Genomic DNA, 115343 nt, shown 5'->3' with positions numbered 1-115343 from the left:
CGCTACGAGTGCGTCGCTCCCGATGGGACCAGCCACTTCTTCCTGCGGGCGCTCACTGAGGAAGCGCCTACGCCAGCGGTGACGCTCCTGGTGCGCTGCCCCGAACCCGGGCACGCCGACAGTCGTCTCCAGTCTCGCGGGAACCGGACGAACAAGGCTGGGGTGTGGCGGCGGTACCGGTGCGTGCGCCCGGACGGGACCAGTCACCAGTTCCAGGTGCTGGAGGCGGGCGCCAGCACGAAGCTGACCTCCATCCAGGAGCCGCCTGCCTGCCCGGAGCACGCGCACTCCAGCGTGACCCGCAACGGTTCCTTCGGCGCAGGGTCGCGCCGCCGGCAGCGCTACCGGTGCGTGCCCCACGGCAGCGCGCAGGAGACACACACGTTCACCCCGCCGCTGTCGCGGGAGGTCGTCGAGGTCGGGTCCGACAGCTGCGCCACGTGCAACGAGCTGCTGTCCCCGCACAGCGGCCCGGAGACGGCCGCGCGGCACACACCGTGGACGCTCACCCTCTACGCACGGGCCCTGAGCGAACTCTCGACCGGAGCCAGCTACGCTTCGACGGCGCTGATGATGCGCCAGCACCGAGACCGTGCCCGGCGCCACCTTCACGAAGCCCACGGCGCTGGCTTCGCCGAGTTCACGGTCAGCCCTGCCGCGAGCGGCACGGGCTCCTCGTACACCGCCAGCGAGGGCAAGACCGCCTGGCACCTGGCTGCGGATCTGGTCGAGCAGTACTCGCCGCTTCTGTGGGGACAGGTCGATCGCCGGATGCGGGCCCGAGACGCCGAACATCGTGCCCACAACGACGCGGCGCTGGCCAAGGACTCGAGCAGCCCCCTCGCGGCGCCGCTGACCTGGCTGCTGGACGAGCAACCGGTGAGCGTCCGGATCCGGCGCCCCGACGGGAGGCGTCGCTGGGTGAAGTGGTTCGTCTTGGTCGTGGTCGAGGTCCACTGGCATCCTGCAGCGGACCCCGCCAGCTACCCGCGTCGGGAGTACCGGCTCAGGCTGCTGCGCGCCTACCCGCGCGCCAACGAGCAGGCGTGGCGGCTGGCGTTCGAGGAGATCGGCGTGCGGCCCGACTTCGTGATCGCCGACCACGCCAGCGCCATCCACAACGCTCTGGCCACCCACTACGGGTCGCAGGTGGTCGGCTTCGTGCCCAGCCTGTTCCACATGCGCCGCAACCTGCGAGACCGCCTGCTCAAGCTGCCGGGCACGACCACGAAGGTCGAGGGCCGACGCGTCCTGCTTGACCCGTTGGCCAAGCAGCTGGACGTGCTGAACCGCGAGGACCTGGTCAACCTCACCCCGGGAGACTGGGCCCACTGGTGGGACAACCTTGAGGGCGCGGCCCGGAACGTCGGCGCACCGACGGTCGGCATCGCCGAGCAGCGTCGCCTCTACGAACCGCGGGTCGTCAAGGCGCTGCCTCTGCTGGCTGCCCAGCCGCACCTGCCGGCGTCGAACGCAGCGGTGGAGAACCGGATCCGACACCTGCTCGAGCCGTTCCTTGAGAACCGCAAGCAGATGTACCGCAACCTTGCCCGGCTGAACTTCCTGCTCGATCTGGCCGTCGCACGCTCCCAAGGCGCGTTCACCGACCTCGAACAGGTGGCCCGCGACATCCGCGCCGACAACCAGGCGGCCGGCGGGTGGGCGCCCAGGCCGCGGGCGCTCGGCGACATCCAGCCGCCCGCCCCAGCGGCAGGCAAGCCAGTGCCCCGGTACGCGTCGCTGTTCAACACCCATCTGGTCGAGGCCCTGGCCGAGGACCGCCTGAACAACCGCAGCGGAGGTCGGTCATGACGGTCCTGACCGACACCCAGTTCGAGCTGTTCGAGCAGCTCACCACCCGCCCGTACCTCGTCCTGGACACCGAGTACTGCACCGACCCCGACGGCGACGCAGCCCACCTGATCTCGGTGGCCGTCACCCGCGTGGTCCGCGGCAAGCGCGTCCGAGACGGCGAGCTGTACGCAGTGATGAACCCGGGCGTGCCGATCGACGCCGAGACCCAGATCATCCACGGATTCAGCGACGCCGACGTTGCCCGCAAGCGCCGCTTCAGCCACTACGCGCCGGCCGTCATCGCCGCGCTATCCGAGCAAGACGCAGTCCTGGTCTGCCACACCGGCGCCGACATCCGAGTGCTGCGCCGCGAACTGGAGCGCCTCGACGAGGCAGCCGCAGCCCAGGGCCTACGCCGGGCCCCGACCGGACTGGCGGACCTGCCCGAGCTGCAGATCGTGGACACCTCGACTCTGCCGCGACTCCTGGGCCACCCCGGCACCGGGAACCGGACTGTGGTCAGCCTTGAGACGCTGTGCTCCGCGGTCGGGGTCACGAACCCCTCCGCCCACCACGCCCGCTCGGATGCCCGGGCGACTGCCGACGCCATGGTCGCACTCCTGCTGCACGCCGCCTCCACGCTGGCGTACGACAACATCGAGACGCTGCTCGCAGCCCACAACCGCGGCACCACCCACCAGCCGCGACTGCCGCTGTTCATCCGCACCCACCAGAGCGCGCCGACCTTGCCCGCCGCCCACCTGGGCCGGCACACCTCACCCCTAACCCACGCAGGCTCAGACGCCCAGCGCCAGGGGTGGCTCGACCTGGCCGCCGAGTGCGTGCGCCTGCGCTGCCCCCACCTGCGCGGTGAAGCAGCCTTGGCCGCGGCCGAGAACGGGGCGGAGCTGCTCGAACCCCTCTCCTCCCTGCTCGCCTCGAGCACCGAACCTGGGCTGGCTGGCACGCTCCTCGGTGCCGTCGCTGCCCTGATCGACGCCGGCGCCGCCGGCGCAGAACCGCCGCCAACCCAGCCGACTCTCGACTCGAGCAGCGCGATGAGGTGGTGGGCCAGCCTGAGGCCGCTGATCGCGACAACTGCGCCGTGCTCCTCGCAAGGCCGATGCCCCAGCTGCTGGGACGCCGTCGGCTGCCCACGCGACACCATCTACCAGGCGATCGCCCGGGTCGCGACCCTCGCCGAGAGTGGCCAGCTCAGCCGCGACGCAGTCAAGAACAGGCTGTTCGGCAACCAGCCCAACCGACGCATCAACACCTGGTCACAGTCGCATCCCAGGGAGGCCGCCTACATGACCTGGATGGTGGCGTGCTGGTCCGCCGACCACGACCGCGACGACGCCCGCTACCTCGACGCCGCGGTCGCTCACAACATCCACACCACCGAACCCAGACTCGCCCTCCTGGTGTGCCAGCGAGTCTCGGAGACTCAGGGGTACGCGGCCGCCGCGTCCCTCGCCGAGGCTGCGCTCAGCGGCGCCACCACCGATCCGGCCTACGAGGAACTCCGAGTGTGGACCGTCTGGAACGCGCACAGCGCCGAGCAGAGGGTGCGGCAGCAGGCTGTCCGGGTCATCACCCACCCGCGGCTCGCGCGGCCCGAGGGCCGGGTCAACGACAACCCCTACCTGCCGCGGCGTTAGCCCACGGTCCGGGTCCAGACGACCAGGCCCTCAATGCGTCCCTCGGATGTCACGGTGACGAACGCTAGTCGCCTCCGGCGCCGCGCCGTCGGTTCTGGTCCAGAGGGCGCCCGAAGCGCGCCACGAGATGCCACAGCTGCTTGACCGTCTGCGGGTGGAACGCCCCCGTTCTCGCGGCGTCGCCGATGAGGCGCGCGTCCAGATGGCCTTGGTCGGCGACCATGTGGCCAAGCTCGATGGGTGCCAGGCCCCGGTAGACATGGTGCTGGTCAAGCTCGTGGACGGTCAGGACGCGGCCCTCGTGCCACTCGACCGGTACGCCGAGCTGTTCGGCCGCGGCCTCGATCACGGTGCTCCGGTAGCAGGGGTCAAGAACGAGTGCCTCGACGTCGTGCGCGAGGTCGATCGTGCCGTGGACGTGCGCCTCGATGTAGTCGTCGAGCAGGTCACCGTCGCGGGGCTCAGCTTCCGGGTCGCGCTGCGCGGCATCGAACGCGTGCGCGAGGCGGAGCAGGTCGAACCGGCGCGCTGTACCGAAGTCCATGGGCTCCATGTAGGAGTCGGGGAAGCAGAAGGTGGTCCGGTCGAGCGTGTGTTCCGCCAGGCGCAGATGTGCGGACCCGAACCGTGGTGCGCCGCCGAGACTGCGTCGTCGGTGGTTCAAGGCGCCGTACTTCGGCCGTTCTGACACCGGCGCGTCGTTGTAGGCGCCACCGAAGAGACGCTCCTCCCAGATCCAACGGGCACCGCCGGGATGGGCGGTCAGGCCACCGTTGCTGGTCCCGGTCTCGAACTGGGAGCGGTAGACCCCGTCCCGCGCCATAGCCTCGAGGGTCAGCCGCCCGTTGGCGTCGCGGTCGGGGTGGAAGTTCAACGTCACTCGAAAGGCGCGGTCCACGGGGTGGCCGACGCTCACGGCATTCACGTGCGCGACGGCAGCGGCCACACATGCAGTCGCGCCACGCATGCCTGACACCTGGGCGCGTTCTGACTTGCTGGTCATGGGAGGCATAGTGCCCGATCTGACCGCACCCGCAGCAGGCCGTAGCCACGCTGAGCGACATAAGGACCCAACTCCGACACGCCGACGCCGACTGATCCAACGCTTCACGCGGCTGCCGCGCGACGCTTGAGGTTCCGGAACACGACACGAGGGTCCCCGGCCTAAGCCGGGGACCCTCGCTGATGATGTACCTACTTGCCCCGTGTACCCCCAGTAAAAGCCGAACAGGCGCAGGTGCAGGGGGCCTTCGTCATGGGTGAGGCGACCGGAGGGCTTCCGAAGCTCCGGCGCCCACCCGACAACCAGGCGCGAGACTGGCTCAGCGCAGGGTTCCGAGACAGGATGTCAACACATCGCTCGGAGGGAGCACCAACCAGATGGCTCGACAAATCTCGTGGCGCGGAGTGCTCAGCCCGGACGGCCCCGGTGACGGGCGGCCCGAGGCCCAGCGGTTGTGGCGGCCGGGCAGCCCGGTGGTCCCACCGCGCTCGATCGTCGACAGCGTCCGGCTCATGCAGTTCGGCGCCGCGCTCGAGGTCGCCGAGATCGTTCGTGGCTTCCTCACTCGGGGCCAGCTGCACGACGCCATCGCCCGCGAGGCCGCCGCCAGCCACCTCGTCGCGACCGAAGCGGACATCGACGGCGTGCTGCGAGTAAGCCTCACCGTCACCACGGTGACCGCGGCGCTGGCCTGCGCCCTCTGGCTCTACCTCGCCCGCGTGACGGCACGCGGGTCCCGATGGGGACGCATCGTCGCCAGCGTGTTGTTCGCGCTCGCGGTCGGGAGCTTCTTCGGCGGACTGCTGCCCACCGCCGGCCTCTTTGCCCAGGCCTTCGCCCTGGCCCTCCTTGCGGTCGGCGCCTGGACCCTGGTCCGCTTGTGGCACCGGGACTCGAGCGCCTACATCAAGTACCAGACCCGCCCTCAGGAATGACCGCCGCCGCCTGAAGTGGCGGCTTCACAGCCGCACCGCTCTGGCGGGTCCCCCCGTGGTGCCGCACGATGGCGGGATGGACGATCGCGGGATGGACGATGGCGGCAACGGCGGTGCCGGCCTCAAGGGTGGCGCACTGGGCAACGGCGCGTACCGCGCGGCATACGAGCGGAGCCTCAGGGACCCGGACGGCTTCTGGGGCGACGCGGCGAAGGCGATCGACTGGATCACTCCCCCGCAGCGGGTGTTGGACGACGACCGGCCGCCGTTCTACCGGTGGTTCACCGGCGGCACCCTCAACACCTGCTTCAACGCCCTCGACCGGCACGTCGCCGCCGGGCGCGGCGACCAGGCTGCGCTGCACTACGACAGCCCCGTCACCGACACCCACGAGACGATCACGTATGCCGCGTTGCTCGACCGCGTCGCGACGTTCGCCGGCGCCCTGGCCTCGCTCGGGGTAGAGAAGGGTGACCGCGTCGTCATCTACATGCCGATGGTGCCGGAGGCCGTCGTCGCGATGCTGGCGTGCGCGCGCCTCGGCGCCGTCCACTCGGTCGTCTTCGGGGGCTTCGCCGCCGCGGAGCTCGCGGCACGCATCGAGGACGCCAAGCCCACTGTCGTCGTCGCGGCGAGCTGTGGCGTGGAGCCGACGCGCGTGGTCGAGTACAAGCCGTTGCTCGACGCGGCCCTCGACCGCAGCTCGCACAAGCCGGAGTCGGTGATCGTCCTGCAGCGCGAGCAGGCCCGCGCGGCAGTCGGCGAGCGCGACACCGACTGGGAGGAGCTCGACTGGGACGAGCTGGTCGCCGATGCCGAGCCCGCCGACTGCGTCGAGGTCGCCGCGACCGACCCGCTCTACATCCTCTACACCTCTGGCACGACCGGGCGGCCGAAGGGGATCGTCCGCGACAATGGCGGCCACGCCGTCGCGCTGCGGTGGTCCATGGGCAACGTCTACGGCATCGACCCGGGCGACACCTGGTTCACGGCCAGCGACGTCGGCTGGGTCGTCGGCCACTCCTACATCGTCTACGCCCCACTCCTGACGGGCGCGACTTCCGTTCTCTACGAAGGGAAACCGGTCGGCACACCGGACGCGAGCGCGTTCTGGAGGGTGATCGCCGAGCACGGGGTGAAGGCCATGTTCACGGCCCCCACGGCCTACCGGGCCATCAAGCGCGACGACCCTGACGGCGCCTTGATGAAGGGGCACGACCTCTCCTGCCTCCAGACGGTCTTCCTCGCCGGGGAGCGCCTTGATCCCGACACCTACGAGTGGGCGAGCGAGCGGCTCGGGGTGCCCGTGGTCGACAACTGGTGGCAGACCGAGACTGGCTGGCCGATCGCGGCCAACCTGCGCGGCCTGGAGCCGATGCCGATCAAGCCGGGCTCCCCCACGGTGCCCGCGCCGGGTTACGACGTGCGGATCCTCGGCGAGAACGGGCAGGAGCTGCCCGCCGGCGAGGAGGGCGCCATCTGCATCAGGCTCCCGCTCCCCCCAGGCACCTTGCCCACCCTGTGGGGCGACGACGACCGGTACGTCGCCGGCTACCTTTCCGCCTTCGACGGTTACTACCTCACCGGTGACGGCGGCCTGGTCGACGAGGACGGTTACCTCTACGTCATGGGCCGCACGGACGACGTGCTCAACGTCGCTGGGCACCGGTTGTCGACGGGCTCGATCGAGGCTGCTCTCGCCGGCCACCCCGCCGTGGCGGAGTGCGCGGTGATCGGGGTCAACGACCAGCTCAAGGGACAGGTCCCCCGCGCGCTGGTCGTGCTCAAGGCCGGGGTCGACGGTGCGGCCGACGGTGAGCGGATCCGCGCCGAGCTCCACCAGCGGGTGCGCGACGAGGTGGGTGCGATCGCGTCCCTGAAGCAGGTCGACATCGTCACCGCGCTGCCCAAGACCCGCTCCGGCAAGATCCTGCGCAAGACGATGCGCGAGATCGCCGACGGCAAGACCCCCAACGTGCCGGGCACCATCGAGGACGCCTCGGTCCTTGAGACCCTTGCGCCGGTCCTGCGCCCGCCCACCTAGCCTGTCGGTGTGCAGGGCGTACTCAACGGGTTCACGACGATCGCCGTCGTCATCGCCGTCGGCGCCCTGCTCGCCCACCTGAGGATCGTCGACCTCGGTGCACAGCAGGTGCTTTCACGCATCGCCTTCTTCGTCGCCAGCCCTGCCCTGATGGTGATCACGCTGTCTCGGGCCGACGTCCACCAGGTGCTGTCGGCCAACCTCATCGCATCGGTCGCCGGCGTTGCAGCGGCAGCCGGCATCTACATCGCGCTGGCACGGCTGGTCTGGCACCGCTCGCTCGGTGACACCACGATCGGCGCCCTGTCCGCGGCATACGTCAATGCCGGGAACCTCGGCATCCCGGTGGCGAGCTATGTGTTGGGCGACGCGGCATTCGTCGCGCCCACCCTGCTGCTGCAGCTCCTCGTCCTGCAACCACTCGCGCTGGGTTTCCTCGACGCCGATGCGCACGGGCGGTCACGGTGGTGGCAGCTGCTGACCCGTCCGTTCCGCAACCCGCTGACCGTCGGTTCACTGGTCGGGCTCGGCCTGTCGATCACGGGCTGGACGCTGCCCACGATGGTCGCCGCGCCCCTGGGGCTGCTCGGCGACATGGCCGTGCCGTGCATGTTGGTCGCCTACGGGATCGCGCTGCGGCTGGGCCCGGGGCTGGGCCGGGCCGGCTCGGTGGCCGAGCTCGCGTCGACGTCGGCCCTCAAGCTCTTCGTGCAGCCAGCGGTGGCCTGGTTCGTGGCGAGCGTCCTGCTCGGCGTCGACGGGCACGCGCTGCTCGCGATCGTGGTCACCTCGGCGCTGCCGACGGCGCAGAACATCTTCGTGCACGCGACCCGCTACAACCGCGCCACGGTGCTGGCCCGCGACACGATCCTCATCACGACGGTGGGCGCCGTGCCGGTCATCCTGCTGGTCGCCGCCCTCCTCGGCTGAGCCGCTCAGCGGGAGCGGCGGGCGGTGCCGAAGATCGAGCGGGTGATCTCGCGGCCGAGCACCGTGCCGGCCGAACGCAGTGCCGACTTGAAGGCGCTCGACCTCACAACCTGCTCGACGATGCCCGGCTCCTCCTTCGGTGCCCGCGGAGCGCGCTCCGGTGCCGGGGCCTTCGGAGCCGGAGCCTTGGGAGCCGGGGCCTCCTCGGGAGTGGGCGCCTGCTGCAGTCGCGCCTGGAGCTTCTCGTAGGCGGACTCGCGGTCGACCATCTCGGCATACTTCGACGACAGGGGCGACGCCGCGATGATCTGCTTCACGGTGGCCTCGTCGGACGGGGCCATCAGCGACTGCGGCGCGATCATCCGGGTCCACGCGACAGGTGTCGGGGCGCCCCGCTCGGACAGGACGGTGACCACGGCCTCACCCGTGCCGAGCGAGGTCAGCAGCTCGGCGAGGTCGTAGCCGCTGTGCGGGTAGGTCGACACCGCCGCCTTGAGGGCCTTGGCGTCGTCGGGCGTGAAGGCTCGCAGAGCGTGCTGCACCCGGTTCCCGAGCTGGGCCAGGACGTCGCCGGGGACGTCCTTGGGTGACTGCGTCACGAAGAAGACGCCGACGCCCTTGGAGCGGATCAGTCGCACGGTCTGCTCGATCGCGTCCTGGAACGCCTTGCTCGCGTCGCTGAACAGCAGGTGGGCCTCGTCGAAGAAGAACACCAGCTTGGGCTTGTCGACGTCCCCCACCTCGGGCAGGTCGTGGAAGAGGTCGGCCAGCAGCCACATGAGGAACGTGGAGAACAGCGCGGGCCGGTCCTGGACGGCGGGCAGCTCGAGGCACGTGACGAGGCCCTTGCCGTCAGCAGCCGTCCGCAGCAGGTCCTGGGTGTCGAACTCCGGCTCACCGAAGAAGGCATCGGCGCCCTGGTCCGAGAACGAGATCAGCTCACGCAGGATCACCCCGGCCGTCGCCGACGACAGCCCGCCGAGCGACTTCAGGTCAGCCTTGCCCTCGTCGGAGTTGAGGAAGGCGATGACCTCGCGGAGGTCCTTGATGTCCAGGAGCGCGAGGCCGTTCTTGTCCGCGTAGTGGAACACCAGGCCGAGGCTGGACTCCTGGGTCTCGTTGAGCCCCAACACCTTTGACAGCAGCGTGGGTCCGAACGACGTGATCGTGGCGCGAATCGGGATGCCGTTGCCGAGTCCACCGAGGGACAGGAACTCGGTCGGGTATGCCGTGCCGACCCATTGCTGCCCGACGTCCGTCGCGCGGGCGGTGATCCGGTCGTTGGCCGTCCCCGCGGTGGCCATGCCGGACAGGTCACCCTTGATGTCGGCGAGGAAGACCGGCACGCCCTGGCCGGACAGCTGCTCGGCCATGAGCTGAAGGGTCTTGGTCTTGCCGGTGCCTGTCGCGCCGGCCACGAGGCCGTGCCGGTTGAGCGTCGACAGCGGGATGCGCACCGGTGCATCAGGATGGGCCACGCCGTCGACGACAGCGGCCCCGAAGTGGAGCGCGCCACCCGCGAAGGAGTAGCCCGCGCGGATCTCGTCGAGCTGGGGAGTGGACGTGGCCGGCTGCTCCGGCGTCGCGTTCTCGGTCACCTTCGGCACTCTAGTGCGGCCCACACACGCTGGGGCAGGTGGAACGAGACGTGAAGGGCCGACCACGCGGCATACGCCTATGGTGGCTGGGTGATCTTCAAGAAGGTGGGCGAGGGCAGGCCGTACCCCGACCACGGAAAACAGACGCCCCGCGACTGGGCCGACGTGCCACCGCGCCTCGTGCGCCTCGAACAGCTCGTCACCACCAAGCGCACCCTCGACCTCGGCCACCTGCTCGCCGAGGACTCCACGTTCTACGGGGACCTCTTCGCCCACGTGGTCGAGTGGGAGGGCACGCTCTACCTCGAGGACGGCCTGCACCGCGCCCTGCGTGCCGCCCTTCAACAGCGTCCTACCCTCCACGCGCGCGTCCTCGTGCTTGACTGACCCCACGCAGCGGGGGGCCGCACGGGCCCCACGCACGCAGGACCCGCGGGTGGAGGTGGGCGAATGAGCTACGTCGTGGAGGCCGGTGCCTCGCGCACCCGCCGTGCCCGCCGACGCCGCGCACTCATCACGCTCGGGATCGTCACGCTCATGCTGTTCTTCGCCTTCTGGTACGCGTACTCGTACTTCCAGGACAGCAACAAGCCCCGCGCGGCACCGACCTCGACCTGCACGGCGACCTCCACCGTGAGGGTCCCGTCGCAGGTCACGGTGAACGTCTACAACGCTACGGACCGCACGGGACTGGCCGCCAAGACCGCTTCCGACGTGCGCAAGCGTGGCTTCAAGGTTGCGGCCGTGAGCAACGACCCGCTCCAGAAGAAGGTCGCTGTCGCGGCGGAAGTGCGTTACGGCGCCACGGGGACCACGTCGGCCAAGCTCGTGCTGGCCCTGGTCAAGGGATCCAAGGGCATCAAGGACAGTCGCACGGACTCCTCCGTCGACCTCGTGCTGGGCGCAAAGTTCACCGCCCTGACGGCACCTCCCAAGGCGGCGGCGACCACGACGGCACCCAGCTCGTCCGGCTGCTGAGCCGCGCTGCGTCTCGCCGCGTCTCGCCGAGTCTCGCCGAGACTCGTCGGGCCGCGCCGAACACGCTCACGTCGACCGCCTGTCGGGTCGAACCGCCCGCTCGCCTCAACTCTCGGGACGGCCGGTGACAGGCGTGGCGGCGCCCCGCACACTGACGAGGTGGAACCGATGACGGCCGTCCGCGCCCAGGTGGCGGACTCCTGGGTGAGGTCTGCTGCCGCCGGCGTGGAGGCCGACCGGATGGAGGCGCCGATCACGCTGCCCGCGGACGCCCTGCGCGATCACCGCGAGGCCCATCCGCTGGCCCAGGTCTTCCCACTGCTCGACGACGTGCTCGGCCGGGCAGCGCGCGACTGCGACGCGATCATGGCCGTCTCGGACGCCGCCGGGCAGCTGCTCTGGGTGTGCGGCACCCCGAGCGTGCTGCGCCGGGCCGAGAGCATCGGCTTCGTCGAGGGCAGCAACTGGGACGAACGCCTCGCCGGGACCAACGCGCCGGGCATGGCGCTGGCCCTCGACCAGCCCGTCAACATCATCGGGGCGGAGCACTTCCGCCGGTCGGTGCAGCGGTGGAGCTGCGCTGCGACCCCCATCCACGACCCCACCACCGCCACGCTGCTGGGCGTCCTCGACATCACGGGCGGCGAGCAGATCGTCGTGCCGCAGACGATGGCGATGGTGCGGGCCGCCGCGCGGATGGCGGAGGCGGAGCTCGCTCGGGAGCTGATGACCCGCGCCAAGGACTCCTCGCGACCCAGCCACGCGGGAATCGTCTTGTCGCTGCACGGACTCGGCCGCAACGACGCACTGCTCACGGTCGACGACGGTCGCGGTGCGAGCAGGACGCTGCGGCTCAGCCCTCGGCACAGCGAGATCGTGCTCCTGCTGGCTGCCGCACCACGAGGTCTCTCGGGCGACGAGCTCGCCGCACTCCTCTACGAGGACGACGTGACCACCTCGACGCTGCGGGCCGAGCTCAACCGGCTCCGCACACTGCTGGGCGAGGACGTGCTCCCTTCGCGCCCGTACCGCTTGGCCGCCGAGGTCACCGCCGACTGGCTCGCGGTCGAGGCGCACCTGGCCGCAGGGTCGGTCGACGTCGCCCTGCGGTCCTACCGCGGCCCACTGCTGCCCCACTCGAGCGCACCCGGCGTCAGGCGCCTGCGCAGCAACGTCGAGGGGCAGCTGCGACGGGCTGTGCTCGCCAGCCGCGAACCCGACCTCATGTCCACCTGGACCCGGTCGGCCTGGGGCGCGGACGACTACGAGATGTGGACGGCGCAGATGGCGTGCCTGACCGCGTCGTCGCCCCTGCGCCCCCTCGTCGCCGGACAGCTCGCCCGCCTCGACCGCGAGCACGGCCTCTGACGCCTGCGCGCCGCGCGGCATACCTGCCTGTCGCTCTCAGCGTGCAACGTCGTCGCAACGTTGCGCTGCCTAACGTCAGCCCAACCCCACAGCGGGGCACCACCAAAGACGTTGGGAGAACAGCGATGACGGTCTACGCACCCCCCGGAACCGAGGGCTCGAAGGTCACGGTCGAGCCGCGCTACGGGCACTTCATCGGCGGCAACTGGGTCGAGCCCAAGAAGGGCGAGTACTTCGAGAACATCTCACCCGTCACCGGACGGGCCTTCACCGAGGTGGGCCGCGGGACCGCCGAGGACATCGAGGCGGCCCTGGACGCCGCCCACGCCGCGGCGCCCGCGTGGGGGAAGACCTCGTTGGGCGAGCGGTCGCTGGTCCTCAACCGGATCGCCGACCGGCTCGAGGAGAACCTCGAGATGCTCGCCATCGCCGAGACCTGGGACAACGGCAAGCCCGTCCGCGAGACCCTGGCCGCCGACCTGCCGCTCACCATCGACCACTTCCGCTACTTCGCCGGGGTGCTGCGCGGCCAGGAGGGCTCGAGCAGCGAGATCGACGAGAACACCGTCGCCTACCACTTCCACGAGCCCCTGGGCGTGGTCGCACAGATCATCCCGTGGAACTTCCCCATCCTCATGGCCACCTGGAAGCTCGCCCCCGCTCTGGCCGCTGGCAACGCCGTGGTGCTCAAGCCGGCCGAGCAGACGCCCTGGTCGATCCTCAAGGTGCTGGAGCTGATCGGGGACCTCATCCCGGCCGGGGTCCTCAACGTGGTCAACGGGTTCGGCGTCGAGGCCGGCAAGCCTCTCGCGTCATCACCCCGGGTCGCCAAGGTCGCCTTCACCGGCGAGACGACCACGGGCCGGCTGATCATGCAGTACGCCTCGCAGAACATCATCCCGGTGACGCTGGAGCTCGGCGGCAAGAGCCCGAACGTCTTCTTCGACGACGTCGCCGAGAGCAGCGACGCGTTCTACGACAAGGCGCTTGAGGGCTTCTCGATGTTCGCCCTCAACCAGGGCGAGGTCTGCACCTGCCCGTCGAGGGCGCTCGTGCAACAGTCGATCTACAGCGACTTCGTCGGCGATGCCATCGAGCGCGTGGAGAAGATCACCCAGGGCAACCCGCTCGACACGACCACCATGATCGGCGCCCAGGCAAGCAACGACCAGCTCGAGAAGATCCTGTCCTACCTCGACATCGGCCGGCAGGAGGGCGCCAAGGTCCTCACCGGCGGTGAGCGCAACATCCTCGACGGCGACCTGGCCGAGGGCTACTACGTGACCCCGACCGTGTTCGAGGGCAGCAACTCGATGCGCGTCTTCCAGGAGGAGATCTTCGGACCCGTCGTCTCGCTGACCAGCTTCACCGACGAGGCCCAGGCGCTGGAGATCGCCAACGACACCCTCTACGGACTCGGGGCCGGCGTCTGGACCCGCGACGGCTCACGGGCCTACCGGATGGGGCGCGGCATCAAGGCCGGGCGCGTGTGGACCAACTGCTACCACCAGTACCCCGCCCACGCGGCGTTCGGTGGCTACAAGCAGTCCGGCATCGGCCGTGAGAACCACAAGATGATGCTCGACCACTACCAGCAGACGAAGAACCTCCTCGTCTCCTACTCGCCCGACGCGCTCGGGTTCTTCTAGGCCGGCGTGGACACGACCCAGCACAGCCGGGTCGACTTCACGGGTGAGGCGGCGGACCTGCTCCGCCGCCTCACCGCGAAGCACGGCCCCCTGATGTTCCACCAGTCCGGCGGGTGCTGCGACGGCAGCTCCCCGATGTGTTACCCCGCAGGGGAGTTCATGACCGGCGACGCCGACGTGCTGCTCGCCGAGCTCGCCGTGGGCGGAATCCTAGACCCGGTCGAGTTCTGGATGTCCCTGTCGCAGTATGCCTACTGGAAGCACACCCACCTCACGGTCGACGTGGTCAAGGGACGGGGCAGCGGCTTCTCCGTCGAAGCCCCCGAGGGCGTTCGCTTCCTCATCCGCTCGCGGCTGATGTCCGAGGACGAGCTGCGCGCCTTCGACCTCCTGTGAGGTCACCACCGACGGAGGTATGCCGCGTGCGCGCCCGGCCGCGCGGCGTACCTCTGCGTCGTAGGCTCGGCCCATGATCACGGTCGAGCTGTCACGCAGCCTCAGCCAGGGCGGGGTGCTCTGGGAACCCATGCCGGGCGACCGGTTCACGATCGACCAGCCCAACATCGTGGGTGAGGTGTTCTGGATCAGCCACCTGACCATCGACGTGCACACGTTCAAGGGACAGCCGCTGCTCGGCTTCAACGGCACCACCGAGTGGGCACTGGACTCCGTCACCCTCGACACCGCTCTGTGGATGCCACGGGAGGACCAGCTGCGGGTCCTGCTCGGCGACCGGTTCGTGGGGCTGCACCGCGACGGCAACGACTGGATCGTGCAGGTGGACAGCGAAGGGGGCCGGGGCACCTTCAGTGACCCCGACCCCGAGTGCGCCTATGCGCTGGCGTTGTTGAGCGTCGTGTGACGGCCCCCTAGTGCGAGGTCGCCATGGTGCCCCTGTGGTGCGATCTGGTGACCTGCAGGTCGGCGGCGCCGACGACGAGGACGACGGCACCGACGATCCACGCGGTCCACGAGATCGGCCGGGTGCCGCTGAACCCCATCACCCAGGGGGCGGCGATCATGCAGGCGCCCATGAGGGCCGTGAGCCCCTCGACGGACATCATGTCCGGCCTGAACAGCTCGGCGAGGGCGAGGAGGGCGGTGATGGCACCGAGCACGACCATGGTTGTGGTCGCCCGCGTCGTCGTGGTGGTCCACAACGGCGATAGGGCTGCGTAGGCGCCAGCGATCAGAGCAACGAGATCCTGTGGATGGGTCCATCGCTTCATGGTTGTCACAACCAGCTTTCCTTGAAGTTGGTCCGTCGATCCGAGGCGGGCCGAACACTTCGATTGTCTTCCCTCCCAACGGGGTTGGCAATGATTCGTCACCCCGTCAGTCCGTCGCGCCCATTCGCCGTAGCGTGGCGAGCCGGCGCTCGTACTCCTGCTCGTCGATCTCGCCGGCGGCGTAGCGCTCGGCGAGCTTGGCCTCCCCGGCGCGCGTCCCGGCGTGGCCCTGGAGCTGCCTCCAGCGACGCATCCCGAAGAAGCGGAACGCGGCGAAGATGCCGACGATGAACAACAGCCACACGAGGGGGAAGAGGGGCCACCAGGGGCCCGGGCCGTTCCAGTGGTCGTCGTTCGCGGCGAGGGTGGCCGCGGTCGCGGCGCTGGCGATGAGGGTCGTCATGGTGACTCCTTGGTCGGATTGGGCTGACGACCCAATCCTTCGACGGGACAGCCCTTCTCGAATCCCACGCGGGGCGACACCTCGACTGCTCCCGCTGGTGTAGCCGGTGGTTGCCCGGCTACTCCAGCGCGCAGCTACTCCGACCAGCCCGGGCGGACGAGACCGGACTCGTAGGCCAGCACCACGAGCTGGGCGCGGTCACGGACCTGCAGCTTGACCATCGACCGGCTGACGTGGGTCTTGGCGGTCGCCGGGCTGAGGAACAGCCGTCGGGCGATCTCGTCGTTGGTCAGGCCCTCCCCGACGAGCGCGACGACCTCACGCTCCCGGTCGGTCAGCGCGCCGAGGCGGTCGGCAGCCGGCGACGCGTGGGGTCGGCTGCGGGTGGCGAACTCCCCGATGAGCCGCCGCGTGACGCCAGGGCTCAGCAGGGCGTCACCGGCGGCGACGGCACGGATCCCGCGCAGCAGCTCGGCGGGTTCGGTGTCCTTGACGAGGAAGCCGCTGGCCCCGATCCGGACCGCCTCGAAGACGTACTCATCGAGGTCGAACGTCGTCAGCATGACCACCCGCGTGCCCGAGAGTCGCTCGTCGGCAGCGATCTGGCGAGTGGCATCCAGTCCATCGGTGCCGGGCATCCGGATGTCCATGAGCACCACGTCGGGCTCCGTCGCACGGACGACCGCGACCGCCTCGGCGCCGTCGGCCGCCTCGCCCACCACGTCGATGTCGTCCTCGGCGTCGAGCAGCGCGCGGATCCCTGCCCGGAGCAGCGCCTGGTCGTCGGCCAGCACGACCCGGATCACCGCGGGCCACCCGTCGGGAGGTCCGACTCGACGCGCAGGCCACCACCCGGCGCGGCAGCAACGCGGAGCTCGCCAGCCAGGGCACGAGCGCGTTCCTGCATGCCGCTGATCCCGTTGCCCTGCACCAGGTTCGACAACCCTGCGCCTCCGTGGCCGTCGTCCTCGATCGTGACCGAGAGCATGTCCTCACCGTAGTCGAGGGACACCGTGGCCCGCGTCGCCTGCGCGTGCCGGACGATGTTGGTGATCGCCTCCTGCACGATCCGGTATGCCGCGAGCTCCACTGCGGCGGACAGTGGCCTCGGCTGCCCGGTCACCGTCTTGGTGACCCGGAGCCCCGCATGGCCGCTCCGCTCCACGATGTCGTCGAGGCCGGCGAGGTTGGCCACCGGAGAGCGCGGCGCGGGCGCACCGTCGAGGCGCAGGACGTCGATGAGGGCCCTGAGCTCGCCCAGCGCTTCCTTGCTCGCGTCGCGGATGGCGACGAGGGCGGGCTCGACCTGCTCGGGCCGTCGGTCGGCCAGGTGCAGGGCAACCCCGGCCTGGACGTTGATGAGGGACATGTGGTGCGCCACGACGTCGTGCAGGTCCTGCGCGATCCGCAGTCGCTCTTCACCGGCTTGCCGAAGCCTCGTCTCACGCGCCACCTGCCGGAAGGTCGCCGCTCGCTCCCGCCAGCTGTGCACCACCTCGCCGGCCGAGAGCACCACCAGGGTCCAGGCGAGCAGTGCGCCCTGCGCAGGCCACGACCAAGGGGCCGTGTCGAACGCCAGGCGGCCCACGGCGTCACCGGCGAGCACGGCGGCCGCGCCCAGCCAGGCGACGATCCGGTGACCGCGGACGACGGTGGCCACGAGCCCGATCGCGAGGCCGAGGAAGACCGGCCCGTAGGCGTAGCCGCGAGCCAGGTAGAGGGCCGATGCCAGGGCGATGGCGGCCATGCTCTGGACGGGGAACCGGCGGAGCACCGTGATCGCCACGGGGGCGACGAGGAGCAGGACGACAGCCAGTGCGTCGAGCGACCTCCGGTCGGGCTGGGCGTGCGAGGCGCCCGCGCTGCCTCCGAGCTGGACGACACCGACCACGAAGGCCAGGACGTACCGCCCCAACCGCGGCGCGCTCCGATGGGCCCACTGTTCCCGGCCACGAATCCACGGGGGATCCCAGGGCAGGTCGGCGGGCTCACGCATACCGCCAGCGTAGGGAACCCCGCGCACGGGAGGCGTCCCCCACAGGGGGCACCGCGGCATACCTCCTCGGGTGTATCCGGCAGCTGGTCACTGCGGGTCACGAACGAGCCATGGCGCGGACCACGAAACTGCGGGATCCTGCGACTGAGGGCGCCCCTTCGCCCACTAGGAGGTGCGGCAATGACTGCGACCGTCTCCCCCGCTGGCTCACCCGCCGACTCCGGAGGCGAGCAGCGCCGACGGGCTGCAGGCGAGCAGCGGATCGTGCGCTCGCCCTTCCCCCGCATAGGTGACTACGCGTTCATCTCCGACTGCCAGGTCACGGCGCTCATCGCCCCCAGCGGCAACGTCGAGTGGATGTGCCTGCCGCGCATGGACTCTCCGAGCGTGTTCGGCTCGATCCTGGACCGGGACGCCGGCGGCTTCCGGCTCGGGCCGGCCGACATGCTGGTCCCGACCGCACGCCGTTACCTCCCCGGGACGATCATCCTGGAGACCTCGTGGGGGACGCCCAGCGGTTGGATCATCGTGCGCGACGCCCTGCTGATGGGGCCGTGGCACCACGAGACCGAGCGCGCGCACCGCTACCGGAGGGCGCCCACCGACTACGACGCCGAGCACGTGCTGCTGCGGACGATCCGGTGCGTCAACGGCGAGGTCCAGCTGGCGCTCAACTGTTCGCCCGTCTTCGACTACGGCCGGCAGCAGGCGATCTGGTCGTTCTACGGCGACGACTACCACTCGGCCGTCGCCGAGGGCGACGGCGGCGAGCTCAAGGTCCGCCTCACCACGGACATGCGCCTGGGCATCGAGGGACCTCAGGCCACGGTGCGGACACTCATGAAGGAGGGTGACACGCACTACGCCGCCCTCTCGTGGACCCAGCACGACCCCCCGCAGACGTTCGAGGACGCCTACCGCCGGCAGGTGTGGACGGCCCACCACTGGCAGCACTGGCTGGCCCGCGGCAAGTTCCCCGACCACCCGTGGCGGACCCACCTGGAGCGCAGCGCCCTCACCCTCAAGGGCCTGTCCTACGCGCCCACGGGCGCCCTGATCGCCGCGCCCACGACGTCCCTGCCCGAGACGCCGAAGGGGGAACGCAACTGGGACTACCGCTACACGTGGATCCGCGACTCGACCCTGGCTCTCTGGGCCCTGGACACCCTGGGGTTCGACTGGGAGGCCAGCGACTTCTTCTGGTTCATCGCCGACCTCGCCGAAGCGTCCGACGGACTGCAGATCATGTACGGCATCGACGGGGAGAAGGACCTGTCCGAGAGCACCCTCGACCACCTCACGGGCTACGACGGTGCGCGACCGGTCCGGATCGGCAACGGTGCGTTCGACCAGAAGCAGCACGACGTCTGGGGCGCCATCCTCGACTCGGTGTGGATCCACACGAAGTCGCGCGACACCCTGGACGAGCGGCTTTGGCCCATCCTCTCCGGTTTCGTCGAGGCAGCGATCGAGCACTGGCGTGAGCCGGACCGCGGCATCTGGGAGGTGCGCGGCGACCCCAAGCACTTCACCTCCTCGAAGGTCATGTGCTGGGTGGCGGCCGACCGTGGCGCCAAGCTCGCCCACGTGCGCGAGAACTTCGAGCTCGCGCAGCGCTGGCAGGAGGCCGCGGACGAGATGCACGCCGACATCTGCACCAATGGAGTCGACGAGCGGGGCGTCTTCACCCAGCACTACGACACCGACGCCCTCGATGCCTCGAACCTGCTCATGCCCCTCGTCGGCTTCCTCCCGCCTGACGACCCGCGGCTGCACGACACCGTGGTCGCCATCGCGGACGAACTCACCGACGACGGGCTGGTGCTGCGCTACCGGGTGGAGGAGACCGACGACGGGCTGTCGGGTGAGGAGGGCACGTTCACCATCTGCTCGTTCTGGCTGGTGTCGTGCCTGGCGATCGTGGGCGAGAAGCCGCGTGCGCGTCGCCTGTGCGAGCGCCTGCTCAACCTCGCGACGCCGCTGGGCCTGTATGCCGAGGAGATCGACGCAGCGAGCGGGCGTCACCTGGGGAACTTCCCCCAGGCGTTCACCCACCTGGGCCTGATCAACGCGGTGCTCAAGGTGATCGCCGCCGAGGAGTGGGAGGACGAGGAGCCGCTCTCGCCCTAGGTGGGAGCGGCGGGCTCAGGAGAGGGCGGATCAGGAGAGGGCAATGAGGGCGCCGATCGCGAAGCCGGCGGCGGCGAGCCACAGCAGCGTCGGGAGCACGGACCAGAGACGCGACATGGCCTCTCCTCAGGTGGTCGAGTAGACGACGCCGTCGCGCACGACCACGGCGACGGGCGGCAGGGGACGGGTGGCGGGGCCGGTGAGCACCGCGCCCGTGGTGGCGTCGAAGCGACTGCCGTGGCACGGGCACACGATCGCCCCTGCTGCGACCGATGACACCGGACACCCTTGATGGGTGCAGATCGCCGAGAACCCGTGGACGACGTCGTCCGTCCCCCGGGTGAGCACGACCTTGTCGCCCTCCACGACCACCCCTCCGCTCCTCGGCACCTCATCGAGCCGAGCCAGCTCACGCTCCTGGTCGGGGACGCCCGGGCCGTAGGCGTTGGCCGCCGTCCCGGGTCCGGGTGCACCGGCACGACCGGCGCGAGCCACCGCGAAGCCGACCACGGCGGCGACGCCCGCCACCGCTGCGCCTCGCAGCGCGGATCGACGCGAGAGCGGCTGGATCGCCACGGAGGACTCCTCTCAGAACAGCGGCAGGCCGGAACGGGTGAAGAACCAGAGGGCGGCACTCAGCCACGTGACCACGAGTGAGCCGAGCACGGTGCCACCAAGCACGGGCAGTGCCCAGCCGGGCGCTCCCCGGAGGCGCAGACCGAGCATCTTCGCGGCATACGCCCCGTAGAACAGGCACCCGGCGACGCCGTGGAGGACCGCCCGTGGGCTGGCGACCCCGAAGCCCAGGGCCCACAGGCAGTGGAAGGCGACGGGGAGGGTGACCACGAACGCGACGCTCCCGCTCCACCGGTGCACGGGCGCAACCCAGTCCGGTGCCGCACCGGCTCGCGGCAGGCGACCCCACATCCACAGGGCGGTGAGGAGCTGCACGACCAGGAGGACGACGGCGAGGGTGCCGAGCCAGACCTTCATCTGGAGCATGCCCGAGAAACCCAGGGTGACCAGCGGTCGCGAGCTCGGCGGGTGCACCTTGGCGTAGGCACCCAGTGCGACGCTGACGCCTGCGCCCAGGAGCAGCGCGGCGCTCAGCCCACCCCGAGCCAGGACGCCTGGGTCTCGAACGTCGTGCGACGCCATGGCGACCATCGTCCCACTGGCGGACGGAGCATCGCTCCGCCAAACAGCGGGGACACCTCGCCGCTGCACGTATGCCGCGTGCTCACCCCTTCGGGGTCAGCGGCTGCCGCGACCGGCGGAGAAGGCAGCGATGCCGCCGCCCGAGCGCGAGGTGCCCTGCGAGCCGCCGCCCTGCCGCGAGCCCGAGCTGCGCTGCGAGGAGCCGCCCGACGAGCGGGAGCCCTGCGACCTGGGGGTCTCGGTGCGGTAGGACTCGGTGCCCGAGGACTGCGTGCCTCCGCGACGGCCACGAGCGCCGCCGGCGGCGCCACGACCGGCGCTGCCTGCGGACGAGCGGCCGGAGCCACCGGCGGACGAGCGGCCTGCGGACGAGCGGCCGGAGCCGCCCTGGCGGGGGGCGCCGGAGCCGCCACGACCACGCTGCGAGCGGCCACCGTTGCCGTTGCCCGGCTGCTCGACCACGGGAGCAGGGGTGACGAGCTCGGCCAACGGGCCGGTCAGGTCACCGATGGCGGGGTGGCCGGGCGCGACGTCGACGGCGGTCGGCTTGATGCCGGCCTGACGCATGAGGGTGCGGGTGTCGCCGCGCTCCTCGGGGGTGCTGACGGTGACGACGACGCCCTCGGCACCGGCCCGGGCGGTCCGGCCCGAACGGTGCAGGTAGGCCTTGTGCTCGGCCGGCGGGTCGACGTGCACGACGAGGGTGACGTCGTCGACGTGGATGCCTCTGGCCGCGATGTCGGTGGCCACCAGCACCCGGCTCGAGCCCTCACTGAAGGCGGCGAGGTTGCGCTGACGGGCGCTCTGGGACAGGTTGCCGTGCAGGTCGACCGCCGGGATGCCCGACGCGGTGAGCTGCTTGGCCAGCTTCTTGGCAGCGTGCTTGGTGCGGGTGAAGGCGAGGGTTCGGCCTTGTCCTGCAACGAGTTCCCGCACGACGGCCGGCTTGTTGTCGCGCGACACGTTGAACAGGTGGTGGGTCATCGCCGGCACCGGCGAGGCGGCGCTGTCGACACTGTGCGTGACCGGGTTGTGCAGGTAGCGCTTGACCAGCTGGTCGATCGCGTTGTCGAGCGTCGCGGAGAAGAGCAGACGCTGAGCGTCGCGCGGGGTGGCGTCGAGCAGGCGCTTCACTGCGGGGAGGAAGCCCAGGTCGGCCATGTGGTCCGCTTCGTCGAGGACGGTCACCTCGATCTCGCCCAGGCGCACGTGTCCCTGACCGATGAGGTCCTCGAGCCGTCCGGGGGTCGCGATGACGATGTCGATGCCGCGACGCAGCGCGGAGACCTGCGGGTTCTGGCCCACGCCGCCGAAGATCGTCATGGTGCGCAGCTCCATGGCCGCCGCGAGGGGCGTCATGGTCTCGGCGACCTGGATGGCCAGCTCACGAGTGGGGACCAGGACGAGCGCACGCGGGGTGTGCGGTGCGCGGCGGCGACCGGACTTGGCGAGGGTCGCGATGGTCGGCAGCGCGAACGCGACCGTCTTGCCGCTGCCAGTGCGGCCACGGCCGAGGACGTCGCGGCCGGCGAGGGAGTCAGGCAGCGTCGCGGCCTGGATCGGGAACGGGGTGTCGATGCCGCGCTCACGAAGGGCTGCGACGACGCGAGCCGGGATGCCGAGGTCGGCAAAGGGCACAGGTGTGTGGTGCGTAGACAAAGGAAAGCCTCATCAGAAGTAGGGAGTGGCCGAAGATGCTGAACCACTCACGAACCTGTGAGCTGACGGCGCCAACCAGTAGTTGGGGCGCGGAGCAGACGACCTTGGGTGCACGACGGTGCGCACGCAGTGGTTGCAACCCTATCGGGCCGGGCGTTCATTCCCGAATCGCCCGAACGGACAAGCCGCCCGACGTCAGTTCTCCACGAGAGCCTCAGGAGCCTCACGCCTAGCCAGTCGCAACCATGTCTCGACGACGGTGTCGGGGTTGAGGGACATCGACTCGATGCCCTGGTCCATCAGCCAGTCGGCGAGCTCGGGGTGGTCCGAGGGTCCTTGGCCGCAGATCCCGACGTACTTGCCCCGGGCCCGGCAGGCCTCGATCGCCATAGTGAGCATCTTCTTCACGGCGGGGTCGCGCTCGTCGAAGCCGCCAGCCACCAGGGCCGAGTCGCGGTCCAGGCCCAGGGTCAGCTGGGTGAGGTCGTTGGACCCGATGGAGAACCCGTCGAAGTGGTCGAGGAAGGCGTCGGCGTTGACGGCGTTGGAGGGCACCTCGCACATCATCACGACCTGGAGGTCGTTCTCGCCGCGGCGCAGTCCGTTCTGCCCGAGCAGGTCGATGACGCCCTCTGCCTCCTTCAACGTGCGGACGAAGGGGATCATCACCTTGACGTTGGTCAGGCCCATCTCGTCGCGCACCAGTCGCAGCGCCTCACACTCCATGGCGAAGCAGTCGGCGAACTCCGGAGACAGGTAGCGCGCCGCGCCGCGGTAGCCGATCATCGGGTTCTCCTCGTTCGGCTCGTACCGCTCGCCGCCGAGCATGTGGGCGTACTCGTTGGACTTGAAGTCGCTCATCCGCACGATCACCGGCTCGGGCGCGAACGCGGCCGCGAGCATGGAGACGCCCTCGGCGACGCGCTTGACGAAGTAGTCGCGCGGGCCGTCGTAGGCCGCGATGAGCGCCTCGATCTCGGCCCTGATCGCGGGCTCCTGGTCCTCGAGCTCGAGCAACGCCTTGGGGTGGATGCCGATCTGGCGGTTGATGATGAACTCGAGCCGGGCGAGCCCAATTCCCTTGTGCGGCAGGCGAGAGAACTCGAACGCCTGGTCCGGCGTGCCCACGTTCATCATGATCTTGACCGCCACGTCCGGCATGTCGTCCAAGGCCGTCTCGGTCACCGAGAACGCGCGAAGGCCGTCGTAGACGAAGCCGGTGTCGCCCTCGGCTGCGGACACCGTCACCTCCTGCCCGTCGGACAGCGAGGTCGTGGCCGAACCGGTGCCGACCACCGCGGGGATGCCGAGCTCGCGGGCGATGATCGCCGCGTGGCAGGTGCGGCCGCCACGGTTGGTGACAATGGCGCTGGCGCGCTTCATGACCGGCTCCCAGTCGGGGTCGGTCATGTCGGCGACGAGCACCTCGCCCGGCTGGAACTCGTGCATCGACTCGGCACTGGTCAGCACCCGCACCGCACCCGCGCCGACCTTCTGCCCGATCGCCCGACCCTCGGCGATGACCGGACCCCGCTCATCCATGCGGAACCGCTGCAGGGTCGATCCGGACTGCCGCGACTTCACCGTCTCGGGTCGGGCCTGCAGGATGTACAGCTGCCCGTCGACGCCGTCCTTGCCCCACTCGATGTCCATCGGGCGGCCGTAGTGCTCCTCGATCTTGAGGGCGTGAACGGCGAGCTCGGTGACCTCGTCGTCGGTCAGGCTCAGCCGGCCCCGGCTGGCCTCGTCGACCGGCACGAAGTCGATCGAGCGACCCACCGCGGAGTCCTGCGTGTAGACCATCTTGGTGGCCTTGCTGCCCACACCACGCTTGAGGATCGCCGGTCGCCCGGCCCTCAGCGCCGGCTTGTAGACATAGAACTCGTCCGGGTTCACCGCGCCCTGCACGACCGCCTCACCCAGGCCGTAGCTGCTGGTGATGAACACCGCATCCGGGAAGCCGGACTCGGTGTCGATGGTGAACATCACACCGGAGGACCCGATGTCGGACCGCACCATCCGCTGCACACCCGCCGACAGCGCGACGACGTCGTGGTCATAGCTGCTGTGCACGCGGTAGGCGATCGCGCGGTCGTTGTAGAGCGAGGCGAAGACCTTCTTGATCGCCAGCAGGATGTTGTCGATCCCCAACACGTTGAGGAACGTCTCCTGCTGTCCCGCGAAGGACGCGTCCGGCATGTCCTCGGCCGTGGCGCTGGAGCGCACGGCCCAGCTCACCTCGCCGGGGGCGCCGGCCACGAGCTGCTCGTAGGCCGCGCGGATGTCGGCCTCGAGGTCCTCCGGGAACGGCTGCTCCTCGACGAGGTCACGGATCTGCGCGCCGGCCTCGGCCAGCGACCGCGTGTCCTCGACGTCGAGGTCGGCCAGCGTCGCGCTGATCCGGTCGGCGAGCCCCTCGTGGGCCAGGAAGCGGCGGTAGGCGTCGGCCGTGGTGGCGAAGCCGTCAGGGACCCGCACTCCTGCCTTCGACAGGTGCTGGACCATCTCGCCGAGCGAGGCGTTCTTGCCACCCACGGACTCGACGTCCCCCAACCCGAGGTCTTTGAACCAGGAGATGTTGCCGGTCACGGCGATCCTTTCGACGGGCGGCGGGGGCCGCGAGGGTTCCTAGGCAAGATTGTCGAGGCGACTGTTCTGCATGATGACGGCTGCCATCTCCTCGACCGACATCGAGGCCGAGTTGATGGCGGGGATCCGGTGCGCACGATAGAGCGCCTCGGCCCGGCGCAGCTCGAAGCTGCACTGGGCGAGACTGGCATACGTCGAGCCCGGCCGCCGCTCGCCCCTCACCTGGCTGAGCCGCGCCGGGGTGGAGAGCAGCCCGAAGCACCGGTCCACGAGCCCGCGGATCGGACGGGGTATGCCGCCCGCATCGAAGTCCTCGTCGACCAACGGGTAGTTCGCGACCTTGAGGCCGTGCTGGAGGGCGAGGTACATCGAGGTGGGCGTCTTGCCGCACCGCGAGGGCGCCACGAGGATCAGGTCCGCCTGCTCGAGGTTGCGCAGGCTCGCCCCGTCGTCGTGTTCCATGGCGAACTCGATGGCCTTCATCCGGGCGTCGTAGCGACCCTTGTCCCCGACGCCGTGCAGGGCACCGACACCGTGCGTTGCGTTGACGTGCAGCACCCGCTCGACGGTGTCGAGATGGGAGCCGAAGAGGTCGATGAAGGCGCACTGCGTCGTCTGCAGCTCGGCCCGGATGTCCTCGTCCGAGACCGTCGAGAACACCAGGGGCACCACCGAGTCCGTGACCGCGGCGTCCAGCTCGAGGACGACCTGCTGCGCCTGCTCCACCGTGGTGATGAACGGGATCTTGCGCCGGGTGAAGGTGACCGAGGGAAACTGCTGCAACATCATGTTTCCCAGCGTCTCGGCCGAGATCCCGGTGCCGCCGGCGAGGAAGAACACCGGAGTGGGGGCTGCTGGCTCGACTGACTCCGGGATCACGCCCCCACCGTTCCACGTGGCGCACCATTTGCACCAGTCACAGTGCCGGGCCACCCGTTCCTGCACTAGTCCGGTTGCGGTATGCAACCAGACCGGCCCTGCGGGTAGCGTTCGCGCAACGCCACACGCACGGCGCCAGCTGCCCACGTCGGAACCCCTGTCCGACGTGGGCAGCGACCCCTAAGGGATCAACCCCAGACAGCAAGAAACCCCGAACCCTGAGGGTTCGGGGCCTTGCCGATGTCTTGAGACATCACCATGGCGGTGGCGGTGGGATTTGAACCCACGGTGGAGTTTCCCCCACACACGCTTTCGAGGCGTGCTCCTTAGGCCGCTCGGACACGCCACCGCGGAGCAGGTTACTAGAGCGGCCGACGGCGACGAAATCGCCCCGAGACCGCCTGCCAGGCGTCCTCGGAAGGCGCGCAGCCGGCATACCGGAGGATTGTCGGGGGAATGCGCGGCGCCCCCGGGCACTTGTCACCGGAGATGACCTCCACGACCACGAGCACCGCTGGCGTGGGCCTGCGCTCGGACCGCGGGCCCATCCTGCTGGCCCTGATGGTCTCGACAGGGCTCATCGCCATGGATGCGACCATCCTCGCCACGGCCGTGCCATCAGTCGTGCGCGACCTCGGCGGCTTCTCGCAGTTCCCCTGGCTGTTCTCGGTCTACCTGCTGGCGCAGGCCGTGTCGGTCCCCATCTATGCCAAGCTCGCCGACATCGTCGGGCGCAAGCCGCTGATGTTGTTCGGGATCGGCCTGTTCCTCGCCGGGTCGGTGCTGTGCGGCTTCGCCTGGAGCATGACCTCGCTCATCGTCTTCCGCGCGGTCCAGGGACTCGGCGCCGGCGCCGTGCAGCCGATGGCGATCACGATCGCGGGAGACATCTACACGGTCGCGGAGCGCGCCAAGGCCCAGGGCTACATCGCCAGCGTCTGGGCGGTGTCGTCGGTCGTCGGCCCCACCCTCGGCGGGATCTTCTCCCAGCTCGGCATCTGGCGCTGGATCTTCTTCGTCAACGTGCCGCTGTGCCTGCTGGCCGGCACCCTCATCGTCCGCGACTTCCACGAGCGCGTCGAGCGCAAGGCGCACCGCATCGACTACGCGGGCGCCGCACTGCTCACTGTCGCCATGTCGCTGCTCATCCTCGGCATCCTGGAGGGTGGCCAGGCCTGGTCGTGGTCGTCGCCCACCAGCTTCGGCGTCCTGGGCGGCGGATCGTTGCTCCTGGTCCCGTTCCTCCTCGCCGAACGCCGAGCGGCGGAGCCCGTCCTGCCCCTGTGGGTGCTGAGCCGCCGCCTGCTCGCCACGACGACGATGCTGGCGCTGGGCGTCGGCGTGATCCTGATCGGCCTCACGTCGTTCGTCCCGACCTACCTCGAGAACTCCCTGGGCATCGACCCCCTCGTCGGCGGTCTCGCCCTCGCGGCCTTGACCATCGGCTGGCCGATCGCCGCCACGTTCTCAGGACGCCTGCTCTACCTGCGGTTCGGGTTCCGGCCGGCGATCCTGGTCGGCATGGCGCTCGTCGTCGTGGGCACCGGCACGCTCGCCCTGTTGTCGCAGCACCCTTCGGTGGCCGTGGTCGCGGCGACCTGTTTCGTCACCGGTCTCGGCCTGGGACTGGTTGCGAGCCCGTCGCTCATCGCGGCGCAGGCCAGCGTGGAGTGGCACGAACGCGGGGTCGCGACGGGCACCAACCTGTTCGCTCGCTCCATCGGCAGCGCGCTGGGCGCGGCGGTCCTGGGCGCCGTCGCGAACGGCGTCATCGCCCGCTCCGGACGTCCTGAGACCGACCCCGGCACCGCTGCCGACGCCGGCACCGCGGTGTTCGTCGGCGTGCTGGTCGCCGCGCTCGTGACGATCGTCGCCGCACTGCTCATGCCGAAGGCCACTGCCACCGATTCGAGGTGAACACGCCGGTGATCTCCGGCGCGTTCACCTCGAACGCAACACGGGGTCAGCCGGCGTAGGGGATGCGGGTCCAGCTCAGCGTGGCCGCGGCACCGGGCCGGTTGACGGTCACCTTGAGCCAATCCTTGTTGTTGTCGGACCCGTCCACCGTGATCCGCTCCAGGCCCGCGGCCGAACCCGTCACGCCATACCGGTCCAACCACACCGACCCCGGCGCCAGCGGGCGGTCGGAGTTGTAGATGTGTGAGTCGCCGTTGACGAGGAAGACGTCGCCGGGGAACGCGTTCGTCTCGTCGACGAGGGCCTGCACCAGCGGCTGGAACGCCGAGATGTCCTTGACCGTCGGCGTGTAGGTCGGGTCGAACATGTCGGCCTGCTGGAGGACGACGACAGCCCGGTCGTGGCGCTTGCGGGCATCGGCGAAGGTGTGGTGCAGCAACGAGATCGAGGCCGCCATCCGCGCCTGCTCCTCGGCGACCTGCGCCGGCGTGGCCGTCGTGTTGCCGATGCCCGTCCACGGCTGGAGGTCGTTGTTCGACCCGACGACGTGGAGCACGGCGAAGTCGACGCCCGCGCGCCGCAGGGACACGTTCTCCGGGTATGCCGCGTCCGGCACCGAGACCGTGGCGGGCGCCCCGAGCGTCGTCCCCGGCTTGTCGAAGAACACCGCGCGGTCGAACGCGAGGCGCTCGAGCGGTTGGTAGGCCCCGTTGTTGGTGCGGTGGCAGTCGGTCCACTCGTTGTCGCCCGGCGTGTAGACGAGCGGGTCGGCGAACCGGTCGAACTGGGTCCGGATCATCCGGTAGTAGGCGTCGTCGCACCGGGTGGAGCCGTTCTTGACGTCGCCCACGTGGAAGGTGAGCTCGACGTCGGGGTCGGCGTTGATCTGGTCGATCCACGAGGGGAACTTGGCCACCTGGGCGGCGCCGTAGGGGACGTCGCCGATCACGGCGAAGGTCTCGTGCCCGGGCTTCTGCTGGCCGTCGACGGCCTGGGCCGCCGGGGCAGCCGCGGCCAGCGCGAGGAGGGCGGTGGCGCAGGTGGCGACGGTGATGAGCGGGCGGCGCATGGGGACTCCTGTCAGAGGGGACAGGAGAGTTCTCTCCTCGCAAGGTGAACGGCAACCTGCGGATGAGACGACCAGTGGGTGAACTCGTCGGTCAGGCCGAGCTGGACTGGGCGCGGTGGCGGCGGATCGCCCACACGGCGATCGCCACCACCACGATGAGCCCGACGACGCCGGCAGCGCCGCGACCGAGCCACTTCTCGACCCGGTGGTAGGACTCACCCGCGAGGTACCCCGCCGTGACCGCTGTGGCGCCCCAGGCAATCCCGCCGATCGCGTTCCACGGCAGGAAGACCCGGTACTTCATGCCGGAGAGTCCCGCGAGCGCCGGCATGACGGCCCGGAAGAACGCGGTCCACCGGCCCAGGAACACGGCAGACCCACCCCGGCGACGCAGGAAGTCCTGCGCCGACTCCAGCCGCTCCTGCCGCCTCTCCAGGATCTTCAGACCCATGACGCGGGGCCCGAACAGCCGGCCGATCTCATAACCCACCGAGTCGCCGATGACCGCCGCGAGGATGACCACCACTAGCACCCAGGCCAGAGACGTGTGCCCCAGGCTGGCGGTCACGCCGCCGATGATGGCCAGCGTCTCCCCGGGCAGCACGAACCCCACGAACAGCGCGTCCTCGGCGAACACCACCAGCGCCACGATGAGGTAGACCAGCCACGGGGGCGCCCCGAGCACCTGGTTGACGAGGTCGTTGATGAGCCCGCTCACGCCCCTGCTTCCTGTTCGCCCTCATGTGCCGACCTGATGGTCGCCGGCGCGACCGCGATCCGGCCGGCCGCCCGCTGTTCCTCAAAGAATGACAGCAGCACCTGAGAGCACTCTGACTCCCGCACTCCGCCGATCACCTCGACGCGATGGGTCGCCCGGCGGTCGCGGACCAGGTCCCAGACCGATCCGGTGGCCCCGAGCTTGGGATCCCAGGCGCCGAGCACCAGTCGCGAGATGCGCGACAGCATCAGCGCCCCCGCACACATCGGGCACGGCTCGAGCGTGACCACAAGCGTGCAGTCCTCCAGCCGCCACTCCCCCAGCGAGCGGGCCGCTGCGCGCAGCGCGACCACCTCGGCGTGCGCCGTCGGGTCGCCCTCGACCTCGCGCAGGTTCCGGCCCTCACCGACCACCTCGCCCGCAGGCGAGACCACGACGGCCCCCACGGGCACGTCCCCGTCCCGAGCCGCAGCGGCGGCGAGGTCGAGCGCCAGACCCATCCACGCGGCATACCGCTCATCGACCGAGGGTCCGCGGGTGGAGGTCACGGGCCCAGTGTCGCCCATGGCCCGCGATCGGCACCGCGCGCCCGCCTACGGGCTTCCACGGATGTCGGTCGGGCACCGCGAGGAAAGCATGTCCCTGAGGCCGCGGCACGAGGCCGCGACCCGTGGAGGAGGTGGCGAACATGCCCGGATCACGACGCCGACTCGCAGCCGTGGCAGTCACCGTGGTCGCGATGAGCATCACCGGGGGGTGGTCGACCACGGCAGCTGCGTCTCCTGCGCCGGTCGACCCGACGACCCTCACCCCGGCGCCGCCGGCCTTCTTCAACGCCACGTGCACGCGCAACGGCGTCAGCATCATCTGCGACCTGCACTTCACCGAGGTCGTCCTCGACCACGAGCCGAACGGCGTGGTCTGCGACTCCGCTGCCGGGCCGGTCGAGCTGATCGAGGTCAACACGCGTTCGGTGGTGGGCAAGCGCTACTACGACGCGGACGGCAACCTGTTGCGCCGGCATTTCCGCGACGAGTGGACGGCCACCATCACCAACCCGGCAACCGGGAGGTCGGCTACCTACCTGCAGACCGACCGCATCCTCCACGACCTGGCCGTGCCCGGGGACAACACCACCGGCACCGAGGAGATCACCACCCGGCTGCGCGTGATCAACGACGCGGGCTCGACGATCTTCGTCGACGCGGGCCGCACCATCGTCCGTGAGGCCGACGGGTCGATCGAGTTCCAGGCGGGGCAGCACCGGTTCGACGACTACTTCGTCAACGGCAACACCGCCGCGGTCAAGCCGCTCTGCGACGCCCTGAGCTGAGCCCACGTCCCGGCCGTGGACGCGCTGAAGGCGTCACGCGCTAAGTTTCGCCTATGCGCGTCCACGTTGCCGACCACCCGCTCATCACGCACAAGCTGACCTACCTGCGCGACAAGCGCACGGACAGCCCGACGTTCCGGCGGCTGGCCGAGGAGCTGGTGACGCTGCTGGCCTACGAGGCGACCCGCGACGTGCGCGTGGAACCGTTCGAGATCGAGACGCCGGTCGCCCCGACCACGGGCATCAAGCTGTCCAACCCCAAGCCGCTCATCGTGCCGATCCTGCGCGCCGGCCTGGGCATGCTCGAGGGCATGGTGCGCCTGCTGCCGAGCGCCGAGGTGGGCTTCCTGGGCATGCAGCGCAACGAGGAGACGCTCGAGGCGATCACCTACGCCAACCGGCTGCCCGACGACCTCAGTGGTCGGCAGTGCTACGTAATCGACCCGATGTTGGCCACCGGCGGCACCCTCGTCGACGCCATCCGCTACCTCGCCGACCGCGGCGCCGACGACATCACTGCGGTCACGCTGCTGGCCGCGCCCGAGGGCGTCAAGCACGTGGAAGAGGCTCTGGCCGACCTCACCATCCCGATCACCATCGTCACGGGTGCGATGGACGAGCGGCTCAACGACAAGGGCTACATCGTGCCCGGCCTCGGCGACGCGGGCGACCGCCTCTACGGCGTCGTCTGACCTCTCCGACCGGGTATGCCGCGTGGCCGGCTCACGCGGCGCGCCTCACCCGTTCGGCTGATGCCATCGGTCAGGATGGTCCCAGCGGCGCGCTTGACAGGCGTGCCCATCCACCGATCCGGACCGACCGACCTCCCGAGGAGCTGAGCATGCAGCGCGTGAAGAAGATCCTGCTGTGGGTCCTCGTCGCGTTCGCTGCCTACGCCATCTTCACGTCACCCGACCAAGCCGCCGACATCGTCAAGACGTCGGGCAGCATCCTCGCCGACGGGGTGCGCAACATCGGCAGCTTCTTCGACGCCCTGCTCGGCAGGTAGTTCCTCATGGGCCGGTCGCCCAGCCGCGGCGAGATCGACCGCTACCTGGTCGACGGCGAGCGCATCGTCTTCGCGGTGCACCAGCACTGGGGCAGGGTCGCCGAGCCGGTCGGCTCAGCCGTGGCCGGACTGATCTTCGCGTTCTGGGTGGACGCCCGCATCGACCCGAATCTGAGCACCCTCGGCACCCTCGTCTGGTGGGGCTGGTTCGCCCTATTGGCGCGGGCGGGCTGGAAGGTCGTCAACTGGCGGCACGACTGGTTCATCGCCACCGACAAGCGGCTGCTGTTGTTCCACGGCTTCATCACCCGGCGGGTGCCGATGATGCCGCTGACCAAGGTGACCGACATGGCATACGAGCGGTCGGTGCCGGGGCGGATCTTCGGCTACGGCCGGTTCGTGCTCGAGTCGGCCGGCCAGGACCAGGCGCTTCACAAGGTCTCCTTCGTCCCCGACCCCGACCACCACTACCGAGTCATGTGCGCCGAGATCTTCGGGGTCGGCGACCGAAGCAACGTGTTCGACGACCCCTACGACCAGCCGTTGGACGGACAGGACGACCGCTGGGACGATCCGACGTCCGGCGGCGGTTCGTCGCGAGGAGGGCGCAGGGGTGGCGGCCTTCCCGATCCGTATGCCGGATGGGACGACCCGCGGCACTCGCCCCGGCAACCCTCCCCGGCCTCTGAGGATCCGACGGACTCGCTGTATCGCAGCCCCGACCTGAGGGCTCGGGACCGCTCCGCGGAGACCGGTCCGATCCCGATCCGACCGCGGCGCGACTGGGACGACTGACGTCTCACCCTCGCCTCCTCCAAGGAGCGAGGTCGGGAAGGCGCCGCTAGCGTGTCCCGGACCGGGCCGCGAGAGCGGCGAACCGTCCGAGCCGGGAGGCGATGCGATGTCCGTCATGAGGACCAAGTCGATCGAGCAGTCGATCCGCGAGACCGACGAGCCGGAGTACCAGCTCAAGAAGAAGCTGACTGCCCTCGACCTCACCGTCTTCGGGATCGGCGTCATCATCGGCGCCGGCATCTTCACGCTGACGGGTCGGGCGGCAGCTGACTACGCCGGACCGTCCATCGCGATCTCGTTCGTCATCGCCGCGATCTGCTGCGCCCTGGCGGCGCTCTGCTATGCCGAATTCGCCTCCACGGTGCCCGTGTCCGGATCGGCCTACACGTTCTCCTACGCCTCCCTCGGCGAGCTGGTCGCGTGGATCATCGGCTGGGACCTGCTCCTGGAGCTCATGCTCGGCGCCAGCGTCGTGGCCCAGGGCTGGTCGCAGTACGCCACCCTGCTCCTCGACAAGCTCGGCCTCACCGTGCCGGCGGGCCTGGCACCGGGGTCGCACTTCGACCTGCTGGCCTTCATCCTCGTCGTCGCGCTCACGGCGCTGATCTCCATCGGCATCAAGGAGTCGCTGCGCGTCAACCTCGTCCTGGTGGGCGTCAAGCTGTTCATCGTCCTTTTCGTGATCATCGCCGGGATCGGCTACATCAAGTCGGCCAACTACTCGCCGTTCATCCCGCCGTCGGTCTCCGGCAAGACCTCTGAGGGCATCCACGCGCCGCTCATCCAAGTGCTCTTCGGGGTCACTCCGTCGACCTACGGCATCGCGGGCATCGTCGCCGGCGCCTCGATCGTGTTCTTCGCCTACATCGGCTTCGACGTCGTGGCGACCACCGCGGAGGAAGCCAAGAACCCCCAGCGTGACCTCCCGATCGGCATCATCGCCTCGCTGGTCATCTGCACGGTCCTCTACGTCGCCACGACCCTCGTGATCACAGGCATGGTCAAGTACACCGAGATCGATCCCAAGGCGGCGCTCGCCTCGGCGTTCGAGTCGGTCGGCAAGCCCGGGTTCGCCACGATGATCGCGGCCGGAGCGGTGGCCGGCCTGATGACCGTCGTCATGACGCTGATCATCGGTGCCACCAGGGTCACTTTTGCGATGTCGCGCGACTGGCTGCTGCCGCCGGTATTGGGTCGCACGAACCGCAAGACGGGTACCCCTGTCCGGTTGACCGTGATGATCGGCGCGGCGATCGCCCTCATCGCGAGCCTGACCCCCATCGGCAAGCTCGAGGAGATGGTCAACATCGGGACGCTCTCGGCGTTCGCCCTGGTGTCGGTCGCGGTGCCCGTCCTGCGCAACAGGCGACCCGACCTCAAGAGGTCCTTCACGGTGCCCTTCTCACCGGTGCTCCCGATCGTGGCCGCGTTGATCAGCGTCTACCTGATGCTCAACCTGTCCGTCGAGACGTGGCTTCGTTTCATCGTCTGGATGGCCCTGGGCTTCCTCATCTACTTCACCTACGGCGTGCGCAACAGCCGGCTGTCGGGCAAGGCCAAGGAGGGGCAGCTCCCGAGCATGACGAGCACCTGAGTCGCGCCCGGAACCTGCAGTGGACCCCTGCGCGCGAGGGGCCAGGCCCCTCGCCAAAACTTCATGCTCACGCCGCGTCACTATCGCGGATGCCCGACGTCTTCTTGGTTGACCGACCATTGTGACGATGCCGGTCAGGAACGGCGGGCGGCACCCGCAAACCCGCCCGCCGTTCCCCTTACGCTCCACGAGCATCTCGCACCACGTCACTTTTCCGTGCCCTGCGGCGTCTCCATGGATGACAAACCATTGGGGGGAATGGTCGGTCACCAGAAACGGCGGGCGGCACCGCACCCCCGCAACCCCGCCGCCCGCCGTTTCGCCGGACCACCGCGCAACCAGGGACGCGCTCCCACGACACGGGCTTGGAGACGGAGCGTGGTGCAGGGAGGAGCATGGTTGGCGACGGCCGCTGGCAACCGCGACTGGGTGCATGCCAGGAGGTATGCCGCCGCCCTGCAGTCATCCAAGCCCCTCCCGGTCCTCGACGGGTTGCCCGTGCGCCTGGCCCCCCACGAGACGGCCACCCTGCGCACGATCGCGACGTACGAACGCCTATACCCGGCCCTGCCCACCTCACAGTGGGGAGACAGGCACAGCGCCTCGATCGTGGCCACGACCGACCGGCTGCTGGTCAACCACCGCCTCCGCGGCTGGATCTCCTTCTGGTTCACCGATCTGGCCCTCTACGAGCTAACGCTGGACGACAGCCCTTGGCGGATCGACATCATCTGGCGCAACGCTGACGAACCTCTCCGGCTGAGCGGGACCACCGGACCGCTGCTCGCCGTCCACGTCGCGGCGCACACCGGCGGGGCGCGGTGGCCGCAGCTCCCAGAGCTCCGACCGCTCCTGGACCCCAAGCAGCAGTGGGGGCCGCGGTAACAGCAGCCTCTCGTCGCTGAACGCGGCAGCTGAGTGCTCTTCCGTGGGCCCCGAAGCCGGTGTCACTCGGGCTGAGGCTGGGCCCCGAACCGGCGCACCTCCTGGGGCCATCCACATCCCTTCGCGAGCCGTCCGGCCCACAACGTGGCAGCCTCGTCGTCGGCAACGTCCACCACGGCGAAACCACCCAGGAACTCCTTGCTCTCGACGTAGGGACCGTCGGTGATCATCGCCGTGCCACTGGAGGGGTCGGCGCTGTACACCGGGCCGTCTTCCTCCAGCCCGCCGGCGAAGACGTACACGCCTGCAGCCTTCATCTCATCCACGACCGCCATGGCGAGCGGTCCCCGCCCGCGGAACCACTCCTCCGTGTGGTCGCCCACCCACTGCTGGTTGAAGTAGATGAGGTACTCGGCCATCACTGCTCCTTCTGCTCTTGCGGACCCCGTGGACCGCGTTCACCTGTGCCACGAACGGCGACAACCAAATACGACACCGTTGTACCGGAAGATCGACGCCGACCTGGGCGTCGCAACGAAGAGCATTCGCCCGCAGATCGAGACGACCCCGCGGACCGCGGCATGTGCGGACATTGACTCCTAGCAGGACTCCTCGACAACCAGCAGGTGACGACTCTCCTCGTCGCGGAACTCCGCTACGCAGAAGTCCGCTGGCACTCGGGTCGAGATGTCTCTATCCACCACCGCCACCGATCGCCAACAAGCCGAAGGCGCTGAGGATGACGGCCGGAACGCTCAGGATGCACGCCAGCACGCCGAAGAAGCGCTCACGGAGGCCGGCTGCACTGTAATCACTGAGCGTTCGAGTCGATCTGACCAGGGCCCAGGCTCCAAAGCCCAACGTGAAGGGGAGGCTCAGGAAATAGATCGAGCTGAACTCGTTGGTGACCTCCTCGTGCCCGATCCAGCCCGCCACGTTGGCCAAGGCAAGCGCGTTGGGCGCCAACGCGCACAGGGCGAGTGCAACGGTCCACTCCTGCTCGGTGCGATACATCCTGTGACGCGTTGTCGACACATGAGGAGCGTAGCCCGGCGTCTGGCGGAAATTCGGCGTGGCGGTCGTGCCAAGCGACTCAGTCAGTTCCAGCACATCGATAGCCGCGTCAGCGGCTGGACCCAACTCTGCCCGCGACCGAGCCTCCAGTCCCCACCCCTGCCTGCCCTCCCTATCGCCATGGCCGACCCCTGCCACCAGCGCTGCGCGAACATCCGCACATTGGCAGATCTGGTCAACCACCATTCCTGCCGAGCCCCGCTCCAGGCACACACGATGCGAGGGTGAGCAGGCGGCTCCGCGGTGGCCACGCGGCATACTCGCGCTATGAGGCTTTCGGTCGTCCTCGACGGACGTGACCTGTCCCTGTTGGTGCCGTTCTGGACGGCGGCGCTCGGCTACGACGCGGTGTTCTCGCTGCCGGAGTTCGAGGTGCTGCGGCCGCGCGAGGGTGAGCCGCCGGGGCCGGTGTTCATCCTGCAGCGCGTGCCGGAGGAGAAGGCCGGCAAGAACCGCATGCACGTCGACGTCCACCCGCCACTCGAGCTCGGGGTGCCCGCGCTGGTCGAACGGCTGGAGGCGTTGGGGGGCAGGCGGATCGGCGATCCCGTCACCGACCTGCTCGAGGCGATCGACTCCTGGTGGCAGGTGATGGCCGACCCCGAGGGCAACGAGTTCTGCGTCGTCGCCGACCAGGGCCACCCACCGCCCGCTTGATCGTGGAGCCCGCAAGTCTGAAGGATCTGCCGGGTCTGGACCCGCCAGATCCTTCAAACTCGCCGGGGCAACGACCTCACAAAGCCTTGATGATGTCCTCGACGCGTTCCTTGGCGTCCCCGAAGAGCATCTGGCTGTTCTCCTTGAAGAACAGCGGGTTCTGCACTCCTGCATAGCCGGTCGCCATCGAGCGCTTGAACACGACGACGTTGCGCGCCTTCCAGACCTCGAGCACCGGCATGCCCGCGATCGGGCTGGTGGGGTCCTCCGCGGCGGACGGGTTCACGGTGTCGTTGGCCCCGATGACGAGGACGACGTCGGTGTCGGACAGGTCGCCGTTGATCTCGTCCATCTCCAGGACGATGTCGTAGGGCACCTTGGCCTCGGCGAGCAGGACGTTCATGTGCCCGGGCAGGCGACCCGCGACGGGGTGGATGCCGAACCGGACGTTGACGCCCTTCTTGCGCAGCTGGCTGGTCAGCTCCGCGACCGGGTACTGCGCCTGGGCGACGGCCATGCCGTAGCCGGGCGTGATGACGACGGTCGAGGCGTCGCGCAGCAGCTCCGCGACGTCGGCCGCGATCGTCTCGTGGTGCTCGCCGTAGTCCTTGTCGTCGCCGACGGACACCTCCTGGCCGAATCCGCCTGCGATCACTGAGAAGAAGGAGCGGTTCATGGCTTTGCACATGATGTAGGAGAGGATCGCACCGGAGGAGCCGACGAGCGCGCCCGTGACGATGAGCAGGTCGTTGCCGAGCATGAAGCCCGCCGCGGCCGCGGCCCACCCGGAGTAGCTGTTGAGCATCGACACGACGACGGGCATGTCCCCGCCGCCGATCGAGGCGACGAGGTGCCAGCCGAACGCCAGCGAGATGACCGTCATGAGCAGCAGCGGGACGACCGAGTGCGACTGGAAGAACCAGAAGAGCAGCCCGGCCGACACGACCAGGGCAGCGAGGTTGAGCCAGTGGCGCGCCGGCAGCATCAGGGGCGAGGACTTGATCCGCGCGCTGAGCTTGAGGAACGCCACAATCGACCCGGTGAAGGTCACCGCACCGATGAACACGCCCAGGAAGACCTCGACGAGGTGCAGCCTGTCGTCGGTGCCCGCGTCGCGGGACTCGAGGAAGGAGCTGTAGCCCACGAGCACCGCCGCCAGACCGACGAAGCTGTGCAACATCGCAACCAGCTCGGGCATCTGCGTCATCTCGACGACGCGCGCCCGCCACAGCCCGATCGCCGCGCCGACGGCCATCGCGCCGACGATGAGGCCGAGGGTGAGCACGGGGTGGGCCGCGCGGTCGACCGAGAGCCAGATGGTCGCGACGAGCGCGAGGACCATGCCCGCCACGCCGAAAGCGTTGCCCTCCTTGGCCTTCTCGTGCTTCGAGAGCCCCGCGAGGGAGAGCACGAAGAGCACAGCCGCGACGATGTATGCCGCCTGCACCAGGTTGTTGGTGACGTTGCCGCTCATACCGGTTCAGTCCTTCCTGAACATCTGGAGCATCCGGCCGGTCACGGCGAACCCTCCGAAGATGTTGATGCTGGCCACGAGCGTGGCGAGGAACGCGAGGACCTGGATCAGGGCGTTGGAGCTGCCCAGCTGGAGCACGCCGCCGACGAGGATGATGCCGCTGATCGCGTTGGTCTCGGCCATCAGCGGGGTGTGTAGGGCGTGGGCGACGTTGGAGATGACGTAGAAGCCGACGATGACCGCGAGCGCGAACACGGTGAAGTGGCCGAGGAAGACTGCCGGGGAGTTCGCTGCGACGAGGCCGAAGACGACGGCGGCCAGGGCCATGGCGACGTACTTGCGCCGCGGGTCCGGCGGGGGTTTCGGGGCCTTCGGTTCGGGTGCGGCCTTGACGGCAGCGACAGGCGCGGCGCTGACCTGCACGGGAGGTGGCGGCCACAGGGTCTGGCCGTCACGGCATACGGTCATGCCGCGCTGGACCACGTCGTCGAGGTCGAGGACGATGCGCCCGTCCTTGCCCGGGGTGAGCAGCTTGAGCAGGTTGACGAGATTGGTGCCGAACAGCTGGCTGGCCTGGGTGGGCAGCCGCCCGGGCAGGTCGGTGTAGCCGATCAGCTTGACGCCGTTGGCGCTGGTCACGATCTGGTCGGCCACGGTGCCGGCGACGTTACCGCCGTTGGAGGCCGCCATGTCGACGACGACCGAGCCGGGCTTCATCGACGCCACCATCTCCTCGGTGATGAGTCGTGGGGCCGGCTTGCCGGGGATGAGGGCGGTGGTGATGACGATGTCGACGTCCTTGGCCTGCTCTGCGTAGAGCTCGGCCGCCTTGCGGTTGAAGTCCTCGCCCATCTCCTTCGCGTAGCCGGTCGCCGAGGGGCCCTCGTCGTCGACCGCGATCCGCAGGAACTCGGCACCCATCGACTCGACCTGCTCGCCGACCTCGGACCTCGCGTCGAAGGCCCGGACGATCGCACCCAGGCTGCTGGCCGTGCCGATCGCGGCGAGACCGGCCACCCCGGCACCGACGACCAGCACCTTGGCGGGCGGGACCTTGCCGGCCGCGGTCACCTGGCCGGTGAACAGCGACCCGAACTCGTGCGCGGCCTCGATGACCGCGCGGTACCCGCCGATGTTGGCCATCGACGACAGCACGTCGAGGGACTGCGCACGCGAGATGCGGGGCACCGCGTCCATCGCGAGCGCCGTCACGCCCGCAGCGGTCAGCTTGTCGACCAGCGCAGGGTTGAGGGCGGGCGAGATGAGCGAGGCGAACAGCGAGCCGGGACGCAACCGCCCGATCTCCTCGTCGGTGGGCCCGTTGACCTTCAGCACGACGTCGCTCGTCCACGCGTCTGAGTCATCGACCGCCGAGCCATTGACCGCCGAGCCATTGACCACCGAGCCGTTGACCACGGAAGCTCCAGCCGCGGCATACGCGTCATCGGAGAAGGACGACCGCGCGCCGGCGCCCGCCTCGACCACCACGTCGTACCCGAGGCCGACCAGCTGGCCCACGGTCTTGGGCGTGGCGGCGACCCGGGTCTCGCCCGGCTTGGACTCTGCTGGAACACCGATCCGCACTACTGCTCCCGTCGCTGGAAGGCCGTGGAACGCCGCATGACGCAGCCGACGCCGCGCAAACGTCGCGCGACGCCGCCAAACCTATTGGCTGCACCGCAGCAATGGCGCCGCAACGTGACGACAGTCGCGCCCGCCGTCCAWTGGCTGGACGACGGGCGCGAGGCGGTGCGGGGGGACGGCTCAGACGAGGCCGATCACGATCAGGGTCATCAGGGCGATGAGCGTGATCGCACCGAGGAAGAGGCCGCCGCCGATGTCGGACTGGGTCTCGGCGTACGTGCGGTCGGTGTGCAGGTAGTCGTGGGGGTACTTGCCGGCGTGGCCGCGCGAGTGGCGGCCGGCGCGCTCGGCGGCGCGGGTACGGGTTCGGGTGGTGGAACGGGTCATGTCACTCACTCCTTTCAATACGCTACGTACCGTATCGTAACTCGTCCGACAGTGCAAAACTGCGATGAGTTCGCCGACCGGCGCAGGTCGATACTGGTGACCCCGAGGAGGACCTGTGACGGACCGAACGCACCCCGAAGCGAGCCGCAACCGGCTGCGGTGGAGCGACCCCTTCATGCCGACGTTCGTGCAGCTGCTCGCGAACGTGCTGCTGGTCTCGGTCATCAACTTCACGGTCTGGTTCGCCATCACGTTCTTCGTCTACCTCGAGACGCGCTCGGTCTTCGCGACGGGCATGATCGCCGGCATCTTCCTCGTGGCCACGATGCTCACCGGGATCTGGTTCGGCAGCCTCGTCGACCACCACTCCAAGAAAGCCGTCATGCAGGGGTCGGCCCTCGCCTCACTGGTCCTCTACGCCGCCTCGTTCGGGCTCTATCTCGTCACGCCGCGCGAAGAGTTCACCGACCCGACGAGTCTGCGCCTGTGGGTCTTCGTGGTCCTCCTCATGACCGGCATGATCGCGGGCAACCTGCGCACCATCGCGCTGCCGACCGTGGTGACCGCGCTCGTCCCAGAGCACCAGCGCGACCGCGCCAACGGGCTCGTCGGCACCACGTCGGGGGTGTCGTTCCTCGTCACGTCGGTTATCAGCGGCCTGCTCGTCGGCGCCAACGGCATGCTGGGCGTGCTGGTCCTGGCCCTCGTGGTCATCGGGCTCGCACTGGTGCACCTCCCCTTCGTGAAGGTCCCCTCCGACGTCGACTCGGCGGCCGACGGCGGCGGCGACCGCAAGGTCGACCTGGCGGGCACGGTGAAGGTCGTGCGCGGCATACCGGGCATGCCCGCGCTCGTCGTGTTCTCGACCATCAACAACTTTCTCGGCGGCGTGTTCATGGCCCTCATGGACGCCTACGGCCTGTCGATGGTGTCGGTCCAGACGTGGGGGTTCCTGTGGGGCGCCCTGTCCGGCGTCCTGATCATCGCGGGGCTGCTCATCACGCGCACCGGCCTGTCCTCCAATCCGGTGCGGCTGATCCTGCTCATCAACCTGGCACTGTGGACGACGACCGTAGTCTTCCCGATGCGCAACTCGATCATCTGGCTGGCGGTCGGGATGGTCGTCTACATGGCGCTCGTCCCGTACGTCGAGGCCTCCGAGCAGACGGTGCTGCAGAAGGTCGTGCCCTACGAGCGGCAGGGGCGGGTCTTCGGGTTCGCCCAGAGCGTGGAGCAGTCGGCCTCGCCACTGACCGCGTTCCTGATCAGCCCGCTGGCCCAGTTCGCCTTCATCCCGTTCATGACCGACGGGCTCGGCGCGAAGTGGATCGGCTCGTGGTTCGGCACGGGGCCCACGCGAGGGATCGCCCTGGTGTTCGTCCTGGCCGGGCTGCTTGGACTGGCCCTGACGGCCTACGCGCTCACCAGCCGCTTCTACCGCCAGCTGCGCGACCGGTATGCCGCGGCGCCGGCAGCCGTGCCGCAGCAGGCTCCGGCGCCCCGAGTCTGAAGGATCTGCCGGGTCAGGGTCCCCACGATCCTTCAGACTCGAGCGGGCGGGCGATGCCGCCGCCCGGGTGCGCGGTCAGGCGCTGGCGCCGCCGACGTCGCCGTGGGGGACGGGCTGGCCGAGCCGGCCGGCCTGGTAGTCCTCGAAGGCCTTGCGGACCTCTGCCTCGGTGTTCATCACGAACGGCCCGGCCCAGGCGACTGGTTCGCGGATGGGCAGGCCGCCGAGCACGACGACGTCGAGCCCCGCGGCATACCGTTCCTGCTGGGTGCGGGCCGAGGAGAGCTGGATGGCGTCGCCGGGTCCGAAGACGGCGAGCTGGCCGGGGCCGACCGGCGTCTGGTCGGGGCCGACGAAGCCGTCGCCGCTCATGACGTAGACGAGGGCGTTGAAGTCGCGACGCCACGGGAGGGACAGCTCGCCACCGGGAGCCACGGTCGCGTGCACCATCGCCATGGGGGTGTGGGTCGAGCCCGGACCCTGCACTCCCCCGACCTCGCCGGCGATGACGCGCAGCAAGGAGCCGCCGTCGGCGGAGGTCAGCAGCCCGACCTCGCTCGACCTCAGGTCCTGGTATGCCGGTGCCTTCAGCTTGTCGACCTTCGGCAGGTTCACCCAGAGCTGGAAACCGTGGAACAGCCCACCGCTGACGACGAGGTGCTCCGGCGGGGCCTCGATGTGCAGGATCCCCGAACCGGCCGTCATCCACTGGGTGTCGCCGTCGGTGATCGTGCCGCCGCCACCGAAGGAGTCCTGGTGGTCGAAGATGCCGTCGATGATGTAGGTGACCGTCTCGAAGCCGCGGTGCGGGTGCCAGGGCGTGCCCTTGGGCTCGCCCGGCGCATACTCGACGGCGCCCATCTCGTCCATGTGGATGAACGGGTCGAGGTCGCGCAGGTCGACACCGGCGAAGGCGCGCTTGACCGGGAACCCCTCCCCCTCGAGGCCACTCGGGGCGCTGGTCACGGAGCGGACGCGGCGCTGCTCGGCGATGGCGCCCGGCGCGGGGACGCGCGGCAGAACCGTGAGGTCGGCGACGGAGACAGCAGGCATGGGCACTCCCGATCTAGTTCGAATTTCAACTATCCCGTAGAACCAGCGCGCCCGTCAACCCATTCCCCCACCGCTCGCCGACGACGAAGCCCGGCCGCAGGCATGCCTGCTGACCGGGCCTCGGGTGCCGTCAGACCTGCGGGCGACGGTCCCCGCGGTCGGCGGCCTCGCGGTCGCCGGCTCGGTCAGCGTCCACGGTCCCGGCCTCGCGGTCGCCGACTCGGTCAGCGTCCACGGTCTCGGCCTCGCGGTCGCCGGCTCGGTCCGCGTTCACGGTCTCGGCCTGGTTCTCGGCCTCGGTCGCGGACACGTTCTCGGACACGTCGACGTCGGGGTCGCGCTCGTCAGCCGCGCGCAGGTGCTCGTCGCGGTTCTCGCGCGCCCTCTCGGCGTCCTCGGCCCGTCGCTGGGCCTCCGACTCGAGCTGGACAGCCCGGGCCTGCTGCTCCTGCGCCTCGGCCCTGGCCTTCTCGGCCTGCGCCTGGGCCTCGGCTGCTGCAGCGTCCCGCTCGCGGTGGTCGCGGTCGTGCTGCTCAGCCTCGGACCGCAGGTCGGCGGCCTCCTCGCGACGGGTTTCCAGCTGGCGGCTCCTGTTCATCATGACCAGCCAGGCGACGACAGCCACGGCGACGATGATGACGATGATCCAGACGATGGGTTTCATGAGCCCTCCTGGGTTGGGCCGGAAGGGGGTCCCCGGCACTGGCAACCTAGGGCAGCCCAGCGCAAACGTCCACCGCCGAGGTGGCCGTTTGCGCAGGTCAGCGCCCCACATGCGCCCTCAGGCCGCTGCTCCGGCTGCGGGCTGGGGCCGGTGCGGAGCGTCCACGTCAGTCCGGGCGAGCCGCTCGTCCAGTCGCGTCGAGGACGTCGTTGAGGAAACGCAGGACCAGCTCCTGCTCCTGCCGGTCGTAGCGGTTGATAGCCGCGAGCATCTCCACCGCGAGCGGCCCGAACACCTGCCGCCCGACGGCCATGGCGTCGTCGGTCATCTCGATCGAGACCCGTCGACGGTCGCTGCTGGCGTGGGTGCGCTGGACGTGCCCGACTGACTCGAGGCGGGTCAGGAGCGCGGAGGTGGCCGGCGCGCTGAGGTTGAGGGCCGCCGCCAGCTCGCTGGGGGTGAGGTGCTCCCCCTGCCGGCCGGCGTCCATGACGTGCCCGAGCGCCACCAGGTCGGTGCGGTGCATCCCCACGGCCCCGCCATGCACGTCGATGTAGCGATCCATCGCCGTGGTGAAGGCGCGGAGCGCGTCGACGATGGCAGCAGGCACCGGCTCGCGGGAGTCATGGCCCTCGGGCTGGCGCGTCGTCATGCCAGCAGTCTAGTATTTCCATCATGGAACTGTTCCATAACCGACAAGACGCAGGACGGGCTGTGGACCACGGACTTTTCGGACCGGCCGCCCGCGCCCTCGGAGCGCTAGCCACCCCCCGCACGAAGTGGGCCACCGTGGTGCTTGCACTGCTCGTCTCTGGGGCTGCCTTCGCGTTCGCCGGCGAACCGGCTCCGGTCTCGACCACCGCGGCATCCCTGCCCGCGGGTGCCGAGGCCGCGAGGGCGGCTGTGCTGCGAGACAGCCTGCCGTCGAGCGGCGTCTCGCCGGCCGTCGTCGTCTACACCCGCGACGGGGCCAGCCTCGACGCGGGCGCCCTCCGGGCCGTGGAACAGTCTCGTGACCGTGGCACAGCTGCCGTGTCGGCCTGGGCCCCGGCGAGCCAGGACGCCGGCAGCGGCTCGGGCGGCTCGGGCGGCTCGCCCGCCCAGGGCGCCGCGGCCGGCGCCGGCGGCATCCCGCCGCAGGTGTCGGACGACCGCTCGACCGCGCTGGTCATCGTGCCTCTGCGCGCCGACCTCGCAGACGACGACGTCTCGAAGGCGGTCGCCGCGCTGCGCCGGGGCGTCAACGCGGGGCTACCCGAGGGCATCTCCGCGACCGTCACCGGCGGTCCGGCCTTCTCCGCCGACATCGGGGCCGTGTTCGACGGCGCTGACATCCGCTTGCTCGGGTCCACCGCGGCGGTCGTCGCCATCCTGTTGCTGCTCACCTACCGCAGCCCGTGGCTCTGGCTGGTGCCCCTGACCGTCGTCGGCACCGGCGACCAGGTGGCGAGCAAGGCCATCGCCTTCCTCAGCCGGACCACCGAGCTGCGGGCTGACGGGGCCGTCACGGGGATCACCTCGGTCCTCGTCTTCGGCGCCGGGACCAACTACGCCCTGCTACTGATCGCGCGCTACCGGGAGGAGCTGCGCCGCACCGAGGACCGCCATGAGGCCATCCGCGCCGCCCTCCACTCCGCCGCGCCGGCGATCCTCGCCAGTGGGGGCACCGTGATCCTCGCCCTCCTCAGCCTCGGTCTCGCCGACGACCCGTTCGCCCAGTCCCTCGGCTATGCCGGTGCCACGGGGATCGCGATCGCGCTCGCCTACGCCTTGCTGTTCCTCCCCGCAGCGCTGGTGCTGTTCGGCCGGCGACTCTTCTGGCCCTTCGTGCCGCGGATCGGCACGCTCGACCCCAGCCACGCTGGAGCCTGGCGGCGGATCGGAGAAGCAGTCACCCGCCGCCCCCTCCTGGTCGGGCTGGGGTCCTTACTGGTGCTCGCCGTCCTCGCTCTCGGCGGCACCGGCCTGTCGGTGGGCCAGTCGCCGCAGGAGCAGTTCCTCGACAAGCCGGAGGCCGTGGTGGGACAAGAGCAGCTGGCCAGGGCATTCCCGGCTGGCACGAGCGACCCCGCGGTCGTCGTGGCCGACCGGGCGTCGACCGACGCCGTGACCTCGGCAGCGAAGTTGTTGCCCGGCGTCCAGACCGTGCGCACTGCCGGCAGCGATGCGGAACTCGTCCAGCTCGACGTGGTGCTGACCGCGGACCCGGGGACGCCGGCGGCGTTCGACCAGGTCAGGGCACTGCGCAAGGCAGTTCACGCGGTGCCCGGCGCCAACGCGGTCGTGGGCGGGTCCGACGCCGAGTCGCTGGATGCGCGCACGACCGCCGAGCGCGACCGGTTGCTGCTGTTCCCCCTGATCCTTGGGATCGTCCTCGTCGTCCTGCTGGTGCTGTTGCGCTCCGTGGTGGCCGCACTGGTCCTCGTGACGACCGTCGTGGCCACCTACGTCGCCAGCATGGGCGCCAGCTGGTTCGCCTTCCAGCACCTGCTGGGCTTCCCGCCACTTGACGTGAGCACGCCACTGCTCGCCTTCCTCTTCCTCGTGGCGCTGGGTGTCGACTACAACATCTTCCTGGCCACCCGAGCCCGCGAGGAGGCGTCCGGCGGCGCGTCCGCGCGCGAGTCCATCGTCACGGCCCTGGCCGTGACCGGCGGGGTGATCACGAGCGCCGGTGTCCTGCTCGCAGCGGTCTTCGCGGTCCTCGGCGTGTTGCCACTGGTGCAGCTGGCCCAGATCGGTGTGATCGTCGGGTTCGGTGTGCTGCTCGACACGCTGCTCGTGCGGTCGGTCCTGGTCCCTGCGGTCGTCAGCCTGCTCGGCGAGGGGTTCTGGTGGCCCAGCCACCCGACTGCCCGAGCAGACCACCCGACCAGTGCCGAGCCCGCCTCAACCGAGGCCCAGCTCAGCCACTGACTTCTCACGCATCTCGACCTTGCGGACCTTGCCGGTGACGGTCATCGGGAACTCGTCGACGATCGTGACGTAGCGCGGGATCTTGTAGTGCGCGAGCTTGCCCGTCGCGAACGCTCGAACGGACTCGGCATCGAGCGGCTTTGCGCCCTCCCGCATGCGGATCCAGGCGCACAGCTCCTCGCCGTACTTCTCGTCGGGCACCCCGATCACCTGGGCGTCGAGGATGTCGGGGTGGGTGTAGAGGAACTCCTCGATCTCGCGCGGGTAGACGTTCTCCCCACCTCGGATGACCATGTCCTTGATCCGGCCGGTGATCTGGACGTAGCCGTCATCGTCCATGACCGCGATGTCGCCGGTGTGCATCCAGCCGTCGACCAGCACCTCGTCGGTCTTGTCCTGCTGCTCCCAGTAGCCCAGCATCACCGAGTAACCCTTGGTGCAGAACTCGCCGGCCTCACCGCGCGGCAGCGTCTCTCCCGTCACCGGGTCGACGACCTTGATCTCGAGGTGGGGGCCGACCCGGCCGACCGTGCCGACCTTCTGCTCGAAGGTGTCGTCGGTGCGGTTCTGCGTGGAGACCGGTGACGTCTCGGTCATCCCGTAGCAGATCGTCATCTCGGTGATCCCGGCGTCGATGAGCTTGGTCATCATCGTTGCAGGACAAGGCGATCCGGCCATGATCCCGGTCCTCACCGAGGACAGGTCGTATGCCGCGAAGTCCGGGAGCGACCACTCCGCGATGAACATCGTGGGGACGCCGTAGAGCGAGGTGCACTTCTCGTCGGCCGTCGCCTTGAGCGTCGCAGCCGGATCGAAACCGGGCGCAGGGATCACCATCGCGGCGCCGTGGGTGGTGCAGGCGAGGTTGCCCATGACCATCCCGAAGCAGTGGTAGAAGGGCACCGGGATGCACACCCGGTCGGCCTCGGTGTAGCGGCACAGCTCGCCCACGAAGAAGCCGTTGTTGAGGATGTTGCGGTGCGACAGGGTGGCGCCCTTGGGGAAGCCGGTGGTGCCCGACGTGTACTGGATGTTGATCGCGTCGTGCGGATCGAGGGTCGCCTGGACCTGCGCGACCTGCTCCGACGTGACCTCGTCGGACCGCGACAGCAGGGCATCCCACGAGGCCTGCCCGAAGACGTAGGAGTCGCGGACACCGGGGCAGCTCGCCCGCACCTCCTCGAGCATCGCCACGTAGTCGCTGGTCTTGAAGGACTCGGCGAGGAAGACGGCGCAGATGCCGGCCTGCTTCAGGACGAACTCCAGCTCGTGCGTCCGGTAGCTCGGGTTGATGTTGACCAGGATCGCGCCGATCTTGGCGGTGGCGTACTGCACCACGGTCCACTGCGCGCAGTTCGGCGCCCAGATGCCGACCCTCTCGCCCTTGGTCACCCCGCTGGCGAGCAGCGCACGGGCGAGCCGGTCCACCTCGGCGGCGAACTCGGCATACGTCCAGCGGATCCCCTGGGCCACGTCCACCAGCGCGTCGCGGTCCGCGAACCGGGCCACGGTCGCATCCAGGTTGTCGGGGATCGTCTGCTCCAGGAGCGGGACGTCGGTCTCACCCGCGGCGTGCGACAGCGTTGTCATGCCTGTCATCCCACCGCTCACGCGGGCATCCCACAACCCCGGTGCTCCCGACCGTCGGCGCACACCAAACCCGGTGTCGGCGGGCGGTGGGCTACGGGTACCGTCCGTCGGGACATGAGCACCACACTTCAGGCCACCAACCTCGCCGCCGGGCACGGCGCGCGAGCCCTCTTCGCCGGACTCGACCTGATCGTCGGTCCCGGCGACGTCGTCGGGCTCGTCGGAGCGAACGGCGCGGGCAAGTCGACGCTGCTGCGACTGCTCGCCGGCGAGCTGGAGCCGGAGGAGGGCGCGGTCACGCTGACCCCGGCCAGCGCGACCGTTGGGCACCTGCCCCAGGAACCGGAGCGCCGACCGGGCGAGAGCGTGGCCGGGTTCATCGCGCGCCGCACCGGCGTGAGCCACGCCGAGGACGCGATGAACGCCGCCGCCGACGCCCTCGCCGATCCGACGCCGGGGGCCGATGACCGGTATGCCGCGGCGCTGGAGACGTGGCTCGCACTCGGTGGCGCGGACCTCGAGCAGCGGGCCGCCACCACGGTCGCCTCGCTCGGGCTCGGGGTCGATCTGGACATGCCGATGACCGCCCTCTCCGGTGGACAGGCGGCGAGGGCGGGACTGGCGGCCCTGCTGCTGTCGCGCTACGACGTGCTCCTGCTCGACGAGCCGACCAACGACCTCGACCTCGACGGCCTCGAACGGCTGGAGCAGTTCGTCGCGGGTCTGCGCAGCCCGGCGGTCATCATCAGCCACGACCGCGAGTTCCTGGCTCGCACGGTCACTCGCGTCGTCGAGCTGGACCTGGCGCAGCAGCAGGTGGGGGTCTACGAGGGCGGGTACGACAGCTACCTCGCCGAGCGCGAGGTCGCGCGGCGGCACGCGCGCGAGGAGTACGAGGAGTACGCCGACACCCGGGGCCGGCTCCAGCAGCGTGCGGTGACCCAGCGCAACTGGATGGCGGTGGGCGTCCGCAACGCGCGTCGCAAGGCCACGGACAACGACAAGTTCATCCCGGCCTTCCGCGCGGAGTCGGCCGAGAAGCAGGCCGCCAAGGCCCGACAGACCGAGCGCATGATCGAACGCCTCGAGGTGGTCGAGGAGCCGCGCAAGGAATGGGACCTGCGCATGACCATCGCGGCTGCTCCGCGCTCCGGCTCGGTCGTGGCCTCGGCTGCGGGAGCGGTCGTGCGGCGGGGCGACTTCACCCTCGGGCCGATCGACGTGCAGGTGGACTGGGCCGACCGGATCGTCGTCACCGGCGCCAACGGCTCGGGCAAGACGACGCTGCTCGGCGTCCTGCTCGGCACGATCCCCGTCGACGCAGGGACAGCCGGCCTCGGGTCGTCGGTCCGGGTCGGCGAGGTGGACCAGGCTCGTGGGCTCTTCGTCGGGCACCAGCCGTTGGCCCGGGCGTTCGGGGATGCCCTCCCGACGTGGCCGGACGCCGACGTGCGCACCCTGCTCGCGAAGTTCGGGCTCGGCGCCGAGCACGTCCACCGAGCGGCCGACTCGCTGTCCCCCGGCGAGCGCACCCGCGCGGCCCTGGCGCTGCTGCAGGCGCGCGAGGTCAACCTGTTGGTCCTCGACGAACCCACCAACCACCTCGACCTGCCCGCCATCGAACAGCTGGAGCAGGCGCTCGACTCGTTCGGCGGGACGGTCCTGCTCGTCACCCACGACCGTCGGATGTTGGCCGACGTCAACGCAACCCGTCGCTGGCACGTCGAAGACGGCCGTCTCCGCGAGCTCTAGGCGAGCGACGCGCCGCGCCGCGCCAGCGCCGCGGCATACGGTCGATCGGTCAGCTGAGGAAGAGGTCGGGCGCGAGGCCCTCGTCCCTGCCCGTCATCGAGTAGGCCGCGAAGTCGGCGACGCCGCGGGCGCGCAGCAGGTCCTCGTCGATCACGGTCTGGCCGTTGAGGCCCTGGCCCTCGGTGGTGAGGATCTCCCAGGCGGCGTCCGCCACGATGTCGGGCTTGCGGCTCACCTTGACCATCTGGTCGCCGCCGGGCAGGTTGCCGATCGCGTCCGTCGCGACGAGGGTCGCCGGCCACAGACAGGTGGACGAGACGCCCTTCTGGCCGAGCTCGTGGGCGAAACCCAGCGCCGCGAGGGTCATCCCATACTTCGCCATCGTGTATGCCGGGTGGCCGGCGAACCAGCGCGGGTCCAGGTTGATGGGCGGCGACAGGGTCAGGACCTTGGGGTCCGGCGAGGCCAGCAGGTGCGGGAGGGCCGCCTTGGTCAGCATGAAGGTGCCGCGGACGTTGACGTCCTGCATGAGGTCGTAGCGCTTGGGGTCGAGCGTCGCAGTGGGGCTGAGGTTCAGCACGCTCGCGTTGTTCACGACGATGTCGATCCCGCCGAACGCGTCCGCCGTCTGCTGGACCGCATCTGCGAGGGTCTGGTCGTCGCGCACGTCGCCCACCACGGCGAGCGCCTTGCCGCCAGCCGCCTCGATCGCCTCGGCCGCCGTGTGGATCGTGCCGACGAGGCGCGGGTCTGCCTTGTCGGTCTTGGCGATGAGGGTGATGTTCGCGCCGTCGCGGGCGGCCCGCACGGCAATCGCCAGGCCGATGCCACGGCTGCCGCCGGACATGATGATGGTCTTGCCGGAGAGCGTCGTCATGGCCGAGAGCCTAGTTACCGATCGGTAGCCCCGGTACCGCCAAGCCCCGTGGCCCTCGTCACGCCAACCCGACTCGGCTGCGTCAGCTGGTGATGTCCTTGCCCGCGAACCGCGCCCACGCGGCCAGCCAGAACACCACGGCATACCCGGCGGCAGTGAACAGGCCACGTCCGATCTCGCCACCGGCCATCGGGTCGCGGAGCAGGTCGCCGAACGCCAGCCAGTGGTCGACGAGCAGCCACGGGTGCAGCCAGCCCAGCTGGGGCACCGCGTCGAGGATCCACGACACGATGGTGAACACCATCAGGGCGATCGCGGCGGCGATCGGCACCTCGGTGAGGGTCGAGATGAACAGGCCCACGGCGGCGAGGCCGGCGAGCCCGGCCGCGAGGTAGAGCATGACCAGCACCACGCGCCACACCGCTGCGCCGAAACCGAGCTGGGTGCCCGACAGCGTGGTCAGCGGACCCGTGCCGAACAGCGCAATGCCGATCACGGCACCCGGGATGGCCACCGCTGCAATGCCCCACACCGCCCCGATGCACAGCGACGCGTACTTCACCAGGAGCAGGCGCGTGCGGTTCACGGGGACGGTGAGGAGGTAGCGCAGGGTGCCGAGGTTGGCCTCACCGGCGATGGCGTCGCCCGACAGCATCGACATCGCCAGGGGCAGGAACATCCCCATCTCGACACCGAGGGCGGCCAGCGGGACGAACAGGCCGTTGGAGGTGATCGACGAGAGGAAGTCAGGTCCTTCTCCTGTCTGCGGCGCCGACACCTTGACGGCGATCGCCATGATGATCGGCACCGCGGCGAGGACGAGCAGGCCCGCCTGGTTGCGTCGACGCCCGGCGATGATGCGCAGCTCGGAGCGCAGCAGCCGCGTCGAGAGTGGGCGGCCCCTCGGACGGGTCACCACGCCTGGGGAGCCCCCGGAGCCCGTTACGTGCACCTCAGCCGCTGACATCGAAACCCTCCCCCGTGAGCGAGACGAACAGATCCTCGAGGCTCGGCGAGCTCGCGGTGAACGACCGCACCCCGACCCCCGCGCGGACCAGCGCCGCGACGATGGCCTCCGGCTCGAGCTCGCCGGGTATGCCGCGCACCTCACCTGCGTGCGCGGTGACCGACTGCACGCCGAGCCCAGTCAGCACCGCAGCAGCCTCCGCCGGCTGGGCGGTCACGAGGTGCAGCGTCACGATGCCGCCGCCGCGCACCTCCGACGTGGTGCCTTGTGCCACTAGGCGCCCATCCCGCATGACGCCCAGGTGGCTGCAGATCTGCTCCACCTCGGCGAGCAGGTGGCTGGAGACGAAGACCGTCGTGCCGTCGGAGGCGAGCGACCCGATGAGGGAGCGCACCTCGCGCGTGCCCTGCGGGTCGAGCCCGTTGGTGGGTTCGTCGAGCACGAGGAGGTCGCGGGGGGCGAGGAGGGCGGCGGCGATGGCCAGCCGTTGGCGCATGCCGAGCGAGTAGGCGCGGTAGCGCTTGCCGGCTGCGGCGGTCAGGCCGACCCGGTCGAGGGCGGTGCCGATGCGGGCTCGGGTGGTCCCGGGATCGGCGAGGACGTCCGCGGAGTCGAGCCGCACGAGGTTCGCCCACCCCGACAGGTACGGGTGGAACGCAGGACCCTCGACGAGCGAGCCGACCCGGTGCAGGGCGATCGTGGCCTGCTGCGGGATGGCCATCCCGAGCAGGCTCCGGCTGCCCGATGTGGGTTCGACCAGTCCGAGCAGCATCCGGATGGTGGTGGTCTTGCCGGAGCCGTTCGGCCCGAGGAAGCCGTAGACCGCGCCGTGGGGAACGCGCAGGTCCACGTCGTCGACGGCGACCTGCGAGCCGAACCGCTTGGTCAGGCCCCTGGTCGAGATCGCGAGGCCCGTCTCGGGTGATGCTCCCGGACCTGTGTCGGACCTCGCGAACTGGCGCGCGGGGGTCACCCGCCCGCTCGGCGCAGCCTGCTCACCCGCCGTGGTGAGCTGGGTCATTTCGCCGCCAGCGCGGCATACACCCGCTCTGGGGCGACGGCGCCCACGGCGACCCGGCCGTCATCGGTGACGACCACGGTGAACAGGGTGCCCTGGAGCACGTGACCGGTGCCCCAGGAGCCGGACGCCTTGGGCAGCAGGCTGAGGACGCGCTGCAGCTGGCCCGCGAGGTCCCCCTGGCTCGCCCGGGACCCGGCGGCCGAGGCGTCGGGCAGCCGGGAGACCACGACGGTGGTCCAGCCGATGCCCACGATCTTGGGCTTGGCGCCTGCGGGAGCGGAGCCCGGCGCGGAGGGCTTGGTCGCCGCCGCCTTGCCGGCATCGCTGCCCAGGGTCGACTGGGTGACCTTGGTGCCGGGCGGAGGGTTGAAGGCGAACTGGCGAGCGGCCGGCTTGGCGAAGTCGACGTGGGTGAACCCGACCTCGAACGCCGGGTTGGCCGTCTTGGTGGAGAACACCTGCACCCGCAGAGGCACGTGGTGGACGGCGTCCAGCGAGATCCGCACGGACGCGACCAGGCTGGCGGTGTCCTTGGGCTTGAGGACCAGGTCGTAGGCCTGCTGCCCCGCGACCACGGACGCACCCGAGGTGGCGACGCTCGTGGTGGGTTCGATCGCCGACAAGGCGAGCTGAGCTGCCTCCTGCGGTGTCTTGGGCAGCTGGTCGGGCGTCGGGGCCGGCTTGGCGCCCTCGGCCGGCAGCAGCGTGTGGGTCGCGGTCTTGTCCTTGCTGGACCACACCCACAGGTCGCGTCCGTTGCGAATCACGTCGGACTCGCCGAGGCTGCCGACCAGGGCGAGCCGCTGCTGCTGCGGCCCCGCGAGCCAGACGCGCCAGGTGTGGGTGCCCGAGACCAGCGAGGTCAGTGACGACGATCCGCCCTGGGTCGACCCGCCGAGATTGATGTCCGGCAGCCCGAGGTTCGAGGTCTGCACGACGGTGCCGGACAGGCCCTTGAGGTTGGCCTGCTGCACGTCGACGAGCAGCTGCGCGGCGGAACGCGGCGGCAGGCTCGGGTCGGCGCTGGCGACGTGGTTGGCCGTGAGGGCGACGGCACCGATCACGGCGAGTGCGCCGGCGGGTGCTGCCCAGCGGGCGGCAGGGTGGTCCGTGAACAGGCTCATGGGTCCATCCTGCCGCGCGGGACCTGTGAACTTTCTAAGGGTTTCAGACCGGGAATGTGGGCTGAGGGCTGGGACTCTCGTGCCACAGTGGCGGGGTGCGGGTGCTGGTGGTCGAGGACGAGCCCCGGATGGCCGCTGCCCTTGCGAAGGGCCTTGTGGCAGAAGGGTTCGTGGTCGACACGGCGGTCGACGGACCGAGTGGGCTGGAGGCTGCGCGGTTCGGCGGGTACGACGCGGTCCTGCTCGACGTCATGCTGCCGAGGATGTCCGGCTACACGGTGGTCCGGACGCTCCGGGCAGAGGAGAACTGGGTGCCGGTCATGCTCCTGTCGGCCAAGGACGGCGAGTACGACCAGGCCGACGGGCTTGACTACGGCGCCGACGACTACCTCACCAAGCCGTTCTCCTTCGTCGTCCTGCTCGCCAGGCTGCGGGCCCTGGTCCGTCGCGACCCGGTGCCCCGCGCCACGACGCTGGCAGCCGGAGGCATCCGGCTCGACCCCGCCTCGCGCCGGGTCGAGGTGGCGGGCGCGGTGGTGGCCCTGTCCCGGACCGAGTACCTCGTCCTCGAGCACCTGCTGCGCGCGCACCCGGCCGTCTCGACCAAGGAGTCGCTCCTGGACAACGTGTGGGGCTCCGCCGAGACGGTAGACCCCAACGTGGTCGAGGTCTACATCGGCTACCTGCGGCGCAAGCTGGGTCGCGACCGCATCGAGACGGTGCGTGGCGTCGGATACCGGTTGCGGGCATGACCGGGTGGTTCGGTCGGCGCAGCCTCCGATCGCGGCTCATGGTCGTCGGACTGGCTGGCGTCGCGGGAGCGCTGCTCGTGGGCGGCATCGTCCTGTATGCCGCGATGGGCGCGGCACTGGACCGGGCCACCACCGCGGAGGCCAGGGCCAGTGCGCACGACGTCGCGATCCTCGTGGACGAGGGGCGCCTGCCCGCGCCGGTGCCAGCGAGCGGTGCCCAGCTGGTCCAGGTGCTCGACCCGCAGAACCGGGTCGTCGGCGCCTCCGTGACTGCCGACCGGTTGACCCCGCTCGTCGACCCGGCCGAGCGTCGGCTCGTCGCTCGCGGCTCCGGGCTCCGGGTGCCCGGCGCTCGCGCCGGGCTGTCGGGCGAGCTCCAGGTGGCGGGACTCGAGGCCGGCCCGGCCACGGCCCGGGTGCTCGTCGTCGCAGCGGTGCCGACGGCAGACCTCGACAACAGCCGTCGGGTGCTGCGGACGCTCATGCTGGTGCTCCTCCCCCTCTTCCTCGCGCTGCTCGGTGTCGTCGCCTGGCGCGTCATCGGATCAGCCCTTCGTCCGGTGGAGTCGCTGCGACAAGGTGCCCAGCGGATCGGTGCGGCCGCCGACCCGACGGAACGGCTCCCGGTGCCCGACACCCGGGACGAGGTCAGCGCCCTGGCGACCACGCTCAACGACATGCTCGCCCGCCTCGCGTCCGCTGGTGCGCAGCAGCGCAGCTTCGTCGCCGACGCGGCGCACGAGCTCCGAAGTCCGCTGGCGAGCATGCGCACCCAGCTGGAAGTCGCCGCCCGCGTCGGCGAGGGGGGCGCCCTGCCGGGCGAGCTGCTGCCGGAGGTGGATCGCCTGTCCGCCCTCGTCGAAGACCTCTTGGTGCTGGCGCGCTCGGGCGCCGAGGGCTCGCTCTCCGAGGCGACGGAGTTGTCGGTCGCCCAGGTGGTGGCTGACACCGAGCGGCGCTACACCTCGGCTCGCGTGCCGGTGAGGGCCCAGACCTCCGGTGGTCTCGGGGAGGCGACCGTCGTGGCGCGACCTGACGACCTGACCCGGGCCGTCGGCAACCTGGTCGACAACGCCGTGCGCCACGCGGCCACCCGCGTGACCCTGTCCTGGGAGCGTCACGGCAATGCCGTGTGGCTCGTCGTGGCCGATGACGGGCACGGCATACCCGAAGCCGACCGCGAGCGGGTCTTCGACCGGTTCGCCCGGCTCGACGAGGCTCGCGACCGCGACAGCGGCGGCAGTGGCCTCGGCCTGCCCATCACGCGAGAGCTGTTGCGGCGCAACGGCGCTCGGGTGTGGCTCGAGGACGCCGCACCCGGCGTGCGGGCTGTCGTGGCGTTCGATCGGGCCAAACCGAGCGATTCCACCCGCGGTTGAGGGGAGGCATCAGCGTCTGACCGGAGTCGAGTGGCCGCAGCGGTGGCTCAACCCCGAAAGGGAGCGCTTCACCCCGGAACCGTTTCGGGGTGAAGGCCACCTTTGTCCCTACACCCGATAAAGGTGTGACCTAGGGCGCGGTGTCGTTGAGCAGTCGCAGGAGGCGGGCGAGATCGGCGACGTCCTGCGCCTCCCAGCTCGCCAAGCGCGCACGCAGCCGCTCGCGCCGACCCGACACCGAGCGCTCCAGGGCCTCGGCACCGGCCGAGGTGAGCCGCACCTGACGGGCGCGGGCGTCATCCGGGTCGGGGATCCGCTCGATCAGGCCGAGGTCCTCGAGCGTGGTGAGGTTCCGGCTGGTCGTCGACTTGTGCAGCCCGAGCAGGTCGGAGATGTCGCCGCCCCGGGCGCCGCCGCCGGTGGCGGCCAGGTCACGGATGGCGACCAGCACGGCATACCCCGCGGAGTCGAGGTCGGGGTGCACGTCCAGGGCGGTGCGCTGCTGCGCACTGCGGGCACGGCGCAGCAGCCTGCTGAGCTCGATCTCGAGTGCCCCGAGGTCCGACGTGGGAGCCATGCAGGGGAGCCTAGGGCAGCGCGCGCAGTGCACGGGGAGTTGACCATCTCGCGAGGCCACGTCTATATTCCGCGTGGAATATTTCGCACGGAACGATCGGACGCCTGGACACCGATGCCCCTCTCCCCGCTGGCCATCTCGGCGCTGGCACTGCTCAACGAGCGCGCCATGCACCCCTACGAGATGTACCAGTTGCTCCTCGAACGTCACGAGGACCGCATCGTCCGCGTCACCCCGGGCTCGCTGTACCGCACGGTCGAACGCCTCACCCACGACGGCCTGGCCGAGGCGACCGGCACCGCCCGCGCGGGCAACCGGCCGGAGCGCACCACCTATGCCATCACCGAGCTCGGCCGCACGTCGCTGGTGGAGCGGATCCGGCAGATCCTGCGCGAGCCCGTCAACGAGTTCCCCAGCTTTGCCCTGGCCCTCGCCGAGGCACACCACGCCCCGGCCAGTGCCGTCTGCGCCGACCTGCGCGACCACCTCAAGGTCATCGAGGGCGAGCTGTCCGACATCGACTGCCTCGTCGACAAGGCCAGGGCGCGTGAGATCGCCGAGGCCTACTGGATCACCGCCGACTACATCCGCCACATGACCGTGGCCCAGCAGGACTGGATCAACGGTTTCATCACCCGACTCGAGAAAGGCGACCTCTCATGGCCGCACCCGCAACCCTGAGCACCGACCTGCCCGCCGACTACCGCCCGTGGCCGGCCCTGTGGGCCATGGTGATCGGGTTCTTCATGATCCTGGTCGACTCGACCATCGTGTCCGTCGCGACGCCGGCGATCATGAAGGGCCTGGGCGCCGACGTGAACTCGGTCATCTGGGTCACCTCCGCCTACCTGCTCGCGTATGCCGTGCCGCTGCTCATCACCGGCCGCCTCGGCGACCGCATCGGGCCGAAGTACGTCTACCTGATCGGGCTGGCGCTATTCACCCTCGCCTCTCTCTGGTGCGGGCTCACCGGTTCCATCGAGATGCTGATCATCGCGCGCATCGTCCAGGGCGTCGGGGCATCGCTCATGACACCCCAGACGATGGCGGTCATCACGCGCACCTTCCCCGCCGCCTCCCGTGGCCAGGCGATGTCCCTGTGGGGCGCCACCGCGGGAGTCGCCATTCTCGTCGGACCGCTGGTCGGCGGCCTGCTCGTCGACGGCCCCGGCTGGGAGTGGATCTTCTTCATCAACGTCCCCGTCGGCGTCGCCGCCTTCGTGCTCGCGGCCCGCCTGGTGCCCACGCTGCAGACGCACAGCCACTCGTTCGACTGGATCGGTGTGGCGCTCTCCGCGGTCGGCATGTTCCTCATCGTCTTCGGCATCCAGGAGGGCGAGACCTACAACTGGGGCACCATCACCGGGATCATCTCCGTGCCGCTGCTCATCGCCGCGGGCATCGTGGTTTTCGGCCTGTTCGTCTACTGGCAGAGCCGGATCCGGACCGAACCCCTCGTGCCGCTCGGGCTGTTCCGCGACCGCAACTTCTCGCTGTCCAACATCGCCATCGCCGCAGTCGGGTTCGCCATCACGGCGATGGCCTTCCCGTTCATGCTCTATGCCCAGGTCGTCCGCGGCCTGACGCCGACCCAGTCGGCCCTGCTGCTCGTGCCCATGGCGGTGCTGGCCGGCGCGCTGTCCCCGGTCGCGGGCCGGCTCATCGACCGCATGCACCCGCGGGCCATCACGGCGTTCGGGTTGGCCCTGTGCTCGGTCGCGCTGTTCTTGCTCAGTCTGGTGACGACCACGGACAGCCCGACGTGGCTGCTGCTCGTGCCCATGGCGCTGATGGGTGTCGCGAACGCCTTCATGTGGGCCCCGCTAGCCGCCACCGCCACGCGCAACCTGCCGATGTCCTCGGCAGGCGCCGGATCCGGCATCTACAACACGACCCGGCAGATCGGCGCAGTCCTCGGCAGCGCGGCCATCGCGGCCCTCATCGAGGCGCGGCTGACGGCCAACCTGCCCGGGGTGCCCCAGGACATGTCGCAGCGCACCTCAGGCGTGAAGCTGCCTCCGCAGATCGCCGACGGCTTCGCCAGCGCGATGTCGCAGGCGCTGCTGCTGCCGGCAGCTGTGCTGCTCCTCGGGGTGGTTGCCGCCCTCGCCTTCACCAAGCCGACCCACTCCTGACCGTGGTGGCGTCCGTCCAGCGGCTGCGCTTCACGGGCGCCATCGCCGGGGTCGGCTCCACGACCGGCGTGCGGTTCGTCGTGGGACGGTGGGTCGAGTCTCCCCTCGGGCCGTTCGCCGACGTGATGGTCGAGGACGCCGCGGGCCACCGGACCCTTCTGGCCCCCAGCGAGGGGGTGGCCGAGTTCGTCCAGCAGACCTACGAGTTCGACGAGGTCTGCCTGGCGCCGGTGTCCGTGGCCGTGACCACCACCGGCTGGGACGTTCGCGCGGGCGACCACCTCACGGCATACCTGTCCGTGGGGAGGCGTATGCCGCTGGGCTGGCTGCTGCGCGCGGTGCCGCCGCGGATCGGGACCAGTCCCGCGTGGGCCACCGTCGTCGACCCCGTGGCCCGGGTCGCGCTGCATGGGGTACGGACCCGGGGAGTCGCGATGGAGGGTCGACGTGAGTGGTACGGCGCCACCGACCTGCACGCGGTGACCCGTCTCGACGGCTCCTGGCGCGGCACGGCCCTGGGCGACCTGGCCGACGTCGACCCGCCCTGCCGGTTCGGGTTCAGCTCCACGCCGACGCGCCCGGGGGTGACCACCGTCGTGTCCACGGTCGAAGTGCTGGGACACTGAGCGCGTGCGCCGAATCACGCAGTCCCGCAAGCTCCACCAGGTCCGCTACGACGTGCGTGGGCCGATCCTCGAGGAGGCCCAGAAGCTCGAGGCCGAGGGGCACAAGATCCTCAAGCTCAACATCGGCAACCCCGCGCCGTTCGGCTTCGAGGCGCCCGAGGCGATCCTGCAGGACATGGTCCACCACCTGCCGAACTCCCAGGGCTACAGCGACTCGCGCGGCATCTACTCCGCCCGCACGGCCGTCGCGCACTACTACCAGTCCCGTGGCCTGACGGACACGCACGTCGACGACGTCTACATCGGCAACGGCGTCTCGGAGCTCATCTCGATGGTGCTCACGGCCTTCGTCGACGAGGGCAACGAGATCCTCGTGCCGGCGCCGGACTACCCGCTCTGGACCGGCGCCGTGACGCTGGCCGGCGGCACCCCGGTCCACTACCGGTGCGACGAGTCCAACGGCTGGAACCCCGACCTTGCCGACATCGAGTCCAAGATCACCGAGAACACCCACGCCCTGGTCGTCATCAACCCCAACAACCCGACCGGCGCCGTCTACAGCGACGAGATCGTGCGCGGCATGGCCGACATCGCCCGCCGCCACAACCTGGTCCTGATGTCCGACGAGATCTACGAGAAGATCCTCTTCGCCGACGAGGTCAACCAGCCGGTCCACCACCACACGGCGACCTTCGCCGGCGACGACGTGCTGTGCCTGACGTTCAGCGGGCTGTCCAAGGCCTACCGCGTCTGCGGCTACCGCGCGGGCTGGGTGATGGTGTCGGGGCCCAAGGAGCTCGCGGCCGACTTCCTCGAGGGCCTGACCCTGTTGGCCAACATGCGCATGTGCGCCAACGTCCCTGGCCAGCACGCGATCCAGACGGCACTCGGCGGCTACCAGTCGATCGAGGAGTACATCCACCCCGGCGGCCGGTTCTACGAGCAGAGCAAGACGGCCTGGCGGCTGCTCAACGAGATCCCGGGCGTCAGCTGTGTCGAACCGCACGGAGCGCTCTACTGCTTCCCGCGGCTGGATCCCGACGTCTACCCCATCGAGGACGACCAGGCGTTCGTCATCGACCTGTTGCGCAGCAAGAAGATCCTGGTCACGCACGGCACCGGCTTCAACTGGTTCGAGCCCGACCACTTCCGCCTGGTGACGCTGCCCGACGTCGAGGTCCTGACCGAGGCGATCGGGCGGATCGCGGACTTCCTGGAGACCCAGCGCGCCTGATGCGCATGGTCCGGGCGGGTGACGCTGGGCTGCTCGGGGCTGTCGCCGCGGGCGGTGTGTTGGGTTCCCTCAGCCGGTATGCCGTCGGGCTGGCGCTGCCGCACGTGTCCGGCGCCTTCGCGTGGTCGACGTTCCTGGTCAACGTCACGGGGTCGCTCGCGATGGGTGTGCTGGTCGTCTGGGTGCTCTCGATGACCCAGCCGCACCCGTGGCTGCGGCCCTTCCTCGGGGTGGGCGTGCTCGGGGGCTGGACCACCTTCTCGTCCTACGCCCTGGACATCCACGCGATGGTGCAGGCGGGGCACGGACTGGTCGCCGCGGCATACCTCGTGGGGTCGTTGGTCGCGGGCCTGGTGGCGGTGGGCTTCGGGGTCACGCTCGGCGAGCGGGTTTTCGGGCGGCGACCGTGACCGGGTGGGGCGCGCTGCTGGTGCTGGCGGGCGCCGCCATCGGGGCACCGCTGCGGTTCGTCGTGGACCGGTGGGCGCGGGAGCACACCAGGGCCGGGACCATCCTCGGGACGCTCGTCGTGAACGTGGTGGGGTCTTTCGTCCTCGGGCTCGTGGCAGGGGTGCCGCATCCAGCCGAGTGGCTGATGCCGTTGGTGGGCATTGGTTTCTGCGGGGCGCTGACGACGTTCTCCACGTTGGCGTTCGAGACGTGGGTGTTCTTCGAGGAGCGCGCTTGGCGGCCGTTCGTCGCCAACCTCGCCCTCACCCTGGGCCTCGGCCTGCCTGCGGTCTGGCTCGGCTACCTGATCACGTCCTGACAGGCGTGACCAACCCGAGGGCGACCCGACCGCACGGCGACCGACCCGCAGGCGGACGCCGAGTGAGCGCCAACCCACTCTCGAACCTGGTCGATGAGTGGGTTGGCGCTCACTGAGAGGTCGCCGCCGGGCGTTCAGTCCTGCGCGGGCAGGCTCGGCATCGCGGGCAGCTGCCGCGCGACCACTGCCGCCACGAGCATGAGCCCGACGAGCACCGCGAGCGCCACCTCCATCGCGGGTCGGAACGTCTCCACCGGAGACGCAGACCCGTGGGCGTCGACGACGGAGAAGAAGAGCGAGCCCAGCACTGCCACCCCGGCCGCGCCCGAGAGCTGACCCGTCGTGCTGAACAGCCCCGATGCCGACCCGGCCTTGTCGACCGGCACGTCCGCGAGCGTGAAGACGCCGATCGGCGAGACCATCAACCCGAACCCGGCACCGGCCACCACGAACCCCGGGAGGAACGTCCAGACCGAGGTCGAGGCGTCGGCGCCGTGGACCGTGGCGGCGAGGACCACGGCACCGGCCGCCCAGGTCAGTGCACCGATCTGCAGCACCCGTCGACCGATCTTGGGTGCGAGCACGGCCACCCCGACGCCGGCGAACACGGTCGTCGTCAGCGCGAACGGCACCCCCGCGAGCCCTGCCTTGAGCACCGACCAGCCGAGACCCGCCTGGAGGTAGATCGTCTGGCACAGGAAGTAGGAGGCCATCGCCATGAACAGCAACGAGTTCATCGCCGAACCGGCGGCGAAGCCCCGGCCCCGGTAGAGGCTGAGCGCCACCAGCGGCTCGCGAGCGGCGCGCTCGGCCCGGACCTGTGACCTCGCGAAGAACCCGAGCACGACCGCACCGGCGGCCATCGCGGCATACACCCAGGCGGGCCAGCCCAGCTCGCGACCCATGGTGAGGGGGTAGAGCACGGCGAGCAGACCGACGGCGAGAACACTGACACCACGCACGTCGATGCGCGGGCGTTGCGTGGCAACGGATTCCGGCACCCAGCGCAGCGCGGCCACCATCGCCAGCGCCCCGAACGGGACGTTGACGAGGAAGATCGAGCGCCATCCGAGACCGCCGAGGTCGGCCTCCGTAAGAACGGCACCGATGACCGGCCCGAGCACTGCCGACAGTCCGGCCAGCCCGGTGAAGAGCCCCATCGCCTTGGCCCGCTCGTGCGGCGCGTACATCACCTGGAGGCTCGACAGGACCTGCGGGATCATCGCCGCGGCCGCGAGTCCCTGCAGCGCGCGGAAGCCGACCAGCGCCTCGGCGTTCGGGGCGAAGCCGCACGCCGCCGACATGAGGGTGAAGCCGACGAGCCCGCCGAGGAAGACCCGCTTGCGCCCCCAGAGGTCACCCAGGCGCGATCCGGTGATCAGGCCGACGGCGAACGCCAGCGGGTACGCCGCCACCATCCACTGCAGCTGGGCGGCGCTGGCCTGGAGCCCCGCCTCGATGGTCGGCAGGGCGACGTTGACGATCGTGGTGTCGAGGAGCTCCATCGTCGAGGCGAGGAACAGGCTGAGCAGCGCGATGGTCCGTGCCCGTCCCAACGGCAGCGCGCCCCGCGCCACCACCGGGGTCCCGGGCTGCGTGGCGTCGCCACTCGTGGCCTCGTGGCTGTCGACCGGCGGGTATGCCGTGTGCTCACCCTCGCGAGGCACCTCCAGCGTGGTGGTCATGTCCTTCTCCTGACGTGGTGGTCTGCGGATTTCTGTCATCACCGACGCTAGGGAGAGATCCGGCCACTTTCTGACCGCTATCTCAGGCATCCTGAAGTCATGGCCAACACCAGCTCCCGCACCCTGCGACTGCTCTCCCTGCTCCAGACCCACCGGTTCTGGGCCGGGCCCGAGCTGGCCGACCGGTTGGAGGTCTCCGAGCGCACCCTGCGTCGCGACGTCGAGCGACTGCGCGAGCTCGGCTATCCCGTCGACTCGGTGCGCGGCGTGGAGGGCGGCTACCAGCTCGGAGCCGGCGCCACGATGCCGCCCCTGACCGTCGACGAGGACGAGGCGATCGCCATGGTGGTGGCGCTCAACGGAGCGGCGCAGCTGACTTCGGGTGCGCTGTCGGAGGCGTCGGTCAGCGCCCTGTCCAAGGTCGTGCAGGTGCTGCCGCCCAAGCTTCGTCGGCGAGCAGAGGCGCTGCGGGCAGTGACCGACGACGCGCCCTTCTCCGAGGCACCGGCAGTGCAGGCCGAGGTCCTCGCAGCCGTCGCCCAGGCCACGCGTGACACCGAGCGCATCCGGTTCACCTACCGCGCGCGGGGCGGCCAGGTGGCGGGTGAGGACGTCCGGCGCCACGTCGAGCCGCACCGCCTGGTCACGGTGGGTCGGCGCTGGTACCTGCTCGGCTACGACCTCGACCGGCAGGACTGGCGCTCGTTCCGGCTCGATCGCCTGACCGAACCATTCGGGACCCGCTCACGATTCCGGGCCCGCGAGATCCCGGGAGGCGACGCCGCGGCCTACGTGCGAAAAGGACTGTCCCGCAACGAAACCCGTGTTGTCGTGCGCGCCACGGTGAGGGCATCGGCAGAGCAGGTGGAGAAGCGCACCGGGCGCTGGGCGCGCGTCACCCCTATCGACGACACCTCCTGCCGACTGGAGATGGACGCCGTGCACCCGGGGTGGGCGGCGTTCGGGCTGGGCGTGGTCGACGCACCGTTCACCCTCGAGGAAGCCACTCCGGAGGTGCTCGAGGTGCTGCGCCTGTGGTCGTCGCGCTTCACCGAGGCAGCCGGCACAGTCCAGAGCGGCTGACGGACCTCGGTGCGACACTGCCGACATGACCGCGAACTGGCACCTCACCGTCGACTGCGCCGACACCTCCCGACTCGTGACCTTCTGGTGCGCGGCGCTCGGCTACGTCCCCGAGCCGGCCCCTGCCGGCTGGGACTCGTGGCTCGACTACTGGCGAGCGGGCGGCATACCCGAGGAGGAGCTCGTCGGTGCCGAGAACGGCAGCGGGGCGATCGTCGACCCCGAGGGGGTGCGACCGCGCATCTGGTTCCAGGAGGTGCCCGAGCCCAAGTCGGTCAAGAACCGGCTGCACATCGACGTCCGGCACACCCCGGGACGCGAGGCGATGCCGTACGCCGCGCGGCGGGCGAGCCTGGACGCCGAAGTCGAGCGGCTGGTCGCCCTGGGCGGGAGCATCGCCTACGTCAATGCCCCCGACGGCGCCGACTACTACGCCGTGACGCTGCGCGACCCCGAGGGCAACGAGTTCTGCGTGGTGTGACAACTGTGTGGCGTGACGGCTGCGTGGTTTGACGGCAGCGTGGTGCGACCGAACCGGTCCGGCCACCTGAGAGGCTGGCCCGGTGCTGACGACCAACGACATCGCCAAGTGCGAGAACTGGTTCGAGGACCACGGCCTGCCCTACTTCGTCGAGTCCGGCCACGAGGCGATCCAGAGGGCGCTGGCCCCCCGCATCGTGGGCCTCTGGGCCTTGGCCGCCGTCGTCCCGGCCGTGGTCGTCACCGTCGTCGCGCTCAACCTCGACCTCTCGGGCGGCGCGGCTGTGGCTGCGGGCCTACTCGTCGCGGCGGCTGTCGCGCTGGGTCGGGCCATCCGCGTCTTCCGCGTCGGGCGGATCGGCCGGTGGGCGCTGGCCCACGCCTGGGAGAACCGTTCGCTCATCGGACCCCTCGCGACGCGGGCGCTGCCGTTCCTGTTGCTGTTCATCACCTTCCTGTTCATCAACACGGAGGTGTGGCAGGTCTCCTCGGCTCTGCCGCGACCGCTGCTGTGGGTCTGCGTAGGCATCTTCGCGCTGCTCGCCGTGGCGTTCCTCGCACCGTCGTTCGCGAGTGAGATCGAGCGGGTCGGCGTCGAGGTCGAGGGTGAGCGGCTGGCGTCGACCTGCCAGGGGACACCGGTGGCCTCGGCTGCGCGGGAGATCTTGTCCGAGCCGCACCTCGCCACCGAGGTCGCCGGCATCCGGCTGCCGAAGCTCCAGCGTCGCAACCTGATGCTGATGCTCTTCATCGCCCAGGCGATCCAGATGCTGTCGCTCGTCGTGATCGTGTTCGGGTTCTTCGTGGTCTTCGGCTCGATCGCGATCCGACCGAGCGTCATCCAGGCCTGGGTGGGCGAGAAGCCGCACTACACGGGCCCGTTCCACCTCATCAGTGACGAGCTGTTCTCGGTGGCGGTGTTCCTGTCGGCGTTCGCGGGTCTCTACTTCACGGTCCAGGCCGTCATCGACCAGAACTACCGTCGCGAGTTCTTCACCCGGATCCAGGACGACCTGCAACGCGCAATCGGCGTCCGCAAGGTCTACGTCGCCTTGCGTGCACACCTCACCACACCGCGGACCGACTGACCGGGCGCACGCCACGACGTAGGCTCCAGGCTGTGAACCGTCGCGTCTCGCTCGTCATCGGTGTCGTGCTCGTCCTCATCGGAATCGTCTGGACCCTGCAGGGCCTCGACATCCTCGGCGGGAGCGGCATGAGCGGGGTGGGCATCTGGGCGGTCATCGGGCCCTTCGTCGCCCTGATCGGGGTCGTCGTCGCCCTCGGCGCCCGCCGCCAACGCTGACGCATCCGGTATGCCGGCCCGGCACCGACCTCGCGCCGGTTCAGCAGCCGGTCCCCCCGTCAGCATGGTGCCCGGGCATGCAGCGCAGGCCCGCCGGGGTTCGGCGGGCCTGCCCTGAGCGGTCGCCTCAACGGCGCAGGAGACGTACCCCGGTCCCGAGCAACCAGAGCGCCAGTCCGGCCTGGAATGGGAAGAGCACCGTGTAGGCCACGTTGCCCGTCGTGACGAGAAGGGGCGCGGACGCGGCATACCCGAGGCCGCCGATGACGCCGACGACGGCGAGGACCCAGGCCGGCCGCGTGTGCGCGGCACGAGCCACGAGCACGGCGACCACGGCGCCCGAGATCCCGACCAACGGTGCCGAGGCGACCTGCAGCAGGACGTGGAGGTCGAGCACGGGTGTGGCCTCGTGGTGCTCCAGCGCGTGCGCCTCGCCGGCGGCCAGGAGGTGTGGGAGGACCTCGAGCGCGCCGAAGATCCAGGCGACCGACGCCGCAGGAAGCCACCGTTGGACAGAGGGACCGAAGGTGTGGCGTCGCCAGGCCACGACGAGGCCTGCTGCGGCGAGGACGCTTCCGACGAGGAGGACCCAGTGCGCCGGCGCCCACGCGGGGCTCTCGAACATCGACAGCAGGTGTGCGTCGACGGTGTCGCCGTGACCATGCGGGTGGAGCTGACCGCCCAGCGCGATCCCCAGACCACCAGTGGAGAACAGGATCGCGACGAGGCGACGACTGGCGCGCGGGGCCTGGCGGCCGGCGCCGGTCGCTGCCGAGTGGCTCGACCGTGCTTCGTTCGCGGACGGGGCCACGACCGGGGTGCCCATCTCAGGCCACCACGAGGGTGTTGTGGGTGGAGACGATGCGCCACGCCCCGTCGGCCTGCCGGACGATGACGCTGGTCGACAGGGCCTGGTGGACGCCTGCGAGCGGGCCAGCGGGGCTGTCGAGCGTGTTGGCCGAGAGGGCGAGGACGACGTCGGCAGCGAGGGCCTCTGCGCGCACCAGCTCCATCCGGTTGACGCTGCCGGCATAGATGGTCGCGAAGATCCCGGCGTGGCCGGCACCGATGGCCTCGGCCCCGAGGAGTCGGTCGCCGCGGATCGTGACGAACGAGGCGTCAGCGGTGTAGACGGCGCCGAAGGCCGCTCCGTCCGCGGCGTTCCAGGCGGACTCGAGGCGGGCGAGCGCCTCGGTCGCCACGGTCTGAGCCTCGGTGGTCAGGGTGGATGCGTTCATGGTCGTGCTTCCTTTCGCTGAGTTGGTATCTATTCATTAGTGATGCACTCAGTGAATATAGAATAACTCAGCGAACCTGTACAGTGGTTGTCGTGACGACTTCTCGCACTTACCGATCCGAGCTCCGGGAGCAGCAGGCAGAGCGCACCCGCGAGCTCATCGCCGCGGCAGCCCGCACGCGGTTCCTCGAGGGTGGCTGGGCCGGGACGAGCGTCCGGTCGGTGGCGCAGCTGGCAGGAGTGTCGGAGGCGACGGTCTACAACGCCTACGGGAGCAAGGCCGGGCTGGCGAGCTCGCTGATCGACGCCGCCGAGCAGAGCGCGGACGTCCGCCGAGTCGTCGCCGAGCTGAGGGAGCACGAGGGCAACCCGGTCGAGCAGCTGCGGGCGTTCGTGGCCTTCGACCGACGGCTCTTCGAGCTGGGTGGCGACGTGCTGCGGCTCCTGGCCGAAGCCCGACGCCAGCACCCCGAGCTCGGTGCGGCCTACCAAGAGGGCAGGCGCCGGGGCGAAACCGAGCGCGCCAAGCTGTTCGGCTCATGGCCCAAGTCCTTGTGGCACAAGGGGATCAGCCTCAGCGTCGCCCTCGACATCTACGCCGTGGTGGTCTCGGTGGAGAGCTTCGTCATCGCGACGGAGGAACGCGGGTGGACCGGCGACCAGGTCGAACGGTGGTGGCAGACCACCCTGGTCCAGCTCCTGTTCAAGCCCAACCGGGCCTAGCCCCCCGCAATCTCGATTGGCGCCGCCGGAGTGCGCCAGCGGGGCGTGCACCCATCACTTGCGGCCCTGTCGCCGGGTTGCGTACCCGAGGAGGAAGGCGCCACCGCCCTCGTCATTGCGTAGCCGACGATCAAGGCCAGCACCACGGCCACACCGACTCTCACCACCACGTGCCCACCGCGCGTCAACATGTCACGACTAGCGAGAGTGTGTCTCGTAGCTTGGCGTGCTACCGCGGCTGAGCCGTGGGGTGCTCCCCTGTCCGCCGCGGTGGTGAATGCCTGTCGTTTCGGTAGGCGGACGCGACCAGAGCGGTTCGGACAAGGCCGAGCAGTGGCCCGAAAGGCAGCGCAAAACCGATCCAGAACACGAGCTCGAAGGGCAGGAGTGCATAGCTGACGGCCGGCGCGTGGGGAGCGCCGGCCCAGAGGATTGCGGCCAGTGTGACCTCGGCGATGCACACCGTGAGGAATCCGACCAAGAGGGCGGTGCTGGTCGTCAGGCCGATCCGTTCGAATGGGCCGTTGCCGTAGGTCGGGAAGCCCAGGAAGTTCCAGACGTGTCCGGTCTGGGCGAAGTGGCGGATCCCGAAGAGGCACGGGAGGCCGAAGCCGATCCCCAGGAACGCGCTGACCGAGCTGGCCGCCCGCGCCATCCTCTGGCCCCTGTGCATTGGAACTCGCTCTCACCTCTCTGCACTCGTATCGACCGTCTTGGTGCTGGCCGCGCGCAACCCCCGACGTCGCGTGTCTCGACCTGAGTGGTCGATCAGTTGTGCCGAGAGCAGCTCGCGCAGCAGGGCTGTGGTGCGCGAGTGCGACCATCCTCGGCCGGTCCGGATCGACTGGTACACCTCGGCACTGAAGAGCACGACCAAGATGTCGGTGGCCGCCGCCTGTGTCAGTCCTGGTCGCAGGCCGCCGGGTTTTCGCGCGATGATGCGGATGATCTCTCGGTAGGACTCGACGCGTCGTTGCTCGCTGACCTGCACCACGGCGGCCGCTTCGGGGTCGCCACCGGCACCGTGAAGGGTGGCGACGAGCGGTGCCACCCGCTGGAGGATCCCGACGCCGTTGGTGAAGAAGACGGTGAAGGCCGCCTCGGCTGTGGGGCTGTCGTGGAACTCGCGCCACCATTGGTGCCAAGGCAGTAGTTCGGTGATGTCGGGGGCGACTGGCGGCCCAGGCCAGCGATCGAAGCCGCCGATCGCTGCTCCCAGTGACTCTTCGAGGAGCGCAGCTTTGGTCCCGAACGTGTAGTAGATCGTCGGGACCGCCACGCCTGCCCTCTTGGCCACTTCGGTGATGGTCGTCCCGACGTACCCGCGCTGGCAGAACAGGTCGTACGCGGCCTCAACCATCCGGCGCCGGGTGGCAAGGGCTCGGTCCGCGCGGGTCGTGGGGGTAGACAGCGGCTCCATGGAGGCTCACTATAGTGTCACTATAGTGAGGAAGGGGAGGGCGGATGAAAATTCTGTTCGCGTCACCGCCGGCCGATGGACACTTCAACCCCCTGACAGGTATCGCCGCCTACCTGGCCGATCGTGGGCATGACGTCCGGTGGTATGCCGGACCGGCGTATGGCGCCAAGCTCGACAGGCTTGGCATGCGCTGGTTTCCCTACCGTCGGGCGACGGAGCTCATGGCCAGCAACATCAATGAGGTGTTCCCCGAACGTGCTGCTCTCAAGGGGCCGCGGCTGATCTCCTTCGACCTCGACAAGTTCTTCGTGAGCCAGGTCGACGAGCACTTCCAGGACCTCGAGGACATCAGGCGGGACTGGCCATTCGACGCGATGGTGTGCGATGGGGCGTTCTACGCCGAGCAACTCGTCGCCGAAGCGCTGCGTGTACCGGTATACGCCATCGGCCTGTCGATGGTGTTGTCTGACGGCCAGGGGCCGCCACCGTTCTTTGGGTTGCGGCCCGCGCGCACGCCCGTGGGCCGGATGCAGCATGCCGTGGCCCGCAGGCTGCTCGCGAGCGCCATGAAGGCTGGAACCACGCACTACAACCAGATTCTCGCCCGCCATGACCTGGCGCCGATTCCCCCCAACGGCTTCCCTCACGAGCCGATGCTGAGGACCGAGCGGGTCTTTCTCAACGGCTCCCCGGGACTCGAGTTCCCGGGTTATCAGCCGCTTCCGAATGCCGAGTACATCGGGCCGCTGTTGCCTGCCCGCCCCTCGACCAGCCCGAGGGTCTCGCTGCCTGCTGCAGTGGTGGACACGTCGCGGAAGGTGGTGGCGGTCTCCCAAGGCACCGTCGACAACACCGACCCCGGCAAGCTGATCATCCCCACCATCCAAGCGCTCAAGGACTCCGACTACGTCGTCGTCGCCACGACTGCCGGTGCCCACACCCAGGCCCTGCGTGCGCGTTTCCCCGAACCGAACGTGATCATCGAAGACTTCATCAACTACGACGACCTGTTCCCGCACGTCGACGCGTTCGTTACAAGCGGCGGCTTCGGAAGCAACCTCGTGGCATTCCTGCACGGCGTTCCTGTCGTGGGTGCCGGAAAGCGCGAGGGTAAGAACGACATCAACGCACGGGTCGGCTACAACCACCTCGGCGTCGACCTGCGCAGCGAACGCCCGAAGCCAGCGACAATCCGGCGGGCGGTCCAGAACCTCCTCCACGACCCCACGTACGCGTCGAAGGTCGCCGCACTACGGGCGGAACTCGACGCCTACGTCCCACTGGCCACGATCGAGAACGCGCTACTGCGGCAGTCCGCACCCTCCCGCCAGTCGCACGGCTAACGATCTACCGGGTAAGTCGCGGCGGTGTGTCGCGGCGGTGTGTCGCACCTTCGCTCGTTGGCTGGCCGCCCGGGGTCCGCCTCTGGCTTCGCGACGTGGTGCTGATCTCCAACCTGCGGTGGATCCGCTGGGATAGCCGCCTTGGGACGGTGGCGGGGTGGCTCGACGTGGTGAATGGTTGCCGCGGGTGTCAACCCGCGGGTGTGTCTGGGGCGATTAGTGGGCATGATGAACGCGCCGCAGGTCGGCGCCCGGCCGCACAAGCCGGGTGGGGGGCTGTCGCCTGCCTTCACGGGGCGGGGCCGGTCGTTCGAAGACTTCTATCGTGCCGAGCTTCCGGGCCTGGTGGTTTTGGCGCGGGCGCTGGCGCCACCGGGGTTGGCCGAGGATGTCGCGCAGGAGGCCATGATGGTGGCCTACCGCCGGTGGTCGACGATCCGGGAGTTGCAGCACCCGGAGGCTTATGTGCGCCGGGCCTGCGCGAATCTGGCGGTGTCGCAGTTCCGTCGCCGACTGGCTGAAGCAAGGGCTTTCCGACGCTCGGGGCCGCCTCAGATCGTCGACCAGCTGGGCGGTACCGGCGAGTTCTGGCATTTGGTGCGATCCCTGCCGCGGCGCCAGGCGCAGGTGGTGGCGTTGCACTACGTGTGCGACCTGTCGGTCGCGGACGTGGCCCGCACGCTGGAGGTGTCCCAGGGGTCCGTGAAGGTTCACCTGAGCCGTGCCCGGCAGTCGTTGGCGCGCACGCTAGGCGTTTCGCTGGAGGTGAAGTCATGAGCCTGGAGGAGCTGGCTCGCAGCGCGACCGCGGACCTGTGGGCGGAGACCACGCGCACACTGGACGTCGACGCCAGGTTCCGCGACCTGCGCCACGACCGCACCCGCGGGCGGGTCGGGTGGATGGTCGCCGCCGCAGCTGTCGCCGCGCTAGTCCTGCTGGTCGTCAGTGCCCCGTGGCCGCGCCGACAGGCCCTGCCAGCCGCCCCGACGCGGCCCGCAACCGTGGAGTCGCTGGTGTTCCAGAACGGCACGGGCCTGACCGTGGTCGCTGGGTCGCTTCCCGCCCTGACCGGCAAGGTCAAGACCGGTGCGCCTGCACCAATGTCGTTCTCCCCAGACGGCTCGAAACTCGCCTACGGCGCCGGCGATGTGCACGTGGTCGACGTCAACACCGGAACGGACCGCAAACTCGGGGCGTGCCGGCAACCTTCGTGCCCGGTGGCGTGGTCGCCGGACTCCGCGCAGGTCCTCACAGCCTCCCCGAATGGACTGGTCCGGATTGCGGTCGAGGGGGGCGAAGCGAGCACCGTGCCCCTGCCGGCGGGCTGGTCCGTGACCGGTCTGGACGTGAACGCGGCCGGCCGGATTGCCCTGACCGGCATGACCAACGCGGAAGCGTCGGTCATGACGGTCGAGCTGGCAGGTGGGCGCCCCCAGGTGCTGTTCAAGTTCGGGCCGTATCCGGACCTGGGCGATCCCCGCTGGTCGCCGGACGGTCAGAGCTTCATGTACCTGCAGTGGCGCGGACTTCGGGACGGCCACAGCAACGACCTCTCCGTGCGCTCGATCCGCGCAGACGGGCTGGACCTCCGCGTGGTCGCCCAGTTGGGGCACTGCGAGTGCTTCGCCCCAGTGCGACCGTGGATGGACCTGTCGCCCACTGGGCGGGTGGCCGTGTCCACGCTGAACCAGAACCGGGCAAACCTGGTCGAGATCGGGGCCGACGGCCGCCTCACCACCATGCTCTCCAATGCCGCCAAAGGCACGCCAAGCGGGATCGGCACCGTCGCCTGGCAGTCCGCGCCGGGCACCACCCCAGCGCGGTGAGCGGCGTGGATCCTGCCGTGACCACCGCCCCGGAGTAGCGCAGGTCATCCCTCTCCTAGCCCCACCCCATCCCCACCTCACCTAGGCAGCGCCACCGGCCTCGTCCTGTGTCGTCACGGTCGCCGGTGCCTGGAGCAGCTCACCGAAGAAAGGGATATGTCATGAAACTCACCCACACCGACCACGCCGGTACTGCCACCGCGGCCACCACAGTCGCCCTGGTCCTGGTCGTCCTCGGCGTCGTCCCAGTCCGGGCATCGGCTCGCCAATCCGCAGGTGCCGTGCAAACTCAGCAGTCCGCCATAGCCGATAGCGACCGAGTGAAGTCCCGGATCGCCTATGGCTCGACCCTCTTCGCCACCTGGGCCACGGTGACCAACGGCAACTCCTCGGCCAACGCTGCCGAGCACCGCAAGGAGCTCACCGGCGGCCATGCCGGGTCGGCCAACGCAGCCGAAGCCCCGGCATTCAGGCCGGACCTTCGGTGAGCAAGCGGGGGCAGCGCGCGGGTGACGGAGCCGTGGCTGACCAGGACTGCGGCTGTCCGCACCTCCGGAACGAGCAGGGCCCCGACCGCGTCTCCGCAGGTCAGGGTCCCAGTCGTCTGTCTCAACGCAGAGTGCGCCCGAAGGGATTCGAACCCCTAACCTTCTGATCCGTAGTCAGATGCTCTATCCGTTGAGCTACGGGCGCGAATGTCGCCCTGAGATTCCTTGTGGGATCGCCCAGAGCAACGACGGGAAAGACTACCGGCTCGACCCCGCGCCGACGAAATCGGTATGCCGCCCGCCTGGGGCGCGCACGCGGCATACCCTCGCGTCGGTGGCCGGACCGACGGGCCGGGACGGCGCTGGGTCGCCCTGAACGCGGCCCGGCGGCCACGGGCGGCCAGGGGGGGCCGCGTCTCGAAAGGCAAGAAACGCAACGGTTTTCGCAGCCTTCTTGCAGCGGTTGCAAGAAGGCTGCAAACTCACCCGACGTACTCGCCGGTTGTGAGGCTTTTCACGAGCGATCTACGACCCTCGCGGTATCTACTGGCGCGTAGGGGGGCGTACCTTGGCCAGATCAGGAGCGTTCACCATGTGGACACGCGGTCGGATGACCCGTGTCGGCGTGGACGCATCACCTCATGATCCGGGCGGCACACACCCGGGCGAAAGGGACGGCCGATCACATGACGACCGAGGCGACGCAGACTGACCAGCGCGCAGGCGGCACCACGCACGCCGGCCTGCAGGCATGGGTCGACGAGGTGGCAGCGATGACCACCCCCGACCACATCGAGTGGGTCACCGGCTCCGCCGCCGAGTGGACCCGACTGACCGACAAGCTCGTCGAGGCCGGCACCTTCGTGCGCCTCAACGAGGAGAAGAAGCCCAACAGCTTCTACGCAGCCTCCGACCCGACCGACGTCGCCCGGGTCGAGGACCGCACCTACATCTGCTCCGTGGACGAGAAGGACTCCGGGCCCACCAACAACTGGATGGACCCGAACGAGATGAAGGACCTCATGCGCGGGCTCTACGCCGGCTGCATGAAGGGCCGCACGATGTACGTCATCCCGTTCGTGATGGGTCACGTCGAGGCGGAGAACCCGATGTTCGGCGTCGAGATCACCGACTCCGAGTACGTCGTGGTCTCCATGCGCGTGATGGCCCGCACCGGCGTCAACGTGCTGCGCCGCATCGAGGAGCTCGGCGAGCACGCCAAGTACGTCCCCGCGCTGCACTCCGTCGGCGCCCCGCTCGAGCCGGGCCAGCAGGACGTGAAGTGGCCCTGCAACCCCGAGAAGTACATCGTCCAGTTCCCCGAGGAGCGGATGATCTGGTCGTTCGGCTCCGGCTACGGCGGCAACGCCCTCCTGGGCAAGAAGTGCTACTCGCTGCGCATCGCCTCGGCGATGGCCCGCGACGAGGGCTGGCTGGCCGAGCACATGCTCATCCTCAAGCTCATCTCCCCCGAGCAGCAGGTCTACTACATCGCCGCCGCGTTCCCGAGTGCCTGTGGCAAGACCAACCTCGCCATGCTGGCCCCGACCATCCCCGGTTGGAAGGTCGAGACCCTCGGCGACGACATCGCCTGGATGCGGTTCGGTGAGGACGGTCGCCTGTATGCCGTGAACCCCGAGTTCGGGTTCTTCGGCGTCGCGCCCGGCACCAACGAGCACACCAACCCCAACGCGATGAAGACCATCAACAAGGGCAACTCCGTCTTCACCAACGTCGCGCTCACCGACGACAACGACATCTGGTGGGAGGGGCTGGAGAACACCCCCGCCCACGCCACCAGCTGGAAGGGCCAGGACTGGACGCCCGACATCGGGGAGGCAGGCGAGCTGTCCAGCCACGCCAACAGCCGCTACTGCACCCCCATCGAGCAGTGCGACATCCTCGCCCCTGAGTACTACGACCCCAAGGGTGTGCCGATCTCGGCGATCTTCTTCGGCGGCCGCCGCAAGACGACCGTGCCGCTGGTGACCGAGTCCCGCGACTGGATCCACGGCACCTTCATGGGCGCCACGCTCTCGTCCGAGACGACCGCCGCCGCGACCGGTGCCGTCGGCGTCGTGCGCCGCGACCCGATGGCGATGCTGCCGTTCATCGGCTACAACGCCGGCGACTACTTCCAGCACTGGGTCAACCTCGGCAAGGACGCCGACGCCTCCAAGCTGCCGAAGATCTTCTACGTCAACTGGTTCCGTCGCGACGAAGAGGGTGGCTTCCTGTGGCCGGGCTTCGGCGAGAACAGCCGCGTCCTCAAGTGGGCCATCGAGCGCATCGAGGGCAAGGCTGCCGCCGTCGAGACCCCGATCGGCCACGTGCCGACCCCGGAGTCCCTCGACACCTCCGGCCTCGACATGAGCGACGCCGACATCGCGGCCGCCCTCAAGGTCGACCCCGAGGAGTGGAAGGCCGAGATCCCGCAGATCGAGGAGTGGTTCGCCAAGTTCGGCGACACCCTCCCCACCGCGCTCCAGGTCGAGCTCGACGGCCTCAAGGCCCGCCTCGGCGTCGAGTGACCACGCACTAGCAGGTATGCCGCCCACGCGGCATAGCGACGAAAGGCCCGGAACCCCTGTGGTTCCGGGCCTTTCGCGCGCTGGCTCGCAGACGAGAGTGCACGACACGCTGGGCGTCAGGGGGCCGCGTCAGCGTGTCGTGCACTCTCGAGGGTGGTGAGGTCGCGGGTCGCGTACTGGTGGTGGTACCACTCCTCGTTGACGATGCAGCCCACCACGTCGGCGACCAGGAAGTCCGACGGCTCGGGGTAGCCCGGCTCGGTGACCGGGGTCGTCCGCCCCACGAGCTTCTCCTCCGTCAGCCCGTCCACGACGGCGCGCATGCTGGCCATCCGGTCGCGCCGCAGCTCGAGCACCTCGTCGAGCGAGGGTCGCGCCGACCGGTCGCGAGGCACCTCGGGGATGTCGCCCATGTCGTCGTGCGGCAGGTCGAGCGGACTCCAGGGGGCCGGGTCGCCCAGCAGCGCGCGACGGATCCAGGCATCCGTGGCGAAGACGAGGTGGCGCAGCGTCTCGATGAAGGACCATTCGTCGTCGACCCGCTCGTGCAACAGCTCGGGGTCGAGCTGCTGGGCCCGCTCGACCGTCTCGGCCCACCGGCGCTCGAGGATGTCCCACGCCTCGCGGAACTCCGCCGGCGTGTGGGGCCGCATCTTCGCGCGGTCGGGCTCACGGCGGTCCAGCTCGGCCTCGACGAACTCGGTCACGTCGACACCGTTGACCGTGAGCCGCTCCACCTCACCGGAGATCTCGACGTCGACCAGTTGTGACCCGCTGATCTTCGCCCCCTTGAGGGCGACGTTCCTGAACCGCGCGTTGACCAGGTAGGTGTCGTCGAAGACCGCGTCGGTGAAGTCGAACCGCCGGAACGTCGTCCCGCGGTGGGCACTGTCGAAACCTGGGTGCTCGTCGTGGTCGGTCATCGCGTCTCCCAGGTCCACTCGCCCGACACCGGCTGCCAGCCGGGCGGGGGGTCCTCGCCGACGCGGCCGTCGACGGCTTCGCGCAGCAGGTCGGCGTGACCGGTGTGGCGGCCGTACTCCTCGACCAGGTCGAGCAGCAGGCGACGCAGGTTGGCGTGGTTCCCCTCGTCGTCGTGTGCCTCGACCGCCCGGTCCAGCCCGCCGTCGGCCAGCGCCTCGCCCACCCTCGCCCTGGCCCGCGACACCGCACCGTCGTAGAGCGCGTAGAGGACCTCGGGTGGGTCGGTGGCCGCCGACTCGAACTCCCAGTCGTCGTTGCCGTCCCAGCCGTTGTCGTCCCAGGCCGGGTCCATCGGCGCACCGGTCAGCTGCACCGTGAACTTGTAGTCCTCGTTGGAGGCGAGGTGTTTGAGCAGCCCGCCGAGGGTGAGGCTGGAGGCGCCGACGCGGGCGTTCAGCCCGGCGGAGTCGAGCCCGTCGGCCTTGTAGCGGAAGGTGGCCCGCAGCCGCTCGAGGGCGCCCAGCAGGGCCCCCTCCTCGGTGCCGGCCAGCGGTGGCTCCCACGGGGTCTCGGTCACGGTGTCTGTCGTAGCCATGACTGCACGGTAGAACCGGTTCCGGACGTTCGGCTACCGCATCAACCCCTACCCTGTTGTCATGTCGTCCTCCGACACCAGCCCGACCGCGCGGGCCCTGCTCGCCCTCGAGCTGGTCCAGGGCAACCCAGGCATCACCGCCGGGCGCCTCGCCGACCGTCTGGGAGTGACCGAACGCGCGGCCCGCCGCTATGTCGCGATCCTGCGGGAGGCCGGCATACCCCTGGAGTCCGAACGTGGCCCCTATGGGGGCTACCGCGTCGGCCGCGGCCTGCGGCTGCCCCCGCTGATGTTCGAGGCCAGCGAGGCCCTGGCACTGGTCATGGCGGTGCTGGACGGACACCACCAGGCGGCGGACCCCTCCGACCCCGCAGGAAGTGCGCTCGGCAAGATCGTCCGGGCCCTCCCTGAGCCCGTCGCCGCCCAGGCGGAGGCGGTCCGCCGGGCCACCGCGCCCGCGCCGGACCGGTCCGCCGCGAGGCCGAACCCCCAGACGACGACCGCCCTCGTGCAGGCCAGCATCGACCGGGTCCGGGTACGGATCGGCTACCGGACCGAAGCGGGACGCGAGTGGTCGCAGGAGGTCGACCCGTGGGCCGTCGTGGTCCGCCACGGGCGCTGGTACCTCCTGTGCTGGAGCCACGCGGCGACGGCCGTGCGCGCGTTCCGGATCGACCGGGTCACCGCAGTCGCCACGCTGGTCGAGGCGTTCGTGCCGCCCGCGGACCTCGACCCGGTCGCTGAGCTCGAGGCCCACATGGCGGCCGGGTGGGAGTACGCCACCGACGTCCTCGTGGATGCCCCACTCGAGACCGTGAGCGGCATCCTCCCCCGCGGGCTCGGCCGGCTCGAGGAGGTCCCCGAGGGCGGCACGCGGCTGGTGGGGAGCACGAGCAACCCCACCTGGTATGCCGAGCAGCTGGCCGTCCTGCCCGTCCCCTTTCGCATCGTGGGCGGCCCCGAGCTGCGCGCTGCCGCGCAGCAGCTCGCCCAGCGGATGGCAGCCGCCGCCCACGACTGACTGGGTGGGTCTGAGCCGTCCGCCCGTCGCCCGCAACACGGCATACTCGCCGCATGGCGCAGAGTGGTTCACCACGCAGTGACTCCCACCAACCGCACGGGGTCGTCTTTCCCGAGGTGGACGGCAAGCGAAGCACGTCAGCGCTCGGGCGGGCCGTCGTCGCGGACGCCTTGCGAGGGGTGGACCCGGTCGGGGCACAGGCCGCGGAGCGAGAGACCAACTGGCGCCAGGGCTACCTGACCCACTTCAAGCGCTTGGTCGAGGCCGGCCTGCTGCGCGACGGCGAGGCGGCGGTCGACGTCGCGCGCGCCGGGCTGGACTCCCTCCACTCGCGCATGCGGGCCACGACGCCCAACGGGGAGGTGCCCCTCGATCAGGCCTTCGCGACGGGACGGGATGCGGCCCTCGGCACGGCGACGGTGCGGGGCACCGGCGAGCGCGCGACCGAGCTCAGCCTCCCGATGCACGGCGAGCGGCTGCGCGGTGATGCCCTGCACAGGCAGCTCGACGACTGGACCACTCGCGGCATCATCGAGCCCTCCGCGGCCGAGGCAGTCCGCACCGTGATGGCCAACCCGGAGTGGCTCGACCTGAGCGACCAACGCGTCGTCGTGCTCGGAGCCGGTGCCGAGATGGGACCCCTGCGCTCGATCCTGTCGTGGGGAGGGGAGGTGGTCGGCGTCGACCTGCCCCGTCCCGAGATCTGGAAGCGCGTCCTGAACGTCGCGGCGTCGTCGGCCGGGACCCTGCACCTGCCGGTGCCCGCCGAGGCGCGCTGGTCGGTCGGCGACCTCGCCACCCACGCCGGAGCGGACCTGCTCCACGGCCTCCCGGCCATCGCCGACTGGCTCACCGACGTGGAAGGGCCCATGGTGCTCGGCAACTACGTCTATGCCGACGGCGCCACGAACGTCCGGGTCTCCACCGCCGTCGACGCGCTCAGCACCGAGCTGATGACCCGACGGGCCGATGTCGCCCTCGCCTTCCTGGCCACGCCGACCGATGTCTTCGCCGTGCCGGGCGAGGCCGTCGAGCACTCCACCCGGAGCTACCGCGGACCGTCCACCCCGATGCGGCTGGTCCGGCCGGCGCTCCGGACGCTGAGCGGCGGCCGGCTGTTGCGCCGCAACTACGCGCCCGGCACCAACCCGGGACTCAACGACAGCCTGGTCCCGCAACAGGGGCCGAACTACGCTCTCGCCAAACGACTTCAGCGGTGGCGGGCCACCGTGGCCCGCCGCGACGGCCGCACCGTGTCGCTCAACGTCGCGCCTCCCACCCGGACCCGCTCGGTCGTGAAGAACCGTGCCCTGGCCAGCGCCTACGCCGGTGCGCACCGGTTCGGGATCGAGGTGTTCGAACCGGCCACGAGCAACACGTTCATGGCCGCCCTCCTCGTCCACGACCTGCGGACCGAGCCCCACAGCCCGACCACCCCTTGGCGCGAGGAAGCGGCGGGTGCCGTGCACGGCGGGCTGTGGCGGACCGCCTACGACCCGCGCAGCGCCCTCGGGATCGCTGTCGTGCTCGGTCTGGGCTCAGCCAGGACCTGAAGTCACTGGCGGCGGGTCAGGTCGTGCCGGCGTTCGGGTCGGCCGGAGCCTGCTGGAGCTGGCTCCCGGGGAGCTGCGACGAGCCGCCCGGCGCCTGCTGCAGGGTCCCGGGGGCCTGCTGCCCGAACCCGCGGCCACCCTGACCCGGCTGGCCGAAGCCGGGTCGCTGGCCGCCACCCGGGCCGAAGCCGCCCTGCTGGACCTGACCGCCGCCCAGCGAGGTGCCCGGCGGCACGGCGGCGGCAGCGGCCGCCGCCCCCATCGACGAGATGCCGATGGCGAGGGCAGCGGCGATCGCCGTCTTGCGGCCGGTCCACGTAGGCGGGTTGAGCGCCGGCGCCGTGTCCGGCGCGAGCGTGACCGACGCGGCCGTATCCGCTGCGCTGGGAGGTGCAGTCGGCGCGGGAGCCGGCCGCGCGGCATACGGGATTGTCTGGGTCTGGGCCCACGGGAGCTCGGTGGTGTCGTCCGTGCGCGGGGTCGTCATCGGGTCTCCGAACGTCGAGGAGTGAGGTGGTCGACTCCGAGACTTCGCCGGTCGGCTGTGGCGATCCTGTGGGTCGCATGTCGAAGGACTGAGCATCCGCCACAGAGGGCTCACAGGATTCGCACAGGAATTACGAGGGCACCGCACATGGTTCCGGTGTTTCCTATTGGCATGAACACCAAGCAGTCCGCCTCAGCCAAGCTCCAGCGTCTCGACGGCTCCCCCGTCCGCGTTCTCGTCGTCGACGACGAGAACAACCTGACCGAGCTGCTGAGCATGGCGCTGCGCTACGAGGGCTGGGAGGTCCGCACTGCGGCCACCGGCGTCGCGGCCGTGCGGGCTGCTCGTGAGTTCCAGCCCGACGCGGTGGCCCTCGACATGATGCTGCCGGACTTCGACGGTCTCGAGGTGCTGCGCAGGATGCGCGGCGACAACCCCAACGTGCCGGTGCTCTTCCTCACCGCGAAGGACGCGGTCGAGGACAGGGTGGCAGGGCTGACCGCCGGCGGCGACGACTACGTGACAAAGCCGTTCAGCCTCGAAGAGGTCGTCGCTCGCCTGCGCGCCCTCATGCGGCGCACCGCCGTCGTGACCGACGACGCCGCTTCGGTCCTGGCCGTCGGCGACCTCACCATGGACGAGGACAGCCACGAGGTGATGCGGGCGGGAGAGCAGATCAACCTCACCGCAACGGAGTTCGAGCTGCTGCGATACCTCATGCGCAACCCCAAGCGGGTGCTGTCCAAGGCCCAGATCCTCGACCGGGTCTGGAACTACGACTTCGGCGGCCAGGCCAACGTCGTCGAGCTCTACATCTCCTACCTGCGCAAGAAGGTCGACGCCGGTCGAGAGCCGATGATCCACACGATGCGCGGCGTCGGATACGTCCTCAAGCCCGCGACATGAGCCCCGCCGCTGCCGTCGGTGCGGCCCGGTCACACCTCAACCCGGCCACCTGGACGCTCAGCCGCAAGCTGATCGCCACGGTCGTCGGGCTGTTCCTCGCCATCACTGTGGTCACGTCCTCCCTGACGGTGCTGCTGCTGCACGACTTCCTCGTCGGGCGCCTCGACCAGGACCTCCAGTCGACCCTCATCCGGGCCGGCGGACCCCGGTCCAACGACGACCACGGGCCGGGCCCCGGAGGCGCGGGCGGTCCCCTCCCCGGCGGGGGTGGCCAGTCCCTCGTCCTCGTGATCCGCAACGGCGCTGTCACCGTCAACCGGGTCGAGCACGACGAGACCACCGGCACGCTCACCGACGCGCAGGTCAGCTCGCTGCAGGCAGCCGGGATCGGCACCACCCCCAAGACCGTCGAGATCGAGGGGCTGGGCGCCTATCGCGTGGCCTCCGCTCGTGAGGCCGACGGCGACACGGTCATCTCGGGCCTGCCCACGGGTGGTGTCACCGAGACCATCAACAAGGTGGTCACCCTGATGGTGGGTGGCACGATCGTCGGATTCGTCCTCGTGACGGCCGGCGGCCTGTGGCTCGTGCGCCGCAACCTCGCGCCGTTGCAACGGGTGGCGCACACCGCGACCCAGGTGTCCAACCTCAAGCTCGACTCCGGTGCTGTCGCCCTGGCCGAACGCATCCCCGCAGCCGACACCGACCCCCACACCGAGGTGGGACAGGTGGGGCTCGCCCTCAACAACATGCTCGACAACGTCGAGGGGGCCCTCCGGTCCCGCCACGAGAGCGAGCAGCGCGTGCGGCAGTTCGTCGCCGACGCCTCGCACGAGCTGCGGACGCCGCTGGCGTCCATCCGGGGGTATGCCGAGCTGTCCCGTCGCGAGCGCGAGCCGGTGCCCGCGTCGGTCACCCACGCGTTGTCGCGGGTCGAGTCCGAGGCTCTGCGGATGCAGGGGCTGGTCGAGGACCTGCTGCTGCTGGCCCGGCTCGACGCGGGTCGGCCGCTCGACCGCGAACCGGTCGACCTGTCACTGCTCGCGATGGACGCGGTCAGCGATGCGCACGCGGCCTCACCGGACCACCGCTGGGAGCTGGACCTGCCCGACCAACCCGTCGAGGTGACCGGCGACCACGCGCGGCTCCACCAGGTCGTCGCCAACCTGCTGGCCAACGCCCGCACCCACACGCCAGCCGGCACGCGGGTCGTGACGTCGATCAAGCCGGATGGTCCGTGGATTCGGGTGAGCGTCTCGGACGACGGCCCCGGCGTGCCGAAGTCGTTGCAGGGCAACGTCTTCAACCGGTTTACCCGAGGTGACGACTCCCGCAACCGAGCCGCGGGTTCCACCGGGCTCGGCCTGTCGATCGTCGATGCCGTCGCGAAATCGCACGGAGGCAACGTGGAGCTCTCCTCCTCTCCGGGCGACACGACCTTCACGGTCCTGCTCCCCGCCTGACCCTCCCGCCTGACCCTTCCGGCGGGCTCGTCCACTCTGGGGCCCGACCACGCGGCATACCCTCGTGCGCCGGAAACCCGGGCGAGTGGCCGAAACTTCGGCGCCCCCTCCCCTGGTGCGCGGCGGAAACCCGGGCGAGTGGCCGAAAGTTCGTCGCCCACCCCAACGTCCACGCGCCGTCGCGATGCTCATCACCCGGGCTCAGGAGTGGCACAGGAACCGCACAGCGCGCCCCCCGACCGTAGGGACATGGACACGATGACCCTCCACCCCGACACGGTCGATGCGACCGGCGCGGCCGGCACCACCCGCGTGCCGCGCACCACGACTCCGGTGCAGGCGGATCCCGCCGCGCCCACGACGCCCAGCCGGATCCAGCGCCTCTGGCGTGGTCCGGAGGGCGACCCGACCTGGGCGCGGCCCGCACTGCTCGGCCTGCTGCTCGCCACGGCCGTCTTCTACTTCTACAACCTGACCTCGAGCGGCTACGCGAACTCCTTCTACTCCGCCGCGGTCCAGGCCGGCAGCGACAGCTGGAAGGCCTTCTTCTTCGGCTCCTCCGACGCCGGCAACTCGATCACCGTGGACAAGCCGCCCGCATCACTGTGGGCGATGGCCCTGTCGGTGCGGCTGTTCGGGCTGAGCTCGTTCAGCATCCTCATGCCCGAGGTGCTGATGGGCGTCGCGACCGTGGGTGTGGTCCACGCGACCGTCAAGCGTCACTTCGGAGCAGCAGCCGGTCTGATCGGCGGGGCCGTGATGGCGCTGACGCCGGTGGCCGTCCTGATGTTCCGGTTCAACAACCCCGACGCACTGCTCGTGCTGCTCATGGCCCTCGGCGCCTGGGCGACGATGAAGTCGATCGAGCAGGGCTCGGCCAGATGGTTCGCGATCGTGGGGGTCTTGATCGGCCTCGGTTTCCTCACCAAGGCGCTCCAGGTGCTGCTGGTCGTGCCTGCCTTCGGCCTCGCCTACGTCCTGTTCGCCGACACGACCCTGCGCAGGAGGATCACCGGCGCGCTCGTCGGCACCGCCGCCATGGTGCTGTCCGCCGGCTGGTGGGTCGCGATCGTCGAGCTGGTCCCGGCCAGCTTGCGCCCCTACATCGGCGGCTCGCAGGACAACTCGTTCCTCTCCGTCACCTTCGGCTACAACGGACTCGGCCGGATCAGCGGCAACGAGACCGGCTCCGTCGGTGGCGGGAACGGTTGGGGCGCAACGGGTCTCGGACGCATGTTCAGCTCGAGCATCGGTGGCCAGATCTCCTGGCTGATCCCCTCGGCCCTGATCCTCCTCGCCGTGGGTCTCTTCCTGCGGGGCCGTGCGCCGCGCACGGACGCCCGCCGCGCGGCATACGTGGTCTGGGGTGGCTGGCTGCTCGTCACCATGGTGACGTTCTCGCTGATGGCCGGCATCTTCCACGAGTACTACACGGTCGCCCTCGCGCCCGCCATCGCCGCCCTGGTGGGCATGGGCGCGGCCGAGGCCTGGGAGCACCGCTCCAAGGCCATCGGCTCGATCACGCTCTCGGCTGCCACGGCGGCCGCGGCCACTTGGTCGTTCGTCCTCCTCTCGCGGACCGACTGGCAGAACTGGCTGCGCGTCGGCGTCCTCGTCCTCGGTCTGGCCAGCGCCCTCCTGCTCCTGGCGATCACCCAGCTGCACCGGCGCTTCGTGCCCGCCGTCGTCGCCGGCGCCCTCGTGGCTGCGCTGGCGGGGCCCGCTGCCTACAGCGTCCAGACCGTCAGCACGGCCCACTCCGGCTCGATCGTGACCGCGGGACCTGCCACGGCAGGTGGTGGTCCCGGCGGTGGCGGTATGCCGGGTGGTGCCCGCGGCTTCACCGGCGCCCCGGGCGGCACGCGAACCGGCGGCGGGATCGGCGGTCTGCTCAACGCCTCCACCCCGAACACGGAGGTGGTGTCGGCTCTGTCGGCCGATGCGTCGAGCTACCGCTGGGTGGCCGCCGCGATCGGGTCGCAGAACGCCGCCGGGCTGCAGCTCGGGACCGGGCTACCGGTCATGGCCATCGGTGGGTTCAACGGCAGCGACCCCAGCCCGACGCTGGCACAGTTCCAGCAGTACGTCGCCGACGGTGACATCCACTATTTTGCCGCCGGCGGGAACGGCGGCGGCGCTGGCGGACCCGGCGGTGGGATGGGCGGCTCGGGGACCGGCTCGCAGATCTCGGAATGGGTCGCGGCCACCTTCACCCAGGTCACGATCAGCGGGTCGACGTTCTACGACCTGACGCAGCCGCTGTCGACCTCCACCGGCACCTCGGGCTCCACCACGACCCAGACCACCTGAGGAGCGCCGCGATGAGCACCCCCGTCCTCGACGTCGTCATCCCCGTCCACAACGAGCAGCACACGGTCGCAGCCAGCGTCCGGCGGCTGCACCAGCACCTGGTCGAGACCTTTCCCTATCCGTTCCGTGTCACGGTGGCCGACAACGCCAGCACCGACGCGACGGCCGCCGTCGCGTCGGGGTTGGTGGCCGAGCTGGCCGGCGTGGCGCTGGTGCGGCTGCCCGAGAAGGGCCGGGGCAGGGCGCTGAAGCAGGTCTGGTCAGCCTCGGACGCGCCGATCCTCGCCTACATGGACGTCGACCTCTCCACCGATCTCGACGCCTTGTGGCCGCTCGTGGCGCCGCTCATGTCGGGCCACTCGGACGTCGCCATCGGTTCGCGACTGGCCCGCGGCGCCCGGGTCGTCCGTGGGGCCAGGCGCGAGGTCATCTCGCGCTGCTACAACCTGGTCCTGCGGGGCGCCCTGGGTGCCCGGTTCACCGACGCGCAGTGCGGCTTCAAGGCGATCCGGGCAGACGTCGCCGCCGAGCTGCTGCCGATGGTCGAGGACCACACCTGGTTCTTCGACACCGAGCTGCTCGTCCTGGCCCAGCGTTGCGGCCTGAGGATCCACGAGGTGCCGGTCGACTGGTTCGACGACCCGGACTCGCGGGTCGACGTGGTCGCCACCGCGCTGGACGACCTGCGCGGAGTCGTCCGGGTCCGCCGCGCGCTGGCCTCTGGTCGGCTCCCCGTCGACGACGTCGCCGCTCGCATCGGGCGGCGAGCTCCGGGGCACGTGGGCACGTGGCACCAGCTGACGCGGTTCGCCACCGTCGGGGTCGCGTCCACGGTCGTGCACCTCGGTCTGTTCGCCGCGCTCGCGCCGGCCGTGGGATCGACCCAGGCGGCCAACCTGGTGGCGCTGCTCGTCGCGACCGTCGCCAACACGGCACTGAACCGCCGCTGGACCTTCGGGGTACAGGGCGCCGGTGTGGTGAGGAACCAGCTGCAGGGTCTGTCGATCTTCGCGCTCACCTGGCTGCTGACCGCGGGGGCCCTGGCGATGCTGCACGCCGTCGTCGCCGCGCCCAGCACCACCGCGGCGACCGTCGTCGTCGCGAGCGCCACGGCAGCCTCGACTGCCCTGCGTTTCGTGGCCATGCGCACCTGGATGTTTCCGCACGGGTCATCCCGTGGAGCCCAGCACGGCCGGTCCCGCTCCGGAGTCCCTCAGTACTCCGCCACGATGAACGCGCCCGCGTCGTCCTCGAACACGACCACACCCGTCCAGTCCCAGCCGTCCACCGAACCGTGGCAGACGGTGACCAGTCCCTGACCCACCTGGGAGCGCACGGGGCACTCGAGCTCGTCGACGGATCCTCCGTCGTCCTCGATGACGCGCCCGAGCGCCTCCTGGAGGGCGACGTCGGTCACCCCCTTGTCGATCGGCGTCACCTGGCCGGACAGCACCCAGGTCCCCGACCCGCCGGGTCCGAAGAACAGGAACGCGGCCATGGCCAGAACGCTCAGCAACGCCAGCCCACTGAGCACGATGGCGGTGATGGCCAGGCCGTTGCGCTGTCGCGGGGCGGGGGTGAACGCCTGGGGCGCCCACGCCTGGCCGTGCGCGGCATACGCGTCCTGCGGCGCGGCCTGACCCGGAGCGGGCGCCGCGAATGGTCCCTGCCCGGCAGGCGGCTGTGGCCCCGGCGGGGCGAACGGGTTGGACATCCACGCTGCTTGATAGCGGTCGGCCCACAGGATCGCGCACGCGCGGGTCTCCCGTACGGCAAACGGCCCACCGCCGCCCGAACTGTGGCCCACGGCATACCTCGCCACGACCGCCGGTGATCGGATCAGCCGGGGTATGCCGCGTGGGCGGGCGAGCCACTTTGCTCCGGTCCGAGCCGTGCGGATACTCTGTGCGGGCTCGGCTGCGACAGCCGTCGAGCGTGGAGGCGTCGCCTAGTCCGGTCTATGGCGCCGCACTGCTAATGCGGTTTGGGTTTATCGCCCATCGAGGGTTCAAATCCCTCCGCCTCCGCCACGACGAAGAAGGACCCGACCAGCTTTCGGTCGGGTCCTTCTCGCGTGACTGGAGGCAGCGGGTCAGGTGCAGATGTCCTGGGCCGCGGTGCGGGCCTTCACGGTCTCGGTGGAGGTTGGCGGGGTCGCGGTGACGGTCTCCTTGGGCAGGGGCTTGGTGCCCAGCCGGTTCGGGATCTCCACCGCCTTCGGCGAGCCGGTGCCCATGCTCAGCTCGATGGTCGAACCCAGCAGGGCGTCCTCGCGGATCTCGGCGCCGGGGTAGACCGCCGCGACCGTGCGGGCCGCCTCCTTCATGTTCGGGCCGTAGCGGACCACGACACCCTCCGTGGGGGCCCCGGTGCCGCTGAGGTACGACGCGACGGTGAAGCCCTGCACCTCGAGCTCGGTGGATGCCTGCTTGGCCAGGCCGGCCACGCCCGAGTTGTTGGTGACCCGCACCTTGATGTCGCCGGGGCTCACGGTCAGGGCCGGCTCGGTGGTCGGCGACGCGGTCGCCGTGGAGGTGGACGACGGCACCTTCGTGCCCGGGAGCGGCTCGTCCTTGCGGATCGCCTTCCAGATGGTCTCGGCCCCGGGGGACCACTGGACGCGGTTGGGGTCGGGCGCATACGCCTCGGTGGGGAGCTTCACGAACCGGATCTGGTCAGTGCCGATCCTGGAGACGCTTCCGGCGATGTCCTTCATCTCCCCGACATCGAGGCCCTGGTCGGTGGTCATCGCGGAGGTCGTGGCATTGAGGAAGCGGAACAGCTTGTCCGGGCGCAGCAGCAGCGAGGACTTGGTGGCTTCCTGGATCACCGACGACAGGAAGGCCTGCTGGCGGTCGATCCGGCCGAGGTCGGATCCGTCGCCGATGTTGTGACGCAACCGGACGTAGGCGAGGGCGTTCTTGCCGTTGACCCTGCTCCTGCCTGCCGGGAGGTTGAGGTGGCTCTGGCGGTCATTGACGGCTTCGGGCAGGCAGACGGTGACCCCGCCGAGGGCGTTGACCATGTCCTGGAACCCGCGGAAGTCGATCTCCACGAAGTGGTCGACGAAGATGCCGGTCAGCCCCTCGAACGTGCGGATGGTGCAGGCAGGGCCACCCAGGGTGAAGTTCTGGTTCCACTGCCGGACGACGCCGTCCTGCACCTTGTCGGCCTTGTTCTTGCAGTCCCGCGGTGCCTTCGTCATCGAGTCGCGGGGGATCGACACGACGATCGCCGACTTCCGGTCCGCGGACAGGTGGACGACGAGGTTGGTGTCGGAGCGGCTCCCCTCCATGCCGTACTCCGTCTGCCCCTTGCCGAGGTCGGTGCCCTCCCGGCTGTCGGAACCCATCACGAAGATGTTGAGCGGCGCCAGGTTGGTCTGGGCGTCCGTCGTGGCCTCCTGCTTCGGACGATCGCCCAGCGCGCTGCTGATGTCGAGCCGCGTGATGTTGCCGTTGAGCTTGACGTAGGCCGCGATGCCGAGGACCAGGGCCACCACCAGCACCCCCGCCACGCCGTAGGTGGCGCGTCGTACCCAGGGGTGGCGGTGGGTCTTGCCGGCGTGGCGGTCGGACCGACGCTGGGACGACCTGCTGTGCTGCTGCGTGCCGTCCCCCGTGGCACCCGTGCCCTGGCCGGACGCGTCGTCCGGCGCAGAGCCGTTGGTGGGCTCGCTCACGTGTACCTCTCTGTTTCCGAAAAGCCACGCCGTGCAGGTGGCTCGGGCGACGAATCGCCTCCGTGAGTGTAAGGGCGCATCCTGAGTGTTCGGTCAGGTCCGCCTCCTCCTCCCGACGCCGCAGGCAGCCTGCTGGTTGGCTGCGGACGACAAATGGGACGAACCTTCCGACGTGGGGTTGGATGGGCGCATGACGAGAAGAGCAGTGGTGGGGGGAGTCGTCGCCGCCGTCCTGGTCGCCGGAGCAGCCGGCGCGGGGTTGTGGTGGCGGCACGCTGAGCAGGAGAAGGCACTCGATGCCGCTGCCCGGGCCGAGGTGGCAGCGTTCGCCACGTCGTGGGCAGGACGCTCGTTCACCAAGCCCGGGACCCTGTTCACCGGCACCACCAGCGACGTCGTCCAGGCGGACTTCGCCAGGGCCACGGCGGGGCTGGGCCCCGGTCCGGTGAAGGTCACCGCGGACGCGGTGCGCCGCACGGGTGACCGGGCCACGGCCACCGCGCACGTCGCCTGGACCCTGCCCGGGGGCGTGGCCTGGTCGTACGACGTCCCCGTGACCGCCCAGCGCGCCGAGACGAACGCGAGCCGCTGGGCGATCACCCTCCCCAAGGACCACTCGCAGTGGCACCCCGACCTCAAGACGGGCGCCACCCTGACCGCCACCCGCACCTGGGGCGACCGGGGCACCCTGCTCAACCGTGACGGCGGCGCCCTCACGCCGATCGGCAAGGTCTACCCGGTGCAGATCGACCCCTCCCGGGCCACCGCTGCCACCGTCAGCCAGCTGGAGAAGGTGGTGGACGAACCTGCCGGCTCGCTCGTGGCCAAGCTCGCCGCAGCCACCAAGGCCGGGAGCAAGGCGCCCATCCCGGTCATCACCTACCGGCAGGCCGACTTCGACGAGCGCAAGGGAGCGCTCGATGCCATCAAGGGCGTGATCTACCCGGCCCGCGAACAACCGCTGGCCAAGTCGCGCACGTTCGCCCAGCCGCTGCTCGGGTCCTTCGGCGCCGTCAGCGCCGAGCTCATCGCCAAGAGCAAGGGCCGGTATGCCGCGGGCGACTACGCCGGGGTGAGTGGCCTCCAGGGGCAGTACGACAGGGTTCTCGGGGGCACGGCCGGGGTCCAGGTCACCTCCAGTGCGGCGCCGGACACCCCGTTGTTCGCCAAGGACGCGGTCGCCGGCAAGGACGTGACCACGACGCTGTCGCCCCGCGTCCAGGATGCCGCCGAGACCGCGCTGAAGGCCACGGGTGCCGTGCCGTCCGCCCTCGTGGCGGTCGACGTCAAGACCGGTGACGTGCTTGCTTCGGCGAACTCACCCGCCCTCGGCTTCGACCGCGCGATGACCGGCCACTACCCGCCCGGGTCGGCCTTCAAGATCGCGACGACCTACGCGCTGCTCAGCTCGGGCACGGTCACACCGACCACGGCCGTCACCTGCCCGAAGAACGTCGTCGTCGACGGGCGGACCTACAAGAACTTCGAGGGCGAGTCGCTCGGCACCCCGGACTTCACCACGGACTTCGCCCACTCGTGCAACACGGCGTTCGTCCAGCTCTCGACCAAGCTCGGCGACGACGACCTCTCCAAGGCGGCGGCCGCGCTGGGGCTGACCGGCTGGGCCAAGGACCTCGGGGTGACGAACGCCTTCGACGCCAGCGCCCCCGTCAACAACGGCAAGACCGACAAGGCTGCAGCCGCGATCGGGCAGGGCCGCAACGTCACCTCACCCCTCGCCCTGGCCGTGCTCGCGGCCAACGTCGCGCGCGGCTCGGTCATTGCTCCTGCACTGGTGACCCAGCCTGCGGTGCAAGGCGCTGACCGCACGCCGAAGGCGTTGGACACCAAGGTCGTCGACCAGCTGAGGACCCTCATGGGTGAGGTGGTCAGCCAGGGCACCGCCACGCTGCTGAAGGGCACGCCGGGCGGCACGGTGCGGGGCAAGACCGGCACGGCCGAGTTCGGCCCGAAGAACCCGCCCGAGACGCACGCGTGGTTCGTCGGCTACCAGGGCGACGTCGCCTTCGCCGTGCTGGTCGAGAAGGGCAGGAGCGGCGGCAGCGTCGCCGCCCCGATCGCCAAGGACTTCCTCACGGCGCTCGCCCGCTGAGCCGCGCGAGGCGAGCACACGGCATACCGGGACGCGACGAGGCCCCCACCGCCTGCGGTGAGGGCCTCGTCGGAAGACTGTTGGTCGAGCAGTCCTCGGTCAGATCGGGCGAACGGCGTCAGCCTGGGGACCCTTGGGTCCCTGGGTGACCTCGAACTCCACGCGCTGCGCCTCGTCCAGCGAGCGGTAGCCCGAGGAGTCGATCGCCGAATAGTGGACGAACACGTCCGGGCCGCCGCCGTCCTGGGCGATGAAGCCGAAGCCCTTTTCAGCGTTGAACCACTTAACGGTTCCCTGTGCCATGGGGTAACTCTTTCTTTTGTAGCCATTGGGAATCCGCACTTTGCGAAACCCCAGGCTGCCGTACACACACCCCCACCGACGAGACATGCTCGTCCTCGGATGAGCTGCCTTCGTCGGAAAGCCTGCTTTCGTCAGAAAACAAATGCCCGCTCTGATGGTGCTAGGGCGGGCACTTCATCGAACTTGCGAGGAACTGCTTGATGCAACCGTGAGAAACGCTAGCACGCACGATGCGGATCGTGGAGGTCGAGACTGGTCAAAATTCCGGTATGTCGTGGGCTCCGGCCCCCGCGGGTCTGACCCCGCGAGGGCCGGATTCGGGGCGGCCCCGCTGCAGCCGCCCCGAGCCCCCACGCAACCCCTCAGCGCAGGGCGATGTTGACGTAGTACGTCTGCCCGTCGTCGAGGCTCACCCCGACCCTCCAGTACCAGCCCGCCTGCGACTTCTCCGTCTTCCAGTTGTACTGGTACTGCGAGGGGCTCCACGAGTACGTGCCGCCCACGCTCGGGGTGTCGGTGTAGGCCGACTCGTTGACCGCGGCGTTGGTCGCGGACCCCTTGACGGGGGTCAGCCACTTCGGCGCAGAACCGGTCTGGACGACCTGGCCGCTGGAGTTCTTGAGCTGGAACTTCATGGGGATGGTCTGCCCGGCGTTGAAGACGCTGGTCGCCACTCCGGTCTGGTGCGCCGTGTCGTTGACCGGCTGCAGGAACAGCGTGGTGCCGAACCCGTAGACCACCTGGTAGCTGACCGTCGCCGTGCCCACGTTGCCCGCCTTGTCGGTGGCTGTCGCGGTGTAGGTGAACGTGCCCACTCCGTTCGTCGTGCCGCCGGTGCGCGCCCCGCTGGCCGAGCCGTCGAGCTTGCTCGTGGCGTCGGTCGCCGAAGCCGTCGGCGTGGGCACCGCGCCCAGGGTGTAGATCGCACCGTCAGCGACCCCACCGATCGTCACCACAGGTGCCACCGTGTCGATGTTGATGCCGCTCAAGGTCGCCGACGCCGTGTTGCCCGCGTTGTCCACGGCCGTGCCCGTGACGCTGTTGGCGCCCTGGGCCGCCACCGGGGCGTCGGCCTGGCAGCTGGCGATCCCGCTCACCCCGTCGGCGCACGTGAAGTGCACGGTGACGGGAGTCCGGTACCAGCCGTTGCCGTTCGGGCTCGTCGTGGCAGCGCCGCTGATGCTCGGAGCACCCTTGTCGATGAGCACCGTGACCGTCTGGGCGGCCTCGGTGTTGCCGGCCTCGTCGACGCTCCAGTAGGCCACCTGGTGGGTGCCCTCGGTGGAGACGGTGATCTCCTTGCCGGCGTGCGATGGGCCACCGTCCAGCGCGTAGTACGTGCTGGCGACGCCCGACAGGTTGTCCGTGGCCGTGAGCTTCACCGTCACGTCCGAGTTACGCCAGCCGCTCGGAGCGGTTGCCGCGGTGGAGGGGTCGTGGCGGTCGATCTTGATCCCGCCGACGGTGACGGCCTTGGTGTTGCCGGCCTTGTCGCTGACCGACGTGCCGGTCGAGAGGTTGGCGCCCTCACCGGTCACGGTGCTGTTCGCCGGAGCGTCACCGTCGAGCCCGGAGAGCGCGTCCCCGGCAGTCCACCCCACCGTGACGTCGCCCCGGTACCAACCACTGGTGTTGGGCGCCGTCGTGGCTGCCCCGTTCAGCGTGGGGTCGGTCTTGTCGACGTTGACGCCCGTGATGGTGAACGCGCCGCTGACGTTGTCGGCACCGTCCGTGGCCGTGCCCCCGGCGCTCTGGTCCTTGCCTTCACCGAAGGTCCTGGCCGCCGGGCAGGACAGGACACCGGACAGACCCGCCTGGTCGGCGCAGGTGAACGTCGCAGTGACGTCCGACCTGTACCAGCCCTTGGCGTTGGCAGCGGCCGAGAGGCCGCCGGTGACAGTGGGCCTGGTCCTGTCGATGCTGACCGCGGCAATGTCGCTGGCCGTGTTGCCGGCGTTGTCCGTCGCCGTGCCGACGACCTCCTGGTTGAGGCCCTCCGTACCGATCCCTTGCGGGGCCGTGCAGGAGTGGAGGCCGGAGCCGCTGTCGCTGCAGTGGAAGGTCACCGTGACGACGCCGTTGTTCCAGCCGCGCAGGTTGGCCGCCGGCGCCTGCGTGTGGGTGATCCCCGGAGCGGTCTTGTCGATCTTCACCTCGAGGTTCTTCTGCGCCTCGACGTTGCCGGCGAAGTCGACACTCCACACCTGGAGCGTGTGCACGCCCTCGGTGTCGATCGTCACGCTGGTGCCGTGCGCCGCGGCGTCGCTGTCGAGCTGGTAGTACGTCTGCGCCACCCCGGAGAGGCTGTCGTCCGCCTCCAGGGAGACCGTCACGGCCGAGCTGCTCCAGTCCGAGACGTCGGACACCGTGGTGACCGGTGCGGTCTGGTCGATCTTGACCGGGTCGGTCTCCGCCGAGGTCTCGTTGCCAGCCAGGTCGCGCACTGACGCACTGGCCGTCAGTGTCCTCCCCTCGCCACTGATCGTGGCGTCGGCGGGCGCAGAGCCGTCGAGGCCGGAGAGGGCGTCGGCGGCGGTCCACTTCACCGTCACGTCGCCCCGGTACCAGCCAGCCCCGTTCGGGCCAGTGGTCGGCGCGCCGCTCAGCGTCGGAGCCGTCTTGTCGACGTTGATCGGTGCCACGGTGACGTCGTCGCTGTTTCCGGCGGTGTCGGTGGCCGTGCCCTTGGCAGACTGCGCCTTGCCTTCGCCCAGCGTGACGGGCGGGCTGCAGGCCGCGACCCCGGAGAGCGCGTCGTCGCAGCTGAAGCTGACGGTGACGTTCCCGGCATACCAGTGGTTGGTGTTGGGGTCGCGGTCAGGCGCACCCGTGATCGTCGGCTTCACCATGTCGATGCTGACCCTGGCGTTGTCCGTCGCGGTGTTGCCGGCGTTGTCGACCGCCGTCCCGGGCACCGCCTGGTCCTCGCCGTCGAGGCTGACCGGTGCGTCCGCGGGGCAGCTGGCGACGCCTGACAGGGCGTCGTCACACTGGTAGGCGACGGTGACCGGGGTCTTGTTCCATCCCTTGCCATTGGGCGCCGGGGTGACGGTGTGACCGATGGTGGGCTTGGTCAGGTCGATCTTGACCGTGGTGCTGTGCTGCACCTCGGTGTTGCCGGCCTGGTCCACGCTCCAGTAGCGCAGCGTGTGAGCGCCCTCGGTGGCGATGGTGAGGGTGGTGCCTTCGTGCTGTGCGCCGCCGTCGACGGTGTAGTAGGTGGCGTCCACGCCGGACAGACCGTCGTTCGGATCAAGGCTGACGGTCACGGCGGTGTTGTTCCACCCACCCGGTGCGTCGGCTCCGGTCGTCGGAGCCGTCCGGTCGATCTTGACCGTCGCACTGTCGGCCGTGGTGCTGTTGCCGGCCTTGTCGAAGACCGTCGCGGTCTCCTTCAGGACCTCACCTTCGCCGGTGATCGGGCTGTCGGCCGGCGTGGCCACGACGCCTGAGCGGTTGTCGTCGGCAGTCCAGCGGATGCTGACGTCGCCGTGGTACCAGCCGTTGACGTTGGGGGCGGTGGTCGCCGTGCCCGTCAGGGTGGGGGCGATCTCGTCGACATTGATCCCGCCGACCGTCGTGCTGTCGGAGTTGCCCGCCAGGTCCACGGCCGTCCCGGTCAGCGACTGGGCGGTGCCCTCGCCGAAGGTCTGGTCCGCCGTGACGTCAGCGATCCCCGACCCACCGACGTTGTCGGTCGCGTCGAAGTGCACCGTCACGTCGCTGTTGTTCCAGCCGTGGCTGTTGGCCGCCGGGGTGCGGTTGCCGCTGATGGTCGGGGCTGTCTTGTCCAGGTTCACCGTCGCGTGGTCCGTGGCGGTGTTGCCGGCGTTGTCCGTGGCCGTCCCGTTCACGACACGGCCGGTGACCTCCTCGGTGACGTCGACGGGCGACGTGCAGGACTTCACTCCGGACAGCCCAGGCTGGTCCGCGCAGGTGAAGGTCACGGTGACGTCCGAGTTGTTCCAGCTGTTGGCGTTGGGGACCGGTGAGAGCGTGTGCGTGATGGTCGGCGCGCTCTTGTCGATCTTCACGACGAAGTTCTTCATCGCGCCGACGTTCCCTGCACGGTCGACGGAGTAGTAGGTGACGTCGTGCGTCCCCTCTGCGCTCAGTGGCACGGTGGTACCCGTCTGGTCGTCGCCACCGTCGACGCTGAAGTGCGTCACGTCGACACCCGACAGGACGTCGTGGGACACGAGGACGACGTCCACGGAGCCGTTGACCCATCCCTGCGGGACGGTGGCGTCGCTGGTCGGCGGCGTGCTGTCGATGTTGACCGGGGCGCTGGTCGCAGAGGTCACGTTGCCTGCCTTGTCGGAGATGCTGGCAGCGGCAGTCCGGCCGATCCCCTCCGTCGAGATCACCGATGGTGCAGGGACCGGACCCGCGAGTCCGGACAGTGCGTCGTCGGCCGCCCAGGTCTGGGTGACGGGTGCGTTGTACCAGCCGTAGTCGTTGGGCGCGGCCGTCGGTGCCGCACTCAGGCTGGGCGCTGTCTTGTCCACGTTGATGCCACTCACCGTCATGGACGCGGAGTTGCCGGCGTTGTCGAGGGCGTTGCCGTCTGCGTGCTGGTCGGCACCTTCACCGAGGTGCTGCGGCCCGGTCACCGTGTCGATCCCGGAGAGGGAGTCGCTGCCGGAGAAGGAGACCGTGACGTCGTCGTCGTACCAGCCCGCGGCATTCGCGGTGCGGTCGGCCGAACCGGTGATCGTCGGAGCGGCCTTGTCGATGTTGACGGTGGCGGAGCCGGTGACGCTGTTGCCGGCGTTGTCCGTCGCCGTGCCGGTGACCAGCTGGGCCAGGCCGTCCGACGTCACCGTCTTCGGCGCCGTGCAGTCCTTGAGGCCGGACAGCTCGGTCTGGTCCTCGCAGGCGAAGCTCACGACCACGTCGGTGTTGTTCCAGCCGTTGCCGTTCCGGGCCGGGGACTGGCTGGGGGTGATGCTCGGCGAGGACAGGTCGATCCTGAGCGTGAAGCTCTGGGCGTCCTCGGTGTTGCCGGCGTTGTCGACCGACCAGTACCTCACGGTGTGGACGCCTTCGGCTCCGACAGTCACCGTGCTGCCCTGGGTGCCGGTCACAGCACCGTCGACGGCGTAGTAGGTGCTGTCGATGTCCGACAGGTTGTCAGTCGCGTGCAGGCCGACCGTGACGGGGGCGTTGACCCAGCCGCCGGGGACTCCGGTGGCCGAGGTCGAGGGCTTGCTCCGGTCGATCTTGATGCCATCCACCGTCGCCGTTGCCGTGTGGCCGGCCTTGTCGGTGACGCTGGCGCTGGCCGACCGGTCGGAACCCTCCCCGGTGACCACCGAGTCCGCCGGACACGCCACGACTCCCGACAGGTTGTCGTCGCAGGTCCAGTGGACCGTGACGTCGCCGCTGAACCAGCCGTTGCCGTTGGGAGCGCTGATGACGGTGCCGGTGATGGTGGGCGCGGTCTTGTCGACGTTGATCGTCGGCGTGGTCACCGAGGCACTGTTGCCCGCCGCATCGGTGGCCGTGGCCGTGTCGGACTGGTTGGCGCCCTCACCGAAGGTGTGCGCCGTGTCCTGGGTCTTGACGCCCGACAGCGCGTCTCCAGCGGTGTAGGTCGCGGTGACGTCGTCGCCGTACCAGCCGTTCGCATTCGGTGCCGGCAGCGGGTCGACCGTGATGACCGGCTTGGTCTTGTCGATGCTCACCGTTGCCGGGTCACTGGCGGTGTTGCCCGCGTTGTCGCGCACCGTGCCGGTCACCGACTGGGCCAGGCCCTCGGTGCTCACCGTCTGCGGGCCAGTGCAGGTCGCCACGCCGGACAACGCGTCCGAGCAGCTGAAGGTCACGGTGACGCTGGTCTTGTTCCAGCCGTCCGCGTTGGCGGCGGGCGACTGGGTGTGCCCGATGGTGGGCGACGTCTTGTCGATGCCGAACGACACGGTGTGCGGTGCCTCGACGTTGCCGGCCAGGTCGGTGCTCCAGAACGTCAGGGTGTGGTTGCCCTCCGCGGTGACCGGAACGCTGGTGCCGACGGTCTGGGTGCCACCGTCGAGCTGGTAGAAGGTCTTGTCGACACCCGACAGCCCGTCGTTGGGAACCAGCGTGAGGGTGACGTCGTTCTTGTTCCACGCCGGTGGGGCAGTCACGGTCGTGTTGGGAGCTGTGCGGTCGATCTTGACCGCGGGCGTGCTCTGCACCGAGCCGCTCGTGTTCCCCGCCCTGTCGGTGACGCTGGCCGTCGCGGTCAGCCCCGTGCCCTCCCCGCCGATGGTGCTGTTGGCAGGGGCAGTCGTACCGGACAGGGCGTCGGAGGCGGACCAGGCGACGGTGACGTCGCTCCGGTACCAGCCCGCGCCGTTGGCGCTGGTCGTCGGTGCACCTGACAGCGTCGGCGCCACCTTGTCGATGTTCACACCGTTGACCGTCGCGCTCGACGAGTTGTCGGCATTGTCGACGGCGGTGCCGGTGACCGACTGGTTCGCCGCACTGGTCGTCAGGGTGGTCGGGCCGCTCGTCGACTTGATGCCCGAGGTCGCGTCGCTGCCCGTGAACGACACGGTGACGTCGGTGTTGTTCCAACCATTGGCGTTGGCAGCGGGCGTGCGCGCGCCGACGATCGTCGGAGCCGTCTTGTCGAGCCTGATGGTGACCGGCGCACTGGTGGCGCTGTTGCCGACGTTGTCGGTCACGGTCGTCGTCCGGGTGACGACGCCGTCAGTGGAGACGGTGTCGCTCGACGGCACCAGCGAGGCGACGCCGGACCCTCCCGCATCGGCGGCGGTCCAGGTGAGGCTCACGTTGGTCTTGTTCCACCCGGCACCGTTGGGCAGAGGGGTCAGCGTGGCGGTGGCAGTCGGAGCGGTGTTGTCGAGGGTGTAGCTGGCGGACTGGATGCCGAAGGTCTCCCCGCCGTTGGCAGTGCACTTCCCGTTGCCGTTGACGCCCTTCCACGCCTTGGTCGTGAAGGAGACCACGCCGGAACCGCTGCCGGCTGTCAGCCAGGTGTACGTGGGGCCGTTGAACACCCACAGGGTCTTCGGGTTCTTGTCCGAGGACTGGGTCGCGATGGTGGCGCCCGCGGCGTTGATGACATCGACGCACTCGGTGTTCGCGTCGGTGTTCACCGTGAGCGTCAGGGCAGCGCCCTGCTTGGCATAGACCGTGCCACCCGAGGTGTAGGTGCCGGCCCCTCCGGTGAAGACCGCAGTCGTCACCGAGGCCGCCCATGCGACGGGCGAGACGCCCGCCAGCACCAGTGCTGTCACCCCCGCGACAGCCACTACACGACCACGACGCCCCGTCGCGCGGAATCGCACAGAGAATTGACCAACCATCACGCACACCCCTGAGAACGCAGAACAAACCCCTTGGCGAAGAACTCGCAGGTCACGGACGGTATGGCCGCTACCAACGGTTACGCGGGAGATTGGGCGAAAGATCCTAAAGTCCTAGGGACTTGCTGACCGTTCGGCTGATGCACAAAACGGGCACGTGACAGCAGTGATGGGCCCTGACTGCGTTCGTGGGTGCTGAACACGGCCCGTCGCTGGCATCAGAATGTCCGCTTCGCTCAGCGTTGCGTTGCCTGTGACGTCGTCCACAGTCCTCTCGATGAGGACCGGAGACCGTGGTTGCTACAGCCCGCGGACGGCGCGGACCGGAGGGCGGTCCCCGCGGATGGTGGCGACCATGTCGACGACCCGCCGGGTGGCGCGCACGTCGTGGGCGCGGAACACCGTGGCACCCAGCCAGGCCGCGATCGCCGTCGAGGCGAGCGTCCCCTCGAGCCGGTCGTCGGCCTCGAGTCCGAGGGACTCACCGACGAAGTCCTTGCGCGACAGCGCCTGCAGGATGGGGAAGCCGAGCGCCGCCACGTCGGCGGTGTGCCGCAGCACCTCCAGCGAGTGGACAGTGGTCTTGCCGAAGTCCAGCGTCGGGTCGATGAGGATGCGGTCCTCGGGTATGCCGGCCTGCCGGGCCGCGCGCGCACCGTCGGCCAGCGTGCGCAGCACGTCGCGGACGACGTCGAGGGGGTGGGGTCCGTAGGTCACCTTCACCGGATCGGTGCGCGGCGGGAGACCGCCGGTGTGGGAGCAGACGACACCTGCGCCGATGCGGGCGGCGACCTGGACGAGCTCGGGGTCGTGGCCGGCCCAGGTGTCGTTGACCAGGTCCAGGCCGTGGCGTCCGGCCTCGGCGGCCACCTCCGATCGCCAGGTGTCGAGGCTGAGGGCGAGGTCGGGATAGGTCGCGCGGGCGTGCGCGAGGAAGGGGATGACCCGCTCCATCTCCTCCTCGGGGCCGACGACCTCCCCCTCCTGCCCGGCGCGGACACCACCAACGTCGACGATGTCGGCGCCCGCGGAGACCGCGGCCTCGAGGGCCCGCTTCGCCGACTCGAGGTCGGCGTGGCGGTTGCCGGCGAAGAAGGAGTCGTTGGTGCGGTTGATGATTCCCATCACCGCGGGGGTGGACGCGTCGAAGGTCCGACCTCGCAGCCGCAGGGGCGGGGTGCGTGGCAGATCGAGGGGATGCGGCTCCGGGAGGCTCACCGCGCCATCCTGTCACCCCCAACCAACGGTGGTTGCCGGCCGGGAACCATCCGTGCGGACCATGCGACCTGGGTCAAAGTACTCAGGCGCCTGCGCCCCAGTCGGGTCAGGATGGACCATGACCACCCCCAGCACCGCACCGGTCCGCCGGTGGATCGTCCGCATCACGATCGGCTCCTTCTCCGTCGCCGCCCTGATGGGCATCGCGGCCCTGCTCGGAGGCGGCGACTTCGGCGAGACCGAGGGGCAGGTCCTGATGACCACATTGCTCGTCGGGGTCGTCAGCATCGCGGTGCTCTGCTACCTCGCGACGGCCGGGCGTGGATCCCAGCCCGTCGGCATCGCCGGCGGCGTCACAGTCCTCGTCCCCCTCGTCACCGGTCTCGTCCTCATCTGGGGGAACGTCGACAGCGGCGGGGACGAGACGGTGCTCAGGACGTTCGGCGTCGGGGCCATCGTGGCGGCGACCCTGGCCCAGGCAAGCCTGCTGCTCACCCTGGGGGACAAGGCGAAACTCCGCGCACGCCGCCTCCTGCTGGGCACAATCGTGCTCGCGGGGCTGCTGGCCGTCATGACGAGCGTCCTGGTGCTCGGCTACAACCCCTCAGGCGACGGCTACTACCGGGCCCTCGGCGTGATCGCGATCCTCGACGTCCTCGGCACGGTCGTCGGTGCCGCCCTCATGAAGTTCGGGTCCGGTGCCTCGGGCGAGCGAGTCGGGGACTCGGCGGGCGTCGTCCTGCCACCAGACCTGGCCGAGGCCCTGTCCGAGCACGCAGCCAGGACCGGCCGTTCCCGCGATGAGCTGGCGGTAGCCGCCCTGCGGGAGTACCTCGAGCAGGCGGGGCGGCCCGCGAGCTCGCGACAGTTCTAGCTGTCGAAGCCGAGCCCGGCCCGGTCGAGGCCCTGGAGCCAGAGGTTGCGACGCCCAGCCCGCTGGTCGGCCCGCGCCAGCGACCACCGGGTCAGCTGGATCCCGGTGTAGGCCAACGGTTCCGGCGGGAACGGTAGCGGCTTCTCGCGCACCATCTGGAGTCGGGTGCGTTCGGTGTCGCGGCCGTCGAGCAGGTCGAGCATGACCCGCGCGCCGAAGCGAGTGGCACCCACGCCCAGCCCGGTGAACCCGACGGCATAGGCGACCCGCCCCCGGTGGGCGGTGCCGTAGAAGGCGCAGAAGCGCGTGCAGGTGTCGATCGCGCCGCCCCACTGGTGGCTGAACCGCAGGCCATCGAGCTGGGGGAAGGTGTCGAAGAAGTGGCCGGCCAGCCGGTCGAACGTGGCAGGGCGCTGGTCGAGGCTGGGCGCGAGCCGTCGCCCGTAGTGGTAGATGGCGTCGTAGCCGCCCCACAGGATCCGGTTGTCGGCGGACAGCCGGTAGTAGTGGAACTGGTTGGCCAGGTCGCCCACGCCAGCGCGGCTGGCCCACCCCAGGGAGTCGAGCTGGGCCTCGGTCAGCGGCTCGGTCATCAGGGCGTAGTCGTAGACCGGCACCGTGTGCAGTCGTGTGCGACGGACGAGCGAGGGAAAGGCGTTGGTGCCCAAGGCAACTCGGCCGGCGCGGATGACAGCACCATCGGCCGTGGCCAGGTCGACGCCCGAGCCTGCTGTGGACAAACCAGTCACCCGCACGCCCTCGGCGATGCGCACGCCGAGCGACTCGGCGGCCCGCGCGAGCCCCCAGGCCAGCCGAGCGGGGTCGACCATGGCCGTCTCGTCGGGCTCGTAGACCCCAGCCAGGTAGGTGGGCGAGGCCAGGTGCTCCCGCACCGCGTCACGGTCGAGGAACTCCCCCGGCTCCTCCGCAAGCCAGCCCACCTGGTGCGGCTGGGTCGCCACGGTCAGCGAGCCGGATCGCCTGAAGTCACAGTCGATCCCGTATCGCCGCAACGTCGCCTCGATCTCGTCGAGGTTCTCGCGCCCGAGGCGGCGCAACGCGGCATACTCCTGCGGCCAGCGCGCCATCCCGTTGGGTTCGCCGTGGGTCAGGCTCGCCGCGCAGAACCCGCCGTTGCGTCCCGACGCGGCCCACCCGACCGAACCCGCCTCGAGCACGAGGACGTCACGCGAGGGGTCGGCCTCCTTGGCGAGCAGCGCGGTCCAGAGGCCGGAGTAGCCCGCGCCGACCACCACGAGGTCGGCCGACCGCACGCCGTCCAGCCCCGGCCGACCGGTAGGTCGGTCGGGTTGGTCCAGCCAGAAGACGGCCGGCGCGGCGTCGGCGAGCGCGGGATGGCCCACCGGCGTCAGGCGTCGGTGCCGGTGTAGAACCCGTCGGCGACGGTGAGCGCCTCGTCGAGGATCGCCAGCCCCTCGCGCACCTCGTCGGCCGAGGTGGTGCAGGGCGGCACGACGTGGGTGCGGTTGAAGTGGATGAACGGCCAGAGCCCGCGCTCCTTGCAGGCCGCGGCGAAGTCGTTCATCGGCTTGGCGTCCGCGCCACCGGCGTTGAACGGCACCAACGGCTCGCGGGTATGCCGGTCGCGCACCAGCTCGAGCGCCCAGAAGACTCCCAGCCCACGCACCTCCCCGATGCTCGGGTGCCGCTCGGCCAGCTCGCGCAGGCCGGGCCCGATGACGTCCTCGCCGAGGTCGCGGGCGTGCTCGACGATGCCCTCTTCCTTGAAGATGTTGATCGAGGCGACGGCCGACGCGCAGGCGAGCGGGTGGCCGGAGTAGGTCAGGCCGCCGGGGAACGGCCGCTGGTCGAACGTCGCCGCGATGCGCTCGGAGATGATCACGCCGCCCAGGGGGACGTAGCCGCTGTTGACGCCCTTGGCGAAGGTGATGAGGTCGGGCGCCACGCCCCAGTGGTCGACCGCGAACCACTCGCCGCACCGGGCGAACCCGGCCATCACCTCGTCGGCGATCATGACGATGCCGAACTCGTCGCAGAGGTCGCGGACGCCCTGGAGGTAGCCCGGCGGCGGGACGAGGATGCCGTTGGTGCCGACCACGGTCTCGAGGATGATCGCGGCGATGGTCGCGGGCCCCTCGACCATGATGAGGTCGCGCAGGTGCTGCAGCGCGCGGACCCCCTCTTCCTGCTCGTTCTCCGCGTGGAAGGCCGAGCGGTAGGGGTACGGACCCCAGTAGCGCACGATGCCCGGCATACCCGGCTCTGATGGCCACCGGCGCGGGTCACCGGTCAGGGCAATGGCTCCCGCGGTCGCGCCGTGGTAGCTGCGGTAGGCCGCCATCACCTTGTGGCGGCCCGTGTGCAGACGCGCCATGCGCAGGGCGTTCTCGGTCGCCTCGGCGCCGCCGTTGGTGAAGAACACCTTGGTGAGGTCGCCGGGAGCCAGCTCGGTGATGAGCCGCGCCGCCTCGGAACGAGCGTCGTTGGCGAAGGCCGGGCTGATGGTCGTGAGCCGGGCAGCCTGCTCCTGGATCGCGGCGACCAGCTTGGGGTGCTGGTAGCCGATGTTGACGTTGACCAGCTGGCTGGAGAAGTCGAGGTAGCGCTTGCCTGCGAAGTCGGTGAAGTACGAACCGAGCGCGTCAGCGATCGGCAGCGGGTCGATGAGGCCCTGCGCCGACCAGGAGTGGAAGACGTGGGCGCGGTCGTCGCGCCGCACCTGCTCCTCGGAGGCAGCGGTCACGTCGTCGAGCGCCATCAGCGGGTCCTGGGGAAGCCGAGGTCGACCGACGAGGTGGCCGGGTCGGGCCAGCGCTGGGTGACGACCTTGCCGCGGGTGTAGAAGTTCACGCCCTCGGGGCCGTACATGTGGGTGTCCCCGAAGAGCGAGTCCTTCCAGCCGCCGAAGGAGTAGTAGGCGACCGGGACGGGGATGGGGACGTTGATCCCCACCATGCCCACCTCGACGTCGTACTGGAACTGGCGGGCCACGCCACCGTCGCGGGTGAAGATCGCGGTGCCGTTCGCGTACTGGTTGGCGTTGATCAGGGCGATGCCCGCCTCGTAGGTGTCGACGCGGACGACCGACAGGACCGGGCCGAAGATCTCGTCGGTGTAGACGGTCATCTCCGGGGTCACGTGGTCGAGCAGCGTGGTGCCGAGGAAGAACCCCTCGCTCGGCAGCTCACCGGTTCGGCCGTCGACGACGACCGCGGCGCCCGCGGCCTCACCCGCGTCGACGTAGCCCGCGACCTTGTCACGGTGCTCGGCGGTGATCAGCGGACCCATGTCGGTGTCGGGGTCTGCACCGTTGCCGACCGTGAGCTTGGGCAGCCGGGCGGCGATGGCGTCGACGAGGGGCTGAGCCACCTCACCGACGGCGACCGCGACCGACAGGGCCATGCAGCGCTCGCCGGCCGCACCGTAGGCGGCGGAGACCACGGCGTCGGCAGCCATGTCGATGTCGGCGTCGGGGAGGACGAGGGCGTGGTTCTTGGCGCCACCGAGGGCCTGGACGCGCTTGCCGTTGGCCGTGCCGCGCTCGTAGATGTACTTCGCGATCGGCGTCGAGCCCACGAAGCTGACCGCGGCGATGTCGGGGTGGTCGAGGATCGCGTCGACGGCCACCTTGTCACCGTGCACGACGGTGAAGACGCCGTCGGGCAGGCCCGCTTCCTTCCACAGCTGCGCGAGGAACAGCGCCGCGGACGGGTCCTTCTCGCTCGGCTTGAGGATGAAGGCGTTGCCGCAGGCGATGGCGTTGGCGCACATCCACAGCGGCACCATCGCCGGGAAGTTGAACGGCGTGATGCCTGCGACGACCCCGAGGGGCTGGCGGATGTTGTAGACGTCCACGCCCGTCGAGACCTGCTCGCTGAAACCACCCTTGAGCAGGTTGGGGACGCCGGTGGCGAACTCGACGTTCTCGAGGCCGCGCGCGATCTCGCCGGCGGCGTCGGAGAGCACCTTGCCGTGCTCTGCCGTGATGATCGCGGCGAGCTCGGGAGACCGCGTGTGCAGCAGCTCTCGGAAGGCGAAGAGCACTCCCGCTCGTTGCGACAGCGACGAGTGCCTCCACTCCCGGGCGGCCGCGGTCGCGCTGGCCACCGCGGCCTGGAGCTCCTCGACCGAGGCCAGGTCGACCTCGCCCGTCACCTGACCGGTGGCGGGGTTGTGGACGGGGGCCGAGCGTCCGGAGGTGCCCTCGCGGGGGCGGCCGTCGATCCAGTGGGAGATGCGCGTCGTCATGCCCACACCATACGATCCACCCACTAGTAACACAATATGAGTATTGCTATGGTACAAACATGCCAGCCACCCTCTCCGCCCTGGAGCAGCGCCTCGACCAGCCCACCGCGAAGGGGCTGGCCCACGCGGTCTCCGCGGCGATCCGCGACGGCGTCCTCGTCGCGGGCGACCGCCTGCCCCCCATCCGCACCGTCGCGGCGCAGCTCGCGCTGTCCCCCACGACGGTCAGCGCGGCCTGGGGGCTGCTTGCCCGCTCCGGGGCGGTCAGCACGGACGGCCGGCGTGGCACCACTGTCCGCGACCAGCGGGGGCCGACGGGCGGCCGCTACCGGCAGGCGCTGCGCCACGAGTCGGACTTCGCCCTCGACCTGTCCACCGGGGTGCCGGACCCCCGCCTTCTCCCCTCGCTGGGCCACGTCCTGGCCCAGCTGACCTCCGCACCGACCACAGGCAGCTATCTCGACGACCCGGTCCTGCCCGCCCTCGCCGACGTGCTCCGCGCCGACTGGCCGTATGCCGCGGCAGACCTCGCCGTCGTCGACGGCGCCATGGACGCGATGGACCTCATCGTGCGCACCTCGCTGCGGTTCGGCGACCGCGTCGTGGTCGAGGACCCGGGCTTCCCACCACTCGTCGACCTCCTCGAGTCCGTGGGCGTCCAGCTCGTGGGGGTGCCGGTGGACGCGGAGGGACTCGACCTCACCGCACTGGAGTCCGCCCTGGCTGATCCGGTCGCCGCCATCTTCCTGCAGCCCAGAGCCCAGAACCCCGTCGGCGTCACCATGACCGCGAGTCGCGCGCGAGCCATCGCCGAACTCCTCGAGGGCTCCGAAACCCTTGTCGTGGAGGATGATTCGGCTGCTGGCCTGTCCTCAGCCACCCTCGCGAGCATCGGTCGGTGGCGGCCCGGCCACACGGCATACATCAGGTCGTTCTCGAAGTCGCACGGGCCCGACCTGCGGCTCGCCGCGCTCAGCGCGCCCCCGGACCTGCACCGGGCGATCACCGCCCGCCGCGAGCTCGGTCAGGGATGGTCCAGCCGGCTGCTCCAACAGGTGCTCCTGGGCCTGCTCACCAATGACGCCGCCCGGGCCCAGGTCGCCACGGCGACCGTGACGTATGCCGCGCGGCGGGCGCACGTGGTCGACGCCCTCGCGGGGCGGGGCATCACCGTGCCGGGGACCGAGGGCATCAACATCTGGGTGCCGGTGCACGACGAGACGGCCGCGGTCGTGCGGTTGGCCAGCCAGGGGATCGGTGTCGCGCCGGGCGCTCCGTTCCGGCTCGGCCCTCCGGACGGTGCTCCGGGGGGCGGCGGACACCTCCGGGTGACGGTGGGTGCCGCGGGAGACGACCCCGACGGCCTCGACGGCCTGGCGCAGGCCCTCGCCGAGGCGGCTCTCGCGGGTGGGCGACCGGCCCGGGCCCGCTGACGCCTTCCGGGACCGGGCTGCGGGAACCGGCGGCGAACGGCACGAAGGCCGGGCTGCAGGGTTGCCCGGCCTCCGGCCCGCCGCCCGAAGGCGGACGCCTCATACCCCCGACCACACACGCTAACGGCCGGTTCCACTCCTCAGGATCGTTCAATTCGCGTATGAATGCACTCGTAATGATGAGGTCGCGATGGTAATTTTCCAACTTTTCAAGGCATTTCGCATCGGGGACCCCGGTCCTACCTCGCCGGTTTCGGGCGTGTCGCCCTCAGACGGCCACCCGACGTGACCGACGACCGGCCACCACAGACGTTCCGGCGGTCGATCCCGTCGCCGCGAGAGCCGTGCCACCCTGGTCCTCCGGGCACGCCACCGGTCGGATGGTCAGCTGCACTGTGTCGGAGACGGCCGCGTTCACGCCGTCGGACACGGTGAGGGTGGCCCAGGCGGTTCCCGCCGCCGCACACGCGACCTTGGTGGTCGGGCCGGTCGTCGCAGCCCGGAAGGTGCACCCCATCGCGCCTTCCGACCGCAGGGTCCAGGCGTAGGTCAGGGGGTCACCGTCCGCGTCACTGACCCTGGCCTGAAGTCGGACCACGGTCCCGGCCGCGGCCGTCAGGTCGACGCCAGCGTCGACCACGGGAGCCCGGTTGGCCCTGACCGGCCGCACGGTGACGCAGACCGAGTCCTTGCCCGTGGCTCCGTCATCGTCAGTGGCCATGACGGTCAGGTTCCGCTCGGCGGCCGTGGAGTAGGTGTGGCTCCCGGTGCACCGGCCACCGCTGACGGTCCCAGCCGTGGTGGTGCCGTCGCCCCAGCCGATCGCGCAGGTCAGCACGTCGTTGCTGCCGCGGTCGGAGACCCTGGCCGAGACCTGGACCGCTTGGCCCACCCGCAACCTCGAGTCGGAGTCCGGCGCGATGATCCGCATGGTCGGGGTGGCGTTCGCCAGCGTCACGACCGCGGAGTCGGTGACCGGTGGGTTGGTCCCGTCACTGACGGCGAGCGTGACGGTGAAGGTGCCGTCGTCGGTGCAGCTGAACGTGGTCCTCACCGCAGTGGGCGTGCCCAGGGCGCAGGTGGCGCCTGCGTCGACGTTCGGGCCGGCGGCATACGTCCAGCGGTAGGACAGCAGGGCCGCCTCGGGGTCCTTGCCCGAGCCCGTGAGGGTGAGCTTCGAGCCCTCGGTGCCGGACCTGTCGGCGCCGGCGTTGGCCTTCGGCGGCAGGTTGAGGCTGCTCGTCGAGACCACGATCGTGACCGTGTCGGAGCCGGTGCCCGAGTCGTCGTCGGTCGCCGTCACCGTGATGGTCCGTGCGCCGTCCGTGGCGTAGGCGTGGCTGCCCGTGCACACCCCGCCGGCCAGGCTGCCGGGCGACGTCGTGCCGTCACCCCATGCGATCATGCAGGCCCGCGTGTCGTTGCTGCCCGCGTCGCCCGTGGTCGCCGCGACGGAAACCGTTGCACCAGTGGGGAACTCGGCCCCTGTCGCCGGACTCGTCACCCGGACCGTGGGGTCCGCATTGGTGACGACGAGAGCAGCCGAGTCGGACACTGGCGGGTTGGTCCCGTCGTCGACGGTGAGGGTGAGGGCGAACGTGCCGTCGTCGGTGCAGGTGACATCGGTCGCCGCCGAGTGTGCAGCGCTGAACGTGCAGGTCGCACCCGCGTCGGTCCCGGAGACCGGGGCGGACGTCCAGAGGTAGGTCAGCGACGCACCTTCGGGGTCGGATCCCGATCCGGACAGGTGGGCCGGGGAGCCCTCGGTGGAGGTGACGTCGTCGCCCGCGTTGGCCGTCGGCGGCTGGTTCACCGGAGCGGCAGCCACGACGATGCCCACGCTGTCGCTGCCGGTGTCGCCGTCGTCGTCGACCACCGTGACGGTGATGGTTGGCGATCCAGACCCGCTGTAGGAGTGGGACGCGGAGCAGGTGCCGGCGGTCACCGTGCCGGTGTCGGTGCTGCCGTCACCCCAGGCGATGGAGCACGTGTGGGTGTCGTTGGCGCCCGCGTCGGACACCGCGGCCGAGACCGAGACCGTCGCGCCGATGGCGAACTCCGAGCCCGCTGTGGGGGCGCTGATCGAGGTGGTGGGCGCGGCGTTCGCCAGGGTCACCGTCGCGGAGTCGGTCACGGGGCTGTGCACGCCGTCGTCCACGCTCAGCGTGACGGTGTAGGTCCCGTCGTCGGTGCAGCGGAAGGTCGTCGCGGCCGAGCCGGCAGACCCGAACGTGCAGTCCGCACCGCTGTCCACGCCCGCGCCCGCCGCGAAGGACCAGTCGTAGGTCAGCGGGTTGCCGTCAGGCTGCGACCCAGAGCCGCTGAGGCTGACCGCGGAACCCTCGGTGCCCGTCCGGTCTGCTCCGGCGTCGGCCGTCGGAGGCTGGGTCACCACGGCACTGACCGTGACGGCGACCGAGTCGCTGCCGCTGCCGGCGTCGTCGTCGGTGACGGTCACGGTGATGGTGCGCGGGCCGGCCGCCGCGTAGGCGTGCTGACCGGTGCAGGTCCCGGCGGCGAGCGTGCCGGCCGTCGAGGTGCTGTCGCCCCAGTCGATGGAGCAGGACTGGGTGTCGTTCGCGCCCGCGTCACCGGTCGTCGCCGAGACCGAGACGGTGTCACCGACGGTGTATGCCGCGCCGCCGGCCGGCGCGGTGACGTGCACGGTCGGGTTGGCGTTGCCGATGGCGACCGTGGCGGTGTCCGTCGCGGGCGGGTTGGCTCCGTCGCTCACGGCCAGGGTTGCGGTGTAGCTGCCGTCGTCCGTGCAGGTGAACGTCGTGCTGGCGGCCGTCGGGGAGCCGAAGGAGCACGTCGCGCCGGCGTCCACACCTGCGCCAGCGGCATAGGTCCAGGCGTAGGTGAGGGGCGCCTGCTCGGGGTCGGACCCGGAACCCGTCAGGGTGACGGCTGAGCCCTCGGTGCCGGACCGGTCCGCGCCCGCGTCGGCGGTCGGCGGCTGGTTCGGCTGGTCGGTGATCGTGATGCCGACGGTCGCGAGCGCCGAGCCCCCGTCGTCGTCGGTGATGGTGAGGGTGATGGTCTTGGCGCCGGACGTCGCGTAGGGGTGCGTCCCGGTGCACTGTCCAGCGCTCATCACGCCGGCACCGGTCGTCCCGTCACCCCAGGCGATGGAGCAGGTCAGCACGTCGTGCGAACCGGGGTCGGCACCCGCGCCGGTGAGGGACACGCCCTGGCCGGTCGTGAACACCGCGCCGTCGGCAGGTGCGGTGATCGAGGCCGACGGGTCCCCGTTCGCCAGCACGACGGAGGCCGTGTCGGTCGTCGTGTTGACGCCGTCACTGACGGCGAGGGTCACGACGTAGGTGCCGTCGTCGTTGCAGCTGAACTGGGTCGTGGCGGCGGACGGCGCGCTGAAGCCGCACTGTGCGCCGGCATCGACGCCGGCGCCCGCGGCATACGTCCAGGTGTAGGTCACGGACACGCCCTCGGGGTCCGACCCGGAACCGGTCAGGGACACCAGGGCCCCCTCGGAGCCGGTGCGGTCCGCGCCCGCGTCCGCCGTGGGAGCGGCGTTCGTCACGGTGAGGTCGCGGGTGGCCGTGCCGGTGCCGCCGTCATCGTCGGTCACGGTGACCGTGATGGTGCGCGCCCCTGCCACCGTGTAGGTGTGGCTGCTGTCGCAGGCCCCGCCGGTCACGGTCCCGGTCGTGGTGACGGCGTCACCCCAGGCGATCGAGCAGGTGTGGGTGTCGTGCGAACCGGCGTCGCCGAGCACCGCGTGCAGCGGCACGGACGTGCCGATGGGGGCACTGGTGCCCACGTCAGGCGTCGTGATCGCCACGGTGGGATCGGCATTGGCCAGCGAGACCGTCGCCGAGTCGGTCGTGGTGTTCACCCCGTCGCTCACGCTCAGCGTGACGGTGAAGCTGCCGTCGTCGGTGCAGCTGAAGGAGGACGACGCCGACGTCGCCGAGCCGAAGGAGCAGCTCGTGCCGGGGTCGACACCCGCACCGGCGAGGTAGGACCAGGCGTAGGTCGGGGTCAGCCCTTCCGGGTCGGAGCCCGAGCCCAGCAGGGTCAGCGAGGTGCCCTCGGAGCCGGTGCGGTCGGCGCCGGCGTCCGCCGTCGGGGCCAGGTTGGGCTGCGGCGTGATGGTGGTGCCGCGCGAGGCAGAGCCACTGCCGCCGTCGTCGTCGGTGACGGTCACCGTGATGGTGGGGGTGCCCGTCGCGGTGTAGCTGTGCGTGCCGTCGCAGGTCCCGCCGACGACCGTCCCGGGCGTCGTGGTGCCGTCACCCCAGTCGATGGAGCAGGTCTGCGTGTCGTGGGACCCCTGGTCCCCGAAGGTGGCGTGGGCCGTGACCGGCGCTCCGACCTGGTAGGACGCGCCCACGTTCGGGCTGGTGAGGGCGACGGAGGGGTTGACGTTGGCCAGGGTCACCGTCGCCGTGTCCGTGACAGCCGGGTTCACGCCGTCGCTCACCGACAGGGTGAAGGTGAAGGTGCCGTCGTCGGTACAGCTGACCGTCGTCGAGGCCGAGGTCGGTGAGGTGATGGAGCAGGACGTGCCGGCATCGACCCCTGCGCCCACGACATACGACCAGGCGTAGCTGAGCGTCGCGCCCTCGGGGTCGGTACCCGAACCGGTGAGGGAGACCAGTGCGCCCTCCGAGCCCGTGCGGTCCGCCCCCGCGTTGGCCGTCGGCGGCAGGTTGACCTGGGCCTTCTGGGTGATCGTCACACTGGCGCTGGCCGTGCCCGCGTCGTCGTCGTTGACGGACACGGTGATGGTCTTGTCGCCGGCCGTGGCGTAGGTGTGGCTGCCCGTGCAGGCCCCGGCGACGATGGCGCCCGCCGTGGTGGTGGCGTCGCCCCAGGCGATGTTGCAGCCGAAGGTGTCGTTGGCGGCCGGGTCGGTGATGGGTGCCGTGACCTGGACGGCCACGCCGAAGTCGACCTGGGCGCCGGCCAGCGGCGCCGTGATCGAGACACTCGGGTTGGCGTTGGCGATGGTCAGCACGGCCGAGTCGCTCGTGCTCGAGCCGCCGTCGCTGGCCGTCAACGTCGCCGTGAAGGTGCCGTTGTCGGTGCACGTCACCGAGCTGTTCAGGGACGTCGAGGCGCTGAACGAGCAGCCTGCACCAGCGTCGACGCCTGGCCCTGGGGTGGCGGACCACTGGTAGGTCAGGGCCTGGCCGTCCGGGTCGCTCGCGGTGCCGGTCAAGGAGATCGGCGAGCCCTCGGTCCCGGTCTTGTCCGCGCCCGCGTTCACCAGCGGCGGCTGCCCGGTCACGGTGATCGTCACGGTGGCGGCCGCGGAGGTCGCCAGGTCGTCGCTCGCCTTGTAGGTGAACGAGTCGTCGCCGACGAAGGCCGCCGCCGGCGTGTAGGTGCACTGGGTGAAGGACGAGCTGACCAGCGTGCACCCGCTGAGCGAGCCGTGACTCGGACCCGACTGCACGGCATACGTCATCGCGTCGCCGTCGGCGTCGGTCGCCGCAAGGGTGACGACGACCGCGGTGTTGGAGGGCGTCGTCACGGTGCGGTCCTGGGCCACAGGCGCGTGGTTGGCCTCCACGGTGATCGACACGGTCGCGGTGTTGGAGTCGGCGAAGCCGTCGTTGAGCCGCCACGTGAAGGAGTCGGCACCCGTGTAGCCGGTGGTCGGCGAGTAGGTGCAGTACGAGGAGCTCACGTCGCAGCTGACGGACCCGTGGGCCGGCGCCGACAGCACCGTGATGGAGGTGGGGTTGCCACTGAGGGAGGACCAGCTGAGCGGCACAGCAGTGGTGCGGTCCTGCCGGACGGTTGCGGTGGTGTTGATCGCCACCGGGGTCGAGATCGGCACGACGAACAGCGAGTAGGTCGCCACACCCGACTCGTCCAGTCCGTCGCTGACCTTCCAGGTGAAAGAGTCCGGACCGCGGTAGTCCAGCGTAGGCGTGTAGACGCAGCCGCCACCCCCGGTCGAGCAGTCCGTCAGGGTGCCGTGGGACGGCTGGCTGACGACGGTGAAGGTGGGGGTGTCGTAGTAGAAGTCGTCGGTCCAGCTCAGCCCGATCGACGTCGCGGTGTCCTCGTTGATCTCGGCGTACTGGCCGAAGACCCGCGGGGCGTTGTTGGGGTTCACGTGGATCGTCATGGTGGCGGTGCGCGAGGTGCCGCCGCCCGCGCTCAGCCGCCAGGTGAACGAGTCCAGCCCGACGAAGCTCCCCGTCGGGGTGTAGGTGCACTGCCCGGTGGCGCACGACGTCAGGGAGCCATGGCTCGGAGGCGTGAGGACGGCGAAGGTGCTGGTCGCGCTCTCGGGGTCGTAGCCGGGCAGCGTGAGCGGCGCGGACGTGCGCTCGCGGATCTCGACAGAGGTGTCGCTCGCGACGGGTACGGCGTTGGGCAGGACGTCGATCGAGATGGTGGCCGGGTTGGAGCTCGACGTGCCATCACTGACCCGCCAGGTGAAGCTGTCCGGACCCGAGTAGGCCGCACCCGGGGTGTAGGTGCACCCGTTCAGGGGGATGGCGCAGTCTGTCAGCGTGCCGTGGGTCGGCTGGGTGAGGATCGTGACCGCGAAGGTCCCGCTGTCGGTGTCCGTGAACGGGAAGCCCAGCGCGAGCGCATTGCCCTGGTAGGTGTTCGTCGCGTAGTTGTCCGCGACCGGGGTGCCGTCGTTGCCCACGCGAAGGGTGGTCGTGGCGACCCGCGACGAGGCGAGGTCGTCGCTCGACTGCCAGGTGAACGAGTCGAGCCCCGAGTAGCCGCCGGTCGGGGTGTAGGTGCAGTAGGAGTAGTCGAAGAAGGTGGTGGTGCAGTCGAGAGTTCCGTGCGACGGGGTGCTCACGACAGCCAGGGTGAGCTGGTCGAGGTCGGGGTCCGTGGAGTTCAGGTAGAAGTTGGTCACGCCCTGCGCGACGACCGTGCGGTCCAGGGCCGCTGGGGCGGCATTCGGGCGAACGGTGAGGCTCACGGTCGCGACCCCCGAGTCGAGGAGACCGTCGTTGGACTGCCAGGTGAAGCTGTCGGGTCCTGTGTAGCCGGGGAATCCTTCGTAGAAGCAGACGCCGTAGTAGGTGTTGCAGCTGACGGTGCCGTGCTGGGGGTTGTCGACCACCGAGAACGTCAGGGTCTCGCCCGGCTGCTGCGCGTAGTCGACCAGGACCTGCTCCTGCTTGGACTCGCGCACGGAGTCGCTGGAGTCGGTGGCGACCGGGGCGACGTTGTCGAAGACGGACAGCGTCTGGGTGGCGACGCCCGAGGTGGCCAGGTCGTCACTGACCCGCCACGTGAAGCTGTCTGACCCGACGTACCCGGCGTCCGGCGTGTAGGTGCAGTAGGAGCTCTCGCAACCGCTGAGGGTGCCGTGGGTCGGTTGGGTCAGGACCTCGAAGGTCAACGTGGTGTAGTCGACGTCGCTCCAGTCGAGGTAGAAGAACGCCGGGGTGTTCTGTCGCACGGGCTGGTTCCGGTTCAGCGCCAAAGGCGTGACGTTCTTGGTCACCGTGACGGTGGCCGTGGCGACGTTCGAGGTCGAGGAGGCGTCGCTCGCCGTCCAGGTGAAGGAGTCGACGCCGACGAAGCCGGGGGTCGGGGTGTAGAGGCAGTAGCCCGGGCTGCACGAGTCCACCGACCCGTGGCTCGGCGGGCTGACGACGGCGTAGGTGAGCGGGTCGGTCTCGGGGTCCACGGCGTGCAGGAACACGTACGACGCCACCCCCTCGCGGGTGGTGATGGTGGACGTCCGAGCGGTCGGTGGGGAGGCGTATGCCGAGGGCGCGGCCTGGAGGGTGAAGCCGGCGACGAGGGCCATTCCGAGCAGGATCCGTCGGGCCCGGCTGAACGAAGAGTGGTCCCGGTGCTTGCCAGCTGCCCCTGCGAACATGTCGCACCTCCTGTGCCCGGCCACCACTGCGAAGGCCGTTGGTCGCGAACCTAGCGACGGACAGGGGCAGGACAGATCACCCCAAGCGCGCACCGCTCCTACGCCATATACACCGGCTGACCTGCACTTTTGTGGCTAGTCAGGCCACCCAAGTCGACGGAACCGGGCGCACCTGCGGGCAGCGGAGCACGTGGCTCTCGCGCTGCGAGACTTGACGGCCCCCGGATCGTTCGCGCGGAGGGCGTGGGATTCGAACCCACGATGGGTGTAACCCCATAGCGGTTTTCAAGACCGCCGCACTAGGCCACTATGCGAGCCCTCCTCGGCCACGCGGCATACCCGCACGACCAGGGACACGGTATCGCCCGCCCCGGCCGGGCATCGCCCGACCACTCCGCGGACCCCTCGGGCCGGTCCTCCCCCAGCAGTCGCCTCCTCGTCGATGGCGTGCTCGAATGGCCGGATGGATGCGCGGGCGCTGGCGCAACGCTTCGCCCTGGGTGGCGCAGCGAGACTCTCCGACGGCCCCGTCGCGCGCGGCAAGCAGGGCGTCGTGTGGCGGCTCGAGACGGCAGACGGCAGCTGGGCGGTGAAGGTGCCCTTCCACCAGTCCACCGAGGACGACGTGCGTCTGGCGACGACGTTCCAGGAAGCGGCCCATGCCGAAGGCGTGCCGACTCCGCAGGTGCGCCGCACCACGGACGGAACGGTGTTCGCCACCATTCGCGGGGGTCAGGCACGGGTGTACGAGTGGGTCGACCTGGGTGCACCCGACACCCACCTCGATCCCGAGCGGGTCGGCGCGGTCGTGGCCGCCATGCACAAGGTCTCACTCGGTGACACCACCCTCTCGGTCGCGCACCCGGACCGGATCGACCCGTGGTACCGCGAGCCGGTGGGGGCCGACCGCTGGCACCGGCTCGTCGAACAGCTCCAGGACGCAGGAGCGCCGTTCGCTCGCCGACTGTCTGATCTGCGTGACGAGCTCGTCGCCCTGGAGTCCTGGATCGAACCACCGCAGACGTTCGCGACCTGCCACCGCGACCTCTGGGCCGACAACGTCCTGCCGACTGCTGACGGCGACGTGTGTGTCATCGACTGGGAGAACAGCGGGCCGGCCGATCCGAGCCAGGAGCTCGGGTGCGTGCTCTTCGAGTTTGCCCGCTCCGACCCTGGTCGGATGCGAGCGCTGGTCAACGCCTACCGGGAGGCCGGCGGGCCGGCCAGGGTGAGCCGACGCGGCCACTTCTCGATGCTGATCGCGCAGCTCGGACACATCACCGAGATGGCTGCCACCGACTGGCTGCAACCCAACCCCCGCTCGCCGCACCGCGCGGACTCGGTGGCGTGGATAGGGGAGGTGCTGGACGAGCCGCACACGCGCGACCTGCTCGAATCGTTGTTGGGGGCGGCTGATGATCCTGCTGACGTCCACCGGGCAGGCCGCTGACCAGCACGTTCGTAGGACCGTGGGTTAAGGTCGAAGGAACCGACCAAAGGATGCGAAC

The 115343-nt window shown here is 70.1% G+C and carries 96 protein-coding genes and 4 tRNA genes; 52 read left to right on the top strand and 48 right to left on the bottom strand.

What is annotated here, in order from left to right; all coding sequences use genetic code 11:
- Positions 1–183: 183 nt before the first annotated feature.
- Both AC1DWP_RS11135 and AC1DWP_RS11130 read left to right on the top strand, forming a co-directional pair.
- Entirely contained in the window at positions 184–1812 is a 1629-nt protein-coding gene (locus tag AC1DWP_RS11135) for a hypothetical protein (protein WP_477614519.1), read from the top strand.
- Complete coding sequence (locus AC1DWP_RS11130) at positions 1809–3455, top strand: 3'-5' exonuclease (RefSeq protein ID WP_477614518.1); 1647 nt, start codon at positions 1809–1811, stop codon at positions 3453–3455. Before AC1DWP_RS11135 ends, AC1DWP_RS11130 begins: the two co-directional genes overlap by 4 nt.
- A gap of 64 nt (positions 3456–3519) precedes the next feature.
- On the opposite strand, the gene AC1DWP_RS11125 is transcribed toward AC1DWP_RS11130, so the two are convergent.
- Positions 3520–4458 carry a DUF3626 domain-containing protein gene (locus tag AC1DWP_RS11125; RefSeq protein ID WP_477614517.1) on the bottom strand — a complete coding sequence of 313 codons (939 nt, stop codon included), beginning with the start codon at positions 4456–4458 and terminating at the stop codon, positions 3520–3522.
- A gap of 377 nt (positions 4459–4835) precedes the next feature.
- On the opposite strand from AC1DWP_RS11125, the gene AC1DWP_RS11120 reads away from it, so the two are divergent.
- The 3 genes from AC1DWP_RS11120 to AC1DWP_RS11110 all read left to right on the top strand — a co-directional run bounded on the left by AC1DWP_RS11120 (position 4836) and on the right by AC1DWP_RS11110 (position 8367).
- Positions 4836–5393, top strand: a complete 558-nt coding sequence (locus AC1DWP_RS11120; protein WP_477614516.1) for a hypothetical protein — start codon at positions 4836–4838, stop codon at positions 5391–5393.
- Between the two features lie 91 nt (positions 5394–5484).
- Complete coding sequence (locus tag AC1DWP_RS11115) at positions 5485–7437, top strand: propionyl-CoA synthetase (RefSeq protein ID WP_477614626.1); 1953 nt, start codon at positions 5485–5487, stop codon at positions 7435–7437.
- Positions 7438–7446: 9 nt separating this feature from the next.
- Positions 7447–8367 (top strand): AEC family transporter, encoded by a 921-nt coding sequence (locus AC1DWP_RS11110; protein WP_477614515.1) that lies wholly within the window; start codon positions 7447–7449, stop codon positions 8365–8367.
- A 5-nt stretch (positions 8368–8372) separates the two neighbouring features.
- Here the strand turns inward: AC1DWP_RS11110 and AC1DWP_RS11105 are convergent, their stop codons facing one another.
- On the bottom strand, positions 8373–9965 hold the full coding sequence (locus AC1DWP_RS11105) for a helicase HerA-like domain-containing protein (RefSeq protein ID WP_477614514.1): 1593 nt from the start codon (positions 9963–9965) through the stop codon (positions 8373–8375).
- Between the two features lie 90 nt (positions 9966–10055).
- On the opposite strand from AC1DWP_RS11105, the gene AC1DWP_RS11100 reads away from it, so the two are divergent.
- The 6 genes from AC1DWP_RS11100 (at position 10056) to AC1DWP_RS11075 (ending at position 14822) form a co-directional block, all read left to right on the top strand.
- Entirely contained in the window at positions 10056–10352 is a 297-nt protein-coding gene (locus AC1DWP_RS11100) for a type II toxin-antitoxin system VapB family antitoxin (protein ID WP_179421136.1), read from the top strand.
- Positions 10353–10415: 63 nt separating this feature from the next.
- Positions 10416–10943, top strand: coding sequence for a LytR C-terminal domain-containing protein (locus tag AC1DWP_RS11095; RefSeq protein WP_477614513.1), 528 nt, complete (start codon positions 10416–10418; stop codon positions 10941–10943).
- Between the two features lie 168 nt (positions 10944–11111).
- The gene (locus AC1DWP_RS11090; RefSeq protein WP_477614625.1) at positions 11112–12311 is read left to right on the top strand and encodes a GAF domain-containing protein; all 1200 of its coding nucleotides are present in this window, start codon (positions 11112–11114) and stop codon (positions 12309–12311) included.
- Between the two features lie 125 nt (positions 12312–12436).
- Positions 12437–13960, top strand: a complete 1524-nt coding sequence (gene exaC / locus AC1DWP_RS11085) for an acetaldehyde dehydrogenase ExaC (protein WP_477614512.1) — start codon at positions 12437–12439, stop codon at positions 13958–13960.
- 6 nt (positions 13961–13966) lie between these two features.
- A complete protein-coding gene (locus AC1DWP_RS11080; RefSeq protein WP_477614511.1) occupies positions 13967–14356 on the top strand; it encodes a DUF779 domain-containing protein in 390 nt (129 codons plus the stop codon).
- A 73-nt stretch (positions 14357–14429) separates the two neighbouring features.
- Positions 14430–14822 carry a hypothetical protein gene (locus tag AC1DWP_RS11075; RefSeq protein ID WP_477614510.1) on the top strand — a complete coding sequence of 131 codons (393 nt, stop codon included), beginning with the start codon at positions 14430–14432 and terminating at the stop codon, positions 14820–14822.
- Positions 14823–14829: 7 nt separating this feature from the next.
- On the opposite strand, the gene AC1DWP_RS11070 is transcribed toward AC1DWP_RS11075, so the two are convergent.
- The 4 genes from AC1DWP_RS11070 to AC1DWP_RS11055 form a co-directional block, all read right to left on the bottom strand.
- Entirely contained in the window at positions 14830–15189 is a 360-nt protein-coding gene (locus AC1DWP_RS11070) for an SPW repeat domain-containing protein (RefSeq protein WP_477614509.1), read from the bottom strand.
- 106 nt (positions 15190–15295) lie between these two features.
- Positions 15296–15592 (bottom strand): SHOCT domain-containing protein, encoded by a 297-nt coding sequence (locus AC1DWP_RS11065; RefSeq protein ID WP_477614508.1) that lies wholly within the window; start codon positions 15590–15592, stop codon positions 15296–15298.
- Positions 15593–15726: 134 nt separating this feature from the next.
- Positions 15727–16398 (bottom strand): response regulator, encoded by a 672-nt coding sequence (locus tag AC1DWP_RS11060; RefSeq protein WP_477614507.1) that lies wholly within the window; start codon positions 16396–16398, stop codon positions 15727–15729.
- On the bottom strand, positions 16395–17588 hold the full coding sequence (locus AC1DWP_RS11055) for a sensor histidine kinase (RefSeq protein ID WP_477614506.1): 1194 nt from the start codon (positions 17586–17588) through the stop codon (positions 16395–16397). Before AC1DWP_RS11055 ends, AC1DWP_RS11060 begins: the two co-directional genes overlap by 4 nt.
- Before the next feature lie 180 nt (positions 17589–17768).
- On the opposite strand from AC1DWP_RS11055, the gene AC1DWP_RS11050 reads away from it, so the two are divergent.
- Positions 17769–19718 carry a glycoside hydrolase family 15 protein gene (locus AC1DWP_RS11050; RefSeq protein ID WP_477614505.1) on the top strand — a complete coding sequence of 650 codons (1950 nt, stop codon included), beginning with the start codon at positions 17769–17771 and terminating at the stop codon, positions 19716–19718.
- A 126-nt stretch (positions 19719–19844) separates the two neighbouring features.
- On the opposite strand, the gene AC1DWP_RS11045 is transcribed toward AC1DWP_RS11050, so the two are convergent.
- The 6 genes from AC1DWP_RS11045 to AC1DWP_RS11020 all read right to left on the bottom strand — a co-directional run bounded on the left by AC1DWP_RS11045 (position 19845) and on the right by AC1DWP_RS11020 (position 26352).
- Complete coding sequence (locus AC1DWP_RS11045) at positions 19845–20294, bottom strand: Rieske (2Fe-2S) protein (RefSeq protein ID WP_477614504.1); 450 nt, start codon at positions 20292–20294, stop codon at positions 19845–19847.
- Positions 20295–20306: 12 nt separating this feature from the next.
- Positions 20307–20876: a DUF6529 family protein gene (locus tag AC1DWP_RS11040; RefSeq protein WP_477614503.1), complete on the bottom strand. Its 570-nt coding sequence runs from the start codon at positions 20874–20876 to the stop codon at positions 20307–20309.
- 96 nt (positions 20877–20972) lie between these two features.
- Positions 20973–22514, bottom strand: coding sequence for a DEAD/DEAH box helicase (locus AC1DWP_RS11035; RefSeq protein ID WP_477614502.1), 1542 nt, complete (start codon positions 22512–22514; stop codon positions 20973–20975).
- A 216-nt stretch (positions 22515–22730) separates the two neighbouring features.
- The gene (ppsA, locus tag AC1DWP_RS11030) at positions 22731–25124 is read right to left on the bottom strand and encodes a phosphoenolpyruvate synthase (RefSeq protein WP_477614501.1); all 2394 of its coding nucleotides are present in this window, start codon (positions 25122–25124) and stop codon (positions 22731–22733) included.
- A 39-nt stretch (positions 25125–25163) separates the two neighbouring features.
- Complete coding sequence (locus AC1DWP_RS11025; protein WP_477614500.1) at positions 25164–26003, bottom strand: pyruvate, water dikinase regulatory protein; 840 nt, start codon at positions 26001–26003, stop codon at positions 25164–25166.
- Positions 26004–26262: 259 nt separating this feature from the next.
- A tRNA-Ser gene (locus AC1DWP_RS11020) sits at positions 26263–26352 on the bottom strand.
- A 140-nt stretch (positions 26353–26492) separates the two neighbouring features.
- Here AC1DWP_RS11020 and AC1DWP_RS11015 point away from each other — a divergent pair.
- Positions 26493–27920, top strand: a complete 1428-nt coding sequence (locus AC1DWP_RS11015) for an MDR family MFS transporter (protein WP_477614499.1) — start codon at positions 26493–26495, stop codon at positions 27918–27920.
- A gap of 46 nt (positions 27921–27966) precedes the next feature.
- Here the strand turns inward: AC1DWP_RS11015 and AC1DWP_RS11010 are convergent, their stop codons facing one another.
- The 3 genes from AC1DWP_RS11010 to AC1DWP_RS11000 form a co-directional block, all read right to left on the bottom strand.
- On the bottom strand, positions 27967–28989 hold the full coding sequence (locus AC1DWP_RS11010) for a metallophosphoesterase (protein ID WP_477614498.1): 1023 nt from the start codon (positions 28987–28989) through the stop codon (positions 27967–27969).
- Between the two features lie 91 nt (positions 28990–29080).
- Complete coding sequence (locus AC1DWP_RS11005; RefSeq protein WP_477614497.1) at positions 29081–29707, bottom strand: DedA family protein; 627 nt, start codon at positions 29705–29707, stop codon at positions 29081–29083.
- Positions 29704–30207, bottom strand: coding sequence for a nucleoside deaminase (locus tag AC1DWP_RS11000; RefSeq protein WP_477614624.1), 504 nt, complete (start codon positions 30205–30207; stop codon positions 29704–29706). Before AC1DWP_RS11000 ends, AC1DWP_RS11005 begins: the two co-directional genes overlap by 4 nt.
- 188 nt (positions 30208–30395) lie before the next feature.
- Between AC1DWP_RS11000 and AC1DWP_RS10995 the strand changes: the two genes are divergently transcribed.
- From AC1DWP_RS10995 to AC1DWP_RS10970, 6 genes are all read left to right on the top strand, one after another.
- Positions 30396–31040 carry a hypothetical protein gene (locus AC1DWP_RS10995; protein WP_477614496.1) on the top strand — a complete coding sequence of 215 codons (645 nt, stop codon included), beginning with the start codon at positions 30396–30398 and terminating at the stop codon, positions 31038–31040.
- 53 nt (positions 31041–31093) lie between these two features.
- The gene (gene upp / locus AC1DWP_RS10990) at positions 31094–31732 is read left to right on the top strand and encodes a uracil phosphoribosyltransferase (protein ID WP_477614495.1); all 639 of its coding nucleotides are present in this window, start codon (positions 31094–31096) and stop codon (positions 31730–31732) included.
- Between the two features lie 149 nt (positions 31733–31881).
- Positions 31882–32049 (top strand): hypothetical protein, encoded by a 168-nt coding sequence (locus AC1DWP_RS10985; RefSeq protein WP_477614494.1) that lies wholly within the window; start codon positions 31882–31884, stop codon positions 32047–32049.
- Positions 32050–32055: 6 nt separating this feature from the next.
- The gene (locus tag AC1DWP_RS10980; protein WP_477614493.1) at positions 32056–32844 is read left to right on the top strand and encodes a PH domain-containing protein; all 789 of its coding nucleotides are present in this window, start codon (positions 32056–32058) and stop codon (positions 32842–32844) included.
- A 106-nt stretch (positions 32845–32950) separates the two neighbouring features.
- On the top strand, positions 32951–34438 hold the full coding sequence (locus tag AC1DWP_RS10975) for an amino acid permease (protein WP_477614492.1): 1488 nt from the start codon (positions 32951–32953) through the stop codon (positions 34436–34438).
- A 399-nt stretch (positions 34439–34837) separates the two neighbouring features.
- The gene (locus AC1DWP_RS10970; RefSeq protein WP_477614491.1) at positions 34838–35323 is read left to right on the top strand and encodes a hypothetical protein; all 486 of its coding nucleotides are present in this window, start codon (positions 34838–34840) and stop codon (positions 35321–35323) included.
- 62 nt (positions 35324–35385) lie between these two features.
- Here AC1DWP_RS10970 and AC1DWP_RS10965 read toward each other — a convergent pair whose 3' ends face one another.
- Positions 35386–35742, bottom strand: a complete 357-nt coding sequence (locus tag AC1DWP_RS10965) for a YciI family protein (protein WP_477614490.1) — start codon at positions 35740–35742, stop codon at positions 35386–35388.
- Between the two features lie 274 nt (positions 35743–36016).
- Complete coding sequence (locus tag AC1DWP_RS10960; protein ID WP_477614489.1) at positions 36017–36433, bottom strand: hypothetical protein; 417 nt, start codon at positions 36431–36433, stop codon at positions 36017–36019.
- 231 nt (positions 36434–36664) lie between these two features.
- Between AC1DWP_RS10960 and AC1DWP_RS10955 the strand changes: the two genes are divergently transcribed.
- Positions 36665–37054: a VOC family protein gene (locus AC1DWP_RS10955; RefSeq protein WP_477614488.1), complete on the top strand. Its 390-nt coding sequence runs from the start codon at positions 36665–36667 to the stop codon at positions 37052–37054.
- 76 nt (positions 37055–37130) lie between these two features.
- Here AC1DWP_RS10955 and pntB read toward each other — a convergent pair whose 3' ends face one another.
- The 3 genes from pntB to AC1DWP_RS10940 form a co-directional block, all read right to left on the bottom strand.
- On the bottom strand, positions 37131–38528 hold the full coding sequence (gene pntB / locus AC1DWP_RS10950; RefSeq protein ID WP_477614487.1) for a Re/Si-specific NAD(P)(+) transhydrogenase subunit beta: 1398 nt from the start codon (positions 38526–38528) through the stop codon (positions 37131–37133).
- 6 nt (positions 38529–38534) lie between these two features.
- Positions 38535–40112, bottom strand: coding sequence for a Re/Si-specific NAD(P)(+) transhydrogenase subunit alpha (locus AC1DWP_RS10945; protein WP_477614486.1), 1578 nt, complete (start codon positions 40110–40112; stop codon positions 38535–38537).
- Between the two features lie 180 nt (positions 40113–40292).
- Positions 40293–40499 carry a hypothetical protein gene (locus AC1DWP_RS10940; RefSeq protein WP_477614485.1) on the bottom strand — a complete coding sequence of 69 codons (207 nt, stop codon included), beginning with the start codon at positions 40497–40499 and terminating at the stop codon, positions 40293–40295.
- 115 nt (positions 40500–40614) lie between these two features.
- Between AC1DWP_RS10940 and AC1DWP_RS10935 the strand changes: the two genes are divergently transcribed.
- Positions 40615–42009: an MFS transporter gene (locus AC1DWP_RS10935; RefSeq protein WP_477614484.1), complete on the top strand. Its 1395-nt coding sequence runs from the start codon at positions 40615–40617 to the stop codon at positions 42007–42009.
- 75 nt (positions 42010–42084) lie between these two features.
- Here AC1DWP_RS10935 and AC1DWP_RS10930 read toward each other — a convergent pair whose 3' ends face one another.
- From AC1DWP_RS10930 to AC1DWP_RS10920, 3 genes are all read right to left on the bottom strand, one after another.
- Entirely contained in the window at positions 42085–43062 is a 978-nt protein-coding gene (locus AC1DWP_RS10930) for a pirin family protein (RefSeq protein ID WP_477614483.1), read from the bottom strand.
- Positions 43063–43192: 130 nt separating this feature from the next.
- Entirely contained in the window at positions 43193–43726 is a 534-nt protein-coding gene (locus tag AC1DWP_RS10925) for a hypothetical protein (RefSeq protein ID WP_477614482.1), read from the bottom strand.
- 166 nt (positions 43727–43892) lie between these two features.
- Positions 43893–44378: a MarR family winged helix-turn-helix transcriptional regulator gene (locus AC1DWP_RS10920; RefSeq protein WP_477614481.1), complete on the bottom strand. Its 486-nt coding sequence runs from the start codon at positions 44376–44378 to the stop codon at positions 43893–43895.
- Between the two features lie 23 nt (positions 44379–44401).
- On the opposite strand from AC1DWP_RS10920, the gene AC1DWP_RS10915 reads away from it, so the two are divergent.
- On the top strand, positions 44402–46642 hold the full coding sequence (locus tag AC1DWP_RS10915; protein ID WP_477614480.1) for an MMPL family transporter: 2241 nt from the start codon (positions 44402–44404) through the stop codon (positions 46640–46642).
- Here the strand turns inward: AC1DWP_RS10915 and AC1DWP_RS10910 are convergent.
- Complete coding sequence (locus AC1DWP_RS10910; protein WP_477614623.1) at positions 46616–48241, bottom strand: AMP-binding protein; 1626 nt, start codon at positions 48239–48241, stop codon at positions 46616–46618. The two genes, AC1DWP_RS10915 and AC1DWP_RS10910, sit on opposite strands and share 27 nt — an antisense overlap.
- Before the next feature lie 105 nt (positions 48242–48346).
- Here AC1DWP_RS10910 and AC1DWP_RS10905 point away from each other — a divergent pair, with 105 nt between their 5' ends.
- Positions 48347–49984, top strand: a complete 1638-nt coding sequence (locus tag AC1DWP_RS10905) for an ABC-F family ATP-binding cassette domain-containing protein (protein ID WP_477614479.1) — start codon at positions 48347–48349, stop codon at positions 49982–49984.
- Between the two features lie 49 nt (positions 49985–50033).
- Here the strand turns inward: AC1DWP_RS10905 and AC1DWP_RS10900 are convergent, their stop codons facing one another.
- From AC1DWP_RS10900 to AC1DWP_RS10885, 4 genes are all read right to left on the bottom strand, one after another.
- Complete coding sequence (locus AC1DWP_RS10900) at positions 50034–50861, bottom strand: SDR family oxidoreductase (protein ID WP_477614478.1); 828 nt, start codon at positions 50859–50861, stop codon at positions 50034–50036.
- 82 nt (positions 50862–50943) lie between these two features.
- Positions 50944–51777, bottom strand: coding sequence for an ABC transporter permease (locus AC1DWP_RS10895; RefSeq protein WP_477614477.1), 834 nt, complete (start codon positions 51775–51777; stop codon positions 50944–50946).
- Between the two features lie 37 nt (positions 51778–51814).
- The gene (locus tag AC1DWP_RS10890) at positions 51815–52849 is read right to left on the bottom strand and encodes an ABC transporter ATP-binding protein (RefSeq protein WP_477614476.1); all 1035 of its coding nucleotides are present in this window, start codon (positions 52847–52849) and stop codon (positions 51815–51817) included.
- The gene (locus AC1DWP_RS10885) at positions 52846–53973 is read right to left on the bottom strand and encodes a LolA family protein (protein WP_477614475.1); all 1128 of its coding nucleotides are present in this window, start codon (positions 53971–53973) and stop codon (positions 52846–52848) included. Before AC1DWP_RS10885 ends, AC1DWP_RS10890 begins: the two co-directional genes overlap by 4 nt.
- A 95-nt stretch (positions 53974–54068) precedes the next feature.
- Here AC1DWP_RS10885 and AC1DWP_RS10880 point away from each other — a divergent pair, with 95 nt between their 5' ends.
- Both AC1DWP_RS10880 and AC1DWP_RS10875 read left to right on the top strand, forming a co-directional pair.
- Positions 54069–54725, top strand: a complete 657-nt coding sequence (locus tag AC1DWP_RS10880; protein ID WP_477614474.1) for a response regulator transcription factor — start codon at positions 54069–54071, stop codon at positions 54723–54725.
- The gene (locus AC1DWP_RS10875) at positions 54722–56104 is read left to right on the top strand and encodes a sensor histidine kinase (protein ID WP_477614473.1); all 1383 of its coding nucleotides are present in this window, start codon (positions 54722–54724) and stop codon (positions 56102–56104) included. The genes AC1DWP_RS10880 and AC1DWP_RS10875 overlap by 4 nt, the downstream gene beginning before the upstream one ends.
- Positions 56105–56234: 130 nt before the next feature.
- Here the strand turns inward: AC1DWP_RS10875 and AC1DWP_RS10870 are convergent, their stop codons facing one another.
- Positions 56235–56681: a MarR family winged helix-turn-helix transcriptional regulator gene (locus tag AC1DWP_RS10870; RefSeq protein ID WP_477614472.1), complete on the bottom strand. Its 447-nt coding sequence runs from the start codon at positions 56679–56681 to the stop codon at positions 56235–56237.
- Positions 56682–56795: 114 nt separating this feature from the next.
- Between AC1DWP_RS10870 and AC1DWP_RS10865 the strand changes: the two genes are divergently transcribed.
- From AC1DWP_RS10865 to AC1DWP_RS10840, 6 genes are read left to right on the top strand one after another with little or no spacing between them, the layout of a single operon-like run.
- Positions 56796–57362, top strand: a complete 567-nt coding sequence (locus tag AC1DWP_RS10865) for a PadR family transcriptional regulator (protein ID WP_477614471.1) — start codon at positions 56796–56798, stop codon at positions 57360–57362.
- On the top strand, positions 57341–58816 hold the full coding sequence (locus tag AC1DWP_RS10860) for a DHA2 family efflux MFS transporter permease subunit (protein WP_477614470.1): 1476 nt from the start codon (positions 57341–57343) through the stop codon (positions 58814–58816). The genes AC1DWP_RS10865 and AC1DWP_RS10860 overlap by 22 nt, the downstream gene beginning before the upstream one ends.
- Positions 58817–58818: 2 nt before the next feature.
- Positions 58819–59442: a hypothetical protein gene (locus AC1DWP_RS10855; protein ID WP_477614469.1), complete on the top strand. Its 624-nt coding sequence runs from the start codon at positions 58819–58821 to the stop codon at positions 59440–59442.
- Between the two features lie 4 nt (positions 59443–59446).
- Positions 59447–60676, top strand: a complete 1230-nt coding sequence (locus AC1DWP_RS10850; RefSeq protein WP_477614468.1) for a pyridoxal phosphate-dependent aminotransferase — start codon at positions 59447–59449, stop codon at positions 60674–60676.
- Positions 60676–61086, top strand: coding sequence for a fluoride efflux transporter FluC (locus tag AC1DWP_RS10845; protein WP_477614467.1), 411 nt, complete (start codon positions 60676–60678; stop codon positions 61084–61086). Before AC1DWP_RS10850 ends, AC1DWP_RS10845 begins: the two co-directional genes overlap by 1 nt.
- Entirely contained in the window at positions 61083–61445 is a 363-nt protein-coding gene (locus AC1DWP_RS10840; RefSeq protein ID WP_477614466.1) for a fluoride efflux transporter FluC, read from the top strand. Before AC1DWP_RS10845 ends, AC1DWP_RS10840 begins: the two co-directional genes overlap by 4 nt.
- Before the next feature lie 134 nt (positions 61446–61579).
- Here the strand turns inward: AC1DWP_RS10840 and AC1DWP_RS10835 are convergent, their stop codons facing one another.
- Positions 61580–63130, bottom strand: a complete 1551-nt coding sequence (locus AC1DWP_RS10835) for an MFS transporter (RefSeq protein ID WP_477614465.1) — start codon at positions 63128–63130, stop codon at positions 61580–61582.
- 99 nt (positions 63131–63229) lie between these two features.
- On the opposite strand from AC1DWP_RS10835, the gene AC1DWP_RS10830 reads away from it, so the two are divergent.
- From AC1DWP_RS10830 to AC1DWP_RS10815, 4 genes are all read left to right on the top strand, one after another.
- Complete coding sequence (locus AC1DWP_RS10830; protein ID WP_477614464.1) at positions 63230–64213, top strand: helix-turn-helix transcriptional regulator; 984 nt, start codon at positions 63230–63232, stop codon at positions 64211–64213.
- A gap of 25 nt (positions 64214–64238) precedes the next feature.
- On the top strand, positions 64239–64694 hold the full coding sequence (locus tag AC1DWP_RS10825) for a VOC family protein (protein ID WP_477614463.1): 456 nt from the start codon (positions 64239–64241) through the stop codon (positions 64692–64694).
- Between the two features lie 82 nt (positions 64695–64776).
- The gene (locus tag AC1DWP_RS10820; protein ID WP_477614462.1) at positions 64777–65781 is read left to right on the top strand and encodes a hypothetical protein; all 1005 of its coding nucleotides are present in this window, start codon (positions 64777–64779) and stop codon (positions 65779–65781) included.
- Positions 65782–65813: 32 nt separating this feature from the next.
- Positions 65814–65999, top strand: coding sequence for a hypothetical protein (locus tag AC1DWP_RS10815; protein ID WP_477614461.1), 186 nt, complete (start codon positions 65814–65816; stop codon positions 65997–65999).
- A 127-nt stretch (positions 66000–66126) separates the two neighbouring features.
- Here the strand turns inward: AC1DWP_RS10815 and AC1DWP_RS10810 are convergent, their stop codons facing one another.
- Positions 66127–66825 (bottom strand): hypothetical protein, encoded by a 699-nt coding sequence (locus AC1DWP_RS10810; RefSeq protein ID WP_477614460.1) that lies wholly within the window; start codon positions 66823–66825, stop codon positions 66127–66129.
- A 1-nt stretch (position 66826) separates the two neighbouring features.
- The gene (locus AC1DWP_RS10805; RefSeq protein WP_477614459.1) at positions 66827–67237 is read right to left on the bottom strand and encodes an SgcJ/EcaC family oxidoreductase; all 411 of its coding nucleotides are present in this window, start codon (positions 67235–67237) and stop codon (positions 66827–66829) included.
- 92 nt (positions 67238–67329) lie between these two features.
- Between AC1DWP_RS10805 and AC1DWP_RS10800 the strand changes: the two genes are divergently transcribed.
- On the top strand, positions 67330–67959 hold the full coding sequence (locus AC1DWP_RS10800; protein WP_477614458.1) for a TetR/AcrR family transcriptional regulator: 630 nt from the start codon (positions 67330–67332) through the stop codon (positions 67957–67959).
- Between the two features lie 229 nt (positions 67960–68188).
- Here AC1DWP_RS10800 and AC1DWP_RS10795 read toward each other — a convergent pair whose 3' ends face one another.
- Positions 68189–68614, bottom strand: a complete 426-nt coding sequence (locus AC1DWP_RS10795) for a hypothetical protein (protein WP_477614457.1) — start codon at positions 68612–68614, stop codon at positions 68189–68191.
- Positions 68615–68644: 30 nt separating this feature from the next.
- A complete protein-coding gene (locus AC1DWP_RS10790; protein ID WP_477614456.1) occupies positions 68645–69379 on the bottom strand; it encodes a TetR/AcrR family transcriptional regulator in 735 nt (244 codons plus the stop codon).
- Positions 69380–69600: 221 nt separating this feature from the next.
- Between AC1DWP_RS10790 and AC1DWP_RS10785 the strand changes: the two genes are divergently transcribed.
- From AC1DWP_RS10785 to AC1DWP_RS10770, 4 genes are all read left to right on the top strand, one after another.
- Positions 69601–70722, top strand: coding sequence for a glycosyltransferase (locus tag AC1DWP_RS10785; protein ID WP_477614455.1), 1122 nt, complete (start codon positions 69601–69603; stop codon positions 70720–70722).
- Positions 70723–70947: 225 nt separating this feature from the next.
- On the top strand, positions 70948–71499 hold the full coding sequence (locus AC1DWP_RS10780) for a sigma-70 family RNA polymerase sigma factor (protein WP_477614622.1): 552 nt from the start codon (positions 70948–70950) through the stop codon (positions 71497–71499).
- Positions 71496–72548, top strand: coding sequence for a hypothetical protein (locus AC1DWP_RS10775; RefSeq protein ID WP_477614454.1), 1053 nt, complete (start codon positions 71496–71498; stop codon positions 72546–72548). The genes AC1DWP_RS10780 and AC1DWP_RS10775 overlap by 4 nt, the downstream gene beginning before the upstream one ends.
- A 161-nt stretch (positions 72549–72709) precedes the next feature.
- Entirely contained in the window at positions 72710–73036 is a 327-nt protein-coding gene (locus AC1DWP_RS10770; protein WP_477614453.1) for a hypothetical protein, read from the top strand.
- Positions 73037–73168: 132 nt separating this feature from the next.
- Here the strand turns inward: AC1DWP_RS10770 and AC1DWP_RS10765 are convergent.
- Positions 73169–73241, bottom strand: a tRNA-Arg gene (locus tag AC1DWP_RS10765).
- A gap of 481 nt (positions 73242–73722) precedes the next feature.
- Here AC1DWP_RS10765 and AC1DWP_RS10760 point away from each other — a divergent pair.
- Positions 73723–75567 (top strand): phosphoenolpyruvate carboxykinase (GTP), encoded by a 1845-nt coding sequence (locus tag AC1DWP_RS10760; protein ID WP_477614452.1) that lies wholly within the window; start codon positions 73723–73725, stop codon positions 75565–75567.
- Positions 75568–75683: 116 nt separating this feature from the next.
- On the opposite strand, the gene AC1DWP_RS10755 is transcribed toward AC1DWP_RS10760, so the two are convergent.
- Together AC1DWP_RS10755 and AC1DWP_RS10750 are read right to left on the bottom strand one after the other, a co-directional pair.
- Positions 75684–76490: a DinB family protein gene (locus AC1DWP_RS10755; protein ID WP_477614451.1), complete on the bottom strand. Its 807-nt coding sequence runs from the start codon at positions 76488–76490 to the stop codon at positions 75684–75686.
- Complete coding sequence (locus AC1DWP_RS10750) at positions 76487–77086, bottom strand: mycothiol transferase (protein ID WP_477614450.1); 600 nt, start codon at positions 77084–77086, stop codon at positions 76487–76489. Before AC1DWP_RS10750 ends, AC1DWP_RS10755 begins: the two co-directional genes overlap by 4 nt.
- Before the next feature lie 61 nt (positions 77087–77147).
- Between AC1DWP_RS10750 and AC1DWP_RS10745 the strand changes: the two genes are divergently transcribed.
- Together AC1DWP_RS10745 and AC1DWP_RS10740 are read left to right on the top strand one after the other, a co-directional pair.
- Complete coding sequence (locus AC1DWP_RS10745; protein ID WP_477614449.1) at positions 77148–78107, top strand: helix-turn-helix transcriptional regulator; 960 nt, start codon at positions 77148–77150, stop codon at positions 78105–78107.
- 53 nt (positions 78108–78160) lie between these two features.
- Complete coding sequence (locus AC1DWP_RS10740; RefSeq protein ID WP_477614448.1) at positions 78161–79660, top strand: hypothetical protein; 1500 nt, start codon at positions 78161–78163, stop codon at positions 79658–79660.
- A 16-nt stretch (positions 79661–79676) separates the two neighbouring features.
- Here AC1DWP_RS10740 and AC1DWP_RS10735 read toward each other — a convergent pair whose 3' ends face one another.
- Positions 79677–80147 carry a hypothetical protein gene (locus AC1DWP_RS10735; RefSeq protein ID WP_477614447.1) on the bottom strand — a complete coding sequence of 157 codons (471 nt, stop codon included), beginning with the start codon at positions 80145–80147 and terminating at the stop codon, positions 79677–79679.
- A gap of 171 nt (positions 80148–80318) precedes the next feature.
- Between AC1DWP_RS10735 and AC1DWP_RS10730 the strand changes: the two genes are divergently transcribed.
- The 4 genes from AC1DWP_RS10730 (at position 80319) to AC1DWP_RS10715 (ending at position 86145) form a co-directional block, all read left to right on the top strand.
- Positions 80319–81053 (top strand): response regulator transcription factor, encoded by a 735-nt coding sequence (locus AC1DWP_RS10730; RefSeq protein ID WP_477614446.1) that lies wholly within the window; start codon positions 80319–80321, stop codon positions 81051–81053.
- Positions 81050–82516, top strand: coding sequence for a sensor histidine kinase (locus tag AC1DWP_RS10725; RefSeq protein WP_477614445.1), 1467 nt, complete (start codon positions 81050–81052; stop codon positions 82514–82516). The genes AC1DWP_RS10730 and AC1DWP_RS10725 overlap by 4 nt, the downstream gene beginning before the upstream one ends.
- Positions 82517–82765: 249 nt before the next feature.
- Complete coding sequence (locus AC1DWP_RS10720; RefSeq protein WP_477614444.1) at positions 82766–84826, top strand: ArnT family glycosyltransferase; 2061 nt, start codon at positions 82766–82768, stop codon at positions 84824–84826.
- An 11-nt stretch (positions 84827–84837) separates the two neighbouring features.
- Positions 84838–86145 (top strand): bifunctional glycosyltransferase family 2/GtrA family protein, encoded by a 1308-nt coding sequence (locus AC1DWP_RS10715; protein ID WP_477614443.1) that lies wholly within the window; start codon positions 84838–84840, stop codon positions 86143–86145.
- On the opposite strand, the gene AC1DWP_RS10710 is transcribed toward AC1DWP_RS10715, so the two are convergent.
- Positions 86040–86540, bottom strand: coding sequence for a hypothetical protein (locus tag AC1DWP_RS10710; protein ID WP_477614442.1), 501 nt, complete (start codon positions 86538–86540; stop codon positions 86040–86042). The genes AC1DWP_RS10715 and AC1DWP_RS10710 overlap by 106 nt on opposite strands.
- A 223-nt stretch (positions 86541–86763) precedes the next feature.
- Here AC1DWP_RS10710 and AC1DWP_RS10705 point away from each other — a divergent pair.
- Positions 86764–86856: transfer RNA gene (locus AC1DWP_RS10705), tRNA-Ser, on the top strand.
- A gap of 62 nt (positions 86857–86918) precedes the next feature.
- On the opposite strand, the gene AC1DWP_RS10700 is transcribed toward AC1DWP_RS10705, so the two are convergent.
- A complete protein-coding gene (locus tag AC1DWP_RS10700) occupies positions 86919–88508 on the bottom strand; it encodes an LCP family protein (RefSeq protein WP_477614441.1) in 1590 nt (529 codons plus the stop codon).
- Between the two features lie 190 nt (positions 88509–88698).
- Between AC1DWP_RS10700 and AC1DWP_RS10695 the strand changes: the two genes are divergently transcribed.
- A complete protein-coding gene (locus AC1DWP_RS10695) occupies positions 88699–90621 on the top strand; it encodes a penicillin-binding transpeptidase domain-containing protein (RefSeq protein ID WP_477614440.1) in 1923 nt (640 codons plus the stop codon).
- Positions 90622–90720: 99 nt separating this feature from the next.
- Here AC1DWP_RS10695 and AC1DWP_RS10690 read toward each other — a convergent pair whose 3' ends face one another.
- The 3 genes from AC1DWP_RS10690 to folP form a co-directional block, all read right to left on the bottom strand.
- A complete protein-coding gene (locus AC1DWP_RS10690) occupies positions 90721–90924 on the bottom strand; it encodes a cold-shock protein (protein WP_056915917.1) in 204 nt (67 codons plus the stop codon).
- 362 nt (positions 90925–91286) lie between these two features.
- On the bottom strand, positions 91287–98171 hold the full coding sequence (locus AC1DWP_RS10685; RefSeq protein WP_477614439.1) for an OmpL47-type beta-barrel domain-containing protein: 6885 nt from the start codon (positions 98169–98171) through the stop codon (positions 91287–91289).
- Positions 98172–98540: 369 nt separating this feature from the next.
- The gene (gene folP, locus AC1DWP_RS10680; RefSeq protein WP_477614438.1) at positions 98541–99458 is read right to left on the bottom strand and encodes a dihydropteroate synthase; all 918 of its coding nucleotides are present in this window, start codon (positions 99456–99458) and stop codon (positions 98541–98543) included.
- 118 nt (positions 99459–99576) lie between these two features.
- Between folP and AC1DWP_RS10675 the strand changes: the two genes are divergently transcribed.
- Positions 99577–100332, top strand: coding sequence for a ribbon-helix-helix protein, CopG family (locus tag AC1DWP_RS10675; protein WP_477614437.1), 756 nt, complete (start codon positions 99577–99579; stop codon positions 100330–100332).
- Here the strand turns inward: AC1DWP_RS10675 and AC1DWP_RS10670 are convergent.
- The 3 genes from AC1DWP_RS10670 to AC1DWP_RS10660 are packed head-to-tail and all read right to left on the bottom strand — an operon-like array spanning position 100329 to position 104562.
- Entirely contained in the window at positions 100329–101696 is a 1368-nt protein-coding gene (locus AC1DWP_RS10670) for an NAD(P)/FAD-dependent oxidoreductase (RefSeq protein WP_477614436.1), read from the bottom strand. The two genes, AC1DWP_RS10675 and AC1DWP_RS10670, sit on opposite strands and share 4 nt — an antisense overlap.
- 5 nt (positions 101697–101701) lie before the next feature.
- Positions 101702–103072, bottom strand: coding sequence for an aminotransferase class III-fold pyridoxal phosphate-dependent enzyme (locus AC1DWP_RS10665; protein WP_477614435.1), 1371 nt, complete (start codon positions 103070–103072; stop codon positions 101702–101704).
- Positions 103072–104562, bottom strand: coding sequence for a CoA-acylating methylmalonate-semialdehyde dehydrogenase (locus AC1DWP_RS10660; RefSeq protein ID WP_477614434.1), 1491 nt, complete (start codon positions 104560–104562; stop codon positions 103072–103074). The genes AC1DWP_RS10665 and AC1DWP_RS10660 overlap by 1 nt, the downstream gene beginning before the upstream one ends.
- A gap of 59 nt (positions 104563–104621) precedes the next feature.
- On the opposite strand from AC1DWP_RS10660, the gene AC1DWP_RS10655 reads away from it, so the two are divergent.
- Positions 104622–105995: an aminotransferase-like domain-containing protein gene (locus AC1DWP_RS10655; protein ID WP_477614433.1), complete on the top strand. Its 1374-nt coding sequence runs from the start codon at positions 104622–104624 to the stop codon at positions 105993–105995.
- Between the two features lie 268 nt (positions 105996–106263).
- On the opposite strand, the gene AC1DWP_RS10650 is transcribed toward AC1DWP_RS10655, so the two are convergent.
- The gene (locus tag AC1DWP_RS10650; RefSeq protein WP_477614432.1) at positions 106264–113835 is read right to left on the bottom strand and encodes an Ig-like domain-containing protein; all 7572 of its coding nucleotides are present in this window, start codon (positions 113833–113835) and stop codon (positions 106264–106266) included.
- Between the two features lie 235 nt (positions 113836–114070).
- A tRNA-Ser gene (locus AC1DWP_RS10645) sits at positions 114071–114157 on the bottom strand.
- A gap of 141 nt (positions 114158–114298) precedes the next feature.
- On the opposite strand from AC1DWP_RS10645, the gene AC1DWP_RS10640 reads away from it, so the two are divergent.
- Positions 114299–115285: a phosphotransferase enzyme family protein gene (locus tag AC1DWP_RS10640; RefSeq protein WP_477614431.1), complete on the top strand. Its 987-nt coding sequence runs from the start codon at positions 114299–114301 to the stop codon at positions 115283–115285.
- Positions 115286–115343: the final 58 nt, after the last annotated feature.

The sequence above is a fragment of the Pedococcus sp. P2_F6 genome (assembly GCF_056403675.1).
This window is presented reverse-complemented; position numbering and strand designations above follow the sequence as displayed.

Coding starts and splice junctions, on each gene's coding strand:
- AC1DWP_RS11130 (WP_477614518.1), top strand. CDS start 1,809: ATGACGGTCCTGACCGACACCCAGTTCGAGCTGTTCGAGCAGCTCACC.
- AC1DWP_RS11125 (WP_477614517.1), bottom strand. CDS start 4,458: ATGACCAGCAAGTCAGAACGCGCCCAGGTGTCAGGCATGCGTGGCGCG.
- AC1DWP_RS11120 (WP_477614516.1), top strand. CDS start 4,836: ATGGCTCGACAAATCTCGTGGCGCGGAGTGCTCAGCCCGGACGGCCCC.
- AC1DWP_RS11115 (WP_477614626.1), top strand. CDS start 5,485: ATGGACGATGGCGGCAACGGCGGTGCCGGCCTCAAGGGTGGCGCACTG.
- AC1DWP_RS11095 (WP_477614513.1), top strand. CDS start 10,416: ATGAGCTACGTCGTGGAGGCCGGTGCCTCGCGCACCCGCCGTGCCCGC.
- AC1DWP_RS11090 (WP_477614625.1), top strand. CDS start 11,112: ATGACGGCCGTCCGCGCCCAGGTGGCGGACTCCTGGGTGAGGTCTGCT.
- exaC (WP_477614512.1), top strand. CDS start 12,437: ATGACGGTCTACGCACCCCCCGGAACCGAGGGCTCGAAGGTCACGGTC.
- AC1DWP_RS11075 (WP_477614510.1), top strand. CDS start 14,430: ATGATCACGGTCGAGCTGTCACGCAGCCTCAGCCAGGGCGGGGTGCTC.
- AC1DWP_RS11070 (WP_477614509.1), bottom strand. CDS start 15,189: ATGAAGCGATGGACCCATCCACAGGATCTCGTTGCTCTGATCGCTGGC.
- AC1DWP_RS11065 (WP_477614508.1), bottom strand. CDS start 15,592: ATGACGACCCTCATCGCCAGCGCCGCGACCGCGGCCACCCTCGCCGCG.
- AC1DWP_RS11055 (WP_477614506.1), bottom strand. CDS start 17,588: ATGCGTGAGCCCGCCGACCTGCCCTGGGATCCCCCGTGGATTCGTGGC.
- AC1DWP_RS11050 (WP_477614505.1), top strand. CDS start 17,769: ATGACTGCGACCGTCTCCCCCGCTGGCTCACCCGCCGACTCCGGAGGC.
- AC1DWP_RS11040 (WP_477614503.1), bottom strand. CDS start 20,876: ATGGCGTCGCACGACGTTCGAGACCCAGGCGTCCTGGCTCGGGGTGGG.
- AC1DWP_RS11015 (WP_477614499.1), top strand. CDS start 26,493: ATGACCTCCACGACCACGAGCACCGCTGGCGTGGGCCTGCGCTCGGAC.
- AC1DWP_RS11010 (WP_477614498.1), bottom strand. CDS start 28,989: ATGCGCCGCCCGCTCATCACCGTCGCCACCTGCGCCACCGCCCTCCTC.
- AC1DWP_RS11000 (WP_477614624.1), bottom strand. CDS start 30,207: ATGGGTCTGGCGCTCGACCTCGCCGCCGCTGCGGCTCGGGACGGGGAC.
- AC1DWP_RS10995 (WP_477614496.1), top strand. CDS start 30,396: ATGCCCGGATCACGACGCCGACTCGCAGCCGTGGCAGTCACCGTGGTC.
- upp (WP_477614495.1), top strand. CDS start 31,094: ATGCGCGTCCACGTTGCCGACCACCCGCTCATCACGCACAAGCTGACC.
- AC1DWP_RS10985 (WP_477614494.1), top strand. CDS start 31,882: ATGCAGCGCGTGAAGAAGATCCTGCTGTGGGTCCTCGTCGCGTTCGCT.
- AC1DWP_RS10980 (WP_477614493.1), top strand. CDS start 32,056: ATGGGCCGGTCGCCCAGCCGCGGCGAGATCGACCGCTACCTGGTCGAC.
- AC1DWP_RS10975 (WP_477614492.1), top strand. CDS start 32,951: ATGTCCGTCATGAGGACCAAGTCGATCGAGCAGTCGATCCGCGAGACC.
- AC1DWP_RS10965 (WP_477614490.1), bottom strand. CDS start 35,742: ATGGCCGAGTACCTCATCTACTTCAACCAGCAGTGGGTGGGCGACCAC.
- AC1DWP_RS10955 (WP_477614488.1), top strand. CDS start 36,665: ATGAGGCTTTCGGTCGTCCTCGACGGACGTGACCTGTCCCTGTTGGTG.
- pntB (WP_477614487.1), bottom strand. CDS start 38,528: ATGAGCGGCAACGTCACCAACAACCTGGTGCAGGCGGCATACATCGTC.
- AC1DWP_RS10940 (WP_477614485.1), bottom strand. CDS start 40,499: ATGACCCGTTCCACCACCCGAACCCGTACCCGCGCCGCCGAGCGCGCC.
- AC1DWP_RS10930 (WP_477614483.1), bottom strand. CDS start 43,062: ATGCCTGCTGTCTCCGTCGCCGACCTCACGGTTCTGCCGCGCGTCCCC.
- AC1DWP_RS10925 (WP_477614482.1), bottom strand. CDS start 43,726: ATGAAACCCATCGTCTGGATCATCGTCATCATCGTCGCCGTGGCTGTC.
- AC1DWP_RS10920 (WP_477614481.1), bottom strand. CDS start 44,378: ATGACGACGCGCCAGCCCGAGGGCCATGACTCCCGCGAGCCGGTGCCT.
- AC1DWP_RS10915 (WP_477614480.1), top strand. CDS start 44,402: ATGGAACTGTTCCATAACCGACAAGACGCAGGACGGGCTGTGGACCAC.
- AC1DWP_RS10910 (WP_477614623.1), bottom strand. CDS start 48,241: ATGACAGGCATGACAACGCTGTCGCACGCCGCGGGTGAGACCGACGTC.
- AC1DWP_RS10905 (WP_477614479.1), top strand. CDS start 48,347: ATGAGCACCACACTTCAGGCCACCAACCTCGCCGCCGGGCACGGCGCG.
- AC1DWP_RS10900 (WP_477614478.1), bottom strand. CDS start 50,861: ATGACGACGCTCTCCGGCAAGACCATCATCATGTCCGGCGGCAGCCGT.
- AC1DWP_RS10890 (WP_477614476.1), bottom strand. CDS start 52,849: ATGACCCAGCTCACCACGGCGGGTGAGCAGGCTGCGCCGAGCGGGCGG.
- AC1DWP_RS10885 (WP_477614475.1), bottom strand. CDS start 53,973: ATGAGCCTGTTCACGGACCACCCTGCCGCCCGCTGGGCAGCACCCGCC.
- AC1DWP_RS10875 (WP_477614473.1), top strand. CDS start 54,722: ATGACCGGGTGGTTCGGTCGGCGCAGCCTCCGATCGCGGCTCATGGTC.
- AC1DWP_RS10870 (WP_477614472.1), bottom strand. CDS start 56,681: ATGGCTCCCACGTCGGACCTCGGGGCACTCGAGATCGAGCTCAGCAGG.
- AC1DWP_RS10865 (WP_477614471.1), top strand. CDS start 56,796: ATGCCCCTCTCCCCGCTGGCCATCTCGGCGCTGGCACTGCTCAACGAG.
- AC1DWP_RS10860 (WP_477614470.1), top strand. CDS start 57,341: ATGGCCGCACCCGCAACCCTGAGCACCGACCTGCCCGCCGACTACCGC.
- AC1DWP_RS10845 (WP_477614467.1), top strand. CDS start 60,676: ATGCGCATGGTCCGGGCGGGTGACGCTGGGCTGCTCGGGGCTGTCGCC.
- AC1DWP_RS10835 (WP_477614465.1), bottom strand. CDS start 63,130: ATGACCACCACGCTGGAGGTGCCTCGCGAGGGTGAGCACACGGCATAC.
- AC1DWP_RS10830 (WP_477614464.1), top strand. CDS start 63,230: ATGGCCAACACCAGCTCCCGCACCCTGCGACTGCTCTCCCTGCTCCAG.
- AC1DWP_RS10825 (WP_477614463.1), top strand. CDS start 64,239: ATGACCGCGAACTGGCACCTCACCGTCGACTGCGCCGACACCTCCCGA.
- AC1DWP_RS10810 (WP_477614460.1), bottom strand. CDS start 66,825: ATGGGCACCCCGGTCGTGGCCCCGTCCGCGAACGAAGCACGGTCGAGC.
- AC1DWP_RS10805 (WP_477614459.1), bottom strand. CDS start 67,237: ATGAACGCATCCACCCTGACCACCGAGGCTCAGACCGTGGCGACCGAG.
- AC1DWP_RS10795 (WP_477614457.1), bottom strand. CDS start 68,614: ATGGCGCGGGCGGCCAGCTCGGTCAGCGCGTTCCTGGGGATCGGCTTC.
- AC1DWP_RS10790 (WP_477614456.1), bottom strand. CDS start 69,379: ATGGAGCCGCTGTCTACCCCCACGACCCGCGCGGACCGAGCCCTTGCC.
- AC1DWP_RS10785 (WP_477614455.1), top strand. CDS start 69,601: ATGGCCAGCAACATCAATGAGGTGTTCCCCGAACGTGCTGCTCTCAAG.
- AC1DWP_RS10780 (WP_477614622.1), top strand. CDS start 70,948: ATGATGAACGCGCCGCAGGTCGGCGCCCGGCCGCACAAGCCGGGTGGG.
- AC1DWP_RS10775 (WP_477614454.1), top strand. CDS start 71,496: ATGAGCCTGGAGGAGCTGGCTCGCAGCGCGACCGCGGACCTGTGGGCG.
- AC1DWP_RS10770 (WP_477614453.1), top strand. CDS start 72,710: ATGAAACTCACCCACACCGACCACGCCGGTACTGCCACCGCGGCCACC.
- AC1DWP_RS10760 (WP_477614452.1), top strand. CDS start 73,723: ATGACGACCGAGGCGACGCAGACTGACCAGCGCGCAGGCGGCACCACG.
- AC1DWP_RS10755 (WP_477614451.1), bottom strand. CDS start 76,490: ATGACCGACCACGACGAGCACCCAGGTTTCGACAGTGCCCACCGCGGG.
- AC1DWP_RS10750 (WP_477614450.1), bottom strand. CDS start 77,086: ATGGCTACGACAGACACCGTGACCGAGACCCCGTGGGAGCCACCGCTG.
- AC1DWP_RS10745 (WP_477614449.1), top strand. CDS start 77,148: ATGTCGTCCTCCGACACCAGCCCGACCGCGCGGGCCCTGCTCGCCCTC.
- AC1DWP_RS10740 (WP_477614448.1), top strand. CDS start 78,161: ATGGCGCAGAGTGGTTCACCACGCAGTGACTCCCACCAACCGCACGGG.
- AC1DWP_RS10735 (WP_477614447.1), bottom strand. CDS start 80,147: ATGACGACCCCGCGCACGGACGACACCACCGAGCTCCCGTGGGCCCAG.
- AC1DWP_RS10730 (WP_477614446.1), top strand. CDS start 80,319: ATGAACACCAAGCAGTCCGCCTCAGCCAAGCTCCAGCGTCTCGACGGC.
- AC1DWP_RS10725 (WP_477614445.1), top strand. CDS start 81,050: ATGAGCCCCGCCGCTGCCGTCGGTGCGGCCCGGTCACACCTCAACCCG.
- AC1DWP_RS10720 (WP_477614444.1), top strand. CDS start 82,766: ATGGACACGATGACCCTCCACCCCGACACGGTCGATGCGACCGGCGCG.
- AC1DWP_RS10715 (WP_477614443.1), top strand. CDS start 84,838: ATGAGCACCCCCGTCCTCGACGTCGTCATCCCCGTCCACAACGAGCAG.
- AC1DWP_RS10710 (WP_477614442.1), bottom strand. CDS start 86,540: ATGTCCAACCCGTTCGCCCCGCCGGGGCCACAGCCGCCTGCCGGGCAG.
- AC1DWP_RS10695 (WP_477614440.1), top strand. CDS start 88,699: ATGACGAGAAGAGCAGTGGTGGGGGGAGTCGTCGCCGCCGTCCTGGTC.
- AC1DWP_RS10690 (WP_056915917.1), bottom strand. CDS start 90,924: ATGGCACAGGGAACCGTTAAGTGGTTCAACGCTGAAAAGGGCTTCGGC.
- AC1DWP_RS10675 (WP_477614437.1), top strand. CDS start 99,577: ATGACCACCCCCAGCACCGCACCGGTCCGCCGGTGGATCGTCCGCATC.
- AC1DWP_RS10665 (WP_477614435.1), bottom strand. CDS start 103,072: ATGGCGCTCGACGACGTGACCGCTGCCTCCGAGGAGCAGGTGCGGCGC.
- AC1DWP_RS10660 (WP_477614434.1), bottom strand. CDS start 104,562: ATGACGACGCGCATCTCCCACTGGATCGACGGCCGCCCCCGCGAGGGC.
- AC1DWP_RS10655 (WP_477614433.1), top strand. CDS start 104,622: ATGCCAGCCACCCTCTCCGCCCTGGAGCAGCGCCTCGACCAGCCCACC.
- AC1DWP_RS10650 (WP_477614432.1), bottom strand. CDS start 113,835: ATGTTCGCAGGGGCAGCTGGCAAGCACCGGGACCACTCTTCGTTCAGC.
- AC1DWP_RS10640 (WP_477614431.1), top strand. CDS start 114,299: ATGGATGCGCGGGCGCTGGCGCAACGCTTCGCCCTGGGTGGCGCAGCG.